A 115,343-nucleotide genomic window follows, 5' to 3' on the forward strand; every position below is an offset into this window, starting at 1 on the left:
ACGGCAGCAGCTTCAGCAGCCACCGGGTGGAGATTCCCTGCATCTGCGGGACGGACTTGACCGTCGTCGCCAGCTGGCGCGCCGCTTCCGTCGCGAGACTCATCTGCAGCTTCTCAGCATCACCACCGGGCTTCACAGGATTCGTCATGATCTACCTTCCCTACCAGGCAAAAGAACACGCTCTCTCTACACACTGATGTCAAAACCCAGACCGGTTGCCGCTGAACAGCGACGCGATGCGCACGGCCGAGGTTCCCAGCCCCGTGGGGCTCCCAAACAACCGCCCGGGCTTCCGGGTGTTGCGCAATTCGAATTCCTTGTACCGGTCCACCGCGATATGCCACCTGAGCACGCCAGCCATCCACTGCTGCAGCTTCTCCACGTAGCCGTTCAGCTTCTCCCGGGCCTTGGTATCCAGGCGGAAGTCCTCGGCGAGCGCCGGCAGCTCGGTGGCGACGATATGCTCGAACTGTTTCATCCGAGCCGTCATCAGGTCATTGACGACCTCGACGGCCCTCGGCACATCGAGGTCCAGGAAGCGCTGGATGACCAGGACGCCATTGTTGAGCTCGCCCTCGAACTCAATCTCCTTCTGGTAGGAGAAGACGTCATTGGTCAGGCAGGCGTAATCCGCGGCCGAGTTCTCGAGCCCACGCATCGGCCGGGTCTGGAAGAGCTCGGGAGGGAGATCGACGCCGTGGGACAGCCGGGACAGGCTCATGGTGAGATCCGAGCCGAACGTCTTCCGGCGCATCTCCACATAGTCGACCGGGTCTGGAATCCGGTTCTGCATCTGATTGGCGAGCTCCCACAACCAGCTCTCGGTCATGTCCTGGATGGCACGGCGGAACTGCCGCCGCGCGCGCTCGGTCATGGGACCGGCCGTGCGAGCCCACAGGTCGGCCAGGCCGCGTTCCACCGGGTTGGTGGGAACGGCGGTGAGGGTGGAGGGGTCATCGGGCATGAACGCCGACAGCCGGGCGTTGAAGACCTTCGCCCCCGCCATGTCGCGGGTGTGCCCGTAGAACGCCGGGAAGTAATCGTCGGCGTAGGTTCCCCAGACCAGCCAGCCGGCCGTCAGGTCGAGCTCGGAACCGGATGCCCCGGGATGAATCAACGCACCGCACAGGGCCACGTCGGCGACATCGAACTTGTGGTCATCCCAGATGTAGACGCCCGGGAAGCCAGGCAGGGTGTCCAGCATCCCCATCCGGCGAGCCCACTCCTTGGAGTTCCGCCGTGCGGCATCCAGATGGGGGCTCAAGTTCGTGGAGTACGGCATGTAGAACTTCGGCAGCTTCGCCGGGCCTACGGCCATGTAGGGCACGTGGGTGAAGCTCTTGAACCGTCCCAACCCCAGGGAGCCGGCTGACCATGGGAAACGCACTCCCTCGGTCCCCAGCCCCGTGGGACCGAGGGGAAGCCGTACCTCGGTCCCGGAGTTGCTGGCGCCGCGGTTCATGTAGCGGCTCGAGCGCATGTGCCACTCGTGGCCGCCGGACTGCCAGTCCTGGAGTCCCCGGATATAGGTGAGGACGTTCGCCTGCTCCACCGGGTTCAGGCCGTACTCCGCGAACAGGGAGGGCAGCTCCGTCACGGCCGTGTTCTCGAACTGCTGGAGCCGGGACGTCAGGATGTCGTTGGTCAGGTTGGCGGCGCGTTGCGGATCGACGTTCAGGAACCGCTCCATCACCAGGACGCAGTTGGAGAGCTCACCCTCCTCTTGAATCTCGCGCTGGTAGGAGAAGAGGTCGTTGCGCAGGTGCACTCCATCCGCGAACGTGTCCTTGAGGACACGCATCGGCCGGCTGTCGGCGATCCTCGCCGGGACCTCGACGAAGACGGCGTGCTCCACGAGGTCCGCCGACCAGGGCGCTCCGCCCACCTTGCGGCGCATCTCGATGTATTCGATCGGATTCGAGACACGGGCCTCGCTGATATTGGACAGCTCCCACGTCGACTCATCGAGCAGCGCCTTGGTGCTCTCGAAGAACCGGCGCCGCCATTCCACGGATTTGGTGGGCACGGTCCGGGCCCAGAGGTCGGCCAGACCGCGCTCCACCGGATTGGTTGGCTCCGGAGGGGTGACGGAGGGGTCCACCGGCATGAACAAAGGCAACCTGTCGAGATACTTCTTCGAGCCCTCCCGGTCCTGGGGGCGCTTGTAGACCTCGAGATAATGATCATCGAAGTAGAAGACCCAGACATACCAGTCGGTCACCAGGTCGAGCTCCGGGCCCGGAGCCTCGGGATGGGTGTACGCGCAGAGCAGCGCGTAATCCATCGCGTCGAACTTCGCATCATCCCAGATCTCGGGGACGCCCTCGTCCTTCGGTGTGCCCAGGATCCCCATCTCATGCGCCCACGCCTTGGAGTGCGTCCGGGCCCCCTCGAGGTGGGGATTCAGGCGTGCCGGCCAAGGGACATAGAACTCCGGCAATTCAAAGGGTTGCTTGCCTTGCGCCTCAGCCATGGTTGCACCTCATCGGACTTTCAGCCCTCCTCACTCGGACCCCCTGTCCCTTCTAGTGTTGACGATTCGGATCCACAAATTTCCGTCCCACATTTGCCGCGGGCTCCGGGAAAGTCGCGCGTCCGTTCCTGCTTCGTCACTTGACTCTCCCCTTCTGAGAACATCGGACAGCAGGAAAAGGCTGGGACCCGGACCGTCAACGTCGCGGCCTGGAATGGCTCCGGCAATGATTGACATGCAAGTCATTGTGCTCTTCGGCGCCGAGAGAGAATGGATTGACAATGATGATGGCGTTGGGGTCCGGGTGGATCGCGTCCTGGCGAAGCGGATAGAGTCCCGGGCCTTCGCATGCGCCGGATACCGCTAGACGTCCTCTGTGTGAGCGCCATCGTCACCACCGCCCTGGTGGCGCTCCTCCCCGGGCTGAACCACCCCGGCATTCACAACTGGGACGAGGCCGTCCACCTCGCCGTCTCGCGCGGGCTCATGGACACGCCGCTCCGGCCCCACGTCTACGCCGAGCCGTTCCACCAGCCGCCCATCGACGATTGGATCAACGGGGGGCTCTGGCTCCACAAGCCGCTCGGCGCGATGTGGTTCGCGGCGCTCTCGATGAGCATCACCGGTGTCAGCACGGGCTCGGCCCGCTTTGTCTCCGTGCTCGGCATGGGAGCCGCCGCCCTGGGCGTCTTCTTCCTCATGCGAGCGAGCGCCGGGCGCTTCTGGTCCACGATTGCCGCCTGCACCCTGCTCGTCCTGCCTTTCACCTACGAGCTCACCCAGGGCTTCATGTTCGGCGACATGACCGACACCTCGCTCGCGGGCTGCCTCGCGCTGGCCATGGTGCTCCTCGTCATGTCCATCCAGCGCGATTCGCTCCCGCTCGCGGCGCTCGCTGGCATTGCCGTGGGCCTCGGCTACCTGTGCAAGAGCACCCTCGCGCTGACCCCCGTGGGCGTCGCGGCGGTGCTCTCGGCAGGCCGGCTGCTCAAGCTCACCGCGGGCCCAACGCTCCGCCAGCTCGCCCTCCTCCTCGCGTGCGCGGCCACCGTCGCGCTCCCCTGGTCGCTCTACGCGCAGCATGCATACCCGGACCTCTGGGCCATCGAATCGCATGTCACCCGGAGCCATCTCTTCCTGGACGACGCGCGCAAGAACCCGTCCATCGTCATGTGGATCCGTCCGCTCGATGCGGTCTTCAATGAGATCCACCTGCGCACCCTGGAGCCCTTCCCGGAGGCGCTGCCGCTGCTCGCCGGGCTCTGGCTCCTCTACCGCGCGCTGCGCACCCGCGAGCTCGAGACCACCGCGGTGGCGCTGTGGCTCTGGCCCACCTGGCTCGTCCTCTCGCTCGCGCCGGCCAAGGTCCCGGCGACGAGCTGGGGCGCGGTGACGGCGGTGTTCTGCGCGCTGGCACTGCTCCTGCGGGACAGCTTCCGCCGTCCGGTGCTCGCGGCGGCCGTGGTGGGCGCCCTCTCCACCCCCTTCCTCCTCCCGAGACTGGCCTTCCTCGCGCCTCTCCGGAACCGGCTGCCGGCCGCGCTCGAGCAGACCCGGAACACCCCCGGACTGTTCGAGGGCCTCTGCCTCGCGCTCACGCTGGCGCTCGTCGTGGGCGTCCTGTTCCTCGTTCCCCGCGCGCGCCGGCCCCTCACGCTCGGACTCGGGTTCTCGAGCGCCGCGCTCGCGCTCTACTTCTTCGTTCCGCACACCGCGCTCGCGCACCAGAAGATGCGCGAGGCCAGGCGCGACGTGGGCGAGCGCACGAACACGAAGGAGGCAGGGCTCGCCGCGGCGAAGCTCCTCCCGAAGCAGGCGCTCGTCTGGATGCGCATGGAGATGGACGCGCCGGAGCAGTTCGAGCATCTGAACTTCATGTTCTGGAGCGGCCGGATGGCGTTCAAGGGTAACCCCCGGCTGGACTGGGGCCGGGCCGAGGGTTACCGGCACTACCTCGCCTCGCCCGCCGCCGAACCCTTCGCCTCGCTAGAGGTGCCAGCGGGCTCGGCGCTCCGTCTGTACGATCTCTCCGTGCCCGCGCCCCTGCCGGAGCTACCGCCCGGAGTGCAACACCTGGAGGTGGACACCGGCAGCGCGGTGGTGAAGGGCGTGGCGTTCATCCGCACCGGTTACGCGCGCGACCGGTGGGCCTTCTTCGTCGCCCCCCGCAGAGTGCCGGAGACGTTGCGCGTCACGTTCCACCTGGGGGGCGGGAAGAGCGAGACCGTGCCCCTCCCGCCCGAGGCCGCGCTGCGCCCGCGGGCAGCGTTCCGGGACGCCGCATGGTTCATCATCCCCACCCTGGGCCCGCGCGCGGACCAGGTGGAGTCCATCGAGCTGCCCGGGACGACGGCACCGTTCCCGCTCGCGCGGGGCGGCTGAGTCCCGGCGTCTACATCGTCGGCACGAAGATCTTCAGCCCGCTGCGGCCACCGGCGCCGAGCGTGTTGCGCTCGATGAAGTCGCTCACGGACGAGCGGCCATCGCCCGTGGTGATGGCGGTGTGGCCGTACTTGCTGCCCGCGGCCGTCGAGGTCTTCTCCCAGGTGAGGACGAGACCCGGAATCTTCAGCGCCTCGGCGAGCGAGATGTTGACCTGCTTGAACTTGTCGCGAGGCAGGTTGTTGTCGATCTGGTTGCCGTTGCCCCAGACCTTGAAGCCGAAGGCGTTCTGGATGGCCCTGCTCACGCCGGTGGCGCACAGGCCCTGGCTGTTGTACCCGCCGATGCTCATCGCGGCCGCATGGCCCGCGTTCGCGAGCTTGCGCATCGCGGCAGTCACCTTGATGCCCCCGGCGCCAGGGCTCTCACTGACCTGCCCGCTGCCCTTCGTGCCGCTGCTGCGGCCCGAGCCACTGGACCCCTTCGTGCCGCTGCGGCCGTGGGTACCGCCCTTGGTGGACTCGAAGCTGTCGCCCCGGTCATGGCCGGGGATGCGCAGGGTCTTGCCCGCGTAGATGAGGTTCGGGTTGGCGATCTTGTTGAGGCGCGCCAGGCTCGAGACGCTGGTCTTGAAACGAGCGGCGAGGCCGGAGAGGGTGTCGCCCGGGCGGATGCGGTAGGTGGTGGTCATGGAAAATCTCCTGCAACGATTGTCGCGGTGTCCGTTGCGGAGTTGCGTCCGAATTTCCCAGGCTCTTGGAATCCACCCGTGACTTGGAGGAGGAGGCCCCCACCACCACCAGGGGTCCCTTGTGAAGGGGTGCGGCTCTCACCACGAAACAAGCCCTGGCACCAAGCTCCATCCAGGCCTGTGCCGACCTACTGACAGGTGGCCGTCTCCAGCTTCACTCGTACCGTCTCCGTCCACGTCGGCGGTGAGAGCAGGTCCGACCCGCACTTCCAATAAGGACCATTCTGCACGCACGACAAGGCGCACGGCCCCAGCGTCACGACGCCGCACAGCGGCACGTCGTCGCAGATCCGCTTCTCGAGGAGCAGCGGCAGCCCCAGCAGGCCACAGGACTGGGGCAGCAGGGACTCCCAGCACACGTACACGTTGAACGCGGGCAGGAGCCCCAACAGGGGAGTGGTGGACGAGAACAGGTCGCCGAAGACGGTCGACTCCTCGATGGGGTATTCCGAGTCATAGGCCGGGTTGCGCGCGATGGCGGAATGGAGTCCCTCGAAGAGGATGGGCACGGAGGTCCCGTAGTAGTTCAGCCGCTGGACCATGCACGCCGTCACATACCGGCGGCCCTGGGTGTCCAGCACGTTGCCAAGCCACGAGGGGGCGAGCCCCCACCAACCCGTGTAGAGCTCGCCGGTCACCGGATCTCGCACGGATTGCTCCCGCGTAAGGGCACACTCGACGGCGGAGCGGAGGACGCTCCGGCAGGACTGGGACACCTGGCTCAGGGGGATGCTCGACAGGAACCCCGCGCCCTGGTCGAGCGCGATGCCGCCCAGCGTCCTGAGCGCCTGCTGGGTGCCATTGGCCCAGAAACAGGAGGGGCTCGTGCCATTCAAGCCTTTGGGCGGTGCGCGATCATCTTTCAACGCCGCCTGCTCGACGGGTGCGCGCTGAAGCCCCTGCTCGAGGCCCTCCTCGGTGCTTCCGCATCCGGCGAGGCCGGCCATGACAACTGTAATGAACAGAAAACGTACGTGCTGTATCTGCATTGGATCCTCTGTGGTTGATGTATGGAATTGCGAAAGAAAGTCTGGGAGTTTGTGAATCTAGTGGAGACGTCTGGCCTCGCTCAGGAGACGCTGGCACTCCCGGGCCAGGAACGGGCTCATCCGATTTGCCTCCTGGCAGGTCGACTCGGCGCGCCCCCTGTTCGCCTCGCTCAGCTTCCGCATCGCGACCCGCGCCCTTGCCAGGGCCGACGCCGGATCCCGCCCCAGGCGCAGCTCGCTCTCGGCTTCGAGGAGGCGGTCCAAGATCAACTCCTCGAGTAGCCAGAAGTCATCCGGCGGGTCCCCGGCGACGGCACGGATCACCTCGACTGCGGCCTCCAATGGCTGATGAGGATCCCGGCCGAGCACGAAATCGTGGTGCGCGCGGAGCCGATGCGCACGAGCCTTCCACAGCGCCACGACCGAGGGGCTGGAGCCCATCTGCTCGAGCAGGACCAGCGCGTGGGAGAGAGCCTGGAACGCCTCTGGCGCCTCGCGCCTCCGGGCGCTCTCTGCTTCGAGCCTGACCTTTGATGCCTCCAGCAAGCCGCCCACGGGCAGCGCGAATCCCGGGTCGAGCGCCAGGGCCTGCTCGTACTGGCGAACCGCATTCTCCAGCAGCGATGCCGCATCCTGACCCCGCGTGATGGCTCTTTTGGCCTCCTCGAGATACGCCTCTCCCAGTTCGTTGTGAGCCCATGTGAAACCCGGATCCAGCGAGAGGACTCGCCGGTACGCCACAATGGCTGGATCCATGGATGCCTCGCGGCCCAGTTCGAACATGAGCCGGGTCCGAAGGTAGAGAGCCTGAGCCACCGCGTAGTGGGCCATGACACTGCTGGGGCTCAGTCGCATCCCCTCCTCGGCGGCCTCGAGCGCCTCCTCCACCACGCGAGCCGTATCCTCCGAGGCGTCGTCGCTCAACACATGCACTCGAGCCAGGAGCACGAGGGCCCGCTGCACCAGGGCTCCGCCATCCCTCGAGCTCGAGCGTACCGCGCGGTTGCACGCCACCTCGGCGGTCGCGAAGGATGGGCCGGGCGGCAGATCTCTCGAGAAGTCCGCCCACCCCATCTTCTCCCAGAGCTCGCACTGCGCCTGGTAGATGGCCGGATCGCTGCTGCCCATCTCCGCCGCCACCCGGTACGCATCCGCGGCCCGCTCGAAGTAGCCCTTCATCTTCTCGTAGTCGAACGCCGCGTCGTGCCGGTACTTGCTGCCCTCGGCATACAGCGCGTCCCCCTCGAGCTTCTTCGGCTCGTACATCCAGGGGGCCTTCTTGAAGGCCGCCTTCGCCTTCGCGATCGCCTCTTCGTGGTTGCCCTCGTACAGCGCGATCAACCCCTCCACGTACTCGGGCACCTCGAGCCGTGCGCCCATCGCCGCCCGCAGGTGGCGGAGCGCGGGCTCGCGGAACTCCTTCTCGAGGAGCACCACCTTCTTCTGCCGCTCCTGGGGGTTGGTGATGCGCCGGGTGTCCTCCAGGGCACGCCGGAAGAGCTCTCCGAGCGCCCGTCCCAGCGCATACTCGAGACTCTCCGACGAGTACCCGGCCGCGAGCGCCTTCTCCAGGTGCTCCCGGGCCTGCCCTGGCTCTCCGAGCGCGAGCTGTCCCAGCCCGAGTGCGTAGTGTCCGGGCCCCGTTCCGGCCTCGCCCGACGCGCGCATGTCCTGGGCGATCTCCTCGAGCCGGGCGCGCACCACGTCCCGCTCCCGCTCCACGTCATGCAGCGGCAGCCCATATGCCGCGCGAAGGAACAGCTCCATCTCCTTCACGCTCTCTCCCAGCTCCCGGGCGAGCCGCGCCTGCTCCTCCGCGTGCCGCTGTGCCCCCACCCAGACGGCTCCAAGTCCGAGCGCTCCCAGCACGAGCACCCCCAGGCTCACCGTGAGCAGCTTGTGCCTCAGGGCCTTCTTCCAGAGGCGGTACCCCCAGGAGGCCCGCTTCGCCTGGATGGGCTCGCCGTCCAGGACGCGCTGCAGCTCCTCCGCGAGCGCCCGCGCGGTGTCGTAGCGGCGCGCCGGCTCCCGCTCGAGGCACTTCATCACCAGGGTCTCGAGGTCCTTGGGGACTCCCGGCTGCACCTGCCCCAGCGGCGGAGGATCCTCCAGCGCCGACATCATGAGCAGCTTCCACGGGTTGTCCGAGACGTAGGGAGGCCGCCCGGCGATCACGTCGTACAGCGTCGCCCCCAGCGAGTACACGTCCGTGCGGCGGTCCAGCTGGCGCACGTCCCCATTGGCCTGCTCCGGCGACATGTACGCGGGCGTTCCGAGGACTTCTCCCGTCTGCGTCTGTCCCTGCTCGGCCACCTCGCGCGCCAGGCCGAAGTCCACGATGTACGGCTTCCACGTCCCGTCCTCGAGCCGCTCGACGAGGATGTTCCCCGGCTTGAGGTCCCGGTGGATCATCCCCAGCCGGTGCGCCTCGTGCACCGCCGTGGCGACCTCCTGGAGCAGCTTCACCTTCTGCTCGAGCGTCATGTGAGCGCTCGCGCGCGACAGCGGCTCGCCGTCGATGTACTGCATCACGATGAACGGCTCGCCATCCGCCTGCCCGGCTTCGTACACGCCGCACACGTGCTCGTGCCGGATGCGTGCCTGGGCTCGCGCCTCCGCGATGAACCTCCGGCCGAGCGATGGGTTGTCGCTCTTGAGGAGCTTCAGCGCGATGGGGCGGCCGAGCCGCGGATCCACGGCCCGGTAGACGGTCCCCATCGCGCCTTCGCCGGCGAACTGGATGTCCTCGTACCGCGCGGCGAGGGACGGAGGAATCCTCCTGCGCTCGGCAGGTGGCTCCGGCTGCCCCTTCACGAGTGTCGAGGCGAGCTCGGGAGCGCTCTGGCTGTGCTTGGTCAGCATGGGACTCCTGAGCGGGAATGACCTGCCCAGCAGAGAACGACTCCCCGGAGAGGCGGCGAGAACGCCTCTAGGTAGGCAGTCCTCTAGGAATTAGCCCATAGGCATTTTGTTGAATTGACAGCCAATTCGTATTTTTACTATGATTCCGAAGTTTTTGACGGGCATTCAGGGCTGCGAGTCCAACCGCTCCATCAGCCGCACCAGCTCCGCCACCGATTCCACCGCCAGCTTCTCCATGACGCGGCCGCGCTGCAGGCGCACCGTCTGCTCGGCCGTGCCCAGCTCGGCGGCGATCTGCTTGTTGAGCAGCCCCCGCGCCACCAGCCGGCAGACCTGCAACTCCCGGGGAGTCAGGGAGGAGAAGCGGGCCCGCAGCGCCTCATGCTCCAGCTCGGAGACCCTCGCCGCACGGTCCTGCGCGAGCGCCCGCTCCACCGCCGCCAGCAGCTCCACCGTGCTGACCGGCTTGGGCAGGAAGTCCACCGCTCCAGCCTTCATCGCCTTCACCGCCGCCGGCACATCCCCGTGCCCGGTCATGAAGACGATGGGCTGTTTCCACCCCACACGCCTCAGCTCCTCCTGAAGCTCCAACCCGTTGAGCTCCGGCATGCGCAGGTCCATCACCACGCACCCGGGACGCGGCCCGGGCCCCCGCTCCAGCATCCGCCGGGGGTGGGTGAAGCCCTCCACCGCATACCCCTCCAGCTGGAACATGCGCTTGAGACTGCGCAGCACCGAAGGGTCATCATCCACGATGAACACCGTGGGACGCTCTTGGCTCGGAGGGCCTTCCACCGCGAGTCCTCGTTTCAGACCAAAAGGGTCACCCTAGCACCCGGGCAGTCGGCGAGCGACGGAGCGGCCTCGGCCTTATTCAGGCCCCCCGGCTACACAGCGCCGGAGAGTCCCCCATCCACGTTGATGGCGGTGCCCGTCACATAGGAGGCGCGCGACGAGACGAGGAAGGCCACCACGTCGGCGAACTCCTCGGCCCGGCCGATGCGCCCCAGCGGGACGCCCGCCTCCCGGCTCCGCTCGGCGTACAGCACCTCCGGCGGCTTGCCAGCGCTCTCGGCGCGGCGGGCCCACTGCCCGCTCTCGATCATCCCCACGAGCACGGCGTTGACGCGGATGTTGTCCGGCCCGAGCTCCTTGGAGAGCACCTTGGTCAGCGCCATACCGGCGGCCCTGGACACCGAGGAAGGCGTGGTGTTCTTCCCGGGCTCCTTGGCCTTGATGGACAGCACGTTGACGATGGCCCCGCCCCCGGCCGTACGCAGGTGAGGCACCACCAGGCGCACGGCGCGCATCGCGGCGAACAGCTTGAGCTGGAGATCCTCCTCCCACTCCGCGTCGGTGACGGAGAGGAAGGCCTTCGCCGAGGCCGAGCCGGCGTTGTTCACCAGCGCGTCCACTCGGCCCCAGCGCTCGTACGCGGCCGCCACGAAGCGCTCCACGTCCTCGGCGCGCGACACATCCGCGGGAACGGCGAGCACGTCCCCGCCCAGGGAGCGCAGGGAGGCCGCGGTGACCTCCAGCCGCTGCGGATTCCGGGCGCACAGCGCCACGCGCGCCCCCTCCTCGACCAGCCGCTGGCACACGGCGGCACCGAGTCCCTCCGAACCACCTGACACCAACACCACCTTGCCCGTGAGCTGCAGTTCCATACGGGAGAGCCTCCTCCTGTTGAGACTGTTGAGAGCCCCCTCCTATCACCTCACCCCGCGGCGCGAAGCCCCTTGCTGGCCGGCACGAAGGTGGCCACGGACTCGCTCTTGCCTGCCACCGGGAGCGGAGCGGCGGCCTCGAAGCGGAACTCCTCACCACACCGGGCTCGCGTGGCGTCGGACACGAGCGCCGACACGCCCACCTTCTTGGTGAGCCCCTCGATGCGGCTGGCCAGGTTCACCGCGTCACCAATGACGGTGTACTCGCGGCGCTGCTCGGGCCCCACGTCCCCGACGACGACACTGCCCGTGTGGATGCCGATGCGCAGCGGCTCCTCGCCCCGGGCACGGCGCTCGGCGTTGAGCGCCTCCAGGGCGTCCAGCATGGCGAGCCCACACGACACCGCGGCCTGCGGGTGCCCGGACAGCGCCAGGGGCGCGCCGAAGTAGGCAAGGTGAAGATGCCCACCGAGAGGCCGGCGATGGCCTGGCCGTTGGGAGAGGCGGCCACCGCCGGGGCCTGGATGGCGAAGAAGGCGGGCATGTCGAGCAGCACCACGCCGATGTCCGGCCGGTGGCGGAGCAGCGGGAGGAAGCGTCCGCCCGCCCCCAAGCCGCTGCCAGCACCACGTACGCCGCCACGCCCGTGAGGGGCATGGTCCAGTCGAAGAGGTACACACAGGCGAGCCAGCCCAGGGCGCCCAGCACGCGGAAGCGGTACACCCAGCGCCCCATTCGCACGCGCTGCGCGTCGAGCCGCTGGCGGAGGACGTCGTCGAGAACGGACTCGGTGGGCACGGGGTGTGAAGGCTAGTCCAGCGTCGGCGCGTTCTCCAGGAGGGGGCCGCGTGGGCTATCCTCGGAGGTCGGTATGGCAAGCTTCGGACACGTCGCGGTGGGACTGGCACTCGGACGGCTCGGCGCGGGAGGAGCGCCGCCGGGACGCGTCGCCGCCTGGATGCTGGGGCTGTCCGTGCTGTCCCTGCTGCCGGACGCGGACGCCCTCTCCTTCAAGCTGGGAATCGCCTACGCGGCCGAGTGGGGACACCGGGGGGCCTCGCACTCGCTCGCGCTCGCGGCGGGGGTGGCGCTGGCGGTGGCGGCCGTAACGCGCCTGTCCCGAGGGCCCGCGCTGAAGGCGGGGCTGCTGTCCCTGGCGGCCATGGGCAGCCACGGCCTGTTGGACGCGATGACCACGGGCGGACTGGGCGCAGCGCTCCTCTGGCCCTTCACCCAGGCCCGCTACTTCTTCCCGTGGCGCCCCATCCCCGTGGCCCCCATCGGCCTGGGGATGCTCTCCGCCCGAGGCCTGTACGTGGTGCAGGCGGAGCTGCTCCTCTTCCTGCCCTTCTGGCTCTATGCGCTCTGGCCCCGCCGCCGGGCGAGCCGGCCGCTGGAGGACTGACGCCATGCGCCTCTTCGTCGCCGTCACGCTCGGAGAAACCATCGAGGCCCAGGCCACGGCCGCCATCCAGCGCCTCAAGGGCCTGGCGCGCCATGCTCGCTGGGTACCGCCCTCGCACATGCACCTCACCCTGAGCTTCCTCGGGGAAGTGGAGGCGGAGCGGGTGCCCGCCGTGAAGCAAGCCCTCGAGCGCGTGGGACCCGTGCACGCGCCCCTGGTGCTGAGCATTGAAGGCGGGGGCAGCTTCGGTCCGCCCGCGCATCCCCGGGTGCTGTGGGCCGGGGTCGGCGGAGACACGAAGGCCCTGGGAGCGCTGCAGGCGGACGTGGCGGGAGCATTGAAACCGCTGGGCTTCGAGCCCGAGCACCGCGAGTACTCCGCGCACCTCACGTTGGCGCGAGCGAAGGTCCCCCGGGGAGACCGGGAGTTGGCCGAGTGCGTGCGCGCGCTCCACGGCGCGAAGTGGGGCGAGGCCCGGGTGGACCGGCTCATCCTCTTCGAGAGCCTGGGGGGCCAATACCACTCGCGCGCCGAAGTGGCCTTGAGCGGGTAGGGCTGGCATCCGGCCTGCACGGTCACCCGGTGGGCGCGGGGTTCGCGCCAGAAAAGGACCGGGTTTCAATGCGTTGGCTGATGCTTTCGCTGCTCTCTCTGTCTCTCCTGGCCCACACCGCGGCCGCCGCGCCTCAGTCCCTGGAGGGGAAGCTGAAGACGGGGGACCTCGTCTTCCACACCTCGCGCTCGCAGCAGTCGGCGGCCATCCGGGCGGCGACGAACAGTCCCTTGTCGCACGTGGGGCTGGTGGAGGTGACGCCCTCGGGGGTGTTCGTGGTGGAGGCGGTACAGCCGGTGAAGCGGGTGCCCTTCGCCCGGTGGAAGGCGCGCGGGGTGAACGGGCGCATCCTGGTGCTGCGGCCCGAGCAACTCCCCGAGGAGAAGCGGTCCGCGGCGGTGGCGGAGGCGAAGCGGCACCTGGGCAAGCCGTACGACTGGCGCTTCGGCTGGGGGGACGAGGCGATGTACTGCTCGGAGTTGGCGCGCAAGGCGTACTCGGCCGCCGCGGGCGTGGACTTCGGGAAGATGGAGCGCCTGGGCACACTGGACGTGAAGAAGCTGGGGCCGGCCCTCCGCGAGCGCTACGGCGGGAAGGTGCCCCTGGACCTGGAGCTCATCACTCCGGCGAGCCTCGCCGCGGACGAGCGCCTCACGGTGGTGCACTCGGACTTCCAGGAAGTCCGCTGAGGACACAAAGAGGGGCATAATGGGGAGCCATGTCTCCGCGTCTTCTCCTCCTCGCAGGTCTCCTGGCCTTCATTGGCACCGGCTGTCGCAACAATGACGGAGCGGTGAAGCTCATTGTCTCGTACTCGGGCTTCAAGCCCGGCTGCCTCCGGGTGGGGGTGAAGGACGCGGAGGGCGCGGGCGAGGCGCGCACGACGGAGCTCGCGGGAAAGGGAGAGGTCACCGGAGGAACGGTGACGGTGGCTGCCTACCGCGAGTCCGGTTGGAGCAACACCCTGACCGTCACGGCCGAGGCCTTCGAGCAGAAGTGCGAGGGCTCGCCGGTGGTCACCGCCACGGAGACGGTGACGGTGGGCCGGGGCGACGTGGCCGAGAAGGAACTGAAGCTGGAGGCCAGTGACGCGGACCAGGACGGGTACGTGTCCAAGTCGACCGGGGGCAGCGACTGCGACGACAACAGCATCGAGGTGCACCCGGGCGTGCAGGAGCTCTGCAACGGCCGGGACGACAACTGCGACGGAGTGCTGGACGAGGGCTTCCAGCTCGGCCTGGCGTGTGACGCGGCGGAGGGCTGCACGGGCGTCTGGAGCTGCGGTACCCAGGGCGCGCGCATCTGCGAGCAGAAGCCGGGCATGTGGCGGCCGGATGTGGACAAGGACGGACAGGGCTCGCGGACGGCCCCGGGCGTCACGAGCTGCAAGCCGCCCGAGGGCTACGTGCCCAACGACCTGGACTGCGACGACACCAACGCGCGGCGCTACACGGGGGCGCCCGAGCTATGCAACGCGGTGGATGACGACTGCGACGATGTCGCGGATGAAGGGCTGGGTGTGGGGGACGACTGCACGGGCGAGAGCGGGTGCAACGGCAAGCGCGCCTGCGCCCCGGATGGGGGCGTGGTGTGCAACAGCCCCAACCCCACCATGCTGTACGCGGACAATGACAACGACCACCACGGCGCCCCGGACGCGGGGGTGTCGAGCTGCGAGCCCACCCGCCCCGGTTACGTGGAGAGCTCGGACGACTGCGACGACACCCGGGCGAACGTGTACACCGGCGCGCCGGAGCTCTGCGACAGCCTGGACAACGACTGTGACGGCACGCCGGACGATGGCCTCGGCGTGGGCACGAGCTGCGATCCGGGCCAGGGCTGCACGGGCACCAAGGCCTGCGAGGCGGACGGCGGCACCCGGTGCGACTACGTCACCCTGCCCTTGAACTACTATCCGGACGAGGACCTCGACCAGCACGGGAAGCAAGACGCGGGTGTCCTGACCTGCGCGCCGGACGCCGGGTACATCCTCGATGCCGGCGACTGCGACGACGGCAACCCCTTCACGAACGTGGACGCACCGGAGCTGTGCGACAAGGAGGACAACAACTGCAACGGCACGACGACGGACGAGAGCGGTGTGTGCCCCTCGGGCAGCGGGAGCTGGGTGGATTACTCCTCGGCGGGCGGGGACGTCTGGCGGTCCGTGGCCGTCTGGGGTGATGGGGGCGTGTGGGTCACCGGAGGCACCAACCTGCTGGCGGTGCGCCAGCCCGGGCAGACGTCCTTCACGAGCCTCACCGGGCAATGCTCGGGCGTGTGGAATGCCGTCTGGGCGAATCCAGGCAATGGGACTGCCGCGCTCGGAGGGAACAGCGCCGTCCTCGGAAGCCACACACCCACGGGTACCACCTGCGACAACTACGGGGCCTACGCCACGAACACGGACGTGCGGGGAATCGTCGGAGTGCCCTTGTCAGGCGGAACCTTCGAATTCCACATGGTCGGTGCCGATAAGGCCTCTCCCTCCGGAGGGCGGGTGCTCCGCTCCGACGGAGTCACCACCACCCCCGACAACAACACCGTGGCGGCCCCGCTGTGGGACGTGCACGGCATCTCGCGAGAGGTGCTCTTCGCGGTGGGCGGCGATAACGATCCGTCCGGGGTCAACGCGCGCATCTACCGCTTCAATCCGGGCCTGAACACCTGGGAAGACCAGAACGTACAGTCCATCCCAGGCGTGGTGGACAGCAACCTCCAGGGTGTCTGGGTCGTGAGCCCGAAGCTCGCCTATGCCGTCGGGAACAACGGCTCCGTCCTCATCTGGAATGGCACGTCGTGGAGCCCGATGCCGGGGCCCTCCTCGGAGGATCTGCTCTCGGTGCTCGCCTTCGGGAAGAGCGTCGTCTACGTCTCCACGGCCAGCGGGAATGTCTACCGGTACAACGGCAGCTCCTGGAGCGCGGTGCCCATCGTGGGCTCTGCGGGGAAGCCGTTCAATGACCTCGCCGGCTCCAACCCGGGGGACATCTGGGTGGTGGGCGACAAGGGGAAGCGCTACCACTGGCCGCAGTGAGCGGGGCGCCTCAGGAGGAGGGGCGCATGGCCACGACGAAGCGCCGGCGGAACAGGAAGGGCGTGCCGTGCTCGGACGCCGGGTAGTCCTGGCGCAGGAGGGGCCGGAGGGTGTCGAGGAAGGCCTGGCCCTCCTCGGGGCCGAGCGCCACGAGCACCGGCCGCAGCGTCGTGCCGAGCAACCACTCGAGCACGGCGTCCTCACCGGGGAGCACGTGGAGGTATGCCGTCTCCCAGGCATCCACGGAGAAGCCGAGCCGCGCGAGGTGGGCCTCGTAGAAGGCGAGTGACTCGGCATGCCCGCGGCGCACGGAGGCGAGCGCGGGGGCGAAGCGAGGCAGCGCCCGCACCTCGTCGATGCGCGTGTGCGAGGGCTCCGCGAAGTTGGCGGGGACCTGGAAGGCGAGCACCCCCTGCGGAGCGAGCAGCCCCACCAGGTGCGAGAGCAACGCGGGATGGTCGGGCAGCCAGTGCAGGGCGGCGTTGGAGACGAGCACGTCGAGCGGAGCGGAGGGCCGCCAGAGCGCGAGGTCGGCCAACTCGAAGCGGACGCGCTCGGGGGAGGGGCGGCGGAGGGCCTCGGAGATCATCGACTCGGACGAGTCGACACCGGACACGCGAGCGCCGGGCCAGCGCTCGGCGAGGGTGAGGGTGAGGTCCCCCGTACCACAGCCGAGGTCGGCGACGAGACCGGGAGAGGACACGGGAACGCGTGCGAGCAGCTCGAAGAAGGGACGCTTGCGCGCATCGCGGAAGTGCTCGTACTGCTGGGGATTCCACATGGGACAGGCCTCCACGAGTCCTCTGGCCGCGCGAGGCACTCCCACGCGTTGCCGCGGGACGAGCAGTGACTCGGCGAGGGGCTTCAGCGAGCCGGAGAGGAAGACCGGAGAGAGCCAGGCGCCCGGTGGATGGAGGCACCGCACCGAGCAGCCGGACACGCGAGCGCCGAGGCCCCACGTGTCCGGCGAAGAGGACTACTTGCGCTTCTTGGGCGGGGCGGCGGGAGTACCGGCGTCGGCGGGCGTACCGGCGTCGGTGCCAGTGCCGGCGTCGGTGCCGGTGCCCGCGTCCGGGGCGGCGGCGGAGGCCGGAGTGACGGCGGGCGGCGGGTTGACCAGCTCAAGCGAGCCGAGGAACTGATCGGCCTGGGGAGCGCCGATGCTCGGGTTGTAGAGGACGAGCAGGGTGTAGAGGCGGGGGCCGACGAGGAAGTTGCGGGCCTTCACCTCACCGGAGTCGGAGGAGACGGTGAAGGACTTGCCGGGGTAGCCCTGGAGGGTGATGTCTTCCTCGGCCTTGATGGTGCCCTTGAGCTGGTTGACGAGACCCGTCTTGCCCTCGTTGAGGAAGGCGGAGGCGGGGTTGGCGGCGACGACCTTCTCGGGGTAGTCGGCGGTGCTGATGGAGTAGAGGACGCCGTTGGGATCGGAGATGGTCCAGGCGGCGGTCTGCACCTCACCACCGGGGATGGAGACCTTGCCGCGCTGGGGCTGGGGCTCACCGGGGAAGAGGACGTTGAAGCCCTCGGGAGCGGAGAGCTTGTGGAGCTGGGCCTGGGGCTTGGGCTCTTCGGTGGGAGTGGTGGAGCCCTCGTGGGGGACTTCCTCGACGGTGGAGGTACCAGCGGGACCGGTGGCGGCCTCCTTGGTCGCGCAGGCAGCACCAATCAGCGAGAGGGTGACGAGAGCGGCGAACAGTCGGGACGGCGATGACATGAGTGCGAGTCCTGAAGGTTGTGGGTGAAAAGGATGACCGGCGGAGGGACGCTAGACGAGTCCGCCGCCGGTCGCTACGTGGGATTCAGAGGAGTGACGGCTTTCACGAGGAACAAAGCCGACACGCCTTTAACGACACGACGAGATGGGGGTATCGGGGTTGCCGGTGTTGCGCGAGTCGTGCTGGTACTTGGGCCAGGGAGCCGAGGAGTCCAGCCCCGGACTGTCGACGACGAAGGCGTACAGCTTGCCGCCCTCTGCGACATAGAGCGCACCGAGATTCTCAGCACGCGCGGCCCCTGCCGCGTCTCGAGCGCAGTCGAGTGCAGGCGAAATCGAGGTGGGCCCAATGCCACTGGTCAGCGTCCAGCGATTGCTAAAATTGCTCGTAGACCACTCGCCAACCAAGCCAGTCCCCTCACTCGCCGCATAAAGCGCACCACCATGTCCAAGCACAGGTGCGCCCTTGAAACTACCCCCTCCGGACTGCAAGGCAGTTAGGGTGTTCCCGCTCAGTGAAACAGTTGCCAGTCCCGCTGAACCAGGAGGGTTGGGCAGGCTCTCTGCGCCGAAGAAAATGAGATTCCCCGAACCAACAGAAAGCTGATTTACGAACATGTTCGCCGTAGTGGGATAGCGCCACGGAAGAGATGTCACTCCACCAACCTTCGGGATCGAGAAAAGTTGTCCTTGATCCGAAAACGAGCCGCCGTTTGCCCCAACGACATCGCCTCCAACCAACGCCAATCCATTGATGGGAAAGCTCGTTGACACAGGCCAGCCCGTTCGCGCGGTTGCATTGCCAAGCTGATAACTCGTCAGCCGACCCGATGTGTCAGCAAAAAAGGCTGTCTCCCCCTCTACGACCAGGGGACCAACACCGCTGCCTGTCACCTGCCCCCGCACAACGGGATCCGTTGAGTTGCACGTCGTTGCTGCCCCTGTTGGCCGAAGGGCAAGCAGGGCTCCCACGGTTCCGGTAGAGCCGCCCACGTTCACGTTGATGACCCCGAGTGCGGTTTCGATTGAACTCCCCCCTGATGAAACCTGCGTCAGGACAAGACTGCTCGCTATCTGTCCCTTATTGACATCACAGCGGGTAATCTCAGTGCCAGTGCCCCCATTAAACGCAACCAACGCTGCGGATGTACTACTGGGGTTAATGCCAACATAGACATTTTCCACGCCTGAGTTAAAAGTCCCTATGGTTGGTCCACTGATGACGGCCCCTGTACTTGCATCCCAAAGCTTGGGGCCATCCGGCCGAATGGCAAACACCCTACCGTCCGTGCCCGTCGTAGTCCCCAAATAGACAAGTCCCTGCTGACCGATAGCTGGCGTGGATTTGATGACGCCTGTCTGCGCATCAAACACCCACTTCCACCGCGTCACGTTGACGCTGGAAGATGACGAACTACCCGCGTTGCCTGCCTTATCACTCCCCTTCACCACGACGGGGAGTGAGCCCCGGAACGCGTCAAAAGCAGGCTCCCAGAGTTTCAACTCGGCAATGCCGCAGAACCCGGCGTCGCAGGCCCCGGTCGAGGGCGTCGCCGCAACCGCGACAGTCGTCCCTCCGTCCGTCCCCTGCAACGCGACCGTCACGGTGCTCGGGTCCAGGTTCGGCTCGTTCGTCCGGATCTCCACCGGAACCACCTGGTCCCGCCGCCACGCCGTGGCGAACCCCGGCGCCGGATCCGCATACGTCGTCCCTCCGCCCGGCACGCCCGCATCCGCTGGAGGCACCGTGACCACGAAAGTCGGCTGCGTCGCATCCACCGTCAACTCCACCGTGGTGCTCGGGCCTCCCGCCTCGGGATGTGCCGCCGTCAGCAGGAACACCCCGTCCCCAGCCGGTGTCCACTGGGTGGTGTAGACCCCTTCGTTCTTCGTGACCGCCCCCAGCGACCCGCCCGCTCCCCCACCCTTCCGCGCCACGCTGAACTTCAAGGTCTCCGGAAAGTTTCCATTGAGGCTGCCACTCACACGCAGCTCGGCCTGCACCGTGACCGCGCCTGCGCCCACCAAACCGCCGTTACCCGGCGTCACCACCAGCGCCGTGTACCTCGGTGCGCAAGTGTTCGGTCCTATGCACGCCAGGTACGGTGCACACGCCGGCTCGCATGCCCCCACCTGTTCGCCAGTGGCGAAGCACAGGTGTGTCTCCTGATCGCACGCGCCACCGTTCGGACAATCCGCGTCCGTCTCGCACACGCGCAGCGGTTGGGTGCATGCCGACAGCCCTCCCAGCAGCAGCACCGTTCCGAGGACCTTGCGAAGCATCACGTCACCTCTCCAAACCCTTTGACGGCCCAGCCATGGTGGATAGCATGGGCTCCCTACTCGCGGAAGGTTGCGTTCCCCGGGTCATCCCTCTCGGTGACCGGTTGCGCGGCCGACCCGTTCCTTCTCGAGGGTCCACCGTGAAACATCTCTCCTCCTCGCGGCCTGGCTTCCTCCTCGCGCTCGGCCTGTTGCTCGCGCCCGCCGCCCGGGCCGCCGAGCCCGCCGCCGCCCAGACCCAGGCCCAAACGGACCTCATCGCCCTGCACCCGTGCCACATCGTCGGCGAGAGGGACAAGGACAAGGTCCCCGACTACCAGACCACCTGCGCCACGGAGATCGCCCGCGGCGACGTGCAGCTCGTGCCGTCCGAGCAGGTCCGCGCCTTCCTCGACAAGGAGCCCAAGAAGTCGTGCGCGCAGGCCAAGAAGCCCACCGAGTGCCTCGGCAGGCTCGCCACCGCCACCCAGGCCAGCCGCGCCGTCCTCATCACCGTCAACCCCGGGCAGCTCACCCGCGTCTCCGGCGTCGTGGTCAATCCCCACGGTGAGGTCGTCGACCAGAAGAGCATCCAGATCCGCAGCCGGGGCCAGTCGCAGGGCGAGCTGCTCCGCACCGCCCTCACCCGCCTGCGCGAGCAGCTCAACCTCACGCCCCTGAAGATCACCCCGCTCGTCGAGCAGCCGCCTCCCCCGCCGCTCGTGACGGCACCTCCGCCCGCCCAGTCCCCCGAGTCCACTCCGGGCGTGGCCCAGGCCGAGCCGCCCGCTCCCCAGTCCCCCGTCCCCGCGGAGGCCCTCAACGTGAAGGCCTCGAGCACCGGACGCACCTGGAAGACCCCCGCCGCCTATGCCTCCGCGGGCGTGGGCGTCGTGGCGCTCGGCCTCGCGGGCTTCTTCGCCCTCTCGAGCAACAGCGACATGGCCAAGTCCAACGAGTTCTACCAGGACAACAAGTACCCGGCCCGCGACCAGCTCGGGGAGATCGCCCAGCTGCGCGACGATGCCCGCTCCAAGCGCACCCTCGCGGGTATAAGCGCGGGCGTGGGCGCGGTGCTCGTCGGCGCGGGCGCCTACCTCTGGCTCAATGACCGGCCGGCGTCGCCCCAACCGGGCGTCGCCGCCCTCTCGGTGGGCCCCGGTGGCGTGAGCGTCCTCGGATTCCTGCCCTGAGGCCCCTCACCTCCGGCCCACGCTACTCGCCGAGGTAGGCCTTGCGGATCTCCGGGCTCTCCAGCAGCGCCTTGCCCGGGCCGGCCATCACCACCTCGCCCGTCTCCAGCACGTAGCCGTAGTGGGCGAAGTTCAGCGCCAGGTGCGCGTTCTGCTCCACCAGCAGGATGCTCACGCCCGAGGCGTTCACGTCCCTCAGGTTGCGGAAGATGGTCTCCGTCACCTGCGGCGCCAGTCCCAGCGAGGGCTCGTCCAGCAGCAGCAACTTGGGCCGGCTCAGCAGCGCGCGGGCAATGGCCAACATCTGCTGCTCGCCGCCCGACAGCGTCCCCGCCAGCTGCTTGCGCCGGTCCTTCAGCCTCGGGAAGAGCACGTAGCTCTTCTCCAGGTCCGCCGCGATGCCGTCCGCGTCATTGCGCAGGTAGGCACCCAGCTCCAGGTTCTCCAGCACCGTCAGGTTGGGGAAGATGCCTCGGCCCTCGGGCGCGTGCGCCATGCCCCGCGGCACCAGCGTGTGCGCCTTCGCCCCGGTGGTGTCCTCGCCCTCGAAGTGGATGCGCCCGCCCACCGGCTTGAGCATCCCGCTCACCGCGCGCAGCGTGCTCGTCTTCCCCGCTCCGTTGGCGCCGATGAGCGCCACCACCTCGCCCTTGCCCACCTTCAGCGTCACGCCCCTGAGCGCCTGGATGGCCCCATAGGACACCTTCACCCCGTCCACCGCCAGCAGGGGCGGGAACTCCCGGCGCTCGCCCAGCAGCTTCACCTGCGCCTCGCTCACGCCGCGCCTCCGTGCGACTCCAGGTAGCTGTCACCCAGGTACGCCTCGATGACCTTGCGGTCGTTGCGCACCTCGGCCGGCGCCCCCCGGGCGATCGTCTCGCCGTGGTCCAGCACCGTGATTCTCTCGCAGATGCCCATCACGAGCTTCATGTCGTGCTCGATGACGAGAATCCCCAGGTTGAAGTCGTCCCGGAGCTTGCGGATGAGCACCATCAGGTCCGACTTCTCGCGGGTGTTCATGCCCGCCGCCGGCTCGTCCAGCAGCAGCACCTTGGGCCGGGTCCCCAGCGCGCGGGCGATCTCCAGCCGCCGCTGCTCGCCGTAGGGCAGGTTGCGCGCTTCCTCGTCGCGCCGGTGCGCCAGCCCCATCACCTCCAGCAGGTGCTCGGCCTGAGTGGTGAGCTCGCGCTCCTCGGCCAGGAAGCCCGGCGTCAGCAGCAGCGCCCGCCACCAGTCGCGGTAGTTGAGCGCGGCCCCGCGGAACTTCGCGCCCAGGCCCACGCCCTCGGGGTTCAGCGCCCCCTGTGCCCGGCACGCCACCTTCACGTTGTCCAACGCCGTCAGGGCTCGGAACAGGCGGATGTTCTGGAAGGTGCGCGCCAGCCCCAGATGGTTGATCTGATGCGGCAGCCACCCGTTCACGCGCTGCCCGGTCACGCGCACCTCGCCCTGGGTGGGCTGGTACACGCCCGTCAGCACGTTGAACGCGGTCGTCTTGCCCGCGCCATTGGGGCCGATGAGCCCCTGCAGGTCTCCCTTGTGGATGGCGAGGTTGAAGTCCGAGAGCGCCTTGAGGCCCCCGAACTGGATGCTCACCCCCACGGCTTCGAGCAGCGGCCCGCTCATCACATCCCCTTCCGGCTGCGAGGAATCCAGCGCGGGATGACCTCCCACAGTTCCTTCGTGCCGAACAATCCCTGCGGGCGCGACAGCATCAGCACCACCAGCATCATGCCGTACACGGGCATGCGGATCTGATCCACCTGCTGCGCCAGGCTGCTCTCCGCCCCGAAGGTGGCGAAGGCCGAGCGCAGCGCCTCGGGCAACAGCGTGAGGAACACCGCCGCCACGATGGCGCCCGTGGTCGAGCCCAGCCCGCCCAGCACCACCATCACGACGATCTCCATCGACTTCACGAAGGTGAAGGAGCCCGGGTTGATGATGGGGACGAAGTGCGCGAACAGGCCGCCCGCGATGCCCGCGAAGAAGGAAGAGACGACGAAGGCGCGAACCTTGTAGCCCGTGGTGTTGACGCCCATGGCCTCGGCGGCGACCTCGTCCTCGCGGATGGCCAGCAAGCTTCGGCCGTGGCTGGAGCCCGCGATGCGGCGCGCCACCAGCACCACCAGGAACACCCAGAAGCCCACCATGGCCACCGAGGACGTCTGGGGAATACCGCTCAGGCCCAGCGCCCGCCCGAAGGCCTCGGTGTTCGTCACCGCCACGCGGATGATCTCCCCGAAGCCCAGCGTCACAATGGCCAGGTAGTCACCCCGCAGACGCAGCGAGGGCAGGCCCACCAGGAAGCCCGCGCTGGCCGCGGCGATACCGCCCACCAGCAGCGCCACCACGAGGAACACCTGGTCGCTCACCGCCACGGGCAGGGCGGAGATGGCCACGTCCTTGAGCGCCAGGGACGTCACGCCAGCGATGTAGGCCCCCACCGCCATGAAGCCCGCGTGGCCGATGGAGAACTGGCCCGTCATCCCGTTCACGATGTTGAGGCTCACCGCGAGGATGATGTTCACCGCCATGATGGACAGCAGGTAGGTGGCGAACGGCGAGTCCTTCAGCAGCCACTCCAGCAAGAGCAGCGCCGGCAGGGCGACCAGGACGGGGAAGATGCCCCGGAGGGCGGCGGGAATCATGGAAGAGTTCCCGGAACCAGAAGAGACGGTGGCGGCGGTTTCCATGCGCGGCGTCAGACCTTCTCCGCCGCCACCCGGCCGAACAGACCGCCGGGCCGGACGAGCAGCACGAGGATGAGGAAGCCGAAGGCCACCGCGTCACGCCAGGTGCTCGCGGCGTAGCCCACCACGAACTCCTCCACCAGGCCCAGCAGCAGGCCGCCCACCATGGCTCCCGGCACGTTGCCGATGCCACCGATGACCGCCGCCACGAAGGCCTTCAGGCCCACGTACAGGCCCATGAGCGGGCTCACCGAGGTGTCCTTGATGGCGTACAGCAGGCCCGCGCCCGCGGCGAGCGCGCTGCCGATCATGAACGTGAACGAGATGATGCGGTCGGTGGGGATGCCCATGAGCGCCGCCACGCGGTGGTCGAAGGAGACGGCCCGCATCGCGCGCCCGAAGCGGGTGCGGAACACCAGGTGCTGCAGGCCCAGCATCAGCACCACGGCCACCAGAAACGAGATGACCTGCCAGTTCCACAGCACCACGTCCGGGAACTCGGGGTCACCGATGGTGAACCACTGGGCGGGCTTGATGATCTGCGGGAAGGCGCGCGGCGCCGAGCCCGGCAGGAAGCCGATGTCCAGCTGGAAGCCATACGACAGCGTGAAGGAGATGCCGATGGCGGTGATGAGCGCGGTGAGCCGGGGCTTGTCGCGCAGGGGCCGGTAGGCGAAGCGCTCGATGAGGAACCCCATGAGCGCGCAGCCCACCATGGCCACCAGGAAGATGACCAGCACCCCCCAGGGCGTGCTCTGCGCCTGGCGGCCGAGCATGAAGGCCGTCGCGTAACCCATGTACACGCCGACCATCATCACGTCGCCATGGGCGAAGTTGATGAGCTTGAGCACGCCGTACACCATCGTGTAGCCGAGCGCGACGAGCGCGTAGATGGTGCCAGCGGCGATGCCGTTGATGAGGTGCTGGAGGAGCTGGGCCATTACGGAGTGATGGTGGTGACGAACTGCGCCTTACCGTCGCCAATCTTGAGGACCGCCGCCGACTTCACCGCGTTGCGATCCTTGTCCAGCGTGATGGTGCCCGCCACGCCCGGGAAGTCCTTGGTCTGCGCAATCGCATCGCGGAGAGCGGGGCCGCTCAGGTCCTTCGCCCGCTCGATGGCCGCGATCGCCACCTTGGCCGCGTCATAGCCGAGCGCCGCCAGGGCGTCCGGCACGCTGCCGTAGGCCGCCTTGTAGTCGGCGATGAACTTCTGCACCTTCGGATCCGGGTTGTCCGGCGAGTAGTGGTTGGAGAAGTAGCTGCCGTCGAGCGTGTTGCCGGCGAGCTCGAAGAGCTTCTCCGAGTCCCAGCCATCCCCGCCCATCAGGGGCACCGTGAGGCCCAGCTCGCGCGCCTGGCGGGCGATGATGCCCACGTCGTTGTAGTAGCCCGGCACGTAGATGGCCTGCGGCTTCGTCTTCTTGATGGCGGTGAGCTGCGCGCGGAAGTCCGTGTCACCCTGGGAGTAGCTCTCGATGGTGGTGATCTTCCCACCCATCTTCGGGAACTCCACCTTGAACACGTCCGTGAGACCGAAGGAGTAGGCGCTCTTGTTGTCCTGGAGGATGGCCACGTCGTTCGCCTTCAGGTTCTCGCGGGCGAACTTCGCCATTACGTAGCCCTGGAAGGGGTCGATGAAGCACACGCGGAAGATGTAGTCGCCCTTCTGGGTGACGGTGGGGTTGGTGGAGGCGGGCGTAATCATCGGCACGCCGGCCGACTGGGCCTTCTCCGCCATGGCCAGGGAGTTGGACGAGGCCACCTCGCCGAGGATGACCACCACCTTGTCCTGGGTGACGAGGCGCGTGGTTGCCTGGGCGGCCTCCTCGGGCTTGCTCTGGTCGTCATAGACTCGCACCGCGAGCTTCTTGCCCTTCACGCCACCGGCGGCGTTGGCCTCCTTGATGGCCAGGTCCACGCCGTTGCGGGTGGAGACACCGAAGGTGGCCTGGGCGCCGGTGAGACTGCCCACCTCGCCGAGCAGGATGGTGTCGGAGGACCCGCCTCCAGCGGCCGCCGGCTGGGTAGCCTGGCCTCCCTGCGCTCCCTCTCCGGAAGACGTGGGCTGAGACTTTTTCTGGCAGGCGGCCGCGAACAGCGCGAACGCGGCGAGCAGCAGCATCGGGGCGGAACGGCGCATGCGGGGCATCCTCCTGGGCAGGGCCACGGCAAAGCCCCGGTTTTCTATGGGGATGCGAAAGAGGGGTCAAGCTCGCAACACCATGCCAGCAAGCCCTCCAGACACTTTTCCACCCGGAGTCCCAGGCCCCGGGCCGCCCCGGTCTCCCGCCGGGCCGCCGAGCCTCTCGTGCCCTCCACCCCGGTGCTGCCCTCCTGCCCCCTCGGCCCCACCTTTGAGGAAGAAGACATCCATCAGGAGGCGGACATGTATCAGCGCGCAGACCTCAAGGAAGGAATGACGGTCCGCAGCATCGACGGACACAAGCTCGGCAAGGTGTACGCCGTCGGCGAGACGGAGTTCCACATCGAGAAGGGGCTCTTCTTTCCCAGGGACTACTCCGTCCTGTACGCGGAGATCAGCGACATCCGCACCGGGGAGGTCATCCTGGTCCACGGCAGGGAGAGCCTGAGGCCCTTCTCCGACGAGGTGCCCTATGGCTCCGGCACCATCGGCCAGCGCGAGGGGATCGGCACCACCCCTGTCACCCGCGGGGAGACCTCGGATGCCGAGTGGCTGAACGCGGGTGAGCGCACGGGGGTCCCCCTGGGCTCGGACCTGCGCACAAGGGACCTGGGCGAGCAGGAGACCGGCCCGTACAACACCGAGGGGGCCCGGGCCAGCCCGTTCCTCACCGAGGAGGACCGGGAGCGGGGGATGAGCGACATCGGCACGCGGCCGCTCGCGTCGGAGGACGGGGGGGTGAGCATCCCCATCCATCGCGAGGGAATGGACCGGCCGGCCATGAGCGCCTCCACTCCCGACACGACGGTGGGGACGCCGCTGCGCGCCGAGGAGGAGTCGGCCCGCAGCCGCGCGATGACGAGCGAGCAGTCCCCCATCGTCCACGATGAGCTCTACGAGGAGCCGCGCCGCGTGGAGACTCGCACCGACACCGAGGAGGGTACGCGCAAGCTGGACCTCAGCGGAGAGACCGAGCCGAAGGACAAGCGCGGCATCTAACGGCCGGACCCGTCGGGCGCGGAGGCACGCTGCCGCGCCGGCTGTGGCGGTGCGGCTCCCGCGCTGTTCGAGGAGAGGTGGACGCGCTCCAGACGCTCGAAGCCCCGCAGGCGCTCGGGGAAGTGCTGGGCCATGAGCCGGCCCACCTCCACCTCACGCGCCGGGGGACACACCTCCGCCAACGCCTCCGCCATCTGGAGCGCGCTGGAGTAGCGCTGCTCCGGACTCTTCGCGAGCGCCACCTCGATCACCTCCCACAGGGGCAGCGGGATGGCGCTCGGCCGGCTCAGCCGGTCGTCGCAGATGGCGTGCATGGACTCCAGCTCGTCCCCGCGGTCGAACGCGCGTACCCCCGTGAGCGCCTCGTGGAGGATGAGTCCCATGGAGAACAGATCGCTGCGCAGGTCCAGGCGCCTGCCCCTCGCCTGCTCCGGCGACATGTAGAGCGGCTTGCCCTTCACGATACCCGGCAGCGTCACCGTGCGCTGGGCCCGGGCCTTGGCCACGCCGAAGTCCAGCACCTTCACCCGCCCGTCGAAGCCCACCATCAGGTTGTGCGGCGACAGGTCCCGGTGCACCAGTTGCAGCGGCGCCCCATCCTCGCCTCGCGCCTGGTGGGCCGCGTGCAAACCGTGCAGTGCCTGAATCACGATGGCCATCGTCACGGGCGGCGAGGGCCGCGTGGTCTTCAACAGCCGGTCGAAGTCCACCCCGCGCACCAGCTCCATCACCAGGTAGTAGGCGCCCTGGGACTCGCCGAAGTCGTGGAAGGTGACGAGGTTGGCGTGCGACAGCCGCAGCCCGATGCGCGCCTCGTCCAGGAACTGCTTCACGATGTCCGGGTCCGAGGCCAGGTGCGGGAGGATCCGCTTGAGCGCCACCAGCCGCCCGAGTCCCTCGGGGCCTCGCGTGCGCGCCACCAGCACCTGCGCCATGCCGCCCGTCCCCAGCGGCGTCACCAGCTCGTAGCGGCCGATGCGTCCGCGCGGGCCCGTCACCGGATCCTCCTCGGGAGCCAGATCATCCAGCCGCTCCAGCACGCTCCGGCCGTCGGTCAGCGCGAGGAAGGCGAGCACCGCGTTGTCGAGCTGATCTCCAATGGCGTCCACCAGCTTCATCACCAGCGCGCCACCGTCCTCGAAGCTGCCGTCCACCACCAGCCCCAGCGTGCCCAGCTCCAGCCTGCCGAGCGCCAGCTGCGTGCAGAAGAGCATCCGCCCGTCGGACAGGTTGCGGGTGCCCTTCCAGCTCGCGGCCTCGAAGACGTCCATGCCGAGCTGCCCCAGCACGCGGGTGAGCACGGGACGGGTGGTGCCCCGGAGACAGACGAAACCCGCCGAGGCATGCACCAGCCGCGCGCACTGGGTGAGGAAGACATCCACCGCCGCGTCGAGGTTGAGGCCTCGCTCCAGGCAGTCCTCGAGGATGTCATCCGCCATCCGCACCACGGCGGTCAGGCCGCGCAGAAAGGCGACTTCGGCGTCGAGCGAGGGGAATTCCACGGTGCGCATTGAACACCGGGAAGGCGGGCCCCGGGAAGGGGCCCCTCGGGACAGCTCAGGAACCCGACTTGGACTGGTCCGCGTAGAGGGCGTCGGCGATGCGGTAGGCGCTCGCCTCGAGCTGCTGGTAGGCCTCCTTGATGGCGGCCGCATCCGAGCCCTTGAGCAGCTCCTTGAGCTTGTCCACGTCGGCCTTGATCTCCCCGCGGTCCTTCTCCTGGAGTACGTTGCCGTACTCCTCCAGACTCTTCTCGGTGGTGTAGATGAGCGAGTCGGAGTTGTTGCGCAGCTCGGCCAGCTCCTTCTTCACCTTGTCGTTGGACTGGTTGGCCTGGGCGTCGGAGATCATCGCCTGGATCTCCGCCTCGGACAGGCCGGAGTTGCCCACCACGCGCACCTGCTGGACCTTGCCGGTGCCCAGGTCCTTGGCGCTCACGTGCACGATGCCGTTGGCGTCGATGTCGAAGGAGACCTCAATCTGCGGCACGCCGCGCGGCGCCGGGGGAATGCCCACCAGCTCGAAGCGCGCCAGCGTCTTGTTGTCCGCCGCCATCTCGCGCTCGCCCTGGAGCACGTGCACGGACACGAGCGGCTGGTTGTCCACCGCAGTGGAGAACACCTGGCTCTTCTTGCAGGGGATGGTGGTGTTCTTGTCGATGATTTTGGTGAAGACGCCGCCGGCCGTCTCCACGCCCAGCGACAGCGGCGTCACGTCCAGCAGGAGGACGTCCTTCACCTCGCCCTTGAGCACGCCGCCCTGGATGGCCGCGCCCACGGCGACGACCTCGTCCGGGTTGATGCCCTTGTGCGGCTCCTTGCCGAAGAACTCCTTCACCTTCTGCTGCACCGCCGGCATGCGCGTCATGCCGCCCACCAGCAGCACCTGGTGGACCTGCTGCGCGGTGACTCCCGCGTCCTTGAGCGCGATGCGGCACGGCTCGATGGAGCGATCCACCAGGTCCGCCACCAGCGACTCGAAGGTGCTGCGCTCGACCGTCTCCGTGAGGTGCTTGGGGCCCGTGGCGTCCGCGGTGATGAACGGGAGGTTGACCTCCGTCTCCGTCGCGCTGGACAGCTCGTGCTTGGCGCGCTCGGCCGCCTCCTTCAGGCGCTGCAGCGCCATGCGGTCCTTGCGCAGGTCCAGGCCGTTGTTCTGCTCGGCGAAGCGCTTGGCCAGGAAGTCGATGAGACGCTGGTCGAAGTCCTCGCCACCCAGGAAGGTGTCGCCGTTGGTGGACTTCACCTCGAAGACGCCCGAGCTGAGCTCCAGGATGGAGATATCGAACGTGCCGCCGCCCAGGTCGTAGACGGCGATGCGCTCGGAGCCGGCGTTGCCCACCTTGTCCAGACCGTAGGCGAGCGCCGCGGCCGTGGGCTCGTTGATGATGCGCAGCACGTTGAGGCCGGCGATGCGGCCCGCGTCCTTGGTGGCCTGGCGCTGGCTGTCGTTGAAGTAGGCGGGGACGGTGATGACCGCCTCGGTGACGGGCTCGCCGAGGTAGTCCTCCGCCGTCTGCTTCATCTTCATCAGCACGATGGCGGAGATTTCCGGCGGGCTGTAGCCCTTGCCGCGGATCTCCACCCAGGCGTCGCCGTTGGGACTGGGCGCCACGCGGAAGGGACTCACGCTGATGGCCTTCTTGGCCTCGGGCGAGTCGAACTTGCGGCCGATGAGCCGCTTGACGGCGAACACCGTGTTCTCCGGGTTCGTGATGGCCTGCCGCTTGGCAATCTGGCCCACCAGCCGCTCACCGGACTCGGTGAAGCCCACCATCGACGGAGTGGTGCGGCTGCCCTCGCTGTTGGGGATGACCACCGGCTCGCCACCCTCCATGACGGCGACACACGAGTTCGTCGTCCCCAGATCGATTCCAATCACCTTGCCCATGACGTCCTACTGGCTCCCCGTGGGAGTGGTTCCGGTCTGCTCGGCGGTGGTCCCCCCCGTGGGCTCACCACCCGGCGCCGTGCCTGAAGAAGAAGTTGATTCGGGCGCGGGCGGCGCAACCGCCGGCGCACGCGCCACCACGACCAGAGCGGGCCGCATGAGCCGCTCGTTGAGCATGTAGCCGCGCACGGCCTCATAGAGGACGTGGCCCGCGGGCACCGCGGCGCTCTCCACCTGCTGCATGGCCTCGTGGAGGCGGGGATCGAACGGCTGGCCCGCGGCGGAGAAGCCCTTCACCCCGTGCTTGGAGAACGCGGTGTCGAAGAGCTTGCGCGTCATCTCCACGCCGGTGCGCAGGCTGTCGAAGTCGGCGGACTTCTGGGCCGCCTCCAGCGCGCGGTCCAGGTTGTCCACCACCGGGAGGAAGTCCTTGAGCAGGCGCTCGGAGCCGAACTTCTGGACCTCCTCCTTCTCCTTCTGGGCGCGCTTCTTGAAGTTCTCCAGGTCGGCCGTGGCGCGCAGGGCACGCTCGTGGCTCTCCTTGAGACGCTCCATCGTCTCGCGGCCGCGGGTCTGGCTGAACTCGAGCTGCGAGCGAGTCTCCTCCAGTTCGCGGCGGGCCTGCTCCAGCTGTTGACGCGTCTCGTCCAGCTCGCGGCGGGACTCATCCAGCGCGGCCTGGAGCTCGCCCGTGCCGGCGCCAGCGCCGGCCTCGGGCTCACCGAAGACGGTCGCCGGGACGTCCACGTCCACGGTCACCCCGCCCTCGGGCATCTCCACCTCCAATGTCCTCCCGCCCTCGGGAAACCCGTCCTCCTCCGGTGGAGGAGTCTGGGCACGACGCTCGACGCTCTTCAGCGCCGCGTCGATGACGTCCTGGGAGATATCCGCCTGGAAGCTGCCCTTCTCATCACGATTCGAGCCGGCCACGCGCGCACTATGTCATGGGGCTCGGGTTGATCCAACGGCCGGTGCTCCCGAACATGAGCCGCTCTGGTGACCCTTCTGGAGGTTTGCAGAGCGGATGAACGCTCCTCAGGATGCCGGACGGGCGGGCTTCTTGCGGCCGAGGGTCTTCTTCGTCCCCGGCTTGGCCGCCGCCTTCTTGGCGGGGGACTTGGTGCCGGCTGTCTTCTTGCGGCCAATGGACTTGGCGCCCGGCTTGACCGCCGCTTTCTTCTCGGCGCGGGGCGCGGGTTCCGCGGGCGGGGCCGCCGGAGCAGCCGTGGGGGCCTTCCGGGTCGGCTCGGCGGGAGGGGGGGCCTCCTTGCCCTCAAAAGACTTCTCGATGGTCTCCTCGACCTGGCGCACGGCGGTCTCGATGCGCTCGGCGGCCTGCTTGCCCGTGGCCACGGCCCAGGTGCGCAGGTTCTCCAGGCCCTCCTTCACCTTGGCCTGCTTGGCGGGGTCCTTCACCTCCACCAGCAGCTTCTGGGCCTCGGACTTGAGGTCCTCGCCGGTGCGCTTGAGCTCGTCGCCCGCGCGCTTGAGGAAGTCCATCACATGCTTGTCCCATTTCTCGGCCATGAATCTCTCTCCCTCACGGACAGTGCGAGCCAGCTGGCGCCCGTCCAGGCAGGTTATAGTGAGCCCCCCGTCCGGCGAGTGCAGCCTCATCCATCTGACTGCACCCCCGCCCGGCGTGCAAAGCAATCTTCACCCCTGGAGAGACGGATGAGAGCGGTACTGATTGCCGTGGCCACCCTGATGACGGCTCCGGCCCTGGCCCAAGGCGGCAGCGCGGATGTGCAACCCCCCACCCAGGCCGTGCCCCTCCGGGGCGGCAACCCGGGCTTCCCCTCCCCGCAGCAGGGCGCCCCGGTGGTGGTGGACCGCGAAACGCTGATGCAGCAGCTGGCCAGCATCAACGAGAAGCTCGCCTCGGCCTCGGCCCGGGCGAAGAAGGACCGGCAGTTGCAGAAGCAGATCGACGATGCGCGAGCGGAGCTCAAGGAGGTGGGCCGGCAGGTGACGAATGCTCCGTCCGCACGCGTGGAGACTCCGCGTCCCCCGCCTCCGCCCCTGCCGCAGCCCGCGGTGCAGCCCATCACGGAGGCCATGCTGCGCTCGCTGGTGTCGGCCATCCGCAACGAGCCCTTCGCGGATGACCAGCTCGAGGTGCTGGAGCAGGCGGCGTCCACCCAGTACTTCCTGGTGTCCCAGGCGCAGCAGATTCTGCGCCTCTTCACCTTCTCCAAGGACCGGTTGAAGGCGATGCGCCTGCTGCGCCCGCGCCTGCTGGACACGGAGAACGGCTTCAAGCTGTACGAGTCCTTCGAGTACTCCAGCGACAAGGACGAGCTCAAACGCATCCTGGCGACGCAGCAGCCGTAGGCCGTGCCGCGCTTCAGTGGCGGCCTGTGAGCACGTTAGAGTCGGGCTCCCCCCACGGGACTCCCCAGGTCCCAAAGCCGGAGCCCGACTCCCCATGCCGTTCGCCCGCCTGTTGGGGACGCTCGCCGTCCTCACCGCTCTCGGTGCCTGCACCGGGTCCCCCTCCACGAATGAAGCCCTCCAGCTGCCCGACCTGGAGCAGCTCGAGACCACCGAGAGCGCGCCCTACGAGGTGAGCCTCGGCGCCACCGGAGGTACCCCGCCGCTGCGGCACTCGCTGGAGAAGCTGCCACCCGGCTTCATCTTCCACATGAACGAGGGCCTGCTGATGGGTCCGGCCACGGTGCCGGGCCAGTACACCTTCACGGTGCAGGTGAAGGACGCCGAGGGCGCCACGGACACGCGGACGTACCAGCTGTACGTCTACTCCGCGCTCACCGTCAGCACCCTCGCACTACCCACCGCCAGCGTGGGACAGACGTACGGATTCCAGCTCGAGGCCGGGGGAGGCAAGGGGCCCATGCGCTGGACCCTGGCGGGCGGCACGCTGCCCACGGGTCTCGCCCTGGGCGAGGACGGCCAGCTCACGGGCGTGCCCCAGGAGCCGGGTGCCTATTCCGCCACCGTGCGCGTGCAGGACGTCCATGGCGCGCAGGCGGAGAAGCTGCTGGACCTGGATGTGCTCGAGGGCGATGGCGGAACGGATACCTTCGCGTTCAAAGTGGCCAACTGGAACCTCGAATGGTTCGGGGACCCGAGCAACGGTCCCACGAACGATGCCCTGCAACTCGACAACGTGAAACGGGTCATCACCACGACCGGGGCGGACTTCTGGGGCCTGCAGGAGCTGGTGGACGCCACGGAGTTCGAGGCGCTGAAGCAGCAGACCGGTTACGACGGCTTCATGGCCAACGACCCGGGCATCACGTCCGGCTCCTATTACTACTCGGCCGACGAGCAGAAGGTGGGAGTCCTCTTCAACCCGGCCGTGGTCAGCGTGGTGGAGAAGAAGCTCATCCTGACCTCGAACGACTATGACTTCGCCGGGCGGCCTCCCCTTCAGGTGAAGCTGCGCATCACGCGCAACGGGGCGAGCCAGGACGTGGTGGCCATCATCCTGCACATGAAGGCGCAGACGGACTCCTCCGTGACCTCGTACAACCGCCGCCAGAGCGCGGGGGTGGCGCTCAAGAGCTACCTGGATACGCAGCTCGCGAGCACACCGTTCATCGTTCTCGGCGACTGGAATGATGACGTGGATGAGTCCATCCTCAGGAACACCACGAGTGGCGCCTACCTGCCCACGCCGTACCAGAACTTCCTCGATGATGCGGCGAACTACACCTTCGTCACCCGGCCCCTGTCGCTCTCGGGCCAGCGCAGCACGGTGGGCAACACCCAGTTCATCGACCACGAGCTCGTCAGCAACGAGCTGCTCACGAGCTACGTGCCCAAATCGGCCCAGGTCCTCAATCCCGACACCTATATCTCCCAGTACAAGGCCACCACCACGGACCACTACCCGGTGACCAGCCGCTTCGTGTTCAGCGCGGGCGCTCCGGCCACCGCCCCCTGACGTCCCCTCCCGGTGGCCCGAGGACCCTGCGTCCGACCAGGCGCTCCAGAAGTTCCGCGTGAGCGCCGAGCCGCCCCTCCTGCGTGCGGCCCCGCGGCGGTGGCTTTCACCGGGTGCCCGACGTATGAGTCACCCGCGCGTCCCATGCTCCGCTCCCGCCTCTATCTCCTCGCCGCCGCCCTGCTCTGGTCCACGGCCGGCGCCGCCGTGAAGCTCTCCACCCTGTCGGCCTGGCAGCTCGCCTCCGGCCGCTCGCTCGTCGCGGCCCTGATGCTCGCAGTCACCATCCCCGCGGGCCGCCGGCTTCCGTCCTGGCGAGGGCTCGCGGCATCGGTGGCCTATGCCGCCACGGTGGTGCTGTTCATGATCGCCAACAAGCTCACCACCTCCGCCAACGCCATCTTCCTGCAGGACACCGCGCCGCTCTACGTGCTGCTCCTGTCCCCGCTCCTGCTGCGCGAGCGCCCTTCGCGGGGCGAGCTGGCCGCCGTGCCCGTGTTCCTGCTCGGGCTGAGCCTCTTCTTCCTCGACCAGCTCAACCCCGGGCAGATGCTGGGCAACGTGGTGGCCCTGGGCTCGGGCCTCGCCTTCGCCTTCTGCATCCTCGGACTGCGCGCGCTGGGCGACGAGGGCTCCGCGGTGCTCGTGTGGGGCAACCTCATCGCCGGCGCCAGCGTCCTGCTGCCCGCGCTCGGTGGACCGAAGCCCACGGCCCTGGACATCGGGCTGCTCGTCTTCCTCGGCGTGTTCCAGCTCGGCCTCGCCTATGCCCTCTTCCAGCGCGGCCTGCGCGAGACGCCCGCGGTGGAGGCCTCGCTGCTCATCCTGCTCGAGCCGGTGCTCAACCCCGTGTGGACCTTCCTCTTCGCCGGGGAGCGGCCCGGCACCTGGGCGCTCGTGGGCGGCACCATCATCCTGCTCGCCACCGCGTGGCGGACCCTGCTGGGCGCCCGAGGCAGCAGCGCATCCCCGGTGGACGAAACGCCCACGCACGAGGGCGCACGGGGCTGAATCGCGCGAAGGTGGATGGGGACTGAACCCCGCGCTCACCCCGTGACGCGCTTCTCGTCGTTCGCACGTGGCGAGCCCAGGCGCCGCGTGAGCTCGGCTTCGAGCCGCTTCGGCTCGATGGGCCGCTCGCGGTGCCCCACGTACCCGTCCGGCCGGACGAGGTAGAAGCACTCCGCTCCGGCGCCGAAGCGGCGATGCACCGCGCGGTCCTCATCGGCCAGGACGAAGGGCGCCGGTGTCCCCTCTCCCGCCACCACCACGCGTGCCTTCAAGAGCGGCCCATACGCTGCCTCGAGCCGGCGCGCGAGCGTCACCAACTCGCTCCGGACCCGCGCCTCGGGCTCCAGGCCCGTGAACAGCAGCAGCGTGTGCTGGGGTCCGCGCAGCACCTCGTGCAGGCGCGTCACGCCCTCCCCCTTCACCGGCAGCTCCGGTACACGCTCCCCCGGCGCGGGGCCCTGCTCCATCCGCACGCCTCCGGCCTCCTCGCCCCAGATGCGCTCGGTGGAGAGCGGGCTGTTTCGGTAGTGGATGGCGAGCTGGGAGACGAAGCGGGACATGCGGCGCTGCGCGAAGGTGCTGCCGAACAGGACTCGCGCAACCCGTGGCATCACGTACGCGCGCAGCAACCGCGAGAAGAGCCCTCCGTGAGCCATGACGCCGAAGAGCCTGTCCGTGCCCTCCAGCAGCTTCTGCCCCACCGGGTGCCGCTCCTGCTCATAGGTGTCGAGCAGCGACTCCGGCGAGTGCCCCCGCGTGACGAGCGCCAGCTTCCACGCGAGGTTGTAGGCGTCCTGGATGCCCGTGTTCATCCCCTGCCCGCCCGCGGGGCTGTGGATGTGCGCGGCGTCTCCAGCGAGGAACACACGGCCCTGGCGGTAGTGCGGCACGCCCCGGCGGTGCAGCCGGTAGCGCGCGAGCCAGCGCGGCTCGCTCACGCGCACCGGCACGGGCGCCATGCGGTCCAGGACTGCCTGCATCTCCTCCAGCGTGAGGGGAGTCGTCTCGTCGCCTTCCGGGAGTGTGTCCCTCGGCATGATGCAGACCAGGCGGTAGCGGTTCTCCCCCGGCATGGGGAAGGCCGCCACCACGCCGTGCATGGACGGCATGAGGCACAGCTCGCCCTGCCCCAACGGCCAGTCCACGTGCACGTCCGCCAGCATGCACGCATCGTCATACGTCTCGCCCTCGAAGGGGATGCCCGCCACCTTGCGCACCCGGCTGCGCGCGCCGTCGCACCCCAGCAGCCAGCGCGCCGACACCCGCTCCACTCCGCCATCCGCGCGCCTCAGTGTGGCCTCCACCCCGTTCGCGTCCTGCCGGTAATCCTCCAGCGTCAAGCCGCGCTCCACCGTCACACCGAACGAGCCCAGGTGCTCGGTGAGCAGCGCCTCGGTGGCGTCCTGCGGGAGCATGAGGATGAAGGGGAAGCGCGTCTCCAGCCACGAGAACATCTGCATGGGGACTCGCGAGCGCACGCCCCCGACGCCCACCACGTTCAAGGCCTCGGCCCTGCGCCCCCGGGAGACGGCCTCGTCGGCGATGCCGAAGTCGTCGAAGACCTCGAGCGTGCGGGCCTGCACCGCCAGCGCACGCGACAACACCGAGGGCTTCTCGAGTTGCTCCACGATGCGGCAGCGCAGACCGTGCCGCGCCAGCTCCGAGGCCATCGTCAGGCCCGTGGGCCCTGCTCCCACCACCAGTGCGTCCAACATGTGGTGCCTCCCCCTGCCGGCTTCTTCACGGCCGGCGCGCGGCACCTTCGCACAAGAGACCCGTGACGCCCAACGGGCTCAGCCGAGGTCGACGCCGTGGCCCACCTGGATATGTCCGATGTCCACCCGTCCATCCCGCATCGTCAGGCCCCCGCGGAAGGAGTGCTCCCGGATGAAGAGGTGCGTGTCCAGGTCGGCGTAGTCGAAGCCGCCCAACCCCGCGGCGAAGTGCGCCGCGCTGCTCATGGCCAGCGTGCTCTCCACCATGCCGCCCATCATCAACTCCATGCCGTGGGCGCGCGCCAGGTTCCACATGGCCAGGGACTCCACCACGCCGCTCTTCATCAGCTTGAGATTGATGCCGTGCGCACCACCCTCGCGCGCCAGGCGCACCACGTCCTTCACCGTGCGAGCCGACTCGTCCGCGCAGATGGGCACCCGGGACGAGCGCGTCAGCTCGACCATGCCCTCCCAGTCATCGCGAGGCACGGGCTGCTCGAAGAGGGCCAGGGGAATGCCCGAGGCCTCCAGCCCCGCCAGGAAGGTCCGCGCCTGCGCCACCGTGTAGCCCCCGTTGGCGTCGGCGAACAGCCGCGCGTGGGGAGCCTCCCGGCGGATGGCCTCCATGCGCCGCACGTCCTCCTCCGGCGAGCGCGCCCCCACCTTCACCTTGAGGGTGCGGATGCCTCGCGCGACGATGGCCCGGGCCGAGGAGGCCGCGTGGGCCTCGTCCCCCGCCGTCACCGTCATGTCGATGTCCAGCCCGGTGCCCGCCCCACCGAAGAAGGCGAACAGCGGCATCCGGTAGTGGCGGCCCAGGGCATCCAACAGCGCCAGCTCGATGCCACAGCGCGCGGAGGGAGCACCCGGAATGGCCTCGCCGAGCCACGCGCCGATGGGGCGCCAGCCGCGAGCATCCCGCCCGAGCAACCCCTGGCGCACGGAGGAGATGGCCTCGAGCGTGCTGGCCTGCGTCTCGCCAGACACCGCGGTGAGGGGAGCCGACTCACCCAGGCCCACCGTCCCATCCGCCAGCGTCAAGCGCACCAGCACGTTGTTCGCCATGTCCGGCGCACCCGTGGCGATGGCGAAGGGCTCGGTGAGGGCGAGGTCCAGGGGCTCGAGGTGCAGGTCGGTGATGAGGGTCGGGAGCATGGAGGCAGACGAGGCTGGTGGGGCCGAGCAGCAGCCCGCTCGCCTGGACATACCACGCAAGCGAGGCCTTGCATCCGGCCACGCGCATGGGCAAGAGCAGCGGGGAGGGCCTCCCCTCCGTGGAATCGCGTCATGAATCCCTCCCCCTGGACACGGCAGTCCCCGAGAGCACGGTGGCTCAAGGGCACGCCCGCCACCCCCGCCGAGGCCACGCCCGCCAGCCAGGCCGAGGAGGAGACCGAGTCCCGCGCCCCGGAGACGCCGCTGTGCTGCACGCGCTGTGGCCACGTCATCACCCGCGAGCGGGACCGCACCACGTTGAACGGCCGCCACACCCATACCCGCGTCAACCCCTCCGGGTACGTCTTCCACTTCGGCTGCTTCACCCGGGCCGAGGGCTGTCTCGTCATCGGCCCGCCCACCGCGGAGGCGAGCTGGTTCCCCGGCTCCACCTGGGAGTACGCCCTGTGCGCCGCCTGCAAGGCGCACCTGGGCTGGGCCTTCCACGGTGAGAGCGACTTCTTCGGCCTGGTGCTCGACCGCCTCACCACCCCGAGCTGAGCGCCGTCAGTAGCGCCAGATCTCGACGGAGGAGACCCGGTCATTCCATCCCTGACTGACGAGATCGTCACGGGTCTGCGGGACGTACAGGCCCGCGCCACCGTTGTTGATGTGCTCCCAGATATTGGCGCGGTAGTTCCCGATGATACGGATGGAGGAGGTCTTGTCATTGAAGCCCAGGCTCTCGAGCGAGCTGACCGAACCCGTCAATTGACGGACGTCGCCCAGATAGCCCGTGTGCTCATACAGATAGACACCCGCCTGGGGTGAATAACCCCACACCGCGTAAGCGTAGTCGCCGTACCAACGCATGTACTGAGCGCCCCACGCACTGTACGCCCAGTTGTCGAAGCCGCCCGGTGCGCGCTTGACCAGGACGCTCCAGGACTGGAAGGGGAAGCGCGCCCGCACCAGTGAGGCCAGCTGGGCGGCCCGCTGCTCCGCGGTGCCCCCCAGTCCGCTCAGGACTCCGTCCACGTAGCTGGCCAGGAAGCTCTCGCTGACCGCGCTGTCGCTCGACACGGTGCTGAACGCCACATGGCTATAGCCATCGCTCCAATCCGACTGCCGGTAGAGGCCCTGGTAGGTCACCGAGTACCCCCAGTTGTCGCCGCCCGGCGTGCCCGACACCAGCACGTGCCAGTACACGCCCGGCAGTACATGGTTCACGAAGGCCCTGGCCTCGAGCACCCGGTCCCGCGCCTCGTCATCACCGTCGCTGTGGAAACCATAGGAGACGTTGTTGAAGGCGGTCCCGAAGTCATTCCCCACGGTGCCCGCGCTGGCGGCCAGGCGGAAGTCATGGGCGATGATGGCGTCGATCAACCCCGCCCCCGGGAAGTCCATCATGAGCACTCCCGTGCGGACGACGTTGCCTCCAACGAGGTAGTGGAGGGCCTGTTCATTGACACCGCCCGCGACGCCCTTGGGAGTTCCCCCTGCCCCCGAAGCACTCAGGAAATTGACATACAAGGTATTGGGGCTGCCCGAGTTGGTCGCCTCGAGGTGGGTGCGCACCAGGTTCCACTTGTTGGTGGTGTTGGTCTCCGTCCACGCATCCTGCTTGTTGAGGCTGTCCCAACTGATTCCATAGGCGCCCCCCGCGAAGTCATCGAGGATGACAATCTTTCCCCGGACCTCGCCCAGCGTGGGGACGGTGGTGCCGCGCCAGATGTATGGGGAATAGGCCGCCTGATTGCGATACCACTCGAACGTGGCGGCGAAGGAGCGGGTGGTGCTCTCTTCGTTGTACTCCTTCTTGACCCGCATCAGGACGGTCTCGGTGGGGTTGTCCCTCAAGAACTGGATGGCCGTCCCCAACACATCATCGAAGTTCGCCATGACGTAATAGGCGTCGTGATGGATGGTGAAGCGATCCCCGATGTGGCGGGCGCGGATGTCCAGCACACGGATGCCCGCGTCCAACTGGGGACGAAGCTCCAGGCTCTGGGTCAGGACCCAGGCCCGCTCAATCGCGGTCACGTACCACTCCGTGTCATTGGCCATGGTGTCGTGGGTGCCCGGCAGGGACAGGGCCGCGAGGCTCGTCGAGTCGGGAATCCACCGCATCCAGTTGGGATGGCTCGTGGGGATGGAGCCGGCGTCGTTGAGATACCGGCCATGGGCGGCGGCGAAGGGCGCCGGCATGAGCAGGAAGACAGCGAGGACCAGGACGGCATGGCGAACACAGCGTGAGCGGTGCAATGACACGAGGAAGCCCTCCATGAGCAAGGCGGTAAGCCTCGCGCGAACTATCACGGACTCTTCCCGCGAAGTCAGCAAAAGCTGATATTCGCGTCATTCCAGAAGCCAGCCTGCCCAGCGCCTCAGCCCCTGCCGCGGGCGCGTTTCGCCCGGGGGCTCCCTCTCCGAGCGGGGGCGCGCCGCGCTCGGGGTTGATCCGACCTGACGAGGTTCGTACGATCTCCTGGCGTCGCGGCGTTGCCGGCTCGTGCGCCCACGCACTGAGAGTGGCCTGGGCGTCGGCCATTCCATGGCCGATTGGGGCCGCAACGGCCATGACGACACACACTGCCTCGCCCTACACCATCGTCACGACCCTCCAGGACGGGGACGGCAATGGAACGCGCCTGCTTCGCGCGATCCGCAACGCCGATCACCACCCGGTCATCCTCAAGGTCATCGACTCGAAGCGCAGCCGCCCCCAGGACCTCGAGCGCTTGAAGCATGAGCTCGAAATCGGCAAGGCGCTGGACGTCCGGAGCATCACCAGTCCGCTCGCCCTCAAGACGTACGAGGGTCTTCCGGTCCTCGTCCTCGAGGATTTTGGCGGCGAATCGCTCGATCACCTCCTCGGCTCGCCCATGGACATCGGGCGATTCCTCCCCCTCGCCCTGCACATCACCGCGGCGGTCGCGGACATCCACCGGCAGGACGTCGTCCACAAGGAGCTCAGGCCCCAAAGCATCCTCGTCAGAGCCTCCACGGGTGAGGTGAAGCTGACGGACTTCGGCATTGCCTCGCGCATTCCTCGCGAGCACGCGTCCCCGCGGAGCCCTCGTCATATCGAGGGCTCCCTGCCCTACATGTCTCCAGAGCAGACCGGGCGGACGAACCGGGCGATCGACAACCGCTCCGATCTCTACTCGCTCGGCGTCATCTACTACCAGATGCTCACGGGCAGGCTTCCGTTCGACGCGAGAGACCCCCTGGAGTGGGTCCACTCCCATATCGCCCGCACACCTCCGTCCCCTTCCGAGCTCGTCTGCACGGTGCCCGAGACGCTCTCGCGCATCGTGATGAAGCTGCTAGCCAAGGCGGTGGACGATCGCTACCAGTGCGCCCGCGGGCTTGCCCACGACCTGGAGCGGTGCCTGGTGCAATGGCGTGAGCACGGCACCCTCGAGCCATTCCCCCTGGGAGAGCGAGACATCACCGGCCTGCTCCGGATTCCCCAGAGGCTCTACGGCCGTGAGGCCGAGCTCGCCCACCTGCACGGCGCCTTCGAGCGCGTGAGGACCCAGGGGACTCCGGAGCTCGTCATGGTGGGCGGGGACTCCGGAGTCGGCAAGTCCGCGCTCGTGCGCGACTTCCACGAGACCGTCGTCCGGGCGGGAGGAAACTTCCTGTCGGGCAAGTTCGACCCGTACGCGCGCAACGTCCCGTATGCCACCATGGCCCAGGCCTTCAAGGCGCTCGTGCTCGACCTGCTGGCCGAGGACGAGGAACGGCTGAACGCCACGAGACAAGCGCTCTGGGAAGCGCTCGGCCCGAACACCCGGCTGCTCCTCGACGTCATCTCCCCGCTCAAGCTGCTCCTCGGAGAGCTCCCTCCCGTTCCCGAGCTGCCGCCGTCCGAGGCGGAGCGGCGCTTCCGCGGCACCTTCCGGAAGTTCCTGGGGGTGTTCGCGACGCGGGAGCACCCCATCGTCCTCTTCCTCGACGATCTTCAGTGGGCCGACTCGGGCAGCCTCGGGCTCATCGAGGATCTCCTCGTCGAGCCCGGAACGCGCCACCTCCTCCTCATCGGGACCTGGCGCGACAACGAGGTCTCCGCCTCCCATCTGCTCACGCTGCTGCTCGAGCGGATGAAGAAGACCTCTGCGGCCATGAGTGGGTTTCGCCTCTCACCGCTGCGGCTGGAGCACGTGGTCCAGCTCGTGGCGGACGCCGTGCACGAGGCGGAGCCAGAGCGCACCCGCTCGCTGGCCACCCTCGTCTATGAGAAGACGGGCGGCACCCCCTTCTTCATCCTCCAATTCCTGACGACCCTCTACGAGGAGCGGCTGCTCGAGTTCGACGAGTCCTCCACGGCCTGGCGGTGGGACCTCGAGCGGATCCGCCAGAAGGGCTACACGGACAACGTCGTCGACTTCATGCTCGGCAAGCTCGCGGGGCTTCCCTCCCCCGTACAGGACGTCCTGGAGACCGCGGCCTGCATCGGCAGCAAGGGGAAGATGTCCCTCCTCGCGCTCGCGGGCAGGAAGTCCGAGGAGGAGACCCGCCATGACTTGCTCGATGCGGTCCGGGAGGGGCTCGTCCTCTACTCGCGCGAGGCCTACGCCTTCGCGCATGACCGCGTGCAACAGGCCGCCTACTCCCTCTTGTCCGAAGGGCACCGGCGCGAGCTGCACCTGCGGATCGGCCGCCTGCTCATGGCGCGCACTCCCCAGGAGGAGCTCGACGAGCAGCTCTTCGAGGTCGTCACCCAGCTCGACCTGGGGGCGCCCATGGTCACGGAGCCGCAGGAGAGGACCCGTATCGCGGAGTTGAATCTGCGCGCCGCGCGCAAGGCCAAGGCCTCCGCGGCCTACCGGATCGCCGTGAGCTACCTCACCACGGGCATGGAGATGCTCGACAGCGGCTCCTGGGAGCGCGAGTACAGACTCGCCTACGGGCTGTTCCTCGAGCGGGCGCATTGCGAGTTCCTGAGCGGAAACTTCAACGAGGCCGAGCGGCTCTTCCCCGAGCTCCTGCGGCACGCCCGGACACGCGCGGAACGCGCCGCCGTCCATTGCCTCCAGAGCAGCACCCAGCTCACCCGGGGTGAGCTCGGCGCATCCATCGAGATCGCGCTCGAGGGGCTTCGGATGTTCGGGATCGAGATGTCGCCGCATCCCTCGGCAGGCGAGGTGGAGCTGGTCTACCGCTCGGTCTGGAGTCATCTCGGAGACCGGCCAATCGAGGAGTTCCTCGCGCTGCCGCCCATGACGGACCCTGACGTGCAGGCCGCCATGAACCTCCTGGTCAGCATGCGCGTGCCGTCATTCTCCACGGACCTCCACCTCCTCAACCTGACCCTCTGCCACTCCGTACTCCTCTGCCTGCGCTACGGCAATGCCGCCGCCTCACCTTCCATCTACACCTGGTTTGGCATGAGCCTGTGCCATGCGTATCACCGGTACGAGGAAGGGTACCGGTTCGCCAGCGTGGCCCTGGAACTGACGAAGCGGCCCGAGTTCATCGCCCACAAGGCGAAGGTGTACGCGAGCCTGGGGGTCGTCTCGTTCTGGAGCCGCCCCATCGAGACGAGCCTGGAGCACACGCGCAAATCCTTCACGGTCGGCGTGGAGGAGGGAGACGTGCTGGCGAGCTGTTTCGCCTGGCACCACATCGTCACCCAGATGTTCGCGCGGGGCGATCCCCTGGCCGAGGTTCATCGCGAATCAGAGCAGGGCTTCGACTTCATCCGCCGGGCCCGGTTTCAGGATGCCTACGACACACTCCTCGTCGTGGAGCGCTTCGTCCAGGCCCTGCGTGGAGAGACACGGCACCTCTCGAGCTTCGACGGCGAGCGCTTCCACGCGGCGGAGTTCGAGGCCCGGCTGACCGGGAACCGGAACAAGACGGTGGTCTGCCTGTATCACCTGATGCGGCTCGCGGCGCTGTTCATGGCGGGCGACTACGAAGAAGCCCTCGCCGCGGGCAGGAAGGGCCGGGAGCTGCTGGGCTCCTGCCTCGCCCTGGTCGACGTCTACCTCTTCCATTTCTATGACGCCATGGCGCTGGCGGCGGTCTGCGCCGAGCTCCCGTCCGAGCGGAAGCGGGAAGCCATGGACGCGCTCACCGCCCACCGCGAGCAGCTCCGGGAGTGGGCGGAGAACTACCCGCCAACCTTCCAGAGCGCCCATGCCCTCGTCTCCGCGGAGCTCGCCCACCTGTCGGGCCAGGGCGAGGAGGCCATGCGGCTCTACGAGGAGGCCCTCCAGTCCGCTCGGACGAACGGCCTCGTACAACACGAGGCACTCGCCTACGAGTACGCGGCGCGGTTCTACCGGGCCCGTGGGTTCGGGATGTTCGCCGACACGTACCTGCGCGAAGCCCGCGCCTGCTATGTGCGTTGGGGTGCCGACGGCAAGGTGAGGTGGCTCGACCAGCGCCATCCCCACCTCGTGGAACACAAACCCCTCGAGCCCCTGGTCACCATCTCCGCTCACACCGAGCAGCTCGACCTGCTCTCGGTGGTCAAGGCGTCGCAGAGCATCTCGGGGGAGATCATCCTCGACAAGCTCCTGTGCACGCTGCTCGAGGTCGTGCTCGAGCAAGGGGGAGCGCAGCGGGGCTGCCTGATCCTGTCCCGGAATGGCGCCCTCTCGCTCGAGGCCGAGGCGAACCTCGTCGAGGGACGAGGGGTGGTGTCTCAGGTGTTGCAGTCACAGCCCCTCTCACCGGCGCTCGCCCCCGTCTCGCTCGTCCATTACGTGGTGAGGACAAAGGAGCGGGTGATTCTCGACGACGCCGCCGGGTCCGTGAAATACGCCTCGGACGCGTACCTGGCCCGCGTCAGGCCCAGAGCACTCCTGTGCCTGCCCATCCTCCGGCAGGCCGAGGTGATCGGACTGCTGTACCTGGAGAACCGCCTCGTCCCAGGCGCGTTCACCCACGAGCGGCTCGCCGCACTGGAGCTGCTCGCCTCCCAGGCCGCCATCTCCCTGGAGAACGCATTGCTGCTCGCCCGGGAGCAGTCGGCCCGGGCCAAGGCCGAGCTCGCGGAGCGCCGCTCGAGGTTCCTCGCCGAGGCAGGAGAGCTCCTCTCCGAGTCGCTCAATTACGAGGAGACACTCATGCGGCTCAGCCGGCTGTGCGTCCGCTCCATGGCCGACTGGTGTGTGATCGACGTCGTGGAGGACGGGCAGCTCCGCCGGCTGACGGGGGCGCACGCCGATCCCTTGAAGGAGCCGTTGCTCGAGACGCTCCGGCAGAAGCATCCGCCCCATCAGGGTTCGGCCCACGGGGCGACGGGAGTTCAGCGCAACCGCCAGCCGCTCGTCCTGCCGGATCTGTCCGACGACCTCATCCGGCGCATGACCGACGACGCGGAGCACCAACGGCTCATCCAGGAGCTGGGGAGCCGCACCGCGCTGGTCGTCCCGATCATCGCGCGTGGACAGATGCTCGGGGTGATCACCCTCGTCTCGGGGGTGGCGGGGTACCATTATGGGAACGCCGAGCTCGAGCTGGCGCAGGAGGTGGCGCGCCGCGCCGCGACCGCCATCGACAACGCGCGGCTCTATGGCCAGACCCAGGACGCCATCCGTGTGCGGGACGAGTTCCTGTCCGTAGCCTCGCACGAGCTCAATACACCGCTGACCTCTCTCACACTCGCGCTTCAATCCCTGCTCCGGGCGCTCCAGATGGGACGGCTCGTCGAGCCCCAGGACCTGAAGAGGCAGCTCGAGCGCGCGTTGCAGCAGGGAGCACGCCTCAGCAGGTTGAACCGCGCCCTCCTCGACGTCTCGCTGCTCCACTCGGGGCGGCTCCCCCTGGAGCTCAGGGACGTCGACCTTGGAGCCGTCGTCCGAGAGACGGTCGAGCACTTCGCACCGGAGCTGACGCGGGCCCGGTGTCCGATCTCCATCCAGGAAGACACCCGTGCCGTGGGCGTGTGGGATCGCACCCGGCTCGGGCAGATCGTCGCCAACCTCCTATCCAATGCCATCAAGTTCGGAGCGGGCCGGCCCATCGAGCTCCGGGTCGAGAAGCAGGACGGAAGGGCCCGCTTGACGGTGACGGATCACGGAATCGGCATCGAGCCGAGCCAGCGTGCTCGAATCTTCGGCCGCTTCGAGCGCGCCGTCTCGGAAAGGCACTACGGCGGGTTGGGTCTCGGCCTGTACATCAGCCGGGGAATCGCCGAGGCGCATGGAGGCAACATCCAGGTCGAGAGCCAACCGGGAGAAGGGGCGACCTTCACGGTCGAGTTGCCCTGTACCGGCCTCTGATGTCACGGTTTCCAGACCTTGGGACTTGCCGGGAGGTGCGGTGTGTCCATCCGTCGTATTGGGCCGAGCCCGGCCGGTGCGCGCCGGCGTCTGTGGTTGCGCGTGGTGGCCGTGGCGGCGCTCGTACTGCAGGTGGGTTGCGCCACGGGTGCACCGTTGGAGGGCGGCGTAGGCAGGTACGGCTACCGGCCGCTCATGCACCAGGACTCCACCGGCTCACCGCCCACGCGAGTGGTGCCCTCCGCTGTCGGTAGTAGCGGCGGTGCCGAAGCAAGCCCCATCTCCGTGCAAACCTCGACAGGGGCATGGGGGCCTGACGGCGGAGCCCCCCATGCGCAGGATTCCCAGGAGCGGGCGCGGCGGGCAGAGCAGGCCCGGGCGGCGGCGCTGGCGTTGGCAGCGCAACGAGAGGGGAGAGACATAGAGGCTGCACGAGAGGCGGAGGTGGATAGGGCGCTGGCGCGGGTGGTGGGCCTGGGCAGCGAAGTGAGGGAGGTGGGGACAGTGCTGGCCTTCACCTTCTGGGTGGAAGGGGGCGCGCTGACGCCGATGGGCTACCAGGAGGAGCGCAAGGGCAGTCACGTGGGAAGGCCGGTGGACGCCGAGGGATTGGCGCGGGTGCTGCGCCGCGTCTTCACCGAGTACATCGGGCGGCGGACGGGAGAGGTGGTGCTGAAGCTGCAGCGCGAGGAGGCGCGCTGGGCAGTGGACTACGACGCCACGCACCTGTCCGTCCGCCCCTCCGAGGCCCGGACATTCCCGGTGCGCGCGCAAGGCACCCCGGCCGCCACCTTTCTCGCCTTCCACGAAGCGGCTGGCAGATGGACGAGCGCCGTGCGGGTGCCGTCTGGGGGCGCGGCGCGGGTGGAGTTCGAAGTGCAACTGGAGGACAGCCGGCTCGCCGGCTGGCGGTTGCGCGAGGTGCGCCTCACGAACGAGGGAGTAGGAGGCAGCTCCCAGCCGCTCACGGGCGAGGTGACGGGCCACCTGGTGCAGGCACTGCTCCCCTTCACCGAAGGGCTGGGCGCGCGCACGGTGCGCGTGGTGCTGCGGGCCGAGCACCGGCTGGGAGAAGCGCGAGCGAGAGGACGGGTGGAATCCGCGTGGGTGGAGCGCGCGGTGCAGCCGCCCGGGCCAAGCTGGTACCTGTCCATGCACGAGGCCACCCTGCTCCGCTGGCGGGAGGGCGTGGTGGAGGGCTCGGCGTGGCTGGCGCAACGGGGCGTGGAGGAGTTGGCCCTGTGGATGGCGGCAGGCATCATCGCGAAGGGCTTGGGCTTCTTCGCGACGGAGGGGCTGGAGTGGGTAACGAGAGCGCTGGGCCGCGAACCCGAGGTGGCGGCCGGGTGGCTGCGCACCGCGCTCAAGCGTCTGAACGGACAGGAGCGGGCAACCTTCGAGCGGCTCTGGCAAAAGTTGGCGCTGGAAGGCGAGCAGGCCCTGAGCCGGAGCGAGCGCGAGGCGCTACGGAGCCTCTTCATCCGCCTCGAACAAGCCATCCAGCAGCCGCTGGGTGATGGTTTGAAGAACTCACTTCGGCAGGAGGCCCGCAAGTACTACGCGGAGCTGTACCCACAGTTCGCCAAGAGTCTGGATGAATTGCGAGCGGAGCTTCCCATTCATCACCGGCGACCACTCCAGTACGCGCACCTCTTCCCGGCTGAAGACATCAACGCAGCGGAGAACCTGGCGATGTTGCGGCGTCCCATTCACGGGGAAATCAATTTCCTATGGGAGAAGTTTCGGAAGGCCCGGCCCAACCCGACTGCGGACGAAGTGAGACGCGCAGCCGAGCTCATTGATAGGCAGTTCGAGCCCTGGTACCACCGCGTCGACAATCCGCCAGGACTCTTGAGGACAGCAGAGCAGGCCAGGGACACAGCTCTGAGGGAGCTGCGGCGCCAATTCCCTGGCCTCGATTAGACGAGGAGGAGCGATGGAACCCATGAACCTGCCCGGGCTGGAGCGGCTGATGGACGTGTGTCAGCGGTTGAGGCTGGGGCTGGAGACCGCCCCTCCAGCCCGTGAGCCACTGAAGGCCGGGAGCTTGTTGGAGGGTGTTCCCGTCGATCCGGTCCTGGCGAGCGTCTATGCCCGTTTGGGATACGCGTCTTTCGCCCCAAAGGTGGGGGGATGGGGACTCACCCGCTCCGACGACCAGGTGCACAGGCTGGAGGAGAACAACAAATCGTGGCGGGAGCGCGACTGGGCTCGCCTGGGTGAGCCCGTGATTGTGTTCGGTGGTCACGTCTACGCCTACGCCACCGTGCCTGGCCTCGCGGATGGGCGGGGAAGGCAACCCGTAGTGGAGATAAACACCTACGAGTACGAGCCCAAAGTCATTCCGGTGGCCTCGAACGTGGACCGGTTCTTTGACAGTTATTCGCGCTACCTGGAAGCCCTGGTCGCGGACCCGCGCTACCAGCAGACGGGTGAGCAGGCTCTCCTCTTTCCCTGGGACGCGACCAGAATCCTCGCGAGGGACGAGCAGTTGGTGGAGTTGATGCGCGCAGGGCGTTTCGACACGTTGATGAAGAACGTGGACGACGAGACGCGCCACTGGGCTGCCAAGGTGATGGGCACCGCCGTGTGACCAAAAGGGCTCTGAGCCGTGTGGGCAAGGATTGTCCTGTTCCCGCGAAACCTGAACCATTAGAATCGATCTTTCCTCTTTCAAGGAGAATCGAGATGAGCAGGAACAAGCTGCGTGGCCTGGTGATGTTCGCGGCCCTGGGGTTCGGTGCGCTGGCGGGCTGTGGCGGTATGGAGGACGGCTCGGCGGCGGGGCAGGAGCCGGCGTCGATGGAGCAGGACCTGAAGTTCTGCCGGACCAACGCCGATTGCACGAACGGACAGTACTGCATCAACTCGGCCTGCCGGGTCGGGTCGGACGAGCCTCTCATCTGTGGCGACATCACCTGCGCGGATGGGCAGATCTGCTGCGTGTACAACTGGTCCTGCCAGACCGCATGCCCCTTCCCGTGAGCCGCTGATGTCCGGCGCCCTCCTCCTCCAGCATGAGCTGGGAGGAGGGAGTCCGACGGGGGAGCGGCGCCAGCGTGTAGCCCGGGCGCCGCTCGCTCCTCACGCGACCATCGCCGGTGTGCGTCCGATGTCCCGCATCTCCAGCCGGATGTTCCGCTGGGGCGCCGCGTGTCCGAAGCTGCCGAGCGCCTCGATGATGTCGTGGTCGATGAAGTCCGCCGCCGACCCATCCACCACGACGACCGAGCCCTCCGGCAGGCGCTCCAGGGCCTGCAACAGCGACGCCTTGTTGAAGAAGTACACCTCCCCCTTCAACGAGATGACGAAGCGGTCCCCCTCGTGGCGCAGCGTGTACGGGGCGCGCAGGTGGTTGCGGAGGATGAACGCCAGGGCCACCCCCAGTCCCACCACGATGCCCTTGAGCAGGTCGGTCACCAAGATGGCGCCGATGGTGACGACGAAGGGCACGAACTGGTTCCACCCCAAGCTGTACATGGCGCGGAACAGCGCCGGCTTCGCCAGCTTGTAGCCCGTCACCAGCAGGATGGCGGCCAGGCTCGCCAGGGGAATGCGGCGCAACAGGTCTCCCGCCAGGAGGACGGCACCGAGCAGCAGCGCGCCATGCACCATCGTCGCCAGCCGCGTGCGGCCACCCGCGTTGACGTTGGCGCTGCTGCGCACGATGACCGAGGTGACGGGCAGCCCGCCCAGCAGCCCCGACAACGCATTGCCCAGGCCCTGCGCCACCAGCTCCCGGTTGAGCGGCGTGCGGCGGTGGTACGGGTCCATCCGGTCCACCGCGTCCAGCGACAGCAGCGTCTCCAGGCTGGCCACCACGCCCACTGTCACCGCCAGCACCCAGGCGCCGCTCTGGCCCAGCACGCGCCAGTCCGGCGAGCGCAGTTGCTCGACCAGGCTCGCCGCGCCATCCACCGGCAGCGTCACCAGGTAGCCCGTGCCGAGCGCCAGCGAGGGCGCGACGGCGCGCAGCACCTCATTGAGCAGGGTGGCCACCACCACCGCCAGCAGGGCACTCGGGACCACCGCGAGCCGCTTCGGCTTGAACTGCTCCCAGAGGATGAGGACGGCCAGCGACACCACGCCCAGGGCGAGCGCCCCCGGGTGGATGCCGGCCAGCGCGCCCGGCGAGAAGTCCAGCTTCCCTCCGGGCAGGCCGAGCGCGTACGGGAGCTGCTTGAGGATGAGCAGCAGGCCGATGGCCGCGAGCATGCCCTTGATGACGCTGGAGGGCATGAACGACACGATGCCTCCTGCTCGCGACAGGCCCAGCACCAGCTGCAGCACGCCCGCGACCACGACCACCGCCGCGAACGCCTCGAACGAGCCCATCTGCTGGATGCCCGCGAGCACGATGGCGGCCAACCCCGCCGCGGGCCCGCACACCGACAGCGGCGAGCGGCTCACCAGCGGAATGACCAGCCCGCCCACCACGCCCGCGATGAGTCCGCTCAAGAGCGGCGCGCCCGACGCGAGCGCCACCCCCAGACACAGCGGCAGCGCCACCAGGAACACCACCAGTCCCGCCGGCAGGTCGAACCGGAAGTTGCGCAGCGGGGACAGGTCGACCTTCGAATCCGAGACTTCAGAATGAGACGTCACCATCGTTTCCAATCATCAAAGGAGGAGGGGAAGGCAAAGGAATGCCCCGGGCGTCGGGCACACCGGCGCCAAGGGACGAAAAGAGAGAAGGGGTCCGCGCTCCGGCCGGCCCGTTCACGCCAGGCACGGCCGGAGCTCCGCGGCGGCTCAGCCGACTGCGCGCTCGACCTCGTGCAGCAGCTGGGGCTCGGGACGCACCAGCGGCGTGAACTGCCCCACCGCGTGGTCGTAGTTGAACATCTGGCCCGTCTCGAGCTTGTAGACCCAGCCGTGCAGCGTGAGCTCGCGCCGCTCCAGCCGCTCCAGGACGGCCGGATGCGTGCGCAGGTTCTCCAGCTGCGTCAGCACGTTCTCCTCCGCCGTCGCGGTGACCAGCGCGTTGTCATGGAGGTGCTGGTAGTTGGCATCCATGATCTTGCGCGTGGGCTCGGCGTGCTTCAGCCACGTCTTCATCGCCGGCAGCGTCTCCAGCATCTCCGGGTGCAGCAGGCCCTTCATCGCTCCGCAGTGTGAGTGGCCGCAGATGACGATGTGCCTCACGCGCAGGCCCACCAGCGCGAACTCGATGGTGGCGTCCTCGCCATTGGCGCCCGTCCCGTAGGGCGGGACGATGTTGCCCGCGTTGCGCATCACGAACATGTCCCCCGGTTGCGTCTGGGTGATGAGCGTGGGGGAGATACGGCTGTCCGAGCAGGTGATGAACATCACCTCGGGGCTCTGCCCCTGGGACAGGCGGGTGAACAGATCGCGCTGCGCGGTGAAGACCTCGGACTGGAAGCGGTGAAGACCTTCGATCAACTTCTGCATGGTCAAAATCCCTGGACACACGCCTCCCGACGTCGGCCCCGCCAGGGGCCGGAAGAGACAAGAAGCGGTGTCTGTCAAAACCGGTGGAAACCACCTCGCGCGGACACACGCGTGCCCACGCGAGACACGAAAGGACTCAGGCCCTCGAAAGGGCGGTGCTCAGACGTGTTGTTGGTCCGGTTCGGGAGGAGGAGTGCGGCGCGGCAGCAGCACATGCCGCACGTCCTCGGAGACCAGGGGCTCGGGAGCAGTGGGGTGCGCGTTCAGCGCCGCGCGCAACACCAGCCAGCCACGCGTCGGCTTCGGCGGACCCTTGGGGTGAATCCTCTGGGAGATGCCCTTGAGGCTCACCTGCACCGCGTGGTCGTGGTGCTCTTCCGTGTTGGACTGGCTCTGGCCCTGCTGTCCGGCTGGAGCCCGGGCGGAGAGCGCCGAGTTCAGCGAACGCGTGAGTTGTCCAGGCTGCAGTCCCAGCGACAGGACGAGGCAGATGAACCACGCTAGATACCTGGACAAGACTCGATGACTCACGACGCTCAAATCCTATCGAACCATGGGCATCGACAGCAATGTGAGCATGGATATTCCCGGAAAAAAGTGGCGCGCCACACAACCGTCAGGCTGCTGACGCCGAAGCAGCGCTCGGCCTCTCGAAAAGCGAGAGAGGACTTCACGCCGACGTCCACTTACCTGGAACTGCAACTGTGTTCCAGATGCGACAGGTTGCTCGCCGAGCAGCGGAGCCTCAGCGCCCCGAACCGAGCGCTGCCAGCGCGGCCGCCATCACCTGCTTGAGCGGCACCCCGGAGGCTTCGGCCACCTTGCGGCAGTCCTCGAACTCGGGGTGGGCGTTGAGCACCTCGCCGTTGCGCAGGCCGCGCTTCACTCGCACCCGGCCCCACGGCGTCTCCACCTCTACCCAATCCCGCTCCAGCGCCAGCCGCTCCACCGCGTAGGCGCGCACTCCGAGTGTGGTGGACTCGCGCGTCAACGTGTCCATCACCGACTCCTTCGCGCCTCCCTCCACCAGCACGCTCAGCACGTGGCCCGGCCGCGCCTTCTTCATCGTCGCGGGAACCACCCAGGCATCCAGCGCCCCCTTCCCGAGCAGGTGCTCCAGCAGATACCCGAGCAGCTGCGGCGTGCTGTCATCCAGGTTGGCCTCCAGCACCCAGAGCCCCTCGGCCCGCGCCTCGGCCCGGCCGATGGACGCGCGCAACACGTTGGGCCGGTCCTTGAAGTCCTTCGTCCCCACGCCGTAGCCGATGCGCTCCACGATGAAGTCCGGAGGCGGCTGACCGATGCGCGCCAGCACCTTCAGCAGCGCCGCCCCCGTGGGCGTCGTCAGCTCGCCCACGCCCTCGAAGCGCACCGGCACGTCCCTGAGCAGCTCCAACGTGGCCGGTACGGGAATGGGCATGTTCCCGTGCGCCACCCGGATGGTGCCGCTCCCCAGCGGAGGTGGCGCCGCGTACACCTCCGGGTCTCCCAGGAGGTCCAGCACCACCGCCGCCCCGCAGATGTCCACGATGGAGTCCACCGCCCCCACCTCGTGGAAGTGGATGGCGTCGATGGACACCCCGTGCACCTTCGCCTCGGCCTCGCCGATGGCCCGGAACACCGCCAGCGCCCGCTCCTTCGCCCGGGGCGACAGCGTGGGCGCCGCCTCGATGAGCTCGCGGATGTCCGAGTACGCCCGGTGGGGATGCGCCTCGCGCTCGTCCAGCACCACGTCCAGGTGCGTACCGCTGATGGCGTGCCGCACCGCCCGGCTCACCGCCAGCTTCCAGCCCGGCACCTTCAGCCCGCTCAGCGCCCGCGCGATGGCCTCCGGTGACACGCCCAGGTCCACGCCCGCCGCCAGGAACATATCTCCGGCGATGCCTCCCACCGGCTCCAGGTAGAGCACTCTGCGCACGGTTCGTTCTCCCACGGCTCAGCGCCGACCCTTCGTGCGCGAGATGAGCGCCGCGTAGAAGCCGCCACCGAAGCCGTTGTCGATGTTCATCGTCGCCACGTTGGAAGCGCACGAGTTCACCATCGCCAGCAGCGCGGACACGCCACCGAAGTTGGCCCCGTACCCCACCGACGTCGGCACCGCCACCACGGGAATCCCCACCAGCCCGCCCAGCGCGCTCGCCAGCGCCCCTTCCATGCCCGCCACCACCACCGCCGCGTGCGCGTCCTGAATCTCCTCGCGCCGCCGCAACAACCGGTGGATGCCCGCCACGCCCACGTCGTACACGCGCTTCACCGTGGCACCCATGGCCTCCGCGGTGATGGCCGCTTCCTCGGCCACGGGGATGTCGCTCGTCCCCGCCGTCACCACCGCCACCTTCCCCGCCTTCGGCTTGCCCTGCCTCAGGTGGAAGATGCGCGCCACCGCGTGGTACTCGCCCTTGGGGAAGGCGGCGAGCAGCGCCTCGGCCTTGTCCGGTTGCAACCGGGTCACCAGCACCGTCTGCTTGCGCTCCACGAGCTTGCCCACGATGCCCAGCACCTGTTCGGCTGTCTTCGGCTCGCCCAGCACGACTTCCGGGAAGCCGAAGCGCAGGCTGCGGTGGGTGTCCAGGGTGGCATAGCCCAGCTCGGCGAATGGCAGGTCCTTGAGCCGCCCCACGGCGTCATCCACGGAGACCTTGCCGCCCTTCACCTGCTCGAGCAGTCGAGTGAGCGTCTTCTCATCCATGCGCGCCCCTCTACCCCACTGTGCGCGCCAGAGGAATCAGGAGCGTGCGAAACCTGTCCCCGGGAGGCTGCCCGGCCGAGGTGGGGGCAGGTCCTCCCGGGTGAGACGAGGGCACGAGAGCCGGCCCGGAAGCGCCGGTCCCCGTGCCCGGGGCGAGCGACGGCCTACGCCCGCCGGCGGCGCCGGGACTGCATCACGCCGCCGAGGAGCAGCGCCAGGGCGCTGAAGGCCTCGCCGCCGGTGCCAGCGCAGCCGCCGCAGCCACCGCCCGAGTCACCGCCGCCGTTGCCAGTACCCGCATCCGTACCGGGAGTGGTGCCCGCGTCGGTACCAGGGGTGGTGCCCGCGTCGGTGCCGGGAGTGGTGCCCGCGTCGTCCGTGCCCGCATCCGGGCTCGTGCCAGCATCGGCCTCCGAGCCCGAATCGCTCGTTCCAGCATCGTCAGGCGTGCCCGCGTCGACGCCGGGCCCCGCGTCGGGAGTGCCCGCGTCCGGGACGGGGACGGGCTTGTTCACGAACACCGCCGTGGTGCGGCCGGGCACCACGAAGTCGCCGGACGCCTCGAACGTGGCATTCCGCACGACCGGGTCCGCGGAGTCCTTCTGCAGGGGGTGCAGCTGCATCTCGCTGCCCGCGTATTCAGCGACGTGGAGCACCTGCTGCTCATCGTTGGCGTTGAAGAGCACCATGACGTCCGTGACGCCGTCCGTGGCCAGCTCGTCGTGGAGGTTCATGGCGATGAGGCCAGGAATCTGCGACGGGCCGGTGTTGAAGAAGCGCACCTTCGCCTGGATGTCCTCGGCCGTCCGCAGACGGAACAGGCCCGCGCTCTTGCGAATCTTCAGCAGCTCCTCGAAGTGGTCGAGCGCCTGGAGGATGTGCGCCGGGCTGGCCTTCAGCGCCGCGTTGCCGAGCAGCGGCCCCATGATGGGCCAGTTGCTCTGGTTGTCCCCCGCGGGAGGCAGGCCTACGCCCCAGTTGTTGGACGCGTAGCTGAAGTCGAGCTTGTTGAACCAGTCGCCCGAGTTGAAGCTGTTGCGGTCCAGCGACTTGGAGCGCAGCAGCTCGTCACCGGCGTGGAAGAAGGGAATCCCCTGGCCGAGCGCCACCAGACTCAAGCCCATGTTGTGCATGCGCACGCGGGCATCCATGTCGGCGGAGGCAGGTGCCTTGATCTGCACGGCGTCGAACAGCGTCTCGTTGTCGTGCGCCGAGACGTAGGTGATGACCTCCTGCGGGTCCAGCGTGTAGCCGGCGGGCTGGCCGTTGTAGTCCACCTGCGAGCCCTTCACGGTCTCGCCCGCCTTGTTGACGAGCGTGTAGTCGCGCAGGTTGCCGGCCAGGCCCACGCGGATCTGATCCATGTGGTGCAGCAGCCGCTGGCGCTGGTCCTCGGCGCTGCCCGAGGTGGCCGAGTTGGGGTCGTACCAGAGGCCGCTGATGAAGCCCTGCTCCTGCAAGCCACTGAAGGGTCCACCGCCGCGAGCCGCGTCACGCAGACGGTCGCTGAAGGTGCCAATGCCCGTACCGGCCATGTGGAGCTGGGTGGCGTTCACGCCACGCGCGCTGTTGGCCACCTCGCCGAAGTCCCAGCCCTCTCCGTAGACGTAGATCTTCGAGCCATCCACCCCGTCCTTCTCCAGGGTGAGCGCGCTCAGCCTCTCGCGGATCTTCACCATGTTGGACTTCATGTGGTGGCCCATCAGGTCGAAGCGGAAGCCATCCACCTTGTAGAACTTCGCCCAGGTGACGAGCGAGTCCACCATGAGCTTCTCGAACATGACGTGCTCGGACGCGGTGTTCTGGCAGCACGTGCTGGTCTCCACGTTGCCGTCGGCGTTGAGCCGGTGGTAGTAGCCGGGCACCACCTTGTCGAGCACCGACTTGTCCGCCAGCCCCGCAGCGTTGGTGTGGTTGTAGACCACGTCCATCACCACGCGCAGGCCGCTGTCCGAGAGCGCCTTCACCATCTGACGGAACTCGACGATGCGCGCGGTGCCGTCCGGGTTCACCGCGTAGCTGCCCTCGGGCACCGTGTAGTGGTACGGGTCATAGCCCCAGTTGAAGCCGTCCGTCTCGCTCACCGCCTTCACCGCGGCCTGCTGCTGATCCGAGTCGGGAGGCAGCGAGGCGAGGTCTCCGGCCGGCACCTGGTGCTGGGAGCGGTCCTCGTCCACGGTGGCGATGTCGAACACCGGCAGCAGGTGCACGTGCGTCAGGCCGGACGCGGCGAGGCGCCGCAGGTGCTTCATGCCATTGGAGCCGGACTCGGTGAAGGCCAGGAAGGTGCCGCGCTTCTCCGCCGGCACCGTCGCGTCGCCGATGCTGAAGTCGCGCACGTGCAGCTCGTAGAGGACGATGTCCTCGGGCGCCGCCAGCGCGGGCTTCACCAGCGAGCCCCAGCCCGAGGGCGCGAGCGCCGGGTCCGCCAGGTCGATGATCTGGCTGCGCTTGCTGTTGGTGGACAGGCTCAGCGAGTAGGGGTCCGTGACCAGGCTCTTCATGACCTTCTTCGAAGCGGGGACGTACACCTCCACCTCGTAGAGGTAGAACTTGCCCTTCCAGCTCGCGTCACCGGTGAGGCTCCACACCCCCGTGGAGGGCTCGAGCGTCATCGGCAAGGTGGCCTCGGCGGACGCGGACGCATCCGAGCTGCCGAACACATGGAGGGTGACGTTGCGGGCGGTGGGCGCCCACACCTTCAGCGAGGGAGCGCCGTCCTTCCAGGTGACGCCCAGCGCCTCGTCATTGGCATACAGCTCGTCCAGCACGCCCGGCAGTTGCGCCGAGGTCGCGTCCAGCAGGTTGCCCTCGGCATCCACGAGCGAGAGGGCAATCTGGCCCTTGAGGATGTCCTTGACCTTGACGAGGTCCGCATCGGCGATGCGCAGCACGGGCTGGCCCTCGAGGTGCGGGAACTTCGCGGCGATCTGCGGGGGCAGCCCCGGCGTCTCGACCGTGAGGGGGATGGACTCGCCCCCCGAGATGCCCGACCCGTCCAGCGTCATCGCCCCGTTGGGGTCGTAGTGCAGGCGGAAGGAGGCGCCCGCCGGAATGGCAATCACCTTCGGCTTCCACACCAGGAGCCCGCCCGACACCCAGTTTGCCTGAGCCCTCATGATGTCCCCCTTGGGCGCACCGGCCACATCGATTCCCAGCACGTGGGTGACCGAATCGTACTGGAAGAGCACCCGGGCGAAGTCCGCGTGCACGGAGAAGCCGATGTCGGATCCACCCGGCGCGCCATTGGCCCCGTAGTTCTCGTCCCAGCTTTCGTTGATGGCGACCTTGCCCGCGTAGCTGCCCGCGAGAAGCGCCGTGGTGGAGAAGCTGTAGATGCCGTCCCCATCCACGTCCGTCAGCCACGAGCGCAGACAGTCCGGCTGCCAGTCACCGGGACACCCCAGCTCGCTCTGGAAGTTGCCGGGAGCCACGGCGATGACGGAGTTGAGCCGGGTGGTGACCCAGTGCGTCGTGTTGTCGTAGTAGAACTTGACCTGCGCCGCCGCGTTGAGGGTCAGGGAGAGCTCCTCCCCGTCGGACGCGCCGCCCTTGCCGTAGGTGGTGAGGGAGCCGCCCTCGTCCACGGCCGCGCGGAACGTATAGGTGCCCGCGGGCAGGGAGAACACGCCCTGCCATGCGTTGTCACTGGCGTCGAAGCTCAGGCGGGAGTTGGTACACGTCGCGTCACCGGCGGTGCACGACAGCGGGGTCTGCACGGAACCCACGAGCGTGACACTCGAGGGCTCCGCGGCCGCGGCTCCAGCCGAGAGGAACGCGAGCGCGCCGAGCAGCGCCCCCGCTCGGGGCTTTCTGGTGGGGGGGACTTCAGTTCTCATCTGGAACACCTTGTCGAAGGAACCCACCGTCCCGGAGATGGAATGGCGGGTCACCTGTTGAGGCCGGAGGGAAGCACTCCCGCGCGACCGCCTCGCGAGGACACGGCACGCCGGAGTGCCCGTCAGCGTATCCCAAACCAGGCCCCGCAGCCTTCACCTGCTGCGGCTGGCAGGCACGCCCTGGCGCTGGTAAAGCCTTGCACCCATGCCGCGCTCCCGCCCCCTGCGACTCCTCCCCCTCCTCGCATTGTCGGCCTGCACCTCGGGGCCGGCCACGTCCACCCCGCACACGACTCCTCCCGTGGAGCTCGCCGCGCCCGAGGGCAATGAGTGGTACCGGCACGCTGTCTTCTACGAGGTCTTCGTCCGCAGCTTCCAGGACTCCAACGGCGACGGCATCGGAGATCTGCCCGGCCTCATCTCGCGGCTGGACTACCTCAACGACGGCGACCCCAGCACCACCACGGACCTGGGTGTGGACGCGCTGTGGCTCATGCCCGTGTTCGACTCGCCCAGCTACCACGGCTACGACGTGGTGGACTACGAGCGCATCCACCCGGACTACGGCACCGTGGAGGACTTCGAGCGCCTGTGCGCCGAGGCCCACCGTCGCGGCATGCGCGTCATCCTGGACCTGGTCATCAACCACACCAGCTCGCAGCACCCGTGGTTCGTGGACTCCGCCTCCTCGCCCGGCTCGGCGAAGCGGGACTGGTACATGTGGAGCAACACCGACCCGGGCTGGACTCCTCCCTGGGACATCTACTCCAAGGGCTCCACCTGGCATGAGCTCAACGGCGCCTACTACTACGGCGTCTTCTGGGGTGGCATGCCGGACCTCAACATGAAGACGCCCGCCGTGCGCGAGGAGGTCAAGCGCATCGCCTCGTACTGGCTCGGCAAGGGCGCGGATGGCTTCCGGCTCGACGCGGCGCGCTATCTCATCGAGACAGGCGGTGGAGTGCAGGCGCAGGCCGACACGCCGGAGACACACGCATTCTGGAAGGAGTTCGCCGCGCATGTGCGAAGCGTGAAGCCAGACGCGGCGCTGGTGGGAGAGAACTGGACCACCACGCCGATCATCGCCACCTATTACGGCTCCACGGCCCAGGTGCCCGGCGGAGACGAGCTGCCGCTCAACTTCAACTTCCCGCTCGCGGATGAGCTCCTGAAGGCCGCCCAGACGGGCGATGGCAACGGTATCGCCCTGAAGCTGGCGGAGATGCGCAGCCGCTACCCCAAGGGCATGGCGGACGCGCCCTTCCTCACCAACCACGATCAGATCCGCGTGGCCACACAGCTCTCCGGCAAACAAGGTGACCTGCGCACCGCGGCCGCACTGCTGCTCACCCTGCCCGGCTCGCCCTTCGTCTACTACGGAGAGGAGCTGGGGATGGCCAACGGCACCACCAACAACGACGAGGCCAAGCGCACCCCTATGGCCTGGGACTCGAGCGCTGGCGGAGGCTTCACCACCGGCACACCCTGGTTCTCCTTCGCCCCGGGCCGCGAGAGCAACCATGTGGCCGCGCAGTCGAGCAACCCGGGCTCACTGCTCTCGCGCTACCGCGAGCTCATCCGGGCCCGCCACGCCTCGGCGGTGCTGGAGCGCGGTGGCCTCAAGCTGCTCACCTCCACCCAGGGCCGTACGCCCACGCTCGCCTTCCTGCGCACGCTCGGGGACGAGCAGGTGCTCGTGGTGCACAACCTGTCCGACTCCTCCGCGACAGCGGGCCCCTTCGCGCTGGAGGGAGAGTCGGCCGAGGTGCTCTTCGCCGACTCCTCCGTGGGCTCACTCGAGAGGGGCGGAGGAGGCTGGAGCATCACCCTCCCCGGTCACGCCACCGGCATCTGGCGCCTGCGGTAGAGCGGGCGAGGCCGGCACCACCGCCGGCCAGCCCGGTGCATTCGGCCCGAGCACCTCTTCCTGCCGCACGCCCTCGGGCACCAACAGATCCACCACCGGGGACTGCTCCGAGCCGCCCACGCGCCCGCCGCCAAAGCGCTCCTGCGACACGCCCGGTCCGATGCCGAGCACCATCAGTCCCTGTGCGCGAGGCGCGGTCACGCCGCCGAGGAGGGCGGGCAGCTCCACGCGCCGGTCCAGCGTGGCCCCGGTGACCGCCACGGCGTAGCCCCACGAGGGCTTCGCCTCGCCGCCGAGGAAGCTGTCCGGGACGAAGAAGGACACCGTGGGGCCGAAGACGCGGACGCGGGTGGGGAAGAAGACGCGCTCCTCCATCTGCCGCTCCACCTGCTCATCCAGGGCGCGCACCGCCGACGCGCTCACCGAGCCCTGTTGCCGCTGGGCCTCCGCGAGCGCCGACTCCCGCCACAGCTTGCGCAGCACGTCGCGGGCCTCGTAGGGGCGCGGGGTGAGGACGATGGCCTTCTCCCAGGCGCTGCCCGGCGCGAGCGACAGGTTGCGCCCGGGGAGCGTGTCCGTGCGGCCGGAGCCCTCCTGCCGATCCTCGTCCACGTACACGTCCAGGTTGAAGGTGTAGAAACCCAGGCGGGCCAGGTCCGCCAGGGTGTTGCCCGCCGAGTCCACCGTGCGCCGCTGGGGCACGGCGATGGGCCTGGCGAAGGTGGCCTCGAAGCGGGTGCCTCCGCTCTCGGGCCAGGCACGGAAGGACAGCAGGTCCAACGCACCGGGCCCCATGTCCTCGCGCAGCGGGTAGCGCAGCTCGCCATCCCCGTGGTCGTCCCCACGCGGATCCTCCAGGGAGAAGAGCGGCGAGCCACCACGCGTACCGCCATGGCAGGCGCCACCCAGGGTGGCCAGCAACAGAAGCAGGGGAATGCGGCGGAGAAGCACCATACGAAGGTTCCTCGGAGAGGCGGAAAAGACGAGGGCCCGGCGGGCGTCACCACACGCGCGCCGGGCCCCCTCGGACTGCATGGTCGAGACGACTAGAACTGCGCCTTCATGAAGGCCTTGAGACGCACGTGCTCGAAGGTGCGCGTCTCCAGGCTGTTCCAGCCACCGTAGCGGTTGGTGAAGCCGAGCGAGCCCACCGCCACGTTGTGGTCCTTGGCGATCTTCTCGTCGGCGGTCTGGGCCACGAAGCCCGTGCCGAAGTCCGGCGTGAAGGTACCGAAGAGGTACTGGCCCTCGAGACCGAACTCCACGCCCGCCAGGATGTACTTGGCCTTGACGGAGAGCAGGTTCTTGTCGTGCTTGCCCGACACCATCTCGTGCAGGTTGTACGACTGGAAGGCCGTGTTGCCGTCCTGCAGGTCCGCCAGGAACTTGGTGTAGCTCAGCGACATGTAGAGGTCGTCGGTGAGCTGGTAGCCGGTGCCGATGTTGAAGCTGGTGTAGTTCAGCGTGCGGTCGTCATCGGCGATGTCGTTGAAGGGCTTGAACTGGTAGCCCGTCCCGTCGGCGGAGACGCTCGGGTTGCCGTAGAAGTCCGCGGTGGAGAGCTTCCCGTCGGCATCGTAGTAGCGCTTGACGTTGGCGCAGGCCGCCCCGCCGCCCGGGCAGTCATTGTCCTGGTAGGGCAGGTACTTCTTGTCGTTCAGGCGCTTGTCCGAGTCGTGGATGTACTTGAACTTGCCGAACACATCGAGACCGCGGCCGATGTCCACCACGTAGCGGGCCTTGGCCACCAGGATGTGGGTCTGCTTGTCCTGGAAGGGCTGGTAGGCGCTGCGGAAGTTGTGCAGCACGCCCGAGTCCAGCTCCGCGCCCGGGTACAGGGTGTCGGTGATGGAGCGCGTGTCGTCGCCCCAGGCCTGCCAGTTGGTGTTGTAGGTGATGAACGAGTACTCACCGGCGATGTCCAGCGCGCCGTTGCTGTACACCGGGTTGAGCGTCACGCCCTTCCAGCCGATGACCGTCTCGGCCATGGGCTCGTCGAAGTCGGTGAACTCGTTGTCCACGTTGAGCGTGGCCACCTGCTGGGTCTCGCTCGTCCAACCGCCATAGCCGATGACGGAGGGGTTGCCCGCGAAGACGCCGTACTTGGCGTTGTTGGGACCGGGGAAGGCGAACGAGCCGTCGTTGCCCTCGGTGAGCAGCACGTCCGACTCACGCCGGGCGGCCATGATCGACACGTAGTCCGCGCCGATGCTGAACGCCTGCGCGTTGAGCGACAGGCCGATCTCCAGCGGGTCGTTCAGCGTGACGTCGATCTTCCAGGTGTTGTCCTCGTGCTTGCCCGCCGGAATCGGCGAGTAGCCGTTGATGCCGAAGCTCTTGGGGACGTAGGCCGGGTTGTTGTCCGGCTTCTCGCCGAAGTAGTTCGTGTCCTCGGCATGCATGTACGAACGGTAGAAGGAGCCACGCACGTCCACGGTGGAGCCGAGGTGGAAGCCGGCCTTGACGCCGCCCACGCCGTTGCGGAAGCGCGGGTAGAGATCCTTGCCGTTGTCCGGGTTCGTGTCGTTGGTATTCAGCTCGTTGTCGATGGCGTACTGGAAGATGCCACCCACGTCGAACATGTCGTTGATGGTGTACTTGCCCTGGAAGACGTAGGAGGCGTCCGTGGTGTGGAACGCGCCCGTGGTGTAGTTCGGGCCAGCCCACAAGCGGGGCAGCGAGATACCGGCCACGTCGTACGTCAGCTTGCGCTCGAGCGCCGAGCCCTGGACGAGCACGCCGTAGGCGTTGTCGCGGTCGATGTAGCGAATGCGGCCGACGACGTACGGATCGAACTGGCCGAAGTCGTTGGCGCCGATGGTGGCCGAGTCGACGAGGTAGCCCGGCGTCAGGGTGACGGCGAGGCCGCGCAGCTTGATGTACTGATTGGAACGCGAGTCGAACTCACCGCAGTTGCCCGCGACGCAGTCCGCGGTGGGGCTACCACCGAAACCGCCGAAGTTCGTCCAGAAGTTCTGGCTGAAGCGACTGTGGAGGCGACCGCGAACCTCGACCGCGCTGGACAGCCGCGCGTTGAGGAGCAGCTCGAGCTCGGTGCCGATACCGTTCTCGCCCGAGCCTTCACCCGGGATGGTGGTGAAGTTGTACATCGCGCCCTGCTGACGCGAGTTGCCATACAGCCACTTCGTATAGGTGGTACCACCGATTTGCAGCTTGGGAGCCTCCTGGGCGAGCGAGGGCGCGGCGGGCAGCAGGGTGGCGGCGGCGGTGAGGGCGACTGCGCCCTTCCGCAGGGACTTCGTCTTCATGGGTGATTCCCCTCTCTTGTCGACCGAACCGGGAAGGGGGGCTTCCCGGCTGCCGGCGCGGAGGGCTCAACACCCTCCGCGCGGCCTCCCGGCAGAGATGCTCGAATCTGGAAACGACTACGACTACTTCTGCTCCTGGGCCGTCGCCGGCTTCGCACCGCCCACCATGGTGAGCGTGGCCGGCTTCTTCGAGGTGCCGTCCTCGGCACACTCGTAGCTCAGCATGTCGTGCTGGGCCTTCACCTCGGAGGCATCGCCCTTGGCGTCGCCGGCGAGCAGGTCGATGACGTGCGGATCACACTCCCCGTCGTTGCCACCACCGAAGCGGTGCTGGCCCTCGTACTCGTTCACCTTGCGGGTGAGCAGATCATTGCCCCCGGGGAAGCCCTCGTTGGACTGCACCAGCACCTGGAAGTGCCACTGCGAGGGATCGCCCGACAGGCCCGCCAGGTCCACGGTGGAGGTGACCTTGCGGCCCGAGCCCTTGGTGCGCGTGGGGACGAGGATGTTGTCCTTGGCGGCGCCAGCCTTGTTGCCCACCTCGGCCTTCACGCGGGCGGAGTTCTGCGGGGAGATGATGATGACCTTCTCCCAGGCGAACTGGGGGGCGAACTTCACGTTGAGGCCCGGCGGGGAGTCGGTGGAGCCGCTGCCCTCCTTGCCATCCGTGTCGATGAAGATGAAGGCCATCTGCACGGAGAAGCCGCTGCCCATCTTCCACGGGTCCTCGAGCGTGGTGTTGAAGCCGAGGGTGATGTCCGCCTTGTCGCCCTTCTTCTCGAAGGTGAAGTCGGTCAGGTCAAAGGAGCCGCGCTTGTACACCGCGTCGGTCGGGTACTTGTAGGTGCCGGGACCGTTGTCGTCACCAGTCGGATCCTTGAAGGACACCTTGTCACCGGCCAGGGCGGGGGCGCCCAGGAGGGCCGCGGCCAGCGTGAACAGCGCGAAACGCGAGGTCTTCATGTGCAACATCTCCTTGCTGGGGGAACGACGGACTAACCCTTGACGCTGCCGGCGGTGAGGCCGGACACGAGGTACTTCTGGAGGAAGAGGAAGAGGACGACCACCGGGATGGAGACGAGGATGGAGCCCGCGGCGAAGTAGCCCCACTGCTGGGAGAAGCCGCCCACGAAGAAGCGCAGTCCCACCGGCGCGGTGTACATGGCCTCCTGGTCCATGAAGGTGGCGGCGAGGATGAACTCGTTCCACGCAGTCATGAAGGAGAAGAGCGCCGTCACCGCCACCGCGGGCTTGGCCAGCGGCAGGATGATGCTCCAGAAGATCTTCCCCACCGAGGCGCCCTCGATGAGCGCGGCCTCCTCCAGGTCCTTGGGGATGGTGTCGAAGTAGCCCTTGAGCATCCACACGCTGAAGGGGATGGAGGTGGTGGCGTAGACGATCATCAGTCCCAGGCGCGAGCTGCCCAGCCCCAACCACTGCACCAGGATGATGTAGAGGGGGATGAGCATCAGCGTGCCCGGGAACATCTGGGACACGAGGAAGGCCATCATGCCCGTGCGCTGGCCGGTGAACTTGAAGCGGCTGAAGGCATAGGCCGCGGTGCACGCCAGGAACACGCCCACCACCGTGGTGCCCAGCGCGATGATGGCGCTGTTGAGCATCCACTGCGCGAAGGGCTGGTCCGTCATCACCGAGCTGAAGTTGGAGAACGACAACCGCTCCGGCCACGGAGTGACGGCCCGGACGCGGTCCATCATCGTCGGGGACTCGGGTAGCGTGGTGATGGCCAGGCTCTGCTTGCCCGACAGGGCGATCGTGATGACCCAGAGGATGGGGTAGAGGGTGAAGAGGGTGAAGCCCACCAGCACCACGTGCAGCGGCCAGTGGGGCACCCCTTCGCGACGCGAGAACATCAGGCTGCCTCCGTGGCGCGCGAGACGCGGTTCTGCACCACGCTGTAGAGCAGCAGGATGCCGAAGATGACCGTCGAGTACGCCGCCGCGTAGCCGTAGCGGTAGCGCTGGAACGCGTACTTGTAGGCCTGGGTGACGAGGATTTCGGTGGAGTTGCTCGGCTCGCCCTCGGTCACCAGGAAGATGACGTTGAACTGGTTGAAGGTCCACACCACCGACAGGATGATGGCCGGCACGAGCGCGGGCTTGAGCGAGGGCAGCGTGATGGAGAGGAACTGCTGCCAGCGCGAGGCCCCGTCCACGCGAGCGGCCTCGTAGAGCTCCACGGGGATGGACGTGAGCGCGCCCAGGGACACCACCATCATGAAGGGGAAGCTCAACCAGCCGTTGGTGGCGAGCACCGTGAGGAACGCGCTGAAGGGCGAGCCGTACCAGGCGAGCCCCTGGCCGCCGAACATGCGGATGACGTGATTCACCACGCCGAACTGCTGGTGGAACATCCCCTTCCAGATGAGCGCGGTGATGTAGTTGGGCATGGCCCAGGGGAGGATGAGCAGCACGCGGTACACCGGGCGCAGCGCCAGCCCCTGCACGTTGAGGATGAGGGCCAGCACCAGGCCCACCGTCACGCCGAGGGTGACGTTGGTGACCGTCCACACCACCGTGAAGAAGAGCGTGTAATAGAAGTTGAGGTAGTTGAAGACGATGGAGCCGTCATCCGCCCGCCTGGCGATGTTGAAGTCGCCCAGAATCTCCGCGTAGTTGCGCAGGCCCACCCAGATGTCCGGCAGCGACTGCCCCGTGTTGTAGAGGTTGGAGTCGGTGAAGGACAACGTAATCCCGTAGAAGAACGGGAAGAAGACGAGCACCACCATGCCCACCATGGCAGGGGCGATGTAGAGGTAGGCGGTGCGGTTCTCCACCACCGTCTCCACCGTCCGGGCCAGGCCGCCCATGCCGATGAAGAGCAGCAGGGCGAGCGCCACCGTCACCAGCCCGCCGAACGCACGGTTCGCCCCCGAGCGCAGCTCGCCCAGGCGCGCGGTCACCGCCGCCTCGTTCACCTCGCCCGCGGGAGTCACGAGCCCGAGCGGACGGCGGTACGCGTCCGCGTCCCAGTTGCCCGGCTGCAACGGCGGCTCGACCGCGAGCTGGCGCTCGGCCAGCACCGCCTGGGCACGCTGCGACATGGCGCGCAGCTGTCCGGCCACGAGCGTCTGCGTCCCGCGCACCTCGGAGCCCAGCAAGCCCTGCGAGTAGGACGCATAACCGCTCAGCCCCACCCCGAGCGCCACCACCGACACGACGACGAGCACGCCCTGGCGGCGCACCACGAAGGATGCGCCGGCGCACAGCGCCACCGGCAGCAGCAACCACAACAGCAGCGCACCCAGGCCCGGCTCGAGCGGGACCTCCTGCGGAACCGTGGCCAGTTCCACCATGCCCACCACCGAGCCATCCACCTCCACCGGCGCGCTCAGCAGGCGCCTGCCATCGGGCAGTGCCTCGGTTTCGATCTCCAGCTTGCGCGCGGTGCTCTCCTCCCGGTTGATCTCCACCGCGGCGCGCAGCCGCTGACCACGGTCGTAGAGCGGCTTCTCCTCGCGCGACAGCCGGCGTGGCGCCGCGCGCTCCCCCTGGTCCTCGGGGAAGGTGGAGGCCTCGAGCCGGATGCCCGAGAAGGCGCTCACCCGTACCGCGCTTCCCGGAGGAAGCTGCTCCTTCCAGGTGGACACCACGGCGCGCACCGGGTCACCCGTTCCCCCCGCGCGCTGGACGAGCTCCCCCAGCGCACGCAGGGACACGAGCGCCTGACGGTCGGCGCGCTCGGTGGAGATGCTCGCCAGGGTCCGCGCCAGCAGGCCCTGGGCGAGCACGAGGGAGAGGCCGAGCGCCAGGGACAGCCCCACGAGCACCCGCACGCGGCGGAGAGCACCGGGATCCCGCGAGCCGCCCGAAGGAAGACCCGCGCTGTGAAGGGAATCGGTGGCACCGCGCTCATCGAGCGGGTGGCCAGCGGCGCCCCCTTCGCCGCTGGCACGATGTGGAGCCGTGTTGCTCACGTCAATACCTCACTTCTTGCGCAGACCCGCTACGTCCTTGGCCACGGACTTCTGGGCTACATCGAGAGCGGCCTTGGGAGTCGAGGACTTCTTGAGGATGGCATTCATCGCCGAGGTGGCGGGCGACCAGACCATCGACATCTCCGGCACGTTCGGCATCGGCACCGCGACCTCGACCTGCTGGCGGAACGCCTTGAGCTGCGCGTCACCGGCGATCCTCGGGTCGGCGTACGCGGCCTGGTTGGCGGGGCTCTGGCGGCCCTCCACCGCGAGCACCTTGGCGACCTCCTCGCTGGAGAGGAACTTCGCCACCTCGAAGGCGGCGTCCTTGTTCTTCGACGAGCCCGAGATGAAGACGCCCTCCACCGTCATCCACGGGCGCATGGGCTTGCCACCGGCCTCATCCAGCGTGGGCAGCGGGGCCAGGCCATAGTCCACGTCCTTGGAGATCTCCCCCAGGAACCAGGGACCGGAGAACACCATGCCGGCCTTGCCCTCGTTGAAGAGCGAGGTGATGAGCGCGGTGGAAGGCTCGACGGGCATGATGCCGTCCTTGTCCACCCACTTCAGCAGCAGCTCCGCCGACTTCACGTTCTGCGGCGAGTTGAGGGTGGGCGTGGCGCCCGGGCCGAACACGCCGCCGCCAAAGCCGTTCAGCAGGGCCGCGTGGTAGTAGAAGTCAGCGTACGAGTAGGCCAGACCGAAGCGGCCCGCCTTCACGTCGGTCAGCTTCTTGGCCATGGTCACCAACTCGCCGCTCGTCTTGGGCGGCGTGGGGACGAGCTTCTTGTTGTAGATGAGCGTGATGACCTTGTAGTTCAGCGGCAGGCCGTAGACGGTGCCGCGGTAGGTCATCGCCTCCAGCGTGGAGGGGATGAAGCGCTTGCGGAGCGCGTCGTCCAGGTAGAAGTCGATGGGCTCCACCGTGTTGCCGGCCTCGCTCCACCCGCCCAGGCGGTCCTGGGCGAAGATGAAGAGGTCCGGGCCCTTGCCGCGCGGCACGGTGGCGGAGATCTTGTCCGCGAAGGCGTCGTAGGGCACCACCAGCGTCGACACGTGGATGCCCTTGGAGGCATTGGCGGCGTTGAACTGGGCGATCATCTTCTCCAGCGCCGACTTCTCCTCGGCGCGGTAGGCGTGCCACAGGACGATCTCCTTCGTCTCGGCGGCGGCGGGCATCGACAGCAGGCCAAGCGCACACAGGCACGCGGCCGCGATCAGTCGCAGGTTCTTCATGTGGACGAACTCCTTCGGGAAGATGGGACTCGGACTAGGCGGACAGACGCTGCTCGGTCTCAGCGTCGAAGAGGTGCAGTGAATCCAGCTCGACGACGACCTGCATCTTCGCGCCCGTCTCGGGCGTGTGCTGGGGCGGGAGCCGGAAGACGAGCGAGTGCTCGCCCAGGCGGGAGTGGACGATGACCTCGTTGCCGAGCGGCTCGACGAGGTCGACCTTCACCTCCACCGGGGCCGTCTCGCCGCGAGCGGTGGCCGAGGGTGAGACGAGGTTGTCGGGGCGGATGCCGACCTTCAGCTTGCGGCCCCCCTTGCCCGCGGTCACCGGGCGCAGGCTCTGCGGCACCGGCAGCTTGAAGCTGTCGCCCTCGAGCACCTCGCCGTTGGCGGAGAGCGTGGCGGAGACGAAGCTCATGGGCGGCGAGCCGATGAACTGGGCCACGAAGACGTTGGCCGGGCGCTCGTACACCTCCAGCGGGGTGCCGAGCTGCTGCAGCTTGCCCTCCTTCATCACCGCGATGCGGTGGCCCATGGTCATGGCCTCGATCTGATCGTGCGTCACGTAGACCGAGGTGACCCCGAGCCGCTGCTGGAGCTTCTTGATCTCCGAGCGCATCTGCACGCGCAGCTTGGCATCGAGGTTGGACAGGGGCTCGTCGAAGAGGAACACCGCCGGCTTGCGCACGATGGCGCGTCCGAGCGCCACGCGCTGGCGCTGACCACCGGAGAGCTGCTTGGGCTTGCGGTCCAGCAGGTGGGTGATGCCGAGAATCTCCGCGGCATCGTTCACCAGCCGATCCATCTCCGGCTTGGGCGTCTTGCGGATCTTCAGACCGAACTCGAGGTTCTCCCGGATGGTCATATGCGGGTAGAGCGCATAGTTCTGGAAGACCATCGCGACGTCCCGGTCCTTGGGCGGCAGCTCGTTCACCACGCGCTCGCCGATGGAGAGGGCGCCGCCGGAGATCTCCTCCAGGCCGGCGATCATCCGCAACGCGGTGGACTTGCCGCAACCCGACGGCCCCACCAGCACCATGAACTCATGGTCGCGGATGTCGAGGTTCAACCCCTCGATGACGGACACGTCTCCGTACCGCTTGGCCACATTCTTGAAAACGACACCAGCCATTCAGGCTCTCCCCTCGCGGGCACACTTCTGGTGGCCCGGTTGCCTGCTGCCAGACTGCTTCCAGTTCATTTCGCTCGTCCCAGGATGCGGACGGACAGCGGCTCGATGGCGACTTCCATCGTGGGAGCTGCCGTCAGGCGGCCTCCACCGAGCAGATCTTCCGCGTCCGCGCCGCTCCAGGCCTCGGGCCAGGGGAACGACACGGACGACTTCTTGTCACCGCGATTGACCACCACCACCACTGCGTCACCCGACTCCGGCTCCTGCCGGAGGAAGGTGTAGACATCTCCATCCGTGGCGAGCCCCTTGTGCGCGCCACGCGAGAGCGCCGGGTGCGCCCGGCGGATGGTGATGAGCTTCTGGTAGAACTGGCGCAGGGACTCGTCACGCGGCAGGCCCGCGCCGGGCTGCACCGCGCGCTCGCCCCAGGGCATGTCACCACGGTTGGCCGGCCAGTCGCCACCGGGACGGCCCACCTCCTCGCCGTAGTAGATGACGGGCATGCCGGAGGTGGTGAGCTGCAGCGCCGCCGCGAGCCGGAAGCGCGCCTTGTCGCCCTGGAGCTGGAAGAGCGAGCCGGGCACGTCGTGCGAGGACAGGAAGTGGGACAGGAGGTAGCCCTTGCGCACCTTGCCGCGCGAGCGGAGGTAGGCATCGAAGGCCACGGTGCGCCCGCGCCCCTGCACCCACGCGAGCGCGCTGCCCTGGAAGCCGAAGTCGAAGCCGGCATCCATCTCGTCGTTGACGAACCACGGGTCGAGCGACTCGCGATCCCCGCCCCACACCTCGCCGAGCAGGAAGAAGTCCTTGCCCAGCTCCTCGCGGGTGCGGCGGCGGTGCTCCTGCCAGAAGGGATGGTCGACGTGCTTCACCGTGTCCAGGCGGAAGCCGTCCACGCCCGAGCGCTTGCCCCAGGAGAGCTGCGCGTCGAGCAGGTATTTCGCCACCTCGGGCTGCTCCGTCTTGAAGTCCGGCAGGCCGGACACGCAGGTCGTCACGTCATCCTGTCCGCAGGAGCCCTTCTCCTCCGAGCGCAGCCAGCCACGCGTCTCGGGCAGCGTCAGGTAGCGCGAGACGTAGCCGGGGTGGTTGTAGACCACGTCGAGCAGCACGCGGATGCCCCGCTGGTGGCACGCGTCCACCAGCGCCTTCAGCTCCTGCTCGGTGCCGAAGCGCGGGTCGAGCTGGTGGAAGTCATCCGCCCAGTAGCCGTGGTAGCCCCAGTCCGGGAAGCCGGCGCCGGTGACGAAGCCGTCGATGTTCTTCACCACCGGGGTGATCCACAGCGCCGTCACGCCCAGCGAGGACAGCTCCTCGAGCTGCGCGAGCAGGCCCTTGAAGTCTCCGCCGTGGAAGGCGCCCGGGGCCTTCTTGTCCACCTTGAGGTTGTTGGCCGGATCGCCGTCAGCGAAGCGGTCCAGCACGACGAAGTAGAGGACCTCGTCGGCCCAGCGGCGCGAAGGGGCCGCGGGAGTGGCAGCCGGCGTGGGTGCCGGAGCGGCGGGCGCAGGAGTCGCTCGAGCCGACGCACGCGTGCCCACTTCCGAGGTCGCTTCCTGGGCGGGCGGTTGCTGGGGGTGGGCACACGCCGAGAACGCCAGGGGGAGAAGCAACAGGGAGGAGGCAAGCTGATGACGACTATTCGCGCGTCTGGCCGAGGGGCGACGAGGCGACGAATCAACCATTGCGCGGGACTTTTCCATACCCGCCCTGGAAAGTGAACTCTTCCACCCGGACGGCCACGAATCAGTCGGGAATCCGAGCGCTTATCATGTTTTTTTCACGTGAAGCGCGCTGTGCGTGGACCCCCCGTGCGCGGGACGGGAAGAAATGACACACCGCGACAGCGCAGCGTGTCAAAGCCTTGCACCACCCGGAGACTGCGCGCGTCAGGGCACGGTGTTCGTCCTGTCCGGGAGCTGGAGGGGATCCGCCTTGCCCACGTCCTCCACGATGGTGATTTCGCGGGCGATCATCTCCGTGTCCTGGTTGGCGAAGGAGGCGCGCACGGAGGAGCCCGGCGCGAGGAACTCCCGGCCGATCTGCTTACCGCTCTGGTAGTAGCGCGTCTGGTCGGTGATGCGCAGGTAGCGCGTCTTGCCCCACTTGTCCTTGATGACGAGCACGTCCGAGTACTCGGCGGCGACGGTCCCCTTCAGGGTGAAGCCCCGCTCGAGGGAGTAGGGATTCTTCGCGAGGGTGCCGTCACTGCCCGGGGTTTTGCGCATCGCCACCGTGCCGTCCGTCCGGCAACCCGCGAGCACCACCACGCCCCACAGCGCGCCCCAGATGAGTCTCCTCATGCTCGCCTCCCCCCGGGAGGAATGCACCTCCCACCGAGGGGGAAGGTGGAACCGGGGGAGAAGGGTCGCAACCCTTCCACGGAACGAGACGACTGTTCGGTTGCTGCCAGGGGAGCGGGGGCGTCAGACGCCGAGCCGTGCGAGCAGCGCCCTCGAGCTCTCGCGCTCGAGCACCAGCAGCACCTGGCCGGACACCGCGGGCGCGCCCACCGAGGAGAAGCGCGTCTCCAGCACCACCATGCGGTTGTCGCCCTCGGCCTCCGTCATCGCGCTCGCCACCACCTGGGCCGCCTGGCCCCGCACCAACTCCGGCACCGTGGGCAGCAGCCTCCAGCCCGTCAACGTGCCAATGGCGGACAGACACGCGCTCGCCACGATGTTGGCGGCCTCCGCCAGCGCGCTCGCCCGATCCTCCGGCGTCGCGTCCTGGCGCCGCAGCAGCAGCGACTCCAGCGCCGAGCCGTCCTCCCGGGGCAGCACCAGCAGCAGCACGCCCCGGAGCTGGCCCTCCATGCCCAGCTTCGCGGCCACCACGGGCGCATCGCTCCCGCCGAGCAGCACGGCCACCTCCGCGGCCCCCGCCAGCACCGCTCGCGGCACGGACAGATTCACCGTGCGGCCTCCCACCAGCCGCGCGAGCGCGCTCACCGCATGCCCGCAGCCGATGTTGGCCACCTCGCGCAGGGCGTCCAGCTGAATGTCGCTCGGTTGAGGGCTCACGCGGACAGTAACCTCGGCACGTCCAGGATGAAGACCGGGCGGCCACTTCCCAGGATGGTCACCCCTGAGAGCCCCGGTAGCAAGTCCAAGGGCCGGGACAGCGGCTTGAGCACCGCCTCCTCCTGCCCCACCAGTCGGTCCACCGCGAGCGCGACCCGTCCCGCGTCTCCCTCCATCACCACGAAGGGCCGGACCCCTTTGCGCGGCGGCGCCTCGACGCCCACGAGCTCGTCCAGCGCATACACCGGCAGCAGGCCCTGGCCGTGAGGCAACAGCGGCATCTCGCGGCTGCGGTCGAGCGCCTCGCCATCCGCCTCCATCGCCCCCACCACCTTGGCGATGGGCAGGCCGAACACCTCGTCCCCCACCGCCACCAGCAGCAGGTGCACCACCGCCACCGTGAGCGGCAGCCGCAGCGTGAAGCGCGTCCCGCGCCCCAGCTCGCTTTCAATTTCCAGCGTCCCGCCCACGTTCTCCACCACGCGCTTCACGGCGTCCATGCCCACGCCGCGGCCGGAAATCTCCGACACGTCCTTCGCGGTGGACACGCCCGGCAGGCACGAGAGCAGGAAGGCCTCGCGGTCCGTCATCCGCGCCGCCGCCTCCGCGCTGATGGCGCCGCGAGCCACCGCCGCCGCCTTCAGCTTCGCCGCGTTCATGCCGCGGCCATCGTCCTCCATCTCCAGCACCACCCGGTCGCGAGCGCGCCGCACCGACACCAGCACGCGCCCCCGCGCGCCCTTCCCCGCCGCCACCCGCTCCTCCGCCGGCTCCAGGCCGTGGTCGATGCAGTTGCGCAGCAGGTGCAGCAGCGGGTCCGCCAGCTCGTCGAGGATGGCCCGGTCGAGTTCAATCTCCGCGCCGGTGATGACCAGGTCCACCTCGCGCTCCCTGCGCCGGGCGATGTCGCGCGCCGCGCGGGGTAGCCGGTCCGTGATGAGCGACAGCGGCGTCATGCGCGCGCTCATCACCTTGTCATGCAGGTCCTTCACCAGCGTGTGCAGCCGGTAGACGCCCTCCTCGATGGGCGGGCGCGAGCCCTCCGGAAGCACCTTGCCCAGCTCGCGCAGGCGGGCCGTGGCCAGCAGCAGCTCGCCCACCGTGTCCAGGAAGTAGTCCAGCAACTCCGTGCGCACGCGCACCGTGCGCGTGGCGTCCGCGCCCGCCGGGGACTGCCGGGCAGCCTCCGCCGGAGCCGAGCTCGCGGCCACCGAGGCGGGCGCGGGCGGAGGCGCCACCACCGCCGACTTCAGGGAGGCGAGCTCCACCTCCGCAATGTTCCGCAGCGCCTTGCGGATGGCGTCCTCGCCCTCGGCCGTCTCCAGCTCGAGCTGGATGTGGCCCTCGGGGATGCGGCCGGCCTTGAGGTCCTCCAGGGGAGGCTGCAGGTCGTGCAGCGAGCCCAGGTTCGTCAACCGCTTGTGCACCAGGAAGGCGCGCACGCCCGGCGTCTGGCAGGTGGCGGCGATGCGCAGCCGCACCGCCCAGCGCGTTGGCGTCTTCGGCGCACCTTCCGCCTTCGCCTCCCCTTCCACCTTGGGGGCGGACACCACGGCGGCGACCGTCGCGGCCAGTTGAGCCGAGGCGGGGCTCGAGGCCTCCGGCACCACCGCGGCCACCCGGGCCTCGGCGGCGGAGGCGGGAGGAGGAGCCTCGGAAGTCTCGAGCGAGACGAGAACGTCCGCGGCTACCCGGGCGGCGACGGCGGGAGCGGGCGGAGGACTGGGGGGTGCCCGGTTCAGCACCCGCGTGGCTCCCGGCGTGCGGCCGGTGAGCACGCACACCCGGTCCGCGAGCTGACCGAGCAGCGCCGACGCATCATCCGGCGGCTTGCTGTCCGCCACGGCGCGCACCTGGGCCATCATCACGTCGGTGGCCGACAGGAGCAGGTCCACGAGGGTGCGCTCCAACCTGCTCGGGTCCTGGCGGATGGCGTCCACCAGGTCCTCCACCCGGTGGGCCAGCACGGCAATGGGCTCGAAGCCCATCGAGGAGGCCATGCCCTTCACCGAGTGTGCATGGCGGAACATGGAGTCCACCACGGCGGGGGCCCCCTCGCGCTCCAGCTGCACGAGGTCCCGCCCCAGACCCTCCAGGTGCTCGCTCGCCTCGGTCAGGAACAGACCGAGGTAGCGGGACATGTCCATCGTCATGTCCGGCCTCGGACGTGCGTGCGTGGGGAGGCGCTCAGCCCTCGCCCAATACCTTCTTGACGACCGCCAGCACGTCTTCGGCGCGGAACGGCTTGACGATGAAGTCCGAGGCGCCCGCCTCGATGGCCTCCATCACCAGGCTCTCCTGTCCCAGCGCCGAGCACATGATGACCACCGCGTTGGCGTCGTACTTGATGATCTCCCGTGTGGCCTCGATGCCGCTCTTGAACGGCATGACGATGTCCATCGTCGTGAGATCCGGCTTCAGCTCCTTGTACTTCTCCACGGCCTCCAACCCGTTGGCCGCCTCTCCGACGACCTCGAAGCCGCCGGACGCGAAGATGTCCTTGATCATGTTGCGCATGAAGATGGCATCGTCGACGACCAGCACCCGCTTAGCCATTTGAAGCTCCGCCTCCGCTCAAGGCCCCGAGAGGGCCGCGGACACTACCACCCGCCGATTTCGGGCGGCTACTCACTTCTGTTGAGCCGCGGTGAAGAGTCCAACCACCGCGGAATCCAGCCCTTCTGGATCCAACACCGTCACGGCCTGTCCCTTCAACCGGGCCACCCCGCGCACCGCCGGTACCGCCTTGCCCGGAGCCGTGGTCACCCGCTCCACCGCTTCGATTCCATCCACATCCGTCACCAGCAGCCCCAAGTCCCGCCGCCCGCGCTCCAACAGCACCACGCGGCCCAGTGGCGTGGGCCCATCCGGCAGGCCCAGCAACTGGCGCAGCTCCACCACCGTCACCACCCGCCCCCGGAGGTTCATCACCCCCGCCACCGCCACGGGCGCCCGAGGCACCCGGGTGAAGCGCTCGGGAGGCACCACCACTTCCTTCACCGCGGCCAGTGGTAGCCCGTAGCGCTCCTTCTCCACCCGGAAGATGACGTGCCGCACAGAGAAGACTTTCTATCAGCAGGTCACGGGTTCAGGGAAATCCGCGAAAGCAAACAACCGAACAACCCGCCTCCTGGACCGTTCCCATGGGGAGAGGGAGGACGGGGCTCGGGGGCGGGGCGATCAAGCGTTCAGCCGGAAGCTGCGCACCACGCTCTGCAGCTCGATGGAGAGGTTGGTGAGCTCGCTGGCCAGCGAGGTCATCCGCACCATGGCGTCTGTCTGGTCCTGGATGACGGCCTGGATGGCCTCGGTGGAGGCCGCGTTGTTCTTGGCCACCAGGGAGATCTCCTCGGTGGCCTTCACCATCTCCTCGCTGCCCTTGAGCTGCTCGCGGGCGCTGTCGGAGATGAGGTGCACCTTCTCGGCCACTTTACGCACCGTGTCAGTGATGGCGCCCATGGAGCGGACGATGCCGGTGAGGTCCTCACGGCCCTCGGCCAGCTCCTCGATGCCTTCCTTCATTGCGCTCACCACCACCGTGGACTGGCCGGAGATGTCGCGCGCCAGGCGGGAGATCTGCTCGGCCGAGCGGCCCGCGCTCTCGGCCAGCTTGCGCACCTCGTCGGCCACCACCGCGAAGCCGCGGCCGTACTCGCCGGCCCGGGCGGCCTCGATGGTGGCGTTGAGCGCCAGGAGGTTCGTCTGCTGCGCCACCTGGGTGATGGCATCGACGATCTTCGAAATCTCCTGCGTCTTCTCGCCGAAGGCGAACACCTGCTGGCTCGCCGCCTCAATCCGGTTGAAGACCTTCTTCACCTTCTCGCCGGCCAGCAGCGCCGCCTTGCTGCCGTTCTCCGCCGCACTGCTGGTCTCGGCCGCGGTGCGGGCCGCGTCCTCGGCGCTCGCGGCGGTGCGCTGGATGCTGCCCGCCATCTCCGTAATCACCTTGGACGTCTTGCCCACCAGCTGCGACTGCGTCTCCGCGCCCTGGGCGATCTTGTCCATGGACAAGCCCACCTCTTCGTTGGTCGCGTTGACGTTCTCCGCCGAGCCCTGCAGATCCTTGGCCGTGTCCGCCACGCTCTTGGCGGTGTCCTGAATCTTGCCCACCAGGTCGCGCAGGTTCTCCTGCATCTTGCGGATGGCCATCGCCAGCTCGTCGATCTCATCGCGGCGCAGCGCCCGCGGCGGCTCGACCAGCAGCGGCTTGGACAGGTCGCCCTGGGAGATTTCAAAGGCGGAACGCGACAGCACCCGCACGCGCGTCACGCGCGCCAGATAGCGCGGCAGGGTGACGGACAGCGCCACGCTGATGAACACACCGATGCCGATGCGTCCCCAGAACCAGCTCGGCCCCAGCGGCTCCGTGGCCATGAGCGCGCCCGTGAGCACGCCTCCGAGCACGATGTAGCCACTGAAGATCTTCAGTTGCAGGGAGACCTCGTGCCCCCCGGAGCCGGTCTGCTCGACGTTGCGGAGCAGCCGCTGCACGGGATCGCGGCGGGGGGAGAGGAGGCCGGGGGATGGATCGTCGCGGAGAGGGCGGCGCACGGGTTTCGCTTTTCCGGGAGACGGCGACAGCGGTGTGTGGGTTTAGCCCTACCGTCCAGAACGGTCAATCCGCCCACCTCCTCGGAAGTGGTCGAACCCGGCAGGCAAGCGCAGGCTCCGCCCCGACGCGTCCCGGATGTGTCCGGGCTGACCCGGGGTGAGCCGGCCAATGCGTGTGATGGGCTCTTCCACTCGGAGACAAGCCCGCTCGAAGGCCGGGGTGCGCTCAGGTGGGACCGCGAGGAGCAGCTCATAGTCCTCGCCCCCCGCGAGTGCTCCCTCGGTCCCCAGGGAAGCACGGACGGAGCGTGAGAGGGGCAGGCGCTCGAGGTCCAGCTCGGCGCTCACGTGCGACGCGGCGCACAGGTGTCCGAGGTCCTGCGCGAGACCATCGGAGATGTCCAGCCCCGCCGAGGCGAAGCGCGCGGCGAGCCGGCCCAGCTCCACCTTCGGCACCGGGCGCTTCTGGCGGAGGATCGCCGCGGAGCGCTTCAGGCCCGCCTGAAGCTGCTGGAGGCCGAGCCGCGCGTCGCCCAGCGTGCCCGAGACGTACAGCACATCGCCGGGCCTGCCTCCGGCGCGCGTGATGGGCGCGGTGCCTGGAAGCAGCTCTCCCGCCGCCGTCAGGGTGACGGACAGCTCGCCCGCGGAGGAGAAGTTGCCGCCCACCAGCGCGATGCCGTGCTTGCGCGCCAGCGCGCTCATGCCCCTCGCGAGGCCGAGCAGCTCGCGGCGTGGGAAGTCCCGGGGCAGGGCCAGGGCGCAGACGAACCAGCGAGGCACCGCTCCCATCGACGCCAGGTCCGACAGGTTCACCGCCAGGGCCTTGTGGCCGATGTCCTCGGGGGAGAACCAGGCGCGCGTGAAGTGCACGTCCTCCACCACAGCGTCCGTGGTGATGCACTGCGCGCCCTTCGACGGCGCGAGGACGGCGCAGTCATCTCCCGGCCCCACCGGGACGCGCGCCCGGGGGAACTGCGACAGGAAGAGGTCGATGAGGGCGAATTCGCTCGCGGGCCGGGTGCTCACGGCGCGGAGCGTAGACCCGCCCCATCAGAAACGCTCGGGCTCCGTGTCCATGTCCACCGGCGGCGGGATGAACGCCAGCCCCTGACTCGACTGCGGCGGCTCCTTGGGCAGCACCACCCGGAAGCACGAGCCACGGCCCAGCTCGCTCGTCACCGCCACCTGGCCGCCATGTCCCTCCACGTAGCTCTTCACGATGGCCAGCCCCAGGCCCGCGCCTCCGTACTCGCGCGTCGGGCTGTCGTCCACCTGGTAGAAGCTCTGGAAGATGCGCTCGCGCTGATCCTCCGGAATCCCCACCCCGGAGTCCTCCACCTCGATGCGGTAGCCCGCCAGGCCCAGCTCCAGCTGGTTGCCCAGCTCCGACAGCCGCACGTCCACCTTGCCCCCCGTCGGCGTGAACTTCACCGCGTTGGCCAGCAGGTTCACCACCACCTGCCGCAGCTTCTCCCGATCCGCCACCACCCGCGCCTGCACCACCGGGGGCATCTGCGCCTTCAGCGTCAGGCCCTTGCGCTGCGCCTGCGGCATCACGCTGGTGATGGCGCTCTCCACCAGTTCCTGCACGTCCACCCACTCGAAGGCGAGCCGCACCTTGCCTGCTTCGATCTGACTCATGTCCAGGATGGAGGAGATGAGCTTGAGCAGCGTGTTGCCCTTGTCGATGATGGTGCGCGCGAACTGCATCTGCTCGGGGTTGAGCGCGCCCACCAGGCCCTCGGCCAGCATCTCCGAGTACCCGATGATGGAGGCCAGGGGCGTGCGCAGCTCGTGGCTCACCGTGCTCAGGAAGCTGGACTTCATGCGGTCGGCTTCCTTCAGCCGCTGGTTGAGCCGCAGCAACTGCGCGTTCTGCGACTCCAACTCCCGCTGCGTCTCCAGCATCGCCTCGAGGTGCAGCTGTCCCGACAGATAGGACTTCTGCCCCGCCGCCAGCAGCGCCGCCATCACCTGGGCGAAGTGCGCCAGCATCTTCGTCACCCGGGTGTCGGGCATGCGCTGCACGTTCGCCGTCAGCTCGCGCGCCCGCGCCAGGTCCAACCCCGGTACCTCGCCCAGCGACGCCGGCAGCTCCGCCAGCTCCTCGGACGCGAAGGGCCCGACGACGACCCGCCCCAGCACGTCCCCCTCCCACAGCACCGGCATCACCACGTAGCGCAGCCCGGTGAAGCAGGGCTGCGAGAGCAGCTCGCCGCCCAGGGGGCTCCCCCCGGGCATCACCTGTGCCCCCTGCGTGGGTGCCAGCGGGCCCTCGTTCAGCCGCGCCACCAGGGCGGTGCACCGCGCATGGCCCTCCCCCTGGGCGTTGACGAAGCCGCAGAAATCCCCGTTGCTCCCCTTCGCGTCCGCCAGCGTCCGGCCCCGCTCGTCCAGCACCCGGATGCCCACCCGGTACAGCTCGCCCAGGCTGTCCACCACGTCCCCGAAGGTGACCGGGTCCAGCATGTCCACCAACGACAGCTTGCGCTGAAGCACCGACCCGGCGTGCTCCGGACCGTTTCCCGCGGCCCCCGGTTTGTCGGCGCTCATCGCGACTTCCCCTCCGCCGGCGGATACTGGGACTCGAGGCTCGTGCCCTTCAGGTCCATCTGCTGGAAGATGTGCGAGAGGAATTCCTTCTCCGTCAGACCGACGTTTCGCGACAGCCGCATGCGTTCATCCAGGTTGCGCCAGGCCGATTGCAGCAGCGCGTGCAGCGTCTCCATCACGCCCTCGCCCCGGAGCGCCACCGCGCCCACCACCGGCTCCGCACCGCGCTTGCGCGCCGCCTCCAGCTCCTCGTCCGACTGGGCGTCTGGCAGGTCGCGCTTGTTGAACTGGATGACCACCGGCACCTGGGTGGCGTCCAGACCGTTCTCCCGCATGTTGGCCCGGAGCTTGCGCCAGTAGGCGTTGTTCTCCCCGGCGGCGCTGCGGCGGCTGTCGGCGATGAAGGCCACCGCGTCCGCGTTCTGCAGCACCACGCGGCGCGTGGCGTCATGGACGACCTGCCCGGGCACCGTGAAGAGCTTGAGCTTCACCTTGAAGCCCGAGCTGCTGGTGAAGAACACCGGCAGCAGGTCGAAGAAGAGCGTTCGGTCTTCGTGCGTCTCCACGCTGAGCAACCGGCCACGGGATTCGGGCCTCGCCCGAGCGTGGATACACCTCAGGTTGGTCGTCTTCCCACTCAGCCCGGGGCCGTAGTAGACGATCTTCAGAGTGAGTTCGCGCTGGGCGTGATTGAGTTGCACGTGCGGAGCTCAGGCTGCCGAGAGGGAGGGGGAAGGGTCGGCCAACCCGCTCCAGGCGGACGGTTTTTTATAGTGAAAGGTGTTCAGCATTGAAAGCCGCCCCCCGCCATGTGCATGTGGGACCCCCCGGATGAGGCGGGAGCGGGCGGCCTTGGAATGCCCGGTACGCATGCGCAGTTTGGGAAAACCCGGCCCCCTCCTCTCCGTGGGGGGAAATGTGCGCCGAACCCAGGGCGTGCATGGGCACCGGTGAAGCGGTTAGGATCGTAGCGCAATGGAGGAGCAAGGCATGACGATGAAGCGGGTGGACCCGGGCGTGGAGGTAGGCGCGATCCCAGTGCCGGAGATGGCCAACCTGCCCAACGACCTGGCGCCGGCAGTGAAGTTTTCTGTCCCCAGCGATGAGGACATGGCGACCGTGGCCGCCCTGCGCGCCAACTCGGACCCCTGGAAGAGCCGGGGCGAGACGCTGGACGACAGCCTCAAGGCCCTCACGGGGCTGCGGCCGTTCGTCCACGTGGCCAAGGTGCAGAACCAGCTGGTGGGCTACGTGACAGTAGAGCGGGACGGCCCGGTACCGGGCGCGGCCTACATGCGCAACATCGTGGTGAAGCCGGAGCTGCGCCGCCGCGGCGTGGGCATGGCGGTGCTCAACCACGCCCTCCAGGTGGCGAGGGACATGTACCGCAAGACGATCGCCCTGCGGGTGGATCCGGCCAACGCCCCCGCGGTGAGCTTCTACCGCAACGCGGGCTTCACCACCGTGGCCACGGTGGTGTCCAAGAAGTCCGGCAAGCTGCGCCTCCTCATGTCGCGCGAGCTGTGACGCACCCCTGAACGAGAGGAACGGTCATCTCCTCCAGGGCTGTCTCCTCCTGAATCCCCGCCCGGCCTGGTCCCTCCACGAGGGGCCGCGCCGGGCGTCTTCTTTCGTGGTTACTCGTCGGCCCGGCGCACCGGGACGAGCCCCTGTCCTCCCGCTCACTTTACCGGATTCATGGCAAATCCCGGCTATGCTGCACCTGCTCTCCCGGGGGCCGGATGTCCCCGGGACGGAGGAAGAGTGGGCCGAGCATGAAGACCTTCGCGGAGTTGCTGCGCTGCCTGGCTCGTCCGGGTGTGGTGGAGCTCGCATTGATCAGCGGGCGTACGCCCATGGTGAAGACGGGCAGTGGCTTCGAGTCCGTGGACGACACCGTCCTCACGGCGGAGGGGCTGCTCGCGGCACTCCAGGGCCTGGTGGGAGAGGCCCGCGCCTCCAGCGTCTCCGACAAGCCCAGCCAGTGGGCGCTGCGCCTCGAGGGACTCGGGCCCGTCATCGTCGGAGCCCTGCGCCGCGGAGACGTGCTCAACGTGCGCATCGTGCGCAATGAGCCCCAGGCCGCCGCACCCGCCCCCGCCCCCGCCGCTCGCGCCCCGGCCGCCCCCGCTCCCGCGGCCCCTCCGGCCGCTCCCGCTCCGAAAGCCGGCCAGCCCGCCGCTCCTCCGGCCCCGCCCGCCGCCTCGCGCCCGGCTCCTCCGCCGGGTGGCGTGCCGGCCAAGAGCAAGGCAGGCATGCAGATCCTCCCGACGGAGCGCGAGACGCCCGAGCCGCCGCCCCCGCAGGAGAACATCCCGCTGCCGGACGAGGAGCCCGCGCCCGAGGCGCCCAAGGGCCCCCGCATCGTCGTGCGGCCGGAGTCCGCCCGCGACCTGACGATGCTGCTGGAGGACGCGCGCACCGTGGGCGCGAGCGACCTGCACGTCATCGCTGATCGCCCGCCCCTGTTCCGCATCGTCGGCGAGCTGCTGTCCCATGGCGAGCCGATCCCGGCCGGGACGGTGGAGACGATGATGCTGCCACACGTGCCCGCGCGGCTGCGTCCCGTGCTCGAGCGCGAGGGCAGCTGTGACTTCTCGCTGGACTTGCACCAGGCGGGCCGCTTCCGCGTCAACGTCTCCCGCCAGCGCACCGGCTACAAGGGCTGCTTCCGCCTCATCCCGCGCGAGACGCCCACCCTCGAGTCGCTCGGCCTGCCGGCGGACATCGCCAAGGCCACCCACCACCACCAGGGCCTCATCGTCGTCACCGGCCCCTCCGGCCACGGCAAGACGAGCACGCTGGCCGCCATCGTGGACATCATCAACCGCGAGACGACGCACCACGTGCTCACCGTGGAGGACCCGGTGGAGTACCTCCACTCGCGCAAGAAGGCGCTGTTGAGCCAGCGCGAGGTGGGCACGCACACGAAGACCTTCGCCAGCGCCCTCAAGGGCAGCCTGCGCGAGGACCCGGACGTCATCCTCGTGGGCGAGCTGCGCGACACCGAGACGGTGCGCATGGCGCTCGCCGCCAGCGAGACGGGCCACCTGCTCATCTCCACGATGAACACGCCCAGCGCGGCGAAGACGATCGACCGGCTCATCGACCTCTTCCCGCCGGGAGACCAGGCCCAGGTGCGCGTGACGCTCGCCAGCAGCCTGCGCCTCATCGTCAGCCAGCGGCTGCTGCCGAGCGCGGACGGCCAGCGACTGGTGGCCGCCGCCGAGCTGCTCCCGGGCTCGGTGGCCCTGGGCAACCTCATCCGCGACAACAAGACGTACCAGATTCCCTCCCTGCAGCAGCGCGGCAAGTCGCTGGGCATCGTGCGCTTCGATGACTCGCTCGCCGATTTGGTGCGCTCCGGGAAGACGACGCTGGAGATCGCCAAGGGCTACGCCGAGAGCCCCGACGAGTTGGAGGCCGTGGTGACCGGCAAGCGGCCCGGTGCGCCTCCCGAGCCCCCGGCCCCAGGTGAAGGCGGCAAGCAACTGCTGTCCAAGATGGGCAACCTCCTCAACCGGAAGAGCGCCTGACCATGAGCTCCGCCCCGCGCATCGCCGCCCTCTTCGACAAGCTCCTCGAGAACAAGGGAAGCGACCTGCACCTGAGCGTCGGCCACCCGCCCCTGGGCCGCATCCGCGGTCAGCTCACTCCCCTGCGCGAGGCCCTCCTCTCCCAGCAGGAGATGGAGGCGCTGCTCTTCGAGATCGCCTCCCCCGAGCAGAAGCGGCACATCACCGAGGAGTTCGACCTCGACTTCGCCTACAGCTACGGCACCAAGGCGCGCTTCCGCGCCAACTACTTCTACAAGACGACGGGCCTGGCGGCCGTCTTCCGCACCATTCCCAGCAAGGTGCTGTCGCTGACGGAGCTCAACACCCCGGAGGTGGTGCGCAAGCTCGCCGAGCGCCGCAGTGGACTGGTGCTCGTCACCGGCCCCACCGGCAGCGGCAAGTCCACCACGCTGGCGGGGATGATCCACCACATCAACCACACCCGCGCGGCGCACGTCCTCACCATCGAGGACCCGGTGGAGTTCGTGCACGAGTCGGCGAAGTGCCAGATAACCCACCGCGAGGTGGGCATCCACGCCTCCAACTTCGCCACCGCCATCCGCTCGGCGGGCCGGGAGGACCCGAACGTCATCCTCATCGGCGAGTTGCGCACCAACGAGACGATGAAGCTCGCACTGCAGCTGGCCAGCTTCGGCGTGCTGGTGATGGCCACGGTGCACACCAACAGCGCCCCGGCCACCATCGACCGCATCATCAACTCCTTCCCCGCCGAGGAGCAGCCCCAGGTGCGCGGCATGCTCGCCGAGGGCCTCGCCGGCATCGTCGCCCAGCAGCTCATCCGCACCGCGGACGGCAAGGGCCGCGTGGCCGCGCTGGAGATCCTCATCGGCACGAGCGCCATCGCCTCGATGATCCGCGAGGGGAAGGTGTTTCAGATCGCGAGCAAGATGCAGGCGAGCCAGAACCTGGGCATGCAGACGCTGGACATGCACCTGGAGAAGCTGGTGGCCGCGAACACCATCACCCCAGAAGCCGCGATGGAGAAGGCCCAGGACAAGGAGGCCTTCGCCAAGCTGCTCCAGCGGATCAAGCCGGAGTTCCAGGTGCCCGAGTTCGACACCGCGGAGCCTGGCGGCGGGCACTGAGCCCCCACGCGGACACGCGCGGAGCTGGGAGTCCGCGAGCAGCGCATTCCAGCGGGCCAGCCATTGGCTGAATTTCTCTGCGGCATTCGCGTTTACAAGTTCCGCGGCGCAATCACAACGTCGCAGGATGCTCGGGCCCTGGTACGTAGACTTCACTGCGAACGTCACTGACCACCGCGCAGCGGGTCGTCATCGGCGACCAGGTCCACCAGGGCTCGTACAACACATGACTCAACCGGAGAACCTGATGCGAGCGTTTCTTGTTTCGTTGTTTCTATTCGGGAGCGTGGCCCACGCCCAGAACAAGCCCATCAAGCTCTTCGTCGACTCGGGCAACACGTACCTGCGAGTCGACGCGAAGGAGGCTCCGAGCGTCGGTGACGAGGTGACGCTCCTGGCAGACGAAGGCGGCAAGACCGTGCTCGGCACCGCGGTGGTGATGGAGGTGAAGGGCGCTCTCGTCAGGCTCAACACGGAGGCGGGCAAGAGCGGCGCCAAATTCGCGCGCCTGACCAAGGCCCCGGAACCTCCTGCGCCGGCCGCGGCACCCGCCACGGCGCCCGTCGCGGCCCCTGCCCCTGCGCCCGCCGCAGCTCCAGCGTCCGCTCCCGTGGCAGCCCCAGCCGCTGCGCCCGCAGCAGCCCCTGCCGCGCCTCCGGCACCGAAGCTGGAAGGCACGCTGGAAGAGGGGCTTGTCCGCGTCGTGATTCAAAACGACTCGAAGAAGGCCTGGACCCAGTGCGAGCTCCGCTATTCGGACGACCGTTTCTACAAGCTGGGTACCGTGGAGGCAGGGGCAGAAGACACCGTGATGAAGGTGAAGTTCACCAGCCCTCCGAAGCCGCCGGAGCCGCCCTACGACCGGGTGACCGTACGGTGTGCCGAAGGTGAAGCCGAGTTCCTCTTCGCCGAGCCGTCCCGGAACGCTGGCCTGAAGGGCTACGCGGTCGCGGAGGGCGCTCGCGTCACGGTCTACAACCAGAGCGAGCAGCCCTGGACCCAGTGCGACGTCCGCAAACCGGACGGGAGCCACTACGTCCTCGGGAAGCTGAAGGCCGGGGACCAGGACTCCATCCGCGGAGGTCTGTTCAAGACGGAGCCCCAGAAGCCGGTAGCAGTCTCTCTTGGCCTCACCTGTGCCGAAGGCGAGCTGCGAACGGCCCCGAAGTAGCACGGGAGCCGCGCAATCCCACCACCTGACACGCTTCACCCCACACAGCGGCTCGCTCCGAAACCCGAGGCGGACCGCTGTGCTTCTGGGTTCAAAGCGCGCGCACCGGCTCGCGCAAAGCCCACGACAAACACGCCCGGGGCTGGAAGTTACCCACCCGAAGTCACATCCGAGATGCTGGAGGCGGTCAGGGCCCGGTCGAACCACTGCTCGAGGAGCGCCGGGTCCCTGCACGCCATGATGAGCCCGCGAGTCTTGTCGTCCACGTGAATGCCACGCGCGGTGAGAATCCGAAGGATGTCCTCGGCGCGCCCTTCGAGACGCCCTTCGAGTCTGCCCTCCTGGCGGCCTTTCTCGATGAGTTTCTCACCCACGGTCATCATCAGCTCCTCCGTTCGTTGGGCACCTGCCACGGAGCGTAGCACCGCCTCTGTGCTCTCGCGTGCCGCCTCGTCTCCCACTTGGAATAGGTAACGGACGACCACGCGCAAGTTCTCGAGCCCATCAGGGGCGGCGTGGACCTCCGCGAACAGCGCCGTCCAACTCGCCAGCCGTCGGCTGAGTTCCTCGGAGCGTCCGTAGCGCAACACGAGCAGCGCCAGCCGTGCCAAAGGCGGTCCAGGGCGCGCCATCAACCCCTCCGCACGCTCGGCCGTCAGATCGTCGAGCAGGAACTCGAAGTGAGGAACCAGTGTTCGCCAACGCTCCCGTTCTTCGGACTCGTCCGGCAACTCGAAGAGGTCCTCGACCCGGCGAGGCGCCGTCCAGGCCCCATCCGGCCCGTGGTACATGACCAGGGGCACAATCACCGGAAGCCGCTCGCTCTCCGGGTGCTCCTTACGCCAGTGCTCGGCCTGGCGGACCACGTAGCGGAGCATGCGCAGCGCCATCCACTTGTCCACCGAGGACTGGTGTTCGAGAAGAATGTAGAGCAGGAGCTCCTGTCCGCTGCGGAGACGAGCCGAGAAGAGCAGGTCGCTCTGGGTCTCCCTCAGCTCCGGATCCACGACGGAGCCGGGCTCACGGCGCAGGGTGGACCAGTCCACCCGGGACACGATGTCCGGAGGCAAGACGGCGCGCAGCTCGGCCGCCGCCCGCTCGGGGTGGCCCAGGGTGAAGCGCACGAAGAGGTCATGAGGACCGGACATGGCGAGCAGAGCCCCAGCACGCCGCGCGCCAATGCAACCGCACGAGGGGCTCGCTGACACGGCACCATCCATCCCGGTGCGCCACGTCCCGTCCGGGAGACGCTCTTCGGCACGGCAAGCTCCGTGCGTCCCCAGCAGGGCCGACATGGCTCGGCCCCTCCGGGAGCCTCAGAAGTCGACGTCGTCCTCGGGCTCGGCCGTGCCGTTGAACCAGGCGCTCAGCGCGTCGAGCTGGTCGATGCGCCGCGCCGGCGGGAGGCTCGTGAGGAAGGCTCGTCCGTAGTTCTTGGTCACGATGCGCCGGTCCAGCATCGCCACGATGCCCCGGTCCGCCCTCGTGCGGATGAGCCGGCCGAAGCCCTGCCTCAGCGCCAGCGCCGCTTGCGGGAGCTGGTAGCCACCGAACGCCTCCTCGCCCCGCGCCTCGAGCTGGCGGATGCGCGCCGCCACCACCGGATCTCCCGGCGAGGCAAACGGCAGCCGGTCGATGATGACCAGGCTCAGCGCCTCCCCCGGCACGTCCACTCCCTCCCAGAAGCTGTGCGCTGCGAAGAGCACACTCGGAAGCTCGCGGAAGGCCTCCAGCAACTGCTGCTTGGGCCGCTCGCCCTGCAACAACACCTGGTAGGGCAGCCGGTTGCGCGCCAGTGCGTGCGCACGCTCCATGTTGCGCAACGACGTGAAGAGCACGAAGGCCCTCCCCCCCGTCACCTCGCACAGCCGGATGATCTCCTCCGCTGCCGCCTCGATGAAGCCCGGCGCCGCCGGGTCCGGCAGGTGCGTGGGCAGGTACAGCGCCGACTGCTGCTCGAAGTCGAACGGGCTGGGCACCGACACCGTGCGCACGCTCGCCACCGGCACGCCCTCCTCGTCGTACAGCCCCATGCGCCGCGCGAAGAAGTCGAAGCGCCCCTCCGCCGCCAGCGTCGCCGAGGTGAACACCACCGTGTCCACCCCTCCGTACAGGCGCTCCTGCAGCTCCCTCGAAATCTCGATGGGGCTCGCTCTCAGGAACACGCCCCGCCCTCGCGCCTCCGCCCAGTACACGTGGTCGTGCGACTCCACCTTCTCCAGGAAGGACAGGTCCGCCACCAGCTCCGCGCACCGGCGCGTGAGCAGCGTCAGCTCGGGCTCGTGCTCCGTGAGGGTGAAGGCCGACAGCGCCGAGAGTGACTCCTTCACCTTCTCAATCGAGCCCGACAACAGCGCCAGCCGCTCGGGCTTCAACGCCACCGCGCCCTCACTCTCGTTCAGCCCGAGCACCCGCGGCGCATGCGAGAAGAGTGCCTCCGCATGCGTCCTCAGGCGCACCACCAGCGAGGACAGCATCCCGAAGCGCGTGTCCTGCGGCGACAGCGTGCCCAGCGCATCCCGCACCAGGTCCTCCAGCCGGAAGCTGGACACCGAGTGCCCGAAGTGGCTCCCCGCCGCGTCCTCCAGCGCGTGCGCCTCGTCGAAGATGACCGCGTCGTACTGCGGCAGCACCCCCTCGCCCCGCTGGCCCCGGCCCCTCAACGCCAGGTCCGCGAAGAAGAGGTGGTGGTTCACCACCAGCAGGTCCGCCGCCTCCGCCGCCCTCCGCACCCGCGTCACGAAGCAGTTCTCGTACACCGGGCACTTCGACCCCAGGCACGTGTCCGACGTGGTCGACAGCCGGCTCCAGGCACTGAAGGACTCGGGCAGCTCCAGCTCGCTCCGGTCTCCCGTCTCCGTCCGGCTCGCCCACGACTGCAGGTGCTTCCAGTACCGCCCTTCTTCGCGGGTCGCGAACTGCGGATCCTTGCTGAACGCGTCGTACCGGTGCAGGCACAGGTAGTTGCTGCGTCCCTTGAGGTACGCCGCCTCGAAGGTGAGGCCCATCCGCTCGCGCAGCAGCGGCAGGTCCTTGAAGAAGATCTGCTCCTGGAGCGTCTTCGTCGCCGTCGACACCACCACCCGCCGGCCCGACATCAGCGCCGGCACCAGGTAGGCCAGCGTCTTCCCCGTGCCCGTGCCCGCCTCGGCCAGCAGATAGCCTCGCTCGTTGAAGGCCTTCTCCACCGAACGCGCCATCTGCAACTGCTCCGGCCGGTACTCGTAGGACTCCAGCGCGCTCTGGAGCGCGCCACCGGGGCCGAGCAGCGTATCCACGGAGAGTCGGAGCGAGGGAGCGGGCGAGGACATTGCGAGGGGGCGCAGGGGAGGAAGGGGCACGCCAGGATAACAGCGCGCCGCTCGCTCGTCGGGTTTTGTGACGAAGTAGCTCGGATACCCGCCTGGAGAGCCTGACACCTGGGGAGCCAGCTCAAGACTTCAGCTTCTGTCGCGACCACCCCCTGAGCCGCAGCAGGCACAGACCACAGAAGTACTGGTTGTTCGGGTGGTAGCCCATGAGGCAGGTCAGCATCGCCGAGTGGTGGAAGTCCGGCTCGACCCCCGCGGTGTGACCGGAGTTCTCGGGCCGATCATCCGCGGCGAGCGGGGCGTGAGCCAGGAAGAGCGAGTGACCGAGCTCGTGGGCCGCGGTAACCCCCATGCTCTGCTCGACATCCTTCTTCGCGCCGGACTTCCTCTTGGCATCATCGTAGTCCTCGGCGCTACACAGGTTGGCGAACACGGCCACCTTCCCCATCAGCGAGGGGAAGAGCATGGCATAACCCAGGAGGGTCACCTCCAGCGGCTCGCCACTCTCCTCACGGTCACGGCGACAGCAGCCCGGCAGGTCGAGGAGATAGACGCCCTCCGCCGCCCCCGTCAGCTCCTCCTCGACGACCGTCTCGAGGACCCACTGGGCCCACCCCTTGTTGCTCGCCTCGTAGAGCTCACAAAGGACCTCTTCGCTGGCAATCCGCATGCGCCGCTGTCTCTCTGTGGGCCCATGCTCGGAGAAGTAACTCAGCAGGTTCTCGAGCGACCTGCCTCCGGACTCCTTCAGGTACTCCTTCTTGAATTCGGAGTAGCTGCGGAAATGCAGGACGTAGGCGCCCTTGAGCCACCTCTCGTCGTCCAGCTTCACCGCCGCGGAGAGGACATCGCTGTTGAGCTTCCGGACCGTGGCGATGACCTTCTTGTGGAAGTCCTGAATGGACGTGGGCTTCTGGAACAAGCACTTCAAATCGATGAATGCGTGCGCGTAGCGCCGGCTGAGTCGATCGAACTCCCTCTTCCAGGCAGGCTCGGACGTCGTGGCGGAAGAGATGGACGGCAGGGGGTTCTGGTCGGACTCGAGCTGTTGGTGGAGGGTCCGGAATCTCTTCGCCATCCCCGTGGCATCCTCCAGTGCCAGCTCTCCGAGGATGAACTCCGGATCCTTCCCGGTCTTGAGCCATCTCGGACGCCAGTCCTTATAGTGGGGACCGAAGCCGCTTTCGTCGAAGGCTTCCTTCAACGCACTGTCGAGCTCGTCGAACTCCTCCTTCGGTGGTCTGCTGGAAGTGCTCGTCTGAAGAGAAGGTGCTGACGTGACGACCTGGAGGGCTGGAGACTCCTGGACGAAGTATTGGACCAGATGGAGTTGCCGCCAGACCTGGAAGGTACCGGTCGTCCCACGGAGGGTCACCTGGAGGTCCTCCTGGGTGTCATCGAGCTGGCTGACACCGGTCCCCGCTCCGTCGTAGTGCCAGCAGGCGCTGACCCGGTACGAATCTCCGGCCATGCGTGAGGGCTGGAAGATCACCCCGGTCTTGCCAACATGGGAGCCCTCGCCCTGGATGCGGCTGATGGCGGCCCACGTCCGGTTCGAGGGACTCCGCACATCGAACGGGAATCCGCTCCGGCTCTCACGGGAGACCAGGGAGAGGACGCGATCCGGCGCATCGCTCGAGCTGCCCTTTCCGCCATGGTCGATGTGACAGTTGTTGCCCTTGGAGAAGACCGTGGAGGCCTCTTTGCCCTTCGTGTAGCGCGCAAGATATTCGTTGATGAGCACCTCGTCGTCCTCGGCCGTGCGACCCCCGTTGAGATTGAGGGGCGGCAAGAGGGGCTCGCTCCAATCCCACAGGAGCTGGGACCCCGCCACGGCCCGGGGCGCGAACACGGCGTCGCCCCGCGAGTCGCGCACGAGGAGCTCCGCGAAGAGGGGAAGCTCCGGCCCGTTCCCCCATACGGCCTTGTACCTCTCGAATGGCACGTCCTGGCTCAGCTCGTGCCACTCGTCGGTATTCGTGCTGAAGACGTTGCTGGGCAGCAGGACCTTCGCGAGGCTCTTTCCATCCGCTGGAAAAGACCCCGCCTCCCGCATCTCCCGGGTGACGGCCCGATCCTTGTCCCCCTCGGGAGACGTGCGCAGCACGTCCTCGTCACCCAGGGAGAGCCGAATCTCCGCCGCCACGACGTCCAGGTATATCCACGCGGACCCGACCTCCACGGCCGCATCGGGCTCGGGGGAGAGCGTCATCTTGAGCAGATACGGCGCGTGCTCGACGCTCAGGTAACCCGCCGGGAACATCTCCTTCGAGACGTTCACCGCCACATCCAGGATTTCGAGCCCGCCCTCGCTCCGCACTCCACCGCTCAAGGCTCCATCGAAAGGACACTCGCCCGAGTCCTTCCGGGCCTCCACGCTCTTCCAGGAGAGGGTCCTCTTCCAGAACGGCTCGGAGGGGGATGACGAGCGTGTGTAGAGCTCGAGCACCGCCGAGCGGATGTGCGTGGAGCCGGAGAAGGACCAACCGAGCTTGAGCCCCTCCTCCGCGCCTGGCGCGAGCTGATACCGCCCCGCGGCCCCGGGCTCGAGTTGCGGATGAGCGGCCGTGAAGCAGTGGGCCTCCGCCGAGTGAGGCTTCAGGGAGAGACCCGTGATGCCGCACCGCTTGACGCTCTCGCGCGGGCAGGACTGCTCCAAGGATAGGGAGGAGGGGCTCCCCTCATGAAAGTCCTCGAACAGGAGCTTCGGCGGATACATCCATTCTCCTTCGTCATCGGGTACAGGGCACGGGAGAATCCAGGTGCCAGCACATCAGGGACGCCGGGAGGAGCAAGCACCCTCCTCCCAGGCCGATTCATCTCGCCCGCGCTGGACCTCCTCCCAGTCCGCCTCCGTCGCCAGTGCGGTCATCCTCTGGAATCGCAGCCCGGGTGGCTCTCCGCTCGCCCTCAGTACCGCTCCGAGGCGTGGGTGCTCATCGAAGTTCGGCGCGAACCGGAACATGAGCGAGATGAAGGAGAGGAGGCTCTGCTCGTCACTCAGACCGTGCTTGCGTCCTCGCGCAAGCCCCAGGAGCCCCCGTCTTTCGAGCTCGGCATCGTCGAGGCCGGCGACAGCACCGGGAAAGCGGTCACGCAGGTACCTGGCCACATCACGAACGAACTTCCGCTCCCGGTCGGCCCGGAAGGCGTCCATCTGTTCTTGGCGAATCCGCAGCACCGCCAGAGTATAGATGGATCCGCCCGGTGGTCTGGCTGCTACTGCGCGGGCGGGTACTTCTGCAGCTTGCGCTGGAGCGAGCGCCGGTGCAGCCCCAGCCGTCTCGCCGCCTCGGAGATGTTGCCTCCGCAGTCCGCGAGCACGCGCTGGATGTGCTCCCACTCGGCGCGCGCCAGCGTGGGGGGTTGGAAGTCCTCCGTCACCTGCGTGGGCTCGCCCGGGCCTCGCGAGAAGGCGAGCATCAGGTCGTCCACGTCCGCGGGCTTGGGCAGGTAGTTGAACGCCCCCAGCTTCACCGCCTCCACCGCCGTGGCGATGCTGCCGTAGCCGGTGAGCACGATGATGCGCGTGGACGCATCCAGCGCATGCAGGGCCCTCACCAGCTCCAACCCGCTGCGGCCAGGCATCCGCAGGTCCACCACCGCCAGCTCGGGCGACTCCTTCGTGGCCAGGACAAGCGCCTCGTCATAGGAGCCCGCGGTGCTCACCTCGAAGCCTCGCTCGCGGAAGGCCCGCGCCAGGCGCTCGCGGAACACCGCCTCGTCGTCCACCAGCAGCAGTGTGGGAGCATGGCCGGGCGTCGGGCTCGTCATGGGGCTAGCTGCACCCGGGACGCCCCCGGTGGCAACGTGGCGGATTGTCGCAGCCCCCCCGCCGGCCACGTCAGCACCACCGTCGTCCCCTTCCCGGGCACCGAGCGCAGCACCAGACGGCCCCCCAATTGGTCCAGCACCGCGCGCGTGAGGAAGAGCCCCAGCCCCATGCCCTCGCCCGGAGCCTTGGTGGTGAAGAAGGGCTCGCCCGCCCGCGCGAGCACCTCCGCGGGCATGCCCGCCCCCGCGTCCTCCACGGTGAGCCGCCACCCCTCGCCCTCGCGCGCCAGCGCCAGCCGCACCTCCGCCCCCGGTCCCGAGGCCTGCAGGGCATTCTTCACCACTCCCCGGATGGCACGGGCGAAGGCATGCGCCGGAACGAGCTCCCGATCCTCCCGGGCCCGGGCATCCACCTCGGAGAGCACCCGCTCCCGGCCCGGCAACCCCTCCAGCGCTTCCTCCACCAGCGCCGCGGGCGCGAGCGCCACCATGGACTCGCCCCGGCTCGCCCCCGCGTCCGAGGCCATCTGCGCGAGGATGTCCCGGCAGCGCGCCACCTGCTCGCGGATGAGTTGCACGTCCTCGAGCGACGAGGCCTCCGCCCCGGTGCGCACCAGGTGGCGCTCCAGCTCCCGGGCCACCACGGCGATGGTGGACAGCGGTGTGGACAGCTCGTGCGCCGCACCCGCGGCCAGCGTGGCCAGCGCCGTCAGCTTCTCGTGGCGCGCCGAGGCCGCACGCGCCGCCACCAGCTCCGCCTCGCGCTCGGCCAGGGCCCGCGTCACCCGCTGGACGAAATAGACGATGAAACACGCCGCCATCGAGAAGGCCGCCCACATGCCCTCGAGGTGCATCCGCACGTCATGGATGTGGTGCTGCGGGGGGTGCGCGGTTGACGGCTCGCTCCCCCCGGCGGGGAACCAGAGGTGGTCCACGAAGAGCGCGCCGAAGCAGGCAACGGCCAGCCCCGCCAACGCCCATGTCCACCCCGCGCGCAACACCACCGCCGCCAGCGCGATGTGCACCACGTACATCGCGCTGAAGGGATTGAGCGGACCCCCGCTCAGCTCCAGCAGCACCGTGAGCAGCACCACGTCCAGGGCCATTACCGACCACAGCAGCCCCTCGCGGATGGGGCGCTCCCGCCGGGCCCACAGCCCCACGGCCCCGTTGCTCACCGCCGCCACGGCGATGGTGGCGAACAAGGGCCCCAGCCGCTGCGGCATGCCCAGCCCGAAGTGCACGCCCAGGATGAGCGCCACCTGCCCGACGATGGCACCCCAGCGCAGGCGCAGCAGCCACGAGAGGTTGATGGCGTGAGCGTCGCGCACCGGCTTACGGCCCACCGCCACCCATCAGCATGCGGCGCACCTGGGCGCCGATGAGCACGGCCGCCACCAGCAGGACGAGGAACAGCAGGCCCAGCCCGGCCATCCTCATCTTCGTGCGCTTGTCCGGCGGCGGCGTGGGCATGAAGGCCGACCCGGCCGAGGCCAGCCGGAGCACCTCCTCGCGTCCCCGCTTCGCCGGGGCATCCTCCGGGTTGCGGGCCAGGCGGATGCGGTAGAGCCGGCCCAGTCCGGCGAGCTCCCCCCGCTCCGACGCCAGCGCCAGCACCTTGTCGTGGGCCCCCTTGCTCTCCCACAGCTCCTGCACTCCCAGCCACGTCGAGGAGAGCACCGGAGAGGGACGGAACTCGTCGGCCCGGAAGCGCGCGTACTCGAGCCCGCAGAAGGGACACACCGCCGCGCCGTCCTTGCGGGGCCCGATGCACTTGGGGCAGTAGCCGGACGGCGGCATGAAGGGGTCCTCCGGCGTGGACGAAGCCGCCGGGGCCGGCGTGGGCGCCGGCGGAGCGTCCGGCACCACGCGCAGTTGGGCGCTCGCGGCCCGCGCCGAGGCCGGCTCCGCGGGCACCGGCGGGGGCGTGGGCTCTTGCGCCGCGCGCGGCTTCACCTCCGAGAGCCGCAACACCATCAGGTTCGACGCCGCCGCGGCCTCCGACATCGCGAGCTTGGGAGAAGTGGACGTCTTGGCCGCTGGCTCAGAGGCCGCGGCCTTCACCGGCTCGGGCTCCGGGGTCGGGGAGGACTTCGCCGCCTCGGACTCCTTCGTCTTCTTCCGGCGCGCCTCCCGGGCCTCGGCCTCGATGGCCGCCAGCACCGCCGCCGGGACCGCGACACGCCGCGTGGGCTCGTTCTCGATGGGGTCGGGCTCGGCATCGCTCTCCCCGAGCATGATCACCGGCCCCCCCGCCGACTTGGAGGCCGGCGCCGGGGCGGGCGCCTCTTCCTGGTCGGGCCCGCAGCGCATCTCCACCTTGCAGCGGGAGCACTTGACCACGAGCAGACCGAACTCCACCCGGAACGCCGCCGGGGGCACGAGCCGCTCGCAAGCCTCACAGAAGTACTTCACCAGATCACCATTCGGATGGGCACGGGCATGGCACACCCCGCCAGGGCGAGGAAGCATACCGCGCAGACCACCTTCCGCCCGAGTCCCAAAGGCTCGGTCGGCTGGGACACCTCCGGGTGACCGAAGCCCACCACCTTGGTGGCCACCAGCAACCAGATGCCCCAGGTGATGGTGTAGAAGAGGGTGAGGAAAAGAAGCACCAAGGCCATGACCCTGCCCACCCAGCGAGCATGCCTGCCCCACAGGGCGAAGGCCAGATGTCCACCATCGAACTGGCCCACCGGGATGAGGTTGAGCAGCGTCACCAGCAGGCCGAACCAGCCGGCAATCACCACCGGGTGTTCCTGGATGTCCTTGCCCGCCGGGAGAGGCCCCAGCACCAGCCACTTCAGCCCCCGCATCAGCAGGCTGTCGCTGAAGATGATGGCCTGATGCCCGAAGTCCGACAGCTCCCGCGGGGGAGCGGGCGCCAGGGACAGCTTCACCCGGGCCCACTGGAGGAGGTCGCCCCCCAGGCTCCACAGGGAGGTGTCCCCCGGAAAGACGTCCCGCACGGGCGGTGCGTCCACCAGGGTCGAGTGCGCCAGGCCCCAGACCAGCAGGGGGAGGGCCACCACCAGGCCCGCCAGCGGCCCCGCCGCCCCGATGTCCACCAGGGCGTTGCGCGTGGGGATGCGGCTGCGGATGCGGATGACCGCGCCCAGGGTGCCCACCCCGAGGTACGGCAGCGGGATGAAGTACGGCAGCGACGCGTCCACGCCGTGCAGACGCGCCAGCACGTAGTGCCCCATCTCGTGCGAGCCGAGGATAGAGAGCAGCGCGGCGCTGAAGGTGAGCGCATGGGCCAGCCGCTCACTGTCCGGCAACGGGCCCATGGGGAAGGCCTTGTCGAACGTGAACGAGGTCGTCCCCACCGTCAGCACGAAGAGCAGCAGGTGGAGCCAGGGACGGTTGACGCTGCGGGCGGGGGCGCTCTCCATGAGACTCGAGGGGGTAGCAACGCCCTTCACACATTTCAACGCGGGGCGGCTCCAGATGGACGACGCCTGATACTCGCAGGATCCATTGCTTGACTTGAAAGGTGCCTTTGCTACGACACCCACGGTAACTTGAAGACCAATCGAACCGCCGGGAGCCCGGTCACCCGTCTGGCCAGCTCCGCGAGCGTTAACTGGGAGGGACTCACACGATGAAGAAGGCGATTGTTTCGGCAATCCTCGCGAGCAGCCTCGTAGCGTGCACCAGCGTGGAGACGGCCGTCGTTTCGGGCAACGAGGTCTCCGCCGCCGGTGGCGAGCCCATCGCCGTGGTGCAGGGCACCGCGCTCGGCTTCACCGCCATCTTCCACGTCATCGACCTGGTGCAGAGCGACCTGGACACCGTGGTGAACAAGCTCCTGGTGGCCGAGGCCAAGGCCATGGGCGGCAACAAGGTGCAGCTGCTCGACGCCAGCACCACGCCGCGTCACGGCATCTTCGCCCTCACCGGCCTCATCATCGGCTTCCCCTACTCGCAGGCCACCGGCGTGGCGGTGAAGTAGTCCGCCCGCTTCGCTTGCACCTGGTGTGCAATGGCCCCCTGGTGACAGCGGGGCCTTTTTCTTTTGTGCTCCATGCGCTTTCGCTTCCTGCCCCTGTTCCTGCTCGTCCTCGGTGGTTGCCGCCGCGGTGACGAGACGTCCGCCCTGCTCGCCGATGCGAAGCAGCGCCTGTCCGCACGCGACGGCAAGCTCACCAGCTACGTGCTGGAGGGCACCGCCCGCGAGGGCACCCAGACGATGGACTTCCAATTCGCCTACCGCGCGCCGCAGAAGATGCTGGGGACGCTGGGGGCGCCCACCTCGCGCACCTTCGCCTGGGATGGAGAGCACCTCTTCGAGCGCGACGACGCGGCGAAGAAGTTCTTCACCTACGGCGACACGCTCACCCCGGAGGCCCGCACGGGCGTGCTCACGGCGCTCTTCACGCCCTTCGCTCCCGAGGGCTTCCGCGCACCGCTGCTGCCCCAGCAGGGCGTGAGTGCCCACCGCGTCTCGCACCCGCGCGGCCCCGAGGCCGTGGAGCTGACGGTGAAGCCCGCCGGCACCGACGTGGAGGTGACATACGTGCTGCGCTGGCCGGGCATGGACTTTTTGGGCAAGCGCACCCGCAGCGGCGGCGCCACCGCGGAGCTCCGGGTGGAGGAAGAGCAGTGCGAGCAGGCCCTGGCCCTGTGCGTGCCCAGACGGCTGACGCAGTGGTCCGGAGGGCAGCAGGTGGCGGAAACCCACCTCTCGCGCGTGGAGCTCAACCCCACCCTGCCCGCGGAGACCTTCACGCTCCGAGCGCCGGGGGGTTACGGCGTTGAGACGAAGACGCTCGCGGCGCTCGGGGCGCAGTAGCGGGCCCGTCCGGGGTTGAAGCACCCCGGGGCCATCCCCACCTTCCCCGCCGGGAAGGAGTCCGAGGTCATGGCCCTGGTGCAGAACGTCATCTTCGATGTGGATGGCACGCTGGTGGACTCGGTGGACGAGCACGCCGAGGCCTGGAGACGCGCCTTCCTGGAATTCGGCCGGGACGTGCCCTTCGCGCACGTGCGCAGCCAGATTGGCAAAGGAGCGGACCAGCTGCTGCCCGTCTTCTTCACCGAGGACGAATTGGAGAAGTTCGGCCAGGAGCTGAGCGACTACCGGTCCACGCTCTTCAAGCGCGAGTTCATGCCCAAGCTGCGCTGCTTCCCGAAGGTGCGCGAGCTGCTCCAGCAGCTGCGCCAGGATGGGCTGCGCATCACGCTGGCCTCCAGCGCCAAGGAGGACGAGCTCGAGGTCTACGTGCGGCTGTGTGAAATCCAGGGGCTGACGGAGGGCGCGACCTCCAAGGACGACGCCTCGAAGTCGAAGCCACACCCGGACATCTTCGAGGCAGCGCTGGAGAAGCTGGGCCGGCCGGCTCCACACACCACGGTGGTGATGGGGGACACGCCCTACGACGCGCTGGCCGCGAGCAAGCTGGGGTTGCCCACGGTGGGCCTGCTGTGCGGTGGCTTTCCCGAGGAGGACCTGCGCACGGCGGGCTGCCGCGCCATCTACAAGGACCCGGCGGACCTGCTGGCCCACTACGAGTCCTCGTCAGACACCTGGCCATGGGCCGCGGACGCGGTGGCCGCCGCCAAGGACGAGGAGCCGCGCTGACGCCTATATGAAGCCGAGCTCCTGCAGAAGGGGCTCCAGCGCCGCGCCGAGCCCGTGGCGGTTGCACACGTCACGCAGCTCGGCGAGGTCCAGGCGGTCCCGGTTGCGCTCGAGCAGCTCCGCGACGTCCGCCTTCGACTTGAACCCGCCCGCGTAGAGCTTCAGCGCGATGAGGTGGGGCAGGCTGACGACGCGCAACGGACTATCCGGACTCAACGCTATCTTCGCGTCACGAAGAGCTTCCCGAGCCAGAACGGAAGCATCACGCGCTCCAGGCCATGGGTTGTAGAAGTTCACGACCTCAATCGGTTCGAAATCATCACCCGTCACGCGCAACACGCCCCCGAGCGCATCCTCGGGGTCAGGTGCCTCCAACCGCGCTTCGAAGCCCTCTCCCCGAAGGGCCTCTTCCACACGGCGAAGCGTAGGGAAAGGCTCCGTATTGATCGCCAGGTCGAAGTCTTCGGTGTAGCGAGGGTAAAGGTGGACGGCCAGGGCCGCCGCGCCAATGACCGCCACCTGGACTTCATGCTGCCGCAGGATCTCAGCAACCCGATCGGCTACTTCGAGCGTGCGTTCCTGCCGATTGGTTGCTTTCGATTCACTCACTTGCGTTTCACATCTCCCGCCTGCGGGTGTTCAGGTGCCGCTCCCATGAAGCGTCTACGCTCCTTGAGCGAGAGTGCGAGAAGCACACGTTCCCGTGGAGACATCGCGGCCAGGCGCTCGAACTCGCGCCGCCGCGCGGTGTCCGCGCTCTTGCTCGGCCTCTGACCATAGAGGCCTCGGGCCGTTGGAACGTCACCCATGGAGCAGCTCCCTCGCCATGCCGTGCAATCCCGACACAATCTAGTGCCGTGCCGGCCTGGATGGGGCGCCGGTTTCGTCCTGGCCGTGGCGGCGAGCTCGCAAGGGGTCCAAGGCCCTGGAATCACAGCGGAATCCCACGCCCCTCCCGGTCTCCCGGCGGCGAGACGGTGAGAACTGAATCCCCGCCCGCAACCGTTTCGGGGGACTCGGGTTCATGGAGCCAAGGCCGGACATCGACCCTTGGAGAAAGCCCATGAACCGCACCACCCCCTACCGCCGTCTGCTCACCGCCGCCCTCTGCTTCACGCTCCCGCTGGCGAGCGTGGCCTGCAACCCCTCTCCTGGCGAGGCGGACCTCGCCGTCGGAGAGGCCGCGTCCTTCCTCTCCACCTCCGATGAGTCCGGCGACATCGGCGCGGACGCCGTGGCCGACGCCTCCTCCGAGACGCTCTCCTCCATGAGCGTCGAAGACGTGGACACCTCCACCGTGGCCCCCTCCGACATCCCGGACGTGTGCGACTTCAGCGCTCGCCGGCAGGAGGTGCTCGAGAAGTACGACACCAACCAGGACGGCAAGCTGGAGCGCTCCGAGCTCAGGGCCCTCAAGGAGGACCTCGGCGCCGGACAGGACCGAGCCCCGCGCTTCGCCCGCAGGGGGATGCGCCTGCGTCACTGGGCCTTCTGGCGCGTGCGCTGGGCCTTCGACGAGGATGGCGACAAGACGCTGTCCACCGAGGAGCGCACCGCCCTCGTGGATGCCCTGGAGGCCCGCTGCCAGCGCCTCCACCAGCAGGCCGTGGAGAAGTTCGACACCAACCAGGATGGCAAGCTCGACGACACCGAGCGTCAGGCCGCACGCGAAGCCGCCCGCCAGGCCTGGGAGCAGAAGCGCCAGGAGCTGGTTTCCAAGTACGACACCAACGGTGATGGCAAGCTCGACGACACCGAGCGCGCCCAGCTCCGCGAGGACCGCATCGCCGCGGCCCGCGAGCGCCGGCAGGCCCTGCTCGCCCAGTACGACACCAACCAGGACGGCCGCCTGAGCACCGAGGAGGCCCTGCCCCTGCGCAAGGAAATCCAGCGCCGCATCATCGAGGGCAACGGCGCCAACTGAGGTGACGTCCCCCTCGCTCCCTCCCCCGCCACGCGAGCGGCGGAGGGAGCGCCCCCTGAGCCCCAGGCCCGCCCTGGCTCCCACGCCCGCTCGTGCACACCGTTGCCGCTCATGGCAAGCGAGGCTTCTCCAGACGTCGCCCTCACGGCGCCTCCCAAGCGCAGCTCTCTCGATGACGGGCCCGCGCTCCTGGTCGTGAACACCCGGTGCCGCATGGGACGCGAGTCCTTCCCGGCCACGCTCGCGGCGCTCGAGGCGCGAGGCATCCCGCTCGTGGGCTGCCACCGGCTCTCCCGCCAGAAACGCATGGACCAGGTGCTGCACGACGCCCTGGAGAGCGGCGTGCGGCGCATCCTCATCGGCGGCGGGGACGGCACGCTGAACGCCGCGGTCCAACACCTGCTCGGGCGCGACGTGACGCTCGGCGTATTGCCGCTGGGCACGGGGAACGACTTCGCGCGCTCGCTCGGCATTCCTCCCTCGGTCGAGGCCGCCTGCGACATCATCGCCTCGGGCTACACGGCGCGCGTGGACGTGGGGCTCGCCAACGGCCGGCCCTTCCTCAACGCGGTGAGCCTCGGCCTGGCCTCCGCCATCGCCCGGCGGCTGACGCCTCGCTTCAAACGGCGCGCCGGCAAGCTGGCCTACCCCGTGGCGGCCGTCGCCGAGCTCTGGGAGCACCAGCCCTTCCACGTGCGGATGGCGACGGAGCGCGGAGAGATGGAGCAGGAAGTGCTCCACCTCGTGGTGGGCAACGGGCGCTACCATGGCGCGGGCAACATGGTCACGCCTGATGCCACGCTCGATGACCACCGGCTGGACGCCTATACCGTCGCCGCGCCCTCGGCCGAGTCCGGACGCGAGGGCACCGGCCTGGGACACGTGCAGGACCTCTCCACCCTGGCGCGCGTCGCGCTGTCCCTGCGCCGGGGCGAACACGTGACACACCCTGCCGTCACCGCCATCCGCAGCTCGCACCTGTACGTGGACGCACAGCCGCCCCAGGACGTCAACGCGGATGGGGAGATCATCGGCCACACCCCGGTGCGCTTCGAGCTCGCCCCCGCCGCCCTCCGCGTCTACGCGCCCGCTCCGGCCCCGCACTGAATTGGAAGTTCGGAGAACAACCGGATCGCGATTAGGCTCTCCCACTCGAGGGGGTCCGTCCCGTCCCCCCCGCGGAGAAGCTCGTGCGCCAACGTCCTCTCTTCCCGCTCGTGGTTGCCGCCATTCTCAGCGTGGCTGCGCTCCTCCTGCTGTGGCTTCGCCCTTCGTACCTGGAAGAGACCTCGGAGACGGCGGCCACGGTGGTCCGGAGCCCTGCCCGCCCCGGCCACACCGACAACGCCTCCGCCCGCCCCGCTCCGCGCCCCACTCCGCCGCTCGACGCGCCCGCGACGCTCGCGGATGGCAGCTTCGTGGTGCGGGTGGTGGCCTCGGGCGCTCCCGTGCCGGGCGCCCGCGTGCGCGCCTGGATGAAGGGGCCCAAGGACAGTGCGGGCCAGGCCACGTGGCGCCGGGCGGGCGAGGGAACGACGGCGGAGGACGGCACCCTGCGGATGCCCGCGGCCCCCGGCCTCTACCTCCTCACCGCCCAGGCCGAGGGCCACGCTCCCGCGCGACGCGAGGTCCCCCGGCCCGCGGGTGAGCCGGAGACGGTGGTGGAGTTGTCGCTGCCGGCCGGCGTATCCCTGCGGGGACGCACGGTGGCCGAGGGCCGCGATGAGCCAGTGCCACTGGCCGAGGTGACGCTCCGCCCGTACACCGAGCCAGCGATGCCCTCGGCCCAGGCCCATGCGCTGCCCGAGGAGGTGGCGGTGGCGACGAGCGACGAGCATGGGCGCTTTGGCTTCACCGGGCTCGCGCCGGGCCGCTACGAGCTGGTGGCGGAGGCTCCGGGCTTCAGCCGCCGCACGGTGCGCATTGTCTCGGTGCCCGCCTCGGGCGAGCTGGTGGTGAAACTCTGGGCGGCCTCGACGCTGGAGGGCTTCGTGGTGGGAGCGGACGGGCAACCGGCGCCGGACGCGGAGGTGCGAGTGCTGGGCGGGCCCTCGGACTTCCGGACCACCACGGGCGCGGGCGGTGGCTTCTCCCTGGAGGTGTCCAACGGAACGTATTGGGTGATTGCCCGGAAGGGCACCCAGGTGGGCCGGGCACCGGGCCTCATCATCGTGGGACCCGGAGAGACCGCTCGCGACATCACGGTGCGGCTCGGGTCCACGGGGCACCTGTCGGGCACGGTGACGCGCTCGGTGGACGCGAAGCCCGTGGAGGGCGCGTCGCTGGTGGTGAGCCCGGCGGGCGCGGGCGGCGAGCTGGGACGTACCCGGACAGACCCCACGGGCCAGTACGCACTGGAGCTGCCACCGGGTGACTATGACGTGGCGGTGTCGGCGCCGGGCCTCACGAGCGCGATGATCAACGGGTTGGTGGTGCAGGCGGACCGCTCCGCCGTGGCGGACTTCCGCCTGGAAGGCACCGCCGCGGTGGAGGGCTCGGTGGCCGACGCCCAGGGACGACCCCTGGCCGGCGTGACCGTGCGGGCGGGCTTGCTACGGGGCTCCTCGGGCGAGGAGCGCTACACCCGCACCAATGCGACAGGCGCTTTCGTCCTGGAGGGGCTGCCAGCGGGCACGGTGCGAGTGCGCGCGAAGCAGGACAGCTCGGCCGTGTGGGCGAGCAGGACGCTCTCGCTCAACCCAGGCACGCGCGGCCGGGCGGACTTCACGCTCTCGGAGACGGGAATGGTGACGGGCCGGGTGACGCGAGCCTCGGGCGAACCGCTGTCCGAGCCCGCGCTGGTGCGCGCGATGGCGAAGGAGGGCCAGGGCGGAGTCCTCGACATGGGCCTCACGGACACGGACGCGGAGGGCCGCTACCAGCTCGAGCTGCCCGCAGGCGTCTACCAACTCACCGCCGTGCTGCCGGGCGCCAGCTATGTCTTCTTCAACGTGGACGACCCCTCGGTGACGGTGGAGACCGGTACCACCGTGACGATGGACCTGACGCTGATGGACGAGCGCGGGTTGCGGGGCCTGGTGCTGGAGCCCTCGGGCGCGCCGAGCCCCTACGCCGTGGTGGTGGCGACCCAGGGCGGAGACTTCCCCTTCTCCGTCACCCAGGAGGCGAACGACGAGGGGCACTTCAGCTTTCCACCCCACGCCAGGCCCACCACCCTGACCCTCCAGGCGTACAACGCGGGCCGGTTGAGCGAGCCCGCCCACGTCACGGACGGCTCGACCGAGCAGAAACTCCAGCTCCGTCCCGCGGCCACCCTCCGGGGACGCGTGGTGGCCCGGAGCGGCGCCGCCCCGAGCGCCTTCACGCTGCGCCTGTTGAACGCGGACGGCTCGGCCCCGGCCTGGGCCAGCGACACGCCGCGGACCTTCCCGGGCGACGAATTCCTGCTCACCGATGCACCCGCCCAGCCGCTGAAGGTGAGCGTGCGCACCCACGACGGGCGCACTGGCGAGGCCTCGGTGACGCTGTCCCCGGGACAGCGCGCGGACGTGGAGGTACCTCTGACGGGCGGTACGGCCTCCATCTCGGGACGGGCGGTGTGGAGCGGCTCGGGCGCACCGGTCCCGGGCGTGGGCATCTACCTGGACCATCCACCGGGCTCGGGAGCCGATGCGCACACGGGACCCGATGGACGCTTCCGCCTGGAGGACGTGACACCGGGAGCGCACACCGTGCGGCTGCTCACTCCCGACGGCAAGGCGGAGACGCGCACCGTGACGGTGGCCACGAGCGAGGCCGTGGACCTCGGCGACGTGGAGTTGACGACGCGCAAGGCGGACAAGGGCACCGTGGGCGCGGGCTTCAGCGAGGACCGGGGCTGGGTCTTCTTCGCGTGGCTGACGCCGGAGGGTCCAGCGGCCCGGGCCGGAGTGCACGTGGGAGACCGATTGCTGAGCGTGGATGGACAGGGAGTGCGCAGCCGCACCGAGGCCGAGAGCCGCACCAAGGGCGGCCCGGGCACGCCGGTGCAGGTGACGGTGCGGCGCGAGGGTGGCGCGGAGCAGACGCTGCTGCTCACCCGAGCGGACTGAGGCTCATTCCCACCACCGACTCCCGGCGCGTCAGGCGAGCACCGCCAGCTCAGATGACCTGAGAGCACCGGGCATGACATGGCGGACATGCATGACCGAAACACAGCGCGGGAGTCACGGTGACGAGCAGGGCCTCGAGGCCCTGTACGGCTGGCTGGAGCGGGCAGGGGCCCACCATCCCAAGCTGCGCGTCATCCGCCTGCCTGGAGGCGAGCGTGGTGTCTTCACCCTGGCCGACGTCGCCCAAGGTGAAGTGGTCCTCCGGGTGCCCCGCGAGTGCCTGCTGACCACCGGGCTCGCCAGGTCTTCCGAGATCGGACGCCTCCTCGAGTCCCACCTCGAGGCCGAGAGCGATGAGCTGTACCTGGCCGCCTTCCTGCTCCAAGAGAAGCAGCGGGAGGGCTCCTTCTGGAGGCCCTACCTCGAGACGTTGCCCGCCAGCGTCCCCCACTCGCTCCTCTTCCTCGAGGAGCGCGAGCTCCAGCTGCTCCAGGGCTCCGCGGTGCTGGAGGAGCTCGAGGCGCGCAGAGAGATGCTCCATACCCAGCACGCCCTGCTCCGCGCGCACATCCCGGGTTGGGCCAGCCTCACCGCCACCGAGTTCCTCTGGGCCTGCGTTGTCGTCTCCAGCCGCAACTTCGGTGTGAAGCTGCGGGGGAACCCTGTCCGATGTCTCGCCCCACTGGCGGACATGCTCAACCACAAGACGTCTCCCGACGTCCACTGGGGGCTCTCGGAGGACGAAGAGTCATTCGAGATGGTCGCGCTCAAGGCCCTGCCAGCAGGCCAGGAGATTCACGACAGCTACGGCGCCAAGTCCAACCACCGGTTCCTGCTCCACTACGGGTTCGTGCTCGAAGACAACGAGCACGATGAGCTCGTCGTCCACCTGGGCATCCCCGAGGGCGATCCCTGGTCGGCCACGAAGCAGCGGCTGCTGGAACTGTCCTCCCCGTCCGAGCGCCGCCGCTTCCAGAGCCGCCTCCCCTACGGACACGAGTCGACACAGGAGATGTTCTCCTTTCTGCGCATAGCCTGCGCGGAAGCCGAAGAGCTCTCGAGGTTGTCGGTGACCCCCGGCGCGAGTGGAGGGCAGGTAGAACCCCTGAGCATCGCGAATGAAGAGCGGGTCCTCGCGGCCCTGGGTGCGGCCTGCGAAGCGCGGCTCTCGGGCTTCGATACGTCGCTCGAAGAAGATGAAAGACTCCTCGCGGAGGAACCCTCCTCGCGCAGCGTACGCAACTGCATCCTGATGAGACGGGAGGAGAAGCGGCTTCTGCACGCGTATGCCGAGCGGGTGCGGACGGGTGCACGGCTCTTGCGCAAGCCATGGCCGGAGCTCGAGCAACTCGCCGCGGGTGGCGGAACGGGCGGGGGCCCGCTCGACGACTACGCCCGGGAAGGGGTGCTCAAGGCCGTCCGCAACGACCCGTGGAACAGGCTGGAGCGAGCGGCGCGCCAGGGCCACCACTTCGGCTCGGTGGCCCTAGGGCCTCGCAGCAAGAGCAAGGGCCCGGGAAGGTAGGGCGGGAAGACCCCCTCGGGTTTCACGCCTTGTCGAGCGCCAGGGAGAGCACCTGCGCGGTGAAGTTCACCAGCGGGATGATGCGCTGGTAGTTCATCCGCGTGGGCCCGATGACGCCCACCGTGCCCAGTACCTGCTCGCGGCTGCCATACGGACTGGCGATGACCGTCACGTCGCCCGCCGAGGAGAACTCGCTCTCGGTGCCGATGAAGATCTGCATCTCGCGCGCCCGCTGCACCCGGTCCAGCAGCGCCAGCAGCTTGTGCTTCTCCCCGAGCGCCTTGAAGAGCGCGCGCATGCGCTCCACGTCGGCGAACTCGGGCTGCTCCAGGAACGAGCCCGTGCCCTCGATGAGCACCCGCTCCCCCGTCTGTAGATCCGTGGCCGCCGCGCCCAGCTTGAGCGCCTTGGCCGTCAGCGCGTTGTAGAGCGCCTGGTCATGATCCAGCTCGGCGCGGATCCGCTCGCGCGCCTCTTCCAGCGTCACCTCGTGCAGCAGCTCGGACAGGTAGTTGCTCGCCTTGAGCAGCTCGTCCGAGGTGACGGGGAAGTCCACCGACAACAACTTGTTGTGCACCTGGCCGTTCTGCCCCACCAGGATGGCCAGTACCCGGTCCTCCCGGAGCCGCACGAACTCGATCCGATGGAACACCGCCGCGTCCGGGCGCGGCGTGACGACGACCCCCGCGTGCCGCGTGAGCGAGTGCAGCAGGCGAGAGGCCTCGGCGAGCAGCTCCTCCATGCCGGACTCGTGCGCCAGCCCCGCGTGGATGAGCTCGCGGTCGCGCGGCGCGGGGTCCTTCAACCGCACCATCGTGTCCACGTAGAAGCGGTAGCCCCGATCCGTGGGCACCCGGCCTGCGGACGTGTGTGGCTTCTCCAGGAAGCCCAGCTCCTCGAGGTCCGCCAGCACATTGCGCAGCGTGGCCGAGGACACGTCAAACTCCGGCTTGCGCGCGAGGTGCTGGCTCCCGACGGGGCCACCCGTGGCGATGTATTCCTGAACGACGGCGCGGAGGACTTCCTTCTCGCGCTCACCCAGCTCCTCAGACATCCTTCCTCACGCTCCCCAATGGGGTTTCGCCCACGATGGTCGGCGAAAACATCGAGAATGCCCTGAAAGATTAAGAAGGTAGCGAGACCGGTTCAATCCCCTGCCAGGTGGGTAGGGGAGCGGGCAGGAAACCTCCAACCGGCCCGTCCGCTACCTGTCCCCACACGGCGCTCAGGGCGGTTGCGACCGGCAGGCCCGGTCCCACTCGCCCAGGAGTGCCGGGTCCAGGGCTTTCGCCGTCTGGGGGGAGAGTGTCCGGAAGTGTCGGCATCGCTCCTGGGGGTCCCTCTCCTGTTGGAAGTAGCGGGTCATGACGCGCGCCGCCTCGTCCGCCCTGCCCTGCTTCAGATAGAGGCGCTCCAGGGCGAGGTACGGCTCCGGAGGCATGGGGTTCTCCTGAATCTGGCGCTCCAGCTCCTGCGCGGCGGCGCCGTCCTGACCCTGGCGCTCCAACTCCTGCGCGCGCTCCAGGCGAGGCGTGCCGGAACAGGCGGCGCGAATTTCCCGGACCCGCTGTGCGAAACGGGCACCGATGCGCTCGTAGGGGTCGAGGTCCACGGTCTTGAAGACCTGACAGCGCTCGGCCCGGCTCTCGCCGCGAAGGGAGTCCCAGACGGCGTCATAGATCTCCGCCGCCTCGCGCACACGCCCCAGCTCGCCGAGCCTGCGCGCGAAGCGGATGTTGTCGAACGCGTCCGCACGCTCCTTGCTCGGGTTGAGCGAGAGGTGGAGGCGGTACTCGCGTATCGCCTCGTCCGTCCGGCCCTGGTCCAGCAACAGCCACGCCATGTCCTTGTGGGCCTCGGGGTGCTTGGGCTCGACATCCAGGGCGCGGCGCAGCAGTAGGAAGCGGGTGCCCGGGTCCCGAGTCAGCACGCTGAGCGCGTAGTACGGCCGCGCATCCGGGATGTCCTCGTCCACGAGCTGCTGGTAGAGGTCGAGCGAGCGCTGGCTGAGCCGGGCTCGCTCCGCGCTGCCCTCGGGCTGGCGGAAGGACTGGTTCCAGAGGGCATCCGCATGCGCGAGCCTCGCATCGAGCTGACTCGGGTCGTCACGCACGACGGCCTCGAGCTGGAGCACGGCCTTCCCGCACGTCGCGTCGTCGAAGTCCTCGGCCTGGCAACCCACCTTGAAGAGCGACAGGGCCTCGAGGGCTGCCGGAGAGGGCGGAGAGGGGACATAGGGCGCGGGCCGCCCGCGGGCCGGATGCGGGCTCGGAGCCGGGGTGGGTTGGGCCCCTGTGGTGGGCGGACTTCCCCCAGTGGCGGCCTCGCGCCCGGTAGTTGGCTGGCCTCCGGTAGTTGGCTGGCCTCCGGTAGTTGGCTGGCCTCCGGTAGTGGACTGAGCCCCCGTGGTGGGCGGACTTCCCCCGGTAGCGGCCTCGCCCGGGGTGGGTTGGCTCCCGCCGGTGGCGGGCTCGCTCCCGGTGGTGGGTTGGCCTCCGGCTGTGGGCTGGCTCGGGGTGGTCTCGCGCGGAGCCGGTGCGGGCTGGCTCTGAGCGGGCTGCTCTGGAACCGGGGTGCGCCGGTGGGCGCAGGAGGCGCCCAGGAGCATGGCGCTGGCGAGCAGAGGGACGATGTAACGACGCATGGGCAGGCTTCCTTTCCGGACCTCAGCGCTCGACATGGACATGGTCGGCCTCCGGGCTGTCGCACGGGAGGAAGCGGGCCGCGCCGTGCTCGGTGAAGGAGTTGCTCGTGCCGACGATGGCGTCTCCAGCCGCTTCGATGATGCACATCAACTGTTGCGACGTCTTCCCAGGGACGGACACCAGGCGCGGGTCGATGTCCAGCGCGCGCCCCTGGGTGTGGAAGCTGTTGAGGACGACGGAGCCGGCGGCACGGTTGCGCTGTGGGTTGCGGAAGGCACTGCTGACGAGGTCCCCCAGCTTCAACTGCGTCTGCCGGTTGTTGGCCCGCGTTTCAGCGATGCCATTGCGTCCGGCGAGGATGGGACCGGCGCACCTGCCACCCACCTGGACGCCCCCGCAGACATCGTCTCCCTGGGGGTCGGTATCCCCGAGCACCCCCACCGTGAGGATGGACGCTCCGGAAGACACCACCACCGTGCTCGGCGCCAGCCCGCGCGTTCCCACCGGCTTCTCCTGCACGTCATCGTTGAGGAGCGCATTGACCCGCTCCTGCATCTGGTCCAGCAGACTCGCCAGCCCGCCCGAGTCCTTCTCGGCGATGACGCTGTAGTTGCCGGTGTTGAAGGTGGTCCGGCCCGGGATGGAGATCTGAGCGCGGCTCGGCCGGAAGCTCGTTCCGAAGTCGATGTACTCCTGCCGCACGATGTCCTCCTCGTCCTGCCGGAGGAAGGTGGTGGGAGGCAGGCGGACCTGGAGCGTCTTCCCGCCCTCCAGGGGCAACAAGGCCACCAGCTCGTACTCCAGCGGGGGGTTGGGCGTGCGGCTGCCCGCCGTGCCCACGCGTGAGACGGCCTGGAAGACAGCGTCCAGCCCCTCGTGCGTGGAGGGAACGGCATCCCCCGTCTGCGGTTTCACCGGCTGGAGGCTCCACTGGATGTGGCTCTCGAGCTCCGCCGCGTTGCGCACGCGGCCCCGCGCGGTGATGGGGTCTCCCACCACGAAGGACGTGGTCTTCGGGGCGGCGGCTGCTCCCGCGTTCCCAATGGTCAACCCGGTCACCTCCAGGGAGATGTCCTTGCCGCCCTGCTTCGTGCCGTCCTGGCCCAGGGGTGCTGGCTCTCCCGAGCCCCCGGTCCCGGCTTGCTCGCCCGAACACTTGGAGCACGAAGCAGCAGCCAGTGCGATGCCGATGCAAGCGATGCCCGCCAGCCAACCCGCTCGGGGCTTGCGCATGTCCTGTTCCCTCCGCCGCCACCCTAGGGAGCGACCTCCAACGCCTCCATCGCGCCCGGGGGACGGGTGTCGCAGAACAGACGCGGCCCGCGCCCGATGTGAGCCAGGCGGCCATGCTCCTGCCCCGCAGGGTAGGCCGACGGAGTACATCGCGGGCCGGACGTCAGGGCGTTAAAAGCGCGGCGCCTTGTCCTCCGCCACCTCGTCGCTCTCCACCACGTCGCTGCCCGCGGACACCACTCCCGCCGACCCGAACCGTGGGTTGCTCCTCTTCTGTCTCTTCGCCCTCTATGTGGTCTGGGGCTCGACGTACCTGGCCATCCACTGGGCGCTGGAGGGGGGCTTCCCGCCCTTCCTCATGGCGGGGCTGCGCTTCACCCTGGCCGGCCTCATCCTCTACACCGTGCTGCGGCTGCGCGGGGATGCGCACCCCTCGGCGCGCCAGTGGGGAGCGGGCGCGGTCCTCGGCTTCCTGCTGCTGGTGATGGGCAACGGCTCCGTGGTCTTCGCGCAGCAGTGGGTGCCCTCGGGCGTGGCGGCGCTCGTGGTGGGCAGCGTGCCGCTGTGGACCGCGCTCTTCAGCGGACTCTTCGGCCAGTGGCCGGGACGCGCCGAGCGCTGGGGCCTGGCCATCGGCTTCTGCGGCATCATCCTGCTCAACCTCGGCAGCGACATGAGCGGCAACCTGTGGGCCGCCTTCGCGCTGCTGGTGGGCCCGGTGAGCTGGGCCTTCGGCTCCATCTGGTCTCGCCGGCTGCCCCTGGCTGCGGGGCTCATGTCCTCCGCCACGCAGATGCTCACCGGCGGCGCCATGTTCCTGCTGCTCAGCTTCGTCCGGGGCGAGCACCTGGCCGCGCTGCCACCCGCGCGCGCCCTGCTGTCCGTGGGCTACCTCGTCGTCTTCGGCTCGCTGGTGGCCTTCAGCGCCTACGGGTTCCTGCTGCGCAACGCCCGGCCCGCGGTCGCCACCAGCTACGCCTATGTCAACCCGATGGTGGCCGTGCTGCTGGGCTCCTTCTTCGCCGGCGAGTCGCTGAGTACCTTCGGCATGCTGGCCATGGGCGCCATCCTCGGAGCGGTGGTGCTCATCACCCGCGCCAGGCGCTGAGCGGCGTCCGGAGCCCCCGAGTGTCGTCACGCTGACGTGACAGCCCCGCGCACGTTCTGGGGCACGCGGTGTCTGTCTCGCCGCGTGTAGGTTCCTCTTTCCTCCGGCGGGGCACGTTCCTAGTGTCCGCGACGCCCCGGGAGTACCCACCCCCGGCAGGAAAGGATTCCGGAAACCATGACCACCAAGACGGCGAAGGACGTGTTGGCGTTGGCCAAGGAGCACGGCGCGCAGATGGTGAGCCTGCGCTTCATCGACTTCATCGGCCGTTGGCGCCATTTCGCGGTGCCCCTGCATGAGCTGAGCGAGGGCGTCTTCGAGGAGGGGCTCGGCTTCGACGGCTCGTCCATCAAGGGCTGGCTGGAGATCCACAACTCCGACATGCTGGTGATGCCGGACCCGAACACCGCGGTGATGGATCCGTTCACGCAGACGCCCACGCTGGTGCTGCTGTGCAACGTGAGCGATCCCATCACCAAGGAGCTGTACATGAGGGATCCGCGCAACATCGCCAACCGCGCGGAGAAGTACCTCAAGAGCACGGGCCTGGCGGACACGGCGTACTTCGGCCCCGAGGCCGAGTTCTTCATCTTCGACGGCGTGCGCTACAGCACGGACCCGTACCACATGTTCTTCGAGGTGGACTCCATCGAGGGAGCGTGGAACACGGGCCGCCAGGAGCCGGGCGGCAACCTGGGCTACAAGCCCAACTGGAAGGACGGCTACAACGCGGTGATGCCCACGGACGCGCACAACGACATGCGCGACGAGATGGTCCGCATCCTCGGGGAGGTGGGCATCACCGTGGAGCGCCAGCACCACGAGGTGGCGACGGCGGGCCAGTCGGAGATCGACTTCCGCTTCGACACGCTGGTGAAGACGGCGGACAACCTGATGTGGTTCAAGTACGTGCTCAAGAACGTGGCCGCGCGGCACGGCAAGTCGGTGACGTTCATGCCCAAGCCCCTGTACGGGGACAACGGCAGCGGCATGCACACGCACCAGTCGCTGTGGAAGGGCAACAAGCCGCTGTTCGCCGGCGACGGCTACGCGGGCATGAGCGAGATGGCGCTGCACTACATCGGCGGCATCCTCAAGCACGCGCGGGCGCTGGCGGCGCTGTGCAACCCGACGAACAACTCGTACAAGCGGCTGGTGCCGGGCTACGAGGCGCCGGTGAACCTGGCGTACTCCAGCCGCAACCGCAGCGCCTCCATCCGGATTCCCATGTTCAGCGCGAGCCCCAAGGCCAAGCGCCTGGAGTTCCGCTCGCCGGACCCGAGCTGCAACCCGTACCTGGCGTTCGCCGCGCAGCTCATGGCGGGCCTGGACGGCATCGAGAACAAGATCGACCCGGGCGAGCCGCTGGACAAGGACATCTACGGCCTGTCCCCCGAGGAGCTCAAGGACGTGCCGAAGATGCCGGGCTCGCTGGAGGAGGCGCTGGACTGCCTGAAGAAGGACCACAAGTTCCTGCTCAAGGGCGACGTCTTCAGCGAGGACTCGCTCACCAGCTGGATTGAGCAGAAGCAGAAGGAGGTGGACGCCATCCGCCTGCGTCCGCACCCGATGGAGTACCAGCTCTACTACGACATCTGAGCCCGCCTCCTCCAGGCTTCCACACGGGGCGCTTCCGGGAGACCGGGGCGCCCCGTCGCCATTCGGGTGCCCCCGCCTTCCGGGCAGGCTCAGAGGAAGTCGTCGAGCCACCACACGAGCAGGCCCATGACCAGGGCCGAGCCCACGACGAGTCCCGCTGACGCGAGGAACGAAAGACCCCGGGCGCGCGCGAGGCCGAGGCCGATCACCGTGCCGATGAAGGCCCCCTTTCCGAAACGGATCTTCGCATCCAGACGGTACAACCAGAAGCCGCCCTTGTCCGGGAACTCGAGGGGCTCGCGCGCGAGCGAGGTGGAGTCCAACGGTGCGAGCTTGCGCTGCTCGCGGGCACGATTGAGATGGTGGAGCGCACGCTGGAAGGCGGCATCCGCCTCGCGTGCGCGGGAGTTGGCATCGGCCAGCGCGGTCTCCATCCGCGTGCGCTCCTGCTTCTCCTGTGAGGAGAGCTGTTCCAACCGGGCCACTTCGGCACGGTTGCGGGCCAGATCGTCCTTCACCTCACGCAGTTCCGTCTGGAGCCGCTCCAAGGTGTCTCGCAGTGCTCTGTCTTCCGCAGCCATGAGAGCAGATTATCCCAGCCCTCCAGGCAGGCGTTCCCGGAACTCCGGCGAGGACGATGGCCCGGTGTCAGCGGAGCCGGGATAATGCGTGCGCTACATCCTCACACCATTCCCTCTTCCGGAGACCCTCCATGTCCCTCCTTCGCGCGCCCGTCGCCGCGCGGCTGCTCGGTGCGCTGCTGCTGTGCCTGGCACCCCTGGCCCCCGCGGCCGAGCCGGCCACGCCCCCGGCACGTACCGTCTTCCCCGCTCCGCTGCTCCACTCGGAGGACATCACCTACACCGTGGTGCTCTACCACCCCACCCCGCCCAAGGGCGACGTGGTGGCCGATGCGCGCAAGCTGCTGACGTCGAAGTACAAGGAGCTCGCCTCCACGTGGAAGCCCGGCGCGCCCGCCCCCGAGGTCGACATCCGGCCGGTACCCACGGAGGAGCTCGAGCCCATCGAGGAGTACTACCTGCGCTACTTCGGCCGGAGGCTGAATCAGAGCGAGCGCAAGGGCCTGATGGGGGCGAAGCACGCCACGAAGCTGTCCTTCCACGTGCCGTTCGCCCGGCGCAACGAGGCGCTCCTGGCGGCCACCCGCTTCGCCCATCAGCTCGCGTCCGAGCGCGGCGCCATCCTGTGGGACGCCGAGACGCGCGAGTACTACTCACCCCAGCGCTGGAAGGAGGAGCGGCTGGACGGCTGGAGCAGCGGCGCCCCCATCATGTCGGCGCACATCACCATGCACGCGTACGGCGAGGGCGAGAGCATTCGCATCATCACCCTCGGGATGGCGAAGTTCGGCCTGCCGGACCTCGTGGTGGAGCAGGTTCCGCAATCCATGACGCGCGAGATGGGAAAGCTCGTCAACGGCGTGGCGCAGTTGCTGGCCGAGGGCCTCGAGCTGCCGGAGAACGGGACCCTGGACGTGGACCTGACGCGCGTGAAGAACGCCACGGCGCGCAGCCAGCTCGAGGCCAAGGGACGGAAGGACGCGAGCAAGAGCGTGAAGCTGCGGGCCTTCGAGGCCAACCGGGACAAGGGCGACCCGGAGAACCATCTGATCGAGCTCGCCTTCCCCGGCAGCGGGACGACGCACGCGCGGCAGTTGGCGGCGCTCGACGCGCTCTTCGGGAAGGCTCCCGACAGCATCACGCCGGTCAAGCCGGGGGACCCCGAGCTGGAGGCGGTGGCGACCAAGGCCCGCGCCCGGTTGAACGAGCTGCGGCCGCGCGTGGAGAAGGGACTGCACCCTCCCGAGGAACTGACGGTCAAGGCGGGCTTCCCCACCGATGACGGCAGCTCCGAGCACATGTGGTTCGTGGTCACCGGGTGGGACAAGGACGGGCTGCGCGGCACGCTCGCCAACGAGCCGTTCAGCGTGAAAGGGCTGCGCCGCGGCTCGCTCGTGAGCGTCCCCCTGAAGGATGTGGACGACTACATCTATACCCGCGCCGACGGGACCGAGGAGGGCGGAGAGAGCAGCCGCATCCTCATGCGCCGCGAAGAGGGCCGCTGAGCCACGCGCCTCGAGGGTCATGCGGGAACGGTCACGGGCCAGACGGCGGCCGGTGATAGAGAGCACCGCATGAACCCTCCGGTCTCGCGGAAATGGCTCGCGCTCATCGGCGTGCTGATGAGCGCATGCGTCACCTCGGCGCCCGCCGTGCGTGGGGATGACGAAGCGCCCGAGACCGTGTCCGCCTCATGGGAAGAGGCCCGCGCGGACCCGAGCTGCGTGGTGCCGCTGTGCGACGAGGAGCGCTGCGCGCTCTGGCGCTGCCAGGACGTGGTGGAGGTGGACGTCCACCCCGTGCTGCTGGCGCAGGTGACGCTCCCGGTTGAGCCTCCGGTGCTGGAGCCAGCGCCGATGCTCCGCTCCCCCGGGGTGGACAATCCCAGCCGCTGGTGGGGTGTCCCCCTGGGCGCGCCCGCGGGGCGGGAGCCCGTCTTCGAAATCCCCTGGCACAACTGGAGGGAGCGGGAGAGCCAGCGGCTCGCACAGAAGACGTACCGCCATTACTGCATCCAGGGTCCGCGCGAGCCCTACGAGAAGCATCACATCTTTCCTCAAGAAGAAGACCTGGCCATATGGTTCGACCGCAATGGCATTGACATCCACGCCTTCA

Annotated in this window: 89 protein-coding genes and 1 pseudogene (1 of these 90 running past the window's edge); 32 read left to right on the forward strand and 58 right to left on the reverse strand. The window is 68.6% G+C overall.

The window, feature by feature from the left end; translation table 11 throughout:
* Together DAT35_RS12685 and DAT35_RS12690 are read right to left on the reverse strand one after the other, a co-directional pair.
* Positions 1–148, reverse strand: a pseudogene (locus tag DAT35_RS12685) (Crp/Fnr family transcriptional regulator); the annotation flags it as partial.
* Positions 149–199: 51 nt separating this feature from the next.
* Positions 200–2,473 (reverse strand): family 2 encapsulin nanocompartment cargo protein terpene cyclase, encoded by a 2,274-nt coding sequence (locus tag DAT35_RS12690; protein ID WP_108067262.1) that lies wholly within the window; start codon positions 2,471–2,473, stop codon positions 200–202.
* A 378-nt stretch (positions 2,474–2,851) separates the two neighbouring features.
* On the opposite strand from DAT35_RS12690, the gene DAT35_RS12695 reads away from it, so the two are divergent.
* Positions 2,852–4,855, forward strand: a complete 2,004-nt coding sequence (locus DAT35_RS12695; protein WP_158501675.1) for a glycosyltransferase family 39 protein — start codon at positions 2,852–2,854, stop codon at positions 4,853–4,855.
* A 10-nt stretch (positions 4,856–4,865) separates the two neighbouring features.
* On the opposite strand, the gene DAT35_RS12700 is transcribed toward DAT35_RS12695, so the two are convergent.
* The 6 genes from DAT35_RS12700 to DAT35_RS60650 form a co-directional block, all read right to left on the reverse strand.
* A complete protein-coding gene (locus tag DAT35_RS12700) occupies positions 4,866–5,546 on the reverse strand; it encodes a LysM domain-containing protein (RefSeq protein WP_108067264.1) in 681 nt (226 codons plus the stop codon).
* Positions 5,547–5,734: 188 nt separating this feature from the next.
* Entirely contained in the window at positions 5,735–6,553 is an 819-nt protein-coding gene (locus tag DAT35_RS12705; protein WP_108067265.1) for a hypothetical protein, read from the reverse strand.
* A gap of 99 nt (positions 6,554–6,652) precedes the next feature.
* On the reverse strand, positions 6,653–9,457 hold the full coding sequence (locus tag DAT35_RS12710; RefSeq protein ID WP_108067266.1) for a serine/threonine-protein kinase: 2,805 nt from the start codon (positions 9,455–9,457) through the stop codon (positions 6,653–6,655).
* Positions 9,458–9,622: 165 nt separating this feature from the next.
* Positions 9,623–10,219: a response regulator transcription factor gene (locus DAT35_RS12715; RefSeq protein ID WP_108067855.1), complete on the reverse strand. Its 597-nt coding sequence runs from the start codon at positions 10,217–10,219 to the stop codon at positions 9,623–9,625.
* Positions 10,220–10,344: 125 nt separating this feature from the next.
* Entirely contained in the window at positions 10,345–11,124 is a 780-nt protein-coding gene (locus tag DAT35_RS12720; RefSeq protein WP_108067267.1) for an SDR family oxidoreductase, read from the reverse strand.
* Positions 11,125–11,174: 50 nt separating this feature from the next.
* Entirely contained in the window at positions 11,175–11,528 is a 354-nt protein-coding gene (locus DAT35_RS60650; RefSeq protein ID WP_233261447.1) for an adenylate/guanylate cyclase domain-containing protein, read from the reverse strand.
* Positions 11,529–11,579: 51 nt separating this feature from the next.
* On the opposite strand from DAT35_RS60650, the gene DAT35_RS60655 reads away from it, so the two are divergent.
* The 5 genes from DAT35_RS60655 (at position 11,580) to DAT35_RS12745 (ending at position 16,119) form a co-directional block, all read left to right on the forward strand.
* The gene (locus DAT35_RS60655) at positions 11,580–11,774 is read left to right on the forward strand and encodes a hypothetical protein (RefSeq protein ID WP_233261448.1); all 195 of its coding nucleotides are present in this window, start codon (positions 11,580–11,582) and stop codon (positions 11,772–11,774) included.
* A gap of 221 nt (positions 11,775–11,995) precedes the next feature.
* Positions 11,996–12,529, forward strand: coding sequence for a metal-dependent hydrolase (locus DAT35_RS12730; RefSeq protein ID WP_108067268.1), 534 nt, complete (start codon positions 11,996–11,998; stop codon positions 12,527–12,529).
* Between the two features lie 4 nt (positions 12,530–12,533).
* Positions 12,534–13,082, forward strand: coding sequence for an RNA 2',3'-cyclic phosphodiesterase (thpR, locus tag DAT35_RS12735; protein WP_108067269.1), 549 nt, complete (start codon positions 12,534–12,536; stop codon positions 13,080–13,082).
* 68 nt (positions 13,083–13,150) lie between these two features.
* Positions 13,151–13,771: a YiiX/YebB-like N1pC/P60 family cysteine hydrolase gene (locus DAT35_RS12740; RefSeq protein WP_108067270.1), complete on the forward strand. Its 621-nt coding sequence runs from the start codon at positions 13,151–13,153 to the stop codon at positions 13,769–13,771.
* Positions 13,772–13,800: 29 nt separating this feature from the next.
* On the forward strand, positions 13,801–16,119 hold the full coding sequence (locus DAT35_RS12745; protein WP_108067271.1) for a putative metal-binding motif-containing protein: 2,319 nt from the start codon (positions 13,801–13,803) through the stop codon (positions 16,117–16,119).
* Between the two features lie 10 nt (positions 16,120–16,129).
* Here the strand turns inward: DAT35_RS12745 and DAT35_RS12750 are convergent, their stop codons facing one another.
* The 3 genes from DAT35_RS12750 to DAT35_RS58105 form a co-directional block, all read right to left on the reverse strand.
* Complete coding sequence (locus DAT35_RS12750; RefSeq protein ID WP_108067856.1) at positions 16,130–16,900, reverse strand: methyltransferase domain-containing protein; 771 nt, start codon at positions 16,898–16,900, stop codon at positions 16,130–16,132.
* Between the two features lie 195 nt (positions 16,901–17,095).
* Positions 17,096–17,836, reverse strand: coding sequence for a hypothetical protein (locus DAT35_RS12755; protein ID WP_108067272.1), 741 nt, complete (start codon positions 17,834–17,836; stop codon positions 17,096–17,098).
* 129 nt (positions 17,837–17,965) lie between these two features.
* A complete protein-coding gene (locus DAT35_RS58105; protein WP_146209682.1) occupies positions 17,966–20,122 on the reverse strand; it encodes a PQQ-like beta-propeller repeat protein in 2,157 nt (718 codons plus the stop codon).
* A gap of 137 nt (positions 20,123–20,259) precedes the next feature.
* Between DAT35_RS58105 and DAT35_RS59870 the strand changes: the two genes are divergently transcribed.
* Complete coding sequence (locus DAT35_RS59870; protein ID WP_199242878.1) at positions 20,260–21,291, forward strand: hypothetical protein; 1,032 nt, start codon at positions 20,260–20,262, stop codon at positions 21,289–21,291.
* 22 nt (positions 21,292–21,313) lie between these two features.
* Here the strand turns inward: DAT35_RS59870 and DAT35_RS12770 are convergent, their stop codons facing one another.
* The 5 genes from DAT35_RS12770 to DAT35_RS12790 are packed head-to-tail and all read right to left on the reverse strand — an operon-like array spanning position 21,314 to position 26,124.
* Entirely contained in the window at positions 21,314–22,069 is a 756-nt protein-coding gene (locus DAT35_RS12770) for an ABC transporter ATP-binding protein (RefSeq protein WP_108067275.1), read from the reverse strand.
* The gene (locus DAT35_RS12775) at positions 22,066–22,917 is read right to left on the reverse strand and encodes an ABC transporter ATP-binding protein (protein WP_108067276.1); all 852 of its coding nucleotides are present in this window, start codon (positions 22,915–22,917) and stop codon (positions 22,066–22,068) included. The genes DAT35_RS12770 and DAT35_RS12775 overlap by 4 nt, the downstream gene beginning before the upstream one ends.
* On the reverse strand, positions 22,917–23,939 hold the full coding sequence (locus DAT35_RS12780; protein ID WP_369945569.1) for a branched-chain amino acid ABC transporter permease: 1,023 nt from the start codon (positions 23,937–23,939) through the stop codon (positions 22,917–22,919). Before DAT35_RS12780 ends, DAT35_RS12775 begins: the two co-directional genes overlap by 1 nt.
* A 53-nt stretch (positions 23,940–23,992) precedes the next feature.
* Positions 23,993–24,922, reverse strand: a complete 930-nt coding sequence (locus tag DAT35_RS12785) for a branched-chain amino acid ABC transporter permease (RefSeq protein ID WP_108067278.1) — start codon at positions 24,920–24,922, stop codon at positions 23,993–23,995.
* The gene (locus tag DAT35_RS12790; RefSeq protein WP_108067279.1) at positions 24,922–26,124 is read right to left on the reverse strand and encodes an ABC transporter substrate-binding protein; all 1,203 of its coding nucleotides are present in this window, start codon (positions 26,122–26,124) and stop codon (positions 24,922–24,924) included. Before DAT35_RS12790 ends, DAT35_RS12785 begins: the two co-directional genes overlap by 1 nt.
* 246 nt (positions 26,125–26,370) lie before the next feature.
* On the opposite strand from DAT35_RS12790, the gene DAT35_RS12795 reads away from it, so the two are divergent.
* On the forward strand, positions 26,371–27,126 hold the full coding sequence (locus DAT35_RS12795) for a hypothetical protein (protein WP_146209684.1): 756 nt from the start codon (positions 26,371–26,373) through the stop codon (positions 27,124–27,126).
* Here the strand turns inward: DAT35_RS12795 and DAT35_RS12800 are convergent.
* The 4 genes from DAT35_RS12800 to DAT35_RS12815 form a co-directional block, all read right to left on the reverse strand.
* The gene (locus DAT35_RS12800; RefSeq protein ID WP_108067281.1) at positions 27,123–28,637 is read right to left on the reverse strand and encodes a serine/threonine-protein kinase; all 1,515 of its coding nucleotides are present in this window, start codon (positions 28,635–28,637) and stop codon (positions 27,123–27,125) included. The genes DAT35_RS12795 and DAT35_RS12800 overlap by 4 nt on opposite strands.
* Before the next feature lie 46 nt (positions 28,638–28,683).
* Positions 28,684–30,516 carry a molecular chaperone DnaK gene (gene dnaK / locus DAT35_RS12805; protein ID WP_108067282.1) on the reverse strand — a complete coding sequence of 611 codons (1,833 nt, stop codon included), beginning with the start codon at positions 30,514–30,516 and terminating at the stop codon, positions 28,684–28,686.
* A gap of 6 nt (positions 30,517–30,522) precedes the next feature.
* Complete coding sequence (gene grpE, locus DAT35_RS12810; RefSeq protein WP_108067283.1) at positions 30,523–31,446, reverse strand: nucleotide exchange factor GrpE; 924 nt, start codon at positions 31,444–31,446, stop codon at positions 30,523–30,525.
* A 105-nt stretch (positions 31,447–31,551) separates the two neighbouring features.
* Positions 31,552–32,043, reverse strand: coding sequence for a transcriptional regulator (locus DAT35_RS12815; protein ID WP_108067284.1), 492 nt, complete (start codon positions 32,041–32,043; stop codon positions 31,552–31,554).
* A gap of 147 nt (positions 32,044–32,190) precedes the next feature.
* Here DAT35_RS12815 and DAT35_RS12820 point away from each other — a divergent pair, with 147 nt between their 5' ends.
* The 3 genes from DAT35_RS12820 (at position 32,191) to DAT35_RS12830 (ending at position 35,437) form a co-directional block, all read left to right on the forward strand.
* Positions 32,191–32,850 carry a DUF4476 domain-containing protein gene (locus tag DAT35_RS12820; RefSeq protein ID WP_158501676.1) on the forward strand — a complete coding sequence of 220 codons (660 nt, stop codon included), beginning with the start codon at positions 32,191–32,193 and terminating at the stop codon, positions 32,848–32,850.
* Positions 32,851–32,944: 94 nt separating this feature from the next.
* Positions 32,945–34,426 carry a putative Ig domain-containing protein gene (locus DAT35_RS12825; RefSeq protein WP_108067285.1) on the forward strand — a complete coding sequence of 494 codons (1,482 nt, stop codon included), beginning with the start codon at positions 32,945–32,947 and terminating at the stop codon, positions 34,424–34,426.
* A 144-nt stretch (positions 34,427–34,570) separates the two neighbouring features.
* Positions 34,571–35,437 carry a DMT family transporter gene (locus DAT35_RS12830; RefSeq protein ID WP_108067286.1) on the forward strand — a complete coding sequence of 289 codons (867 nt, stop codon included), beginning with the start codon at positions 34,571–34,573 and terminating at the stop codon, positions 35,435–35,437.
* A 35-nt stretch (positions 35,438–35,472) separates the two neighbouring features.
* Here DAT35_RS12830 and DAT35_RS12835 read toward each other — a convergent pair whose 3' ends face one another.
* Both DAT35_RS12835 and DAT35_RS12840 read right to left on the reverse strand, forming a co-directional pair.
* Positions 35,473–37,152 (reverse strand): FAD-dependent monooxygenase, encoded by a 1,680-nt coding sequence (locus DAT35_RS12835; RefSeq protein WP_233261449.1) that lies wholly within the window; start codon positions 37,150–37,152, stop codon positions 35,473–35,475.
* Positions 37,153–37,230: 78 nt separating this feature from the next.
* Entirely contained in the window at positions 37,231–38,307 is a 1,077-nt protein-coding gene (locus DAT35_RS12840; protein ID WP_108067287.1) for a dipeptide epimerase, read from the reverse strand.
* Between the two features lie 132 nt (positions 38,308–38,439).
* Between DAT35_RS12840 and DAT35_RS12845 the strand changes: the two genes are divergently transcribed.
* The gene (locus DAT35_RS12845; protein ID WP_108067288.1) at positions 38,440–38,868 is read left to right on the forward strand and encodes a cereblon family protein; all 429 of its coding nucleotides are present in this window, start codon (positions 38,440–38,442) and stop codon (positions 38,866–38,868) included.
* A gap of 6 nt (positions 38,869–38,874) precedes the next feature.
* Here the strand turns inward: DAT35_RS12845 and DAT35_RS12850 are convergent, their stop codons facing one another.
* Complete coding sequence (locus tag DAT35_RS12850) at positions 38,875–40,578, reverse strand: phosphatidylinositol-specific phospholipase C domain-containing protein (protein ID WP_233261450.1); 1,704 nt, start codon at positions 40,576–40,578, stop codon at positions 38,875–38,877.
* A gap of 308 nt (positions 40,579–40,886) precedes the next feature.
* On the opposite strand from DAT35_RS12850, the gene DAT35_RS12855 reads away from it, so the two are divergent.
* The 4 genes from DAT35_RS12855 to DAT35_RS12870 all read left to right on the forward strand — a co-directional run bounded on the left by DAT35_RS12855 (position 40,887) and on the right by DAT35_RS12870 (position 49,535).
* Entirely contained in the window at positions 40,887–46,550 is a 5,664-nt protein-coding gene (locus tag DAT35_RS12855) for an ATP-binding sensor histidine kinase (RefSeq protein ID WP_108067289.1), read from the forward strand.
* Between the two features lie 42 nt (positions 46,551–46,592).
* Positions 46,593–48,473 (forward strand): hypothetical protein, encoded by a 1,881-nt coding sequence (locus DAT35_RS12860; RefSeq protein ID WP_146209685.1) that lies wholly within the window; start codon positions 46,593–46,595, stop codon positions 48,471–48,473.
* A gap of 13 nt (positions 48,474–48,486) precedes the next feature.
* Positions 48,487–49,143 carry a hypothetical protein gene (locus DAT35_RS12865; RefSeq protein WP_108067291.1) on the forward strand — a complete coding sequence of 219 codons (657 nt, stop codon included), beginning with the start codon at positions 48,487–48,489 and terminating at the stop codon, positions 49,141–49,143.
* A 95-nt stretch (positions 49,144–49,238) separates the two neighbouring features.
* Positions 49,239–49,535 (forward strand): hypothetical protein, encoded by a 297-nt coding sequence (locus DAT35_RS12870; protein ID WP_108067292.1) that lies wholly within the window; start codon positions 49,239–49,241, stop codon positions 49,533–49,535.
* Between the two features lie 99 nt (positions 49,536–49,634).
* Here the strand turns inward: DAT35_RS12870 and DAT35_RS12875 are convergent, their stop codons facing one another.
* The 6 genes from DAT35_RS12875 to pulA form a co-directional block, all read right to left on the reverse strand.
* The gene (locus DAT35_RS12875; RefSeq protein ID WP_108067293.1) at positions 49,635–51,158 is read right to left on the reverse strand and encodes a SulP family inorganic anion transporter; all 1,524 of its coding nucleotides are present in this window, start codon (positions 51,156–51,158) and stop codon (positions 49,635–49,637) included.
* A 144-nt stretch (positions 51,159–51,302) separates the two neighbouring features.
* On the reverse strand, positions 51,303–51,962 hold the full coding sequence (locus DAT35_RS12880) for a carbonic anhydrase (RefSeq protein WP_108067294.1): 660 nt from the start codon (positions 51,960–51,962) through the stop codon (positions 51,303–51,305).
* Positions 51,963–52,121: 159 nt separating this feature from the next.
* On the reverse strand, positions 52,122–52,493 hold the full coding sequence (locus DAT35_RS12885; protein WP_158501677.1) for a hypothetical protein: 372 nt from the start codon (positions 52,491–52,493) through the stop codon (positions 52,122–52,124).
* Positions 52,494–52,707: 214 nt separating this feature from the next.
* On the reverse strand, positions 52,708–53,880 hold the full coding sequence (larC, locus tag DAT35_RS12890) for a nickel pincer cofactor biosynthesis protein LarC (protein WP_108067296.1): 1,173 nt from the start codon (positions 53,878–53,880) through the stop codon (positions 52,708–52,710).
* 18 nt (positions 53,881–53,898) lie between these two features.
* Entirely contained in the window at positions 53,899–54,651 is a 753-nt protein-coding gene (gene larB / locus DAT35_RS12895; protein ID WP_108067297.1) for a nickel pincer cofactor biosynthesis protein LarB, read from the reverse strand.
* A 164-nt stretch (positions 54,652–54,815) separates the two neighbouring features.
* Positions 54,816–58,490: a pullulanase-type alpha-1,6-glucosidase gene (gene pulA / locus DAT35_RS12900; RefSeq protein WP_233261451.1), complete on the reverse strand. Its 3,675-nt coding sequence runs from the start codon at positions 58,488–58,490 to the stop codon at positions 54,816–54,818.
* 205 nt (positions 58,491–58,695) lie between these two features.
* Between pulA and DAT35_RS12905 the strand changes: the two genes are divergently transcribed.
* The gene (locus DAT35_RS12905) at positions 58,696–60,357 is read left to right on the forward strand and encodes an alpha-amylase family glycosyl hydrolase (protein ID WP_108067298.1); all 1,662 of its coding nucleotides are present in this window, start codon (positions 58,696–58,698) and stop codon (positions 60,355–60,357) included.
* Here DAT35_RS12905 and DAT35_RS12910 read toward each other — a convergent pair.
* The 17 genes from DAT35_RS12910 to DAT35_RS12990 form a co-directional block, all read right to left on the reverse strand.
* A complete protein-coding gene (locus tag DAT35_RS12910) occupies positions 60,283–61,311 on the reverse strand; it encodes a glucodextranase DOMON-like domain-containing protein (protein WP_158501678.1) in 1,029 nt (342 codons plus the stop codon). The genes DAT35_RS12905 and DAT35_RS12910 overlap by 75 nt on opposite strands.
* A 92-nt stretch (positions 61,312–61,403) precedes the next feature.
* Entirely contained in the window at positions 61,404–63,626 is a 2,223-nt protein-coding gene (locus DAT35_RS12915; RefSeq protein ID WP_108067300.1) for a hypothetical protein, read from the reverse strand.
* 123 nt (positions 63,627–63,749) lie between these two features.
* Positions 63,750–64,589 carry a glucodextranase DOMON-like domain-containing protein gene (locus tag DAT35_RS12920; RefSeq protein WP_108067301.1) on the reverse strand — a complete coding sequence of 280 codons (840 nt, stop codon included), beginning with the start codon at positions 64,587–64,589 and terminating at the stop codon, positions 63,750–63,752.
* Positions 64,590–64,621: 32 nt separating this feature from the next.
* Positions 64,622–65,500, reverse strand: a complete 879-nt coding sequence (locus DAT35_RS12925) for a sugar ABC transporter permease (RefSeq protein ID WP_108067302.1) — start codon at positions 65,498–65,500, stop codon at positions 64,622–64,624.
* Positions 65,500–67,563 (reverse strand): carbohydrate ABC transporter permease, encoded by a 2,064-nt coding sequence (locus DAT35_RS12930; protein ID WP_108067303.1) that lies wholly within the window; start codon positions 67,561–67,563, stop codon positions 65,500–65,502. Before DAT35_RS12930 ends, DAT35_RS12925 begins: the two co-directional genes overlap by 1 nt.
* Before the next feature lie 9 nt (positions 67,564–67,572).
* Positions 67,573–68,799, reverse strand: coding sequence for an extracellular solute-binding protein (locus DAT35_RS12935; RefSeq protein ID WP_108067304.1), 1,227 nt, complete (start codon positions 68,797–68,799; stop codon positions 67,573–67,575).
* 34 nt (positions 68,800–68,833) lie between these two features.
* The gene (locus DAT35_RS12940) at positions 68,834–69,928 is read right to left on the reverse strand and encodes an ABC transporter ATP-binding protein (RefSeq protein WP_108067305.1); all 1,095 of its coding nucleotides are present in this window, start codon (positions 69,926–69,928) and stop codon (positions 68,834–68,836) included.
* 65 nt (positions 69,929–69,993) lie between these two features.
* Positions 69,994–71,469, reverse strand: coding sequence for an alpha-amylase family glycosyl hydrolase (locus DAT35_RS12945; RefSeq protein ID WP_108067306.1), 1,476 nt, complete (start codon positions 71,467–71,469; stop codon positions 69,994–69,996).
* A 348-nt stretch (positions 71,470–71,817) separates the two neighbouring features.
* Positions 71,818–72,231, reverse strand: coding sequence for a hypothetical protein (locus DAT35_RS12950; RefSeq protein WP_108067307.1), 414 nt, complete (start codon positions 72,229–72,231; stop codon positions 71,818–71,820).
* Between the two features lie 123 nt (positions 72,232–72,354).
* A complete protein-coding gene (locus DAT35_RS12955; RefSeq protein WP_108067308.1) occupies positions 72,355–72,951 on the reverse strand; it encodes a chemotaxis protein CheC in 597 nt (198 codons plus the stop codon).
* A complete protein-coding gene (locus tag DAT35_RS12960; RefSeq protein WP_108067309.1) occupies positions 72,948–75,104 on the reverse strand; it encodes a chemotaxis protein CheA in 2,157 nt (718 codons plus the stop codon). Before DAT35_RS12960 ends, DAT35_RS12955 begins: the two co-directional genes overlap by 4 nt.
* 34 nt (positions 75,105–75,138) lie before the next feature.
* Positions 75,139–75,507: a response regulator gene (locus tag DAT35_RS12965; protein WP_108067310.1), complete on the reverse strand. Its 369-nt coding sequence runs from the start codon at positions 75,505–75,507 to the stop codon at positions 75,139–75,141.
* Between the two features lie 72 nt (positions 75,508–75,579).
* Positions 75,580–76,008, reverse strand: a complete 429-nt coding sequence (locus tag DAT35_RS12970) for a chemotaxis protein CheW (protein WP_108067311.1) — start codon at positions 76,006–76,008, stop codon at positions 75,580–75,582.
* 123 nt (positions 76,009–76,131) lie between these two features.
* Complete coding sequence (locus tag DAT35_RS12975; protein WP_108067312.1) at positions 76,132–77,502, reverse strand: methyl-accepting chemotaxis protein; 1,371 nt, start codon at positions 77,500–77,502, stop codon at positions 76,132–76,134.
* A gap of 48 nt (positions 77,503–77,550) precedes the next feature.
* Complete coding sequence (thiL, locus tag DAT35_RS12980) at positions 77,551–78,531, reverse strand: thiamine-phosphate kinase (RefSeq protein WP_108067313.1); 981 nt, start codon at positions 78,529–78,531, stop codon at positions 77,551–77,553.
* Between the two features lie 24 nt (positions 78,532–78,555).
* The gene (locus DAT35_RS12985; protein ID WP_108067314.1) at positions 78,556–80,058 is read right to left on the reverse strand and encodes an ATP-binding protein; all 1,503 of its coding nucleotides are present in this window, start codon (positions 80,056–80,058) and stop codon (positions 78,556–78,558) included.
* Complete coding sequence (locus DAT35_RS12990) at positions 80,055–80,759, reverse strand: ATP/GTP-binding protein (RefSeq protein WP_108067315.1); 705 nt, start codon at positions 80,757–80,759, stop codon at positions 80,055–80,057. Before DAT35_RS12990 ends, DAT35_RS12985 begins: the two co-directional genes overlap by 4 nt.
* A gap of 289 nt (positions 80,760–81,048) precedes the next feature.
* Between DAT35_RS12990 and DAT35_RS12995 the strand changes: the two genes are divergently transcribed.
* The 4 genes from DAT35_RS12995 (at position 81,049) to DAT35_RS13010 (ending at position 85,892) form a co-directional block, all read left to right on the forward strand.
* A complete protein-coding gene (locus DAT35_RS12995; protein ID WP_108067316.1) occupies positions 81,049–81,585 on the forward strand; it encodes an N-acetyltransferase in 537 nt (178 codons plus the stop codon).
* A gap of 248 nt (positions 81,586–81,833) precedes the next feature.
* Positions 81,834–83,594 carry a type IV pilus twitching motility protein PilT gene (locus tag DAT35_RS13000; RefSeq protein ID WP_108067317.1) on the forward strand — a complete coding sequence of 587 codons (1,761 nt, stop codon included), beginning with the start codon at positions 81,834–81,836 and terminating at the stop codon, positions 83,592–83,594.
* Between the two features lie 2 nt (positions 83,595–83,596).
* Entirely contained in the window at positions 83,597–84,721 is a 1,125-nt protein-coding gene (locus tag DAT35_RS13005) for a type IV pilus twitching motility protein PilT (protein ID WP_108067318.1), read from the forward strand.
* A gap of 247 nt (positions 84,722–84,968) precedes the next feature.
* Positions 84,969–85,892, forward strand: coding sequence for a hypothetical protein (locus tag DAT35_RS13010; protein ID WP_158501679.1), 924 nt, complete (start codon positions 84,969–84,971; stop codon positions 85,890–85,892).
* A 149-nt stretch (positions 85,893–86,041) separates the two neighbouring features.
* On the opposite strand, the gene DAT35_RS13015 is transcribed toward DAT35_RS13010, so the two are convergent.
* The 7 genes from DAT35_RS13015 to DAT35_RS13050 all read right to left on the reverse strand — a co-directional run bounded on the left by DAT35_RS13015 (position 86,042) and on the right by DAT35_RS13050 (position 96,372).
* On the reverse strand, positions 86,042–87,040 hold the full coding sequence (locus DAT35_RS13015; protein ID WP_108067320.1) for an Rpn family recombination-promoting nuclease/putative transposase: 999 nt from the start codon (positions 87,038–87,040) through the stop codon (positions 86,042–86,044).
* Positions 87,041–87,208: 168 nt separating this feature from the next.
* Positions 87,209–89,203 (reverse strand): ATP-dependent DNA helicase, encoded by a 1,995-nt coding sequence (locus DAT35_RS13020; RefSeq protein WP_108067321.1) that lies wholly within the window; start codon positions 89,201–89,203, stop codon positions 87,209–87,211.
* Positions 89,204–89,324: 121 nt separating this feature from the next.
* Entirely contained in the window at positions 89,325–91,922 is a 2,598-nt protein-coding gene (locus DAT35_RS13025) for a hypothetical protein (RefSeq protein ID WP_108067322.1), read from the reverse strand.
* Positions 91,923–92,422: 500 nt separating this feature from the next.
* Positions 92,423–92,977 carry a response regulator transcription factor gene (locus DAT35_RS13035; RefSeq protein ID WP_108067324.1) on the reverse strand — a complete coding sequence of 185 codons (555 nt, stop codon included), beginning with the start codon at positions 92,975–92,977 and terminating at the stop codon, positions 92,423–92,425.
* Positions 92,974–94,308 (reverse strand): ATP-binding protein, encoded by a 1,335-nt coding sequence (locus tag DAT35_RS13040; RefSeq protein WP_108067860.1) that lies wholly within the window; start codon positions 94,306–94,308, stop codon positions 92,974–92,976. Before DAT35_RS13040 ends, DAT35_RS13035 begins: the two co-directional genes overlap by 4 nt.
* Positions 94,309–94,312: 4 nt before the next feature.
* Entirely contained in the window at positions 94,313–95,392 is a 1,080-nt protein-coding gene (locus DAT35_RS13045; protein ID WP_108067325.1) for a hypothetical protein, read from the reverse strand.
* A complete protein-coding gene (locus tag DAT35_RS13050) occupies positions 95,389–96,372 on the reverse strand; it encodes a site-2 protease family protein (protein WP_108067326.1) in 984 nt (327 codons plus the stop codon). Before DAT35_RS13050 ends, DAT35_RS13045 begins: the two co-directional genes overlap by 4 nt.
* Positions 96,373–96,581: 209 nt before the next feature.
* Between DAT35_RS13050 and DAT35_RS13055 the strand changes: the two genes are divergently transcribed.
* The 3 genes from DAT35_RS13055 to DAT35_RS13065 all read left to right on the forward strand — a co-directional run bounded on the left by DAT35_RS13055 (position 96,582) and on the right by DAT35_RS13065 (position 98,561).
* On the forward strand, positions 96,582–96,932 hold the full coding sequence (locus DAT35_RS13055; RefSeq protein ID WP_108067327.1) for a hypothetical protein: 351 nt from the start codon (positions 96,582–96,584) through the stop codon (positions 96,930–96,932).
* 72 nt (positions 96,933–97,004) lie between these two features.
* Positions 97,005–97,772, forward strand: coding sequence for a hypothetical protein (locus DAT35_RS13060; protein WP_108067328.1), 768 nt, complete (start codon positions 97,005–97,007; stop codon positions 97,770–97,772).
* 75 nt (positions 97,773–97,847) lie between these two features.
* A complete protein-coding gene (locus tag DAT35_RS13065; RefSeq protein ID WP_108067861.1) occupies positions 97,848–98,561 on the forward strand; it encodes an HAD family hydrolase in 714 nt (237 codons plus the stop codon).
* Positions 98,562–98,564: 3 nt separating this feature from the next.
* On the opposite strand, the gene DAT35_RS13070 is transcribed toward DAT35_RS13065, so the two are convergent.
* On the reverse strand, positions 98,565–99,170 hold the full coding sequence (locus tag DAT35_RS13070) for a nucleotidyltransferase family protein (RefSeq protein ID WP_146209688.1): 606 nt from the start codon (positions 99,168–99,170) through the stop codon (positions 98,565–98,567).
* 454 nt (positions 99,171–99,624) lie between these two features.
* Between DAT35_RS13070 and DAT35_RS13075 the strand changes: the two genes are divergently transcribed.
* The 4 genes from DAT35_RS13075 to DAT35_RS13090 all read left to right on the forward strand — a co-directional run bounded on the left by DAT35_RS13075 (position 99,625) and on the right by DAT35_RS13090 (position 106,062).
* A complete protein-coding gene (locus DAT35_RS13075) occupies positions 99,625–100,485 on the forward strand; it encodes a calcium-binding protein (RefSeq protein ID WP_108067330.1) in 861 nt (286 codons plus the stop codon).
* Positions 100,486–100,596: 111 nt separating this feature from the next.
* Positions 100,597–101,592 carry a lipid kinase gene (locus tag DAT35_RS13080; RefSeq protein ID WP_108067862.1) on the forward strand — a complete coding sequence of 332 codons (996 nt, stop codon included), beginning with the start codon at positions 100,597–100,599 and terminating at the stop codon, positions 101,590–101,592.
* A gap of 83 nt (positions 101,593–101,675) precedes the next feature.
* Complete coding sequence (locus DAT35_RS13085) at positions 101,676–104,537, forward strand: carboxypeptidase regulatory-like domain-containing protein (protein ID WP_108067331.1); 2,862 nt, start codon at positions 101,676–101,678, stop codon at positions 104,535–104,537.
* A 91-nt stretch (positions 104,538–104,628) separates the two neighbouring features.
* Positions 104,629–106,062, forward strand: a complete 1,434-nt coding sequence (locus DAT35_RS13090; protein WP_158501680.1) for an SET domain-containing histone-lysine N-methyltransferase — start codon at positions 104,629–104,631, stop codon at positions 106,060–106,062.
* Positions 106,063–106,084: 22 nt separating this feature from the next.
* Here DAT35_RS13090 and hrcA read toward each other — a convergent pair whose 3' ends face one another.
* The 3 genes from hrcA to DAT35_RS13105 form a co-directional block, all read right to left on the reverse strand.
* A complete protein-coding gene (gene hrcA / locus DAT35_RS13095; protein ID WP_108067333.1) occupies positions 106,085–107,116 on the reverse strand; it encodes a heat-inducible transcriptional repressor HrcA in 1,032 nt (343 codons plus the stop codon).
* Positions 107,117–107,287: 171 nt separating this feature from the next.
* Positions 107,288–108,706, reverse strand: a complete 1,419-nt coding sequence (locus DAT35_RS13100; protein WP_146209689.1) for a tetratricopeptide repeat protein — start codon at positions 108,704–108,706, stop codon at positions 107,288–107,290.
* Between the two features lie 22 nt (positions 108,707–108,728).
* A complete protein-coding gene (locus DAT35_RS13105; RefSeq protein WP_158501681.1) occupies positions 108,729–109,940 on the reverse strand; it encodes a hypothetical protein in 1,212 nt (403 codons plus the stop codon).
* Between the two features lie 187 nt (positions 109,941–110,127).
* On the opposite strand from DAT35_RS13105, the gene yedA reads away from it, so the two are divergent.
* Entirely contained in the window at positions 110,128–111,048 is a 921-nt protein-coding gene (gene yedA / locus DAT35_RS13110; RefSeq protein ID WP_108067336.1) for a drug/metabolite exporter YedA, read from the forward strand.
* Between the two features lie 177 nt (positions 111,049–111,225).
* A complete protein-coding gene (gene glnA / locus DAT35_RS13115) occupies positions 111,226–112,647 on the forward strand; it encodes a type I glutamate--ammonia ligase (protein WP_108067337.1) in 1,422 nt (473 codons plus the stop codon).
* A gap of 89 nt (positions 112,648–112,736) precedes the next feature.
* Here the strand turns inward: glnA and DAT35_RS13120 are convergent, their stop codons facing one another.
* Positions 112,737–113,228 carry a hypothetical protein gene (locus tag DAT35_RS13120; RefSeq protein ID WP_108067338.1) on the reverse strand — a complete coding sequence of 164 codons (492 nt, stop codon included), beginning with the start codon at positions 113,226–113,228 and terminating at the stop codon, positions 112,737–112,739.
* 131 nt (positions 113,229–113,359) lie between these two features.
* Here DAT35_RS13120 and DAT35_RS13125 point away from each other — a divergent pair, with 131 nt between their 5' ends.
* Together DAT35_RS13125 and DAT35_RS13130 are read left to right on the forward strand one after the other, a co-directional pair.
* On the forward strand, positions 113,360–114,733 hold the full coding sequence (locus tag DAT35_RS13125) for a DUF2314 domain-containing protein (protein WP_158501682.1): 1,374 nt from the start codon (positions 113,360–113,362) through the stop codon (positions 114,731–114,733).
* A gap of 69 nt (positions 114,734–114,802) precedes the next feature.
* Positions 114,803–115,343, forward strand: the 5' portion of a protein-coding gene (locus DAT35_RS13130) for a TIGR02269 family lipoprotein (protein WP_233261452.1). The gene runs 197 nt beyond the window's last position; only the first 541 of its 738 coding nucleotides appear in the window; its start codon is at positions 114,803–114,805; its stop codon lies beyond the right edge, outside the window.

It is taken from the genome of Vitiosangium sp. GDMCC 1.1324 (genome assembly GCF_003044305.1).
Classification (GTDB): domain Bacteria; phylum Myxococcota; class Myxococcia; order Myxococcales; family Myxococcaceae; genus Archangium.

What these genes read in the sequence shown, in the direction of transcription:
- DAT35_RS12690 (WP_108067262.1), bottom strand. Translation starts at nt 2,473, where the DNA reads ATGGCTGAGGCGCAAGGCAAGCAACCCTTTGAATTGCCGGAGTTCTAT.
- DAT35_RS12700 (WP_108067264.1), bottom strand. Translation starts at nt 5,546, where the DNA reads ATGACCACCACCTACCGCATCCGCCCGGGCGACACCCTCTCCGGCCTC.
- DAT35_RS12705 (WP_108067265.1), bottom strand. Translation starts at nt 6,553, where the DNA reads ATGGCCGGCCTCGCCGGATGCGGAAGCACCGAGGAGGGCCTCGAGCAG.
- DAT35_RS12710 (WP_108067266.1), bottom strand. Translation starts at nt 9,457, where the DNA reads ATGCTGACCAAGCACAGCCAGAGCGCTCCCGAGCTCGCCTCGACACTC.
- DAT35_RS12720 (WP_108067267.1), bottom strand. Translation starts at nt 11,124, where the DNA reads ATGGAACTGCAGCTCACGGGCAAGGTGGTGTTGGTGTCAGGTGGTTCG.
- DAT35_RS12730 (WP_108067268.1), top strand. Translation starts at nt 11,996, where the DNA reads ATGGCAAGCTTCGGACACGTCGCGGTGGGACTGGCACTCGGACGGCTC.
- thpR (WP_108067269.1), top strand. Translation starts at nt 12,534, where the DNA reads ATGCGCCTCTTCGTCGCCGTCACGCTCGGAGAAACCATCGAGGCCCAG.
- DAT35_RS12740 (WP_108067270.1), top strand. Translation starts at nt 13,151, where the DNA reads ATGCGTTGGCTGATGCTTTCGCTGCTCTCTCTGTCTCTCCTGGCCCAC.
- DAT35_RS12745 (WP_108067271.1), top strand. Translation starts at nt 13,801, where the DNA reads ATGTCTCCGCGTCTTCTCCTCCTCGCAGGTCTCCTGGCCTTCATTGGC.
- DAT35_RS12750 (WP_108067856.1), bottom strand. Translation starts at nt 16,900, where the DNA reads ATGTGGAATCCCCAGCAGTACGAGCACTTCCGCGATGCGCGCAAGCGT.
- DAT35_RS12755 (WP_108067272.1), bottom strand. Translation starts at nt 17,836, where the DNA reads ATGTCATCGCCGTCCCGACTGTTCGCCGCTCTCGTCACCCTCTCGCTG.
- DAT35_RS12775 (WP_108067276.1), bottom strand. Translation starts at nt 22,917, where the DNA reads ATGAGCGGGCCGCTGCTCGAAGCCGTGGGGGTGAGCATCCAGTTCGGG.
- DAT35_RS12780 (WP_369945569.1), bottom strand. Translation starts at nt 23,939, where the DNA reads ATGATTCCCGCCGCCCTCCGGGGCATCTTCCCCGTCCTGGTCGCCCTG.
- DAT35_RS12785 (WP_108067278.1), bottom strand. Translation starts at nt 24,922, where the DNA reads ATGGCCCAGCTCCTCCAGCACCTCATCAACGGCATCGCCGCTGGCACC.
- DAT35_RS12790 (WP_108067279.1), bottom strand. Translation starts at nt 26,124, where the DNA reads ATGCGCCGTTCCGCCCCGATGCTGCTGCTCGCCGCGTTCGCGCTGTTC.
- DAT35_RS12795 (WP_146209684.1), top strand. Translation starts at nt 26,371, where the DNA reads ATGTATCAGCGCGCAGACCTCAAGGAAGGAATGACGGTCCGCAGCATC.
- DAT35_RS12800 (WP_108067281.1), bottom strand. Translation starts at nt 28,637, where the DNA reads ATGCGCACCGTGGAATTCCCCTCGCTCGACGCCGAAGTCGCCTTTCTG.
- dnaK (WP_108067282.1), bottom strand. Translation starts at nt 30,516, where the DNA reads ATGGGCAAGGTGATTGGAATCGATCTGGGGACGACGAACTCGTGTGTC.
- DAT35_RS12815 (WP_108067284.1), bottom strand. Translation starts at nt 32,043, where the DNA reads ATGGCCGAGAAATGGGACAAGCATGTGATGGACTTCCTCAAGCGCGCG.
- DAT35_RS12820 (WP_158501676.1), top strand. Translation starts at nt 32,191, where the DNA reads ATGAGAGCGGTACTGATTGCCGTGGCCACCCTGATGACGGCTCCGGCC.
- DAT35_RS12825 (WP_108067285.1), top strand. Translation starts at nt 32,945, where the DNA reads ATGCCGTTCGCCCGCCTGTTGGGGACGCTCGCCGTCCTCACCGCTCTC.
- DAT35_RS12830 (WP_108067286.1), top strand. Translation starts at nt 34,571, where the DNA reads ATGCTCCGCTCCCGCCTCTATCTCCTCGCCGCCGCCCTGCTCTGGTCC.
- DAT35_RS12835 (WP_233261449.1), bottom strand. Translation starts at nt 37,152, where the DNA reads ATGTTGGACGCACTGGTGGTGGGAGCAGGGCCCACGGGCCTGACGATG.
- DAT35_RS12840 (WP_108067287.1), bottom strand. Translation starts at nt 38,307, where the DNA reads ATGCTCCCGACCCTCATCACCGACCTGCACCTCGAGCCCCTGGACCTC.
- DAT35_RS12845 (WP_108067288.1), top strand. Translation starts at nt 38,440, where the DNA reads ATGAATCCCTCCCCCTGGACACGGCAGTCCCCGAGAGCACGGTGGCTC.
- DAT35_RS12855 (WP_108067289.1), top strand. Translation starts at nt 40,887, where the DNA reads ATGACGACACACACTGCCTCGCCCTACACCATCGTCACGACCCTCCAG.
- DAT35_RS12865 (WP_108067291.1), top strand. Translation starts at nt 48,487, where the DNA reads ATGGAACCCATGAACCTGCCCGGGCTGGAGCGGCTGATGGACGTGTGT.
- DAT35_RS12870 (WP_108067292.1), top strand. Translation starts at nt 49,239, where the DNA reads ATGAGCAGGAACAAGCTGCGTGGCCTGGTGATGTTCGCGGCCCTGGGG.
- DAT35_RS12875 (WP_108067293.1), bottom strand. Translation starts at nt 51,158, where the DNA reads ATGGTGACGTCTCATTCTGAAGTCTCGGATTCGAAGGTCGACCTGTCC.
- DAT35_RS12880 (WP_108067294.1), bottom strand. Translation starts at nt 51,962, where the DNA reads ATGCAGAAGTTGATCGAAGGTCTTCACCGCTTCCAGTCCGAGGTCTTC.
- larB (WP_108067297.1), bottom strand. Translation starts at nt 54,651, where the DNA reads ATGGATGAGAAGACGCTCACTCGACTGCTCGAGCAGGTGAAGGGCGGC.
- pulA (WP_233261451.1), bottom strand. Translation starts at nt 58,490, where the DNA reads ATGAGAACTGAAGTCCCCCCCACCAGAAAGCCCCGAGCGGGGGCGCTG.
- DAT35_RS12905 (WP_108067298.1), top strand. Translation starts at nt 58,696, where the DNA reads ATGCCGCGCTCCCGCCCCCTGCGACTCCTCCCCCTCCTCGCATTGTCG.
- DAT35_RS12910 (WP_158501678.1), bottom strand. Translation starts at nt 61,311, where the DNA reads ATGGTGCTTCTCCGCCGCATTCCCCTGCTTCTGTTGCTGGCCACCCTG.
- DAT35_RS12915 (WP_108067300.1), bottom strand. Translation starts at nt 63,626, where the DNA reads ATGAAGACGAAGTCCCTGCGGAAGGGCGCAGTCGCCCTCACCGCCGCC.
- DAT35_RS12920 (WP_108067301.1), bottom strand. Translation starts at nt 64,589, where the DNA reads ATGAAGACCTCGCGTTTCGCGCTGTTCACGCTGGCCGCGGCCCTCCTG.
- DAT35_RS12925 (WP_108067302.1), bottom strand. Translation starts at nt 65,500, where the DNA reads ATGTTCTCGCGTCGCGAAGGGGTGCCCCACTGGCCGCTGCACGTGGTG.
- DAT35_RS12935 (WP_108067304.1), bottom strand. Translation starts at nt 68,799, where the DNA reads ATGAAGAACCTGCGACTGATCGCGGCCGCGTGCCTGTGTGCGCTTGGC.
- DAT35_RS12940 (WP_108067305.1), bottom strand. Translation starts at nt 69,928, where the DNA reads ATGGCTGGTGTCGTTTTCAAGAATGTGGCCAAGCGGTACGGAGACGTG.
- DAT35_RS12950 (WP_108067307.1), bottom strand. Translation starts at nt 72,231, where the DNA reads ATGAGGAGACTCATCTGGGGCGCGCTGTGGGGCGTGGTGGTGCTCGCG.
- DAT35_RS12960 (WP_108067309.1), bottom strand. Translation starts at nt 75,104, where the DNA reads ATGACGATGGACATGTCCCGCTACCTCGGTCTGTTCCTGACCGAGGCG.
- DAT35_RS12965 (WP_108067310.1), bottom strand. Translation starts at nt 75,507, where the DNA reads ATGGCTAAGCGGGTGCTGGTCGTCGACGATGCCATCTTCATGCGCAAC.
- DAT35_RS12985 (WP_108067314.1), bottom strand. Translation starts at nt 80,058, where the DNA reads ATGAGCGCCGACAAACCGGGGGCCGCGGGAAACGGTCCGGAGCACGCC.
- DAT35_RS12995 (WP_108067316.1), top strand. Translation starts at nt 81,049, where the DNA reads ATGACGATGAAGCGGGTGGACCCGGGCGTGGAGGTAGGCGCGATCCCA.
- DAT35_RS13000 (WP_108067317.1), top strand. Translation starts at nt 81,834, where the DNA reads ATGAAGACCTTCGCGGAGTTGCTGCGCTGCCTGGCTCGTCCGGGTGTG.
- DAT35_RS13005 (WP_108067318.1), top strand. Translation starts at nt 83,597, where the DNA reads ATGAGCTCCGCCCCGCGCATCGCCGCCCTCTTCGACAAGCTCCTCGAG.
- DAT35_RS13010 (WP_158501679.1), top strand. Translation starts at nt 84,969, where the DNA reads ATGCGAGCGTTTCTTGTTTCGTTGTTTCTATTCGGGAGCGTGGCCCAC.
- DAT35_RS13015 (WP_108067320.1), bottom strand. Translation starts at nt 87,040, where the DNA reads ATGTCCGGTCCTCATGACCTCTTCGTGCGCTTCACCCTGGGCCACCCC.
- DAT35_RS13020 (WP_108067321.1), bottom strand. Translation starts at nt 89,203, where the DNA reads ATGTCCTCGCCCGCTCCCTCGCTCCGACTCTCCGTGGATACGCTGCTC.
- DAT35_RS13025 (WP_108067322.1), bottom strand. Translation starts at nt 91,922, where the DNA reads ATGTATCCGCCGAAGCTCCTGTTCGAGGACTTTCATGAGGGGAGCCCC.
- DAT35_RS13035 (WP_108067324.1), bottom strand. Translation starts at nt 92,977, where the DNA reads ATGACGAGCCCGACGCCCGGCCATGCTCCCACACTGCTGCTGGTGGAC.
- DAT35_RS13050 (WP_108067326.1), bottom strand. Translation starts at nt 96,372, where the DNA reads ATGGAGAGCGCCCCCGCCCGCAGCGTCAACCGTCCCTGGCTCCACCTG.
- DAT35_RS13055 (WP_108067327.1), top strand. Translation starts at nt 96,582, where the DNA reads ATGAAGAAGGCGATTGTTTCGGCAATCCTCGCGAGCAGCCTCGTAGCG.
- DAT35_RS13060 (WP_108067328.1), top strand. Translation starts at nt 97,005, where the DNA reads ATGCGCTTTCGCTTCCTGCCCCTGTTCCTGCTCGTCCTCGGTGGTTGC.
- DAT35_RS13075 (WP_108067330.1), top strand. Translation starts at nt 99,625, where the DNA reads ATGAACCGCACCACCCCCTACCGCCGTCTGCTCACCGCCGCCCTCTGC.
- DAT35_RS13080 (WP_108067862.1), top strand. Translation starts at nt 100,597, where the DNA reads ATGGCAAGCGAGGCTTCTCCAGACGTCGCCCTCACGGCGCCTCCCAAG.
- DAT35_RS13090 (WP_158501680.1), top strand. Translation starts at nt 104,629, where the DNA reads ATGACCGAAACACAGCGCGGGAGTCACGGTGACGAGCAGGGCCTCGAG.
- hrcA (WP_108067333.1), bottom strand. Translation starts at nt 107,116, where the DNA reads ATGTCTGAGGAGCTGGGTGAGCGCGAGAAGGAAGTCCTCCGCGCCGTC.
- DAT35_RS13100 (WP_146209689.1), bottom strand. Translation starts at nt 108,706, where the DNA reads ATGCGTCGTTACATCGTCCCTCTGCTCGCCAGCGCCATGCTCCTGGGC.
- DAT35_RS13105 (WP_158501681.1), bottom strand. Translation starts at nt 109,940, where the DNA reads ATGCGCAAGCCCCGAGCGGGTTGGCTGGCGGGCATCGCTTGCATCGGC.
- glnA (WP_108067337.1), top strand. Translation starts at nt 111,226, where the DNA reads ATGACCACCAAGACGGCGAAGGACGTGTTGGCGTTGGCCAAGGAGCAC.
- DAT35_RS13120 (WP_108067338.1), bottom strand. Translation starts at nt 113,228, where the DNA reads ATGGCTGCGGAAGACAGAGCACTGCGAGACACCTTGGAGCGGCTCCAG.
- DAT35_RS13125 (WP_158501682.1), top strand. Translation starts at nt 113,360, where the DNA reads ATGTCCCTCCTTCGCGCGCCCGTCGCCGCGCGGCTGCTCGGTGCGCTG.